General features: G+C 56.1%; 85 protein-coding genes and 5 pseudogenes (1 of these 90 only partly in view). 65 read left to right on the forward strand and 25 right to left on the reverse strand.

The features are described 5' to 3' along the window. Both DW082_RS05845 and DW082_RS05850 read right to left on the reverse strand, forming a co-directional pair. On the reverse strand, positions 1–207 hold the beginning of the coding sequence (locus DW082_RS05845; RefSeq protein WP_055204790.1) for a MotA/TolQ/ExbB proton channel family protein. It extends 609 nt beyond the left edge of the window; only the first 207 of its 816 coding nucleotides appear in the window; its start codon is at positions 205–207; the stop codon falls past the left edge of the window. 388 nt (positions 208–595) lie between these two features. Beyond that, a complete protein-coding gene (locus tag DW082_RS05850; RefSeq protein WP_147386975.1) occupies positions 596–967 on the reverse strand; it encodes a hypothetical protein in 372 nt (123 codons plus the stop codon). A gap of 51 nt (positions 968–1,018) precedes the next feature. On the opposite strand from DW082_RS05850, the gene DW082_RS05855 reads away from it, so the two are divergent. From DW082_RS05855 to DW082_RS05885, 7 genes and pseudogenes are all read left to right on the forward strand, one after another. Continuing rightward, the gene (locus tag DW082_RS05855) at positions 1,019–1,750 is read left to right on the forward strand and encodes a DUF1295 domain-containing protein (protein ID WP_055205139.1); all 732 of its coding nucleotides are present in this window, start codon (positions 1,019–1,021) and stop codon (positions 1,748–1,750) included. A gap of 9 nt (positions 1,751–1,759) precedes the next feature. Next, positions 1,760–2,982 (forward strand): annotated as a pseudogene (locus DW082_RS05860) (NADH:flavin oxidoreductase). Further along, entirely contained in the window at positions 2,979–3,785 is an 807-nt protein-coding gene (locus DW082_RS05865) for an SDR family oxidoreductase (RefSeq protein ID WP_101572574.1), read from the forward strand. The pseudogene DW082_RS05860 and the gene DW082_RS05865 overlap by 4 nt, the downstream one beginning before the upstream one ends. Beyond that, positions 3,775–4,377 (forward strand): SDR family NAD(P)-dependent oxidoreductase, encoded by a 603-nt coding sequence (locus DW082_RS05870; RefSeq protein WP_118457802.1) that lies wholly within the window; start codon positions 3,775–3,777, stop codon positions 4,375–4,377. Before DW082_RS05865 ends, DW082_RS05870 begins: the two co-directional genes overlap by 11 nt. 5 nt (positions 4,378–4,382) lie before the next feature. Further along, a complete protein-coding gene (locus DW082_RS05875) occupies positions 4,383–4,652 on the forward strand; it encodes a hypothetical protein (protein WP_147386976.1) in 270 nt (89 codons plus the stop codon). A 12-nt stretch (positions 4,653–4,664) separates the two neighbouring features. Beyond that, entirely contained in the window at positions 4,665–5,576 is a 912-nt protein-coding gene (locus tag DW082_RS05880; RefSeq protein WP_081032590.1) for a mechanosensitive ion channel family protein, read from the forward strand. Positions 5,577–5,597: 21 nt separating this feature from the next. Then, the gene (locus tag DW082_RS05885) at positions 5,598–6,644 is read left to right on the forward strand and encodes a BF3164 family lipoprotein (protein WP_118457806.1); all 1,047 of its coding nucleotides are present in this window, start codon (positions 5,598–5,600) and stop codon (positions 6,642–6,644) included. A gap of 624 nt (positions 6,645–7,268) precedes the next feature. Here DW082_RS05885 and DW082_RS05895 read toward each other — a convergent pair. Continuing rightward, on the reverse strand, positions 7,269–8,639 hold the full coding sequence (locus DW082_RS05895; protein ID WP_101572567.1) for a TrpB-like pyridoxal phosphate-dependent enzyme: 1,371 nt from the start codon (positions 8,637–8,639) through the stop codon (positions 7,269–7,271). A gap of 317 nt (positions 8,640–8,956) precedes the next feature. Here DW082_RS05895 and DW082_RS05900 point away from each other — a divergent pair, with 317 nt between their 5' ends. Further along, entirely contained in the window at positions 8,957–9,781 is an 825-nt protein-coding gene (locus DW082_RS05900; RefSeq protein WP_101572566.1) for an alpha/beta hydrolase family protein, read from the forward strand. A gap of 130 nt (positions 9,782–9,911) precedes the next feature. Here DW082_RS05900 and DW082_RS14285 read toward each other — a convergent pair whose 3' ends face one another. Continuing rightward, entirely contained in the window at positions 9,912–10,343 is a 432-nt protein-coding gene (locus DW082_RS14285) for a hypothetical protein (RefSeq protein WP_145996540.1), read from the reverse strand. Positions 10,344–11,028: 685 nt separating this feature from the next. On the opposite strand from DW082_RS14285, the gene DW082_RS05910 reads away from it, so the two are divergent. The 11 genes from DW082_RS05910 (at position 11,029) to DW082_RS05960 (ending at position 23,447) form a co-directional block, all read left to right on the forward strand. Next, complete coding sequence (locus tag DW082_RS05910) at positions 11,029–12,384, forward strand: DUF1080 domain-containing protein (protein WP_118457808.1); 1,356 nt, start codon at positions 11,029–11,031, stop codon at positions 12,382–12,384. 41 nt (positions 12,385–12,425) lie between these two features. After that, the gene (locus tag DW082_RS05915; RefSeq protein ID WP_118457810.1) at positions 12,426–13,286 is read left to right on the forward strand and encodes a sugar phosphate isomerase/epimerase; all 861 of its coding nucleotides are present in this window, start codon (positions 12,426–12,428) and stop codon (positions 13,284–13,286) included. A 25-nt stretch (positions 13,287–13,311) separates the two neighbouring features. Next, positions 13,312–14,673, forward strand: a complete 1,362-nt coding sequence (locus tag DW082_RS05920; RefSeq protein WP_118457812.1) for a Gfo/Idh/MocA family protein — start codon at positions 13,312–13,314, stop codon at positions 14,671–14,673. Between the two features lie 63 nt (positions 14,674–14,736). Next, positions 14,737–16,011 (forward strand): Gfo/Idh/MocA family protein, encoded by a 1,275-nt coding sequence (locus DW082_RS05925; protein ID WP_118457814.1) that lies wholly within the window; start codon positions 14,737–14,739, stop codon positions 16,009–16,011. A gap of 18 nt (positions 16,012–16,029) precedes the next feature. After that, positions 16,030–16,302, forward strand: coding sequence for a hypothetical protein (locus DW082_RS05930; protein ID WP_055204764.1), 273 nt, complete (start codon positions 16,030–16,032; stop codon positions 16,300–16,302). Positions 16,303–16,305: 3 nt separating this feature from the next. Continuing rightward, a complete protein-coding gene (locus DW082_RS05935; RefSeq protein ID WP_118457815.1) occupies positions 16,306–17,181 on the forward strand; it encodes an FAD:protein FMN transferase in 876 nt (291 codons plus the stop codon). Between the two features lie 196 nt (positions 17,182–17,377). Then, a complete protein-coding gene (gene gnd, locus DW082_RS05940) occupies positions 17,378–18,892 on the forward strand; it encodes a decarboxylating NADP(+)-dependent phosphogluconate dehydrogenase (RefSeq protein WP_220452646.1) in 1,515 nt (504 codons plus the stop codon). Next, positions 18,876–20,396, forward strand: coding sequence for a glucose-6-phosphate dehydrogenase (zwf, locus tag DW082_RS05945; RefSeq protein ID WP_101572549.1), 1,521 nt, complete (start codon positions 18,876–18,878; stop codon positions 20,394–20,396). The genes gnd and zwf overlap by 17 nt, the downstream gene beginning before the upstream one ends. Positions 20,397–20,403: 7 nt before the next feature. Next, complete coding sequence (gene pgl, locus DW082_RS05950; protein WP_055204758.1) at positions 20,404–21,102, forward strand: 6-phosphogluconolactonase; 699 nt, start codon at positions 20,404–20,406, stop codon at positions 21,100–21,102. Between the two features lie 72 nt (positions 21,103–21,174). After that, complete coding sequence (locus DW082_RS05955; RefSeq protein WP_118457817.1) at positions 21,175–22,635, forward strand: ATP-binding cassette domain-containing protein; 1,461 nt, start codon at positions 21,175–21,177, stop codon at positions 22,633–22,635. Positions 22,636–22,658: 23 nt separating this feature from the next. After that, positions 22,659–23,447, forward strand: coding sequence for a PhzF family phenazine biosynthesis protein (locus DW082_RS05960; RefSeq protein WP_118457819.1), 789 nt, complete (start codon positions 22,659–22,661; stop codon positions 23,445–23,447). 38 nt (positions 23,448–23,485) lie between these two features. Here the strand turns inward: DW082_RS05960 and DW082_RS05965 are convergent, their stop codons facing one another. Next, on the reverse strand, positions 23,486–26,461 hold the full coding sequence (locus tag DW082_RS05965; RefSeq protein ID WP_055205137.1) for a PEP/pyruvate-binding domain-containing protein: 2,976 nt from the start codon (positions 26,459–26,461) through the stop codon (positions 23,486–23,488). 81 nt (positions 26,462–26,542) lie between these two features. Between DW082_RS05965 and DW082_RS05970 the strand changes: the two genes are divergently transcribed. The 3 genes from DW082_RS05970 (at position 26,543) to DW082_RS05980 (ending at position 28,677) form a co-directional block, all read left to right on the forward strand. Then, positions 26,543–27,766, forward strand: coding sequence for a hypothetical protein (locus DW082_RS05970; RefSeq protein ID WP_055204753.1), 1,224 nt, complete (start codon positions 26,543–26,545; stop codon positions 27,764–27,766). A gap of 81 nt (positions 27,767–27,847) precedes the next feature. Further along, positions 27,848–28,291: a peptidylprolyl isomerase gene (locus DW082_RS05975; protein ID WP_055204752.1), complete on the forward strand. Its 444-nt coding sequence runs from the start codon at positions 27,848–27,850 to the stop codon at positions 28,289–28,291. After that, the gene (locus DW082_RS05980) at positions 28,291–28,677 is read left to right on the forward strand and encodes a DUF3127 domain-containing protein (RefSeq protein ID WP_055204751.1); all 387 of its coding nucleotides are present in this window, start codon (positions 28,291–28,293) and stop codon (positions 28,675–28,677) included. The genes DW082_RS05975 and DW082_RS05980 overlap by 1 nt, the downstream gene beginning before the upstream one ends. A gap of 76 nt (positions 28,678–28,753) precedes the next feature. Here the strand turns inward: DW082_RS05980 and DW082_RS05985 are convergent, their stop codons facing one another. Then, on the reverse strand, positions 28,754–29,785 hold the full coding sequence (locus DW082_RS05985) for a TlpA disulfide reductase family protein (protein WP_182424107.1): 1,032 nt from the start codon (positions 29,783–29,785) through the stop codon (positions 28,754–28,756). Between the two features lie 249 nt (positions 29,786–30,034). Between DW082_RS05985 and DW082_RS14290 the strand changes: the two genes are divergently transcribed. The 3 genes from DW082_RS14290 to DW082_RS06000 all read left to right on the forward strand — a co-directional run bounded on the left by DW082_RS14290 (position 30,035) and on the right by DW082_RS06000 (position 31,860). Next, on the forward strand, positions 30,035–30,583 hold the full coding sequence (locus tag DW082_RS14290) for a hypothetical protein (RefSeq protein WP_147386977.1): 549 nt from the start codon (positions 30,035–30,037) through the stop codon (positions 30,581–30,583). A gap of 86 nt (positions 30,584–30,669) precedes the next feature. Then, the gene (locus DW082_RS05995) at positions 30,670–31,218 is read left to right on the forward strand and encodes a hypothetical protein (protein ID WP_125147187.1); all 549 of its coding nucleotides are present in this window, start codon (positions 30,670–30,672) and stop codon (positions 31,216–31,218) included. Positions 31,219–31,233: 15 nt separating this feature from the next. Then, entirely contained in the window at positions 31,234–31,860 is a 627-nt protein-coding gene (locus tag DW082_RS06000; protein ID WP_118457827.1) for a hypothetical protein, read from the forward strand. Between the two features lie 85 nt (positions 31,861–31,945). On the opposite strand, the gene miaB is transcribed toward DW082_RS06000, so the two are convergent. Both miaB and DW082_RS06010 read right to left on the reverse strand, forming a co-directional pair. Next, entirely contained in the window at positions 31,946–33,316 is a 1,371-nt protein-coding gene (miaB, locus tag DW082_RS06005; RefSeq protein ID WP_118457829.1) for a tRNA (N6-isopentenyl adenosine(37)-C2)-methylthiotransferase MiaB, read from the reverse strand. A gap of 3 nt (positions 33,317–33,319) precedes the next feature. Further along, positions 33,320–34,233 (reverse strand): annotated as a pseudogene (locus DW082_RS06010) (YitT family protein). Between the two features lie 126 nt (positions 34,234–34,359). Here DW082_RS06010 and plsY point away from each other — a divergent pair. Together plsY and DW082_RS06020 are read left to right on the forward strand one after the other, a co-directional pair. Continuing rightward, complete coding sequence (gene plsY, locus DW082_RS06015; protein WP_101572534.1) at positions 34,360–34,992, forward strand: glycerol-3-phosphate 1-O-acyltransferase PlsY; 633 nt, start codon at positions 34,360–34,362, stop codon at positions 34,990–34,992. Positions 34,993–35,126: 134 nt separating this feature from the next. Next, entirely contained in the window at positions 35,127–35,471 is a 345-nt protein-coding gene (locus DW082_RS06020) for a TIGR04076 family protein (RefSeq protein WP_118457831.1), read from the forward strand. 187 nt (positions 35,472–35,658) lie between these two features. Here the strand turns inward: DW082_RS06020 and serS are convergent, their stop codons facing one another. After that, positions 35,659–36,927 (reverse strand): serine--tRNA ligase, encoded by a 1,269-nt coding sequence (gene serS, locus DW082_RS06025; RefSeq protein ID WP_101572530.1) that lies wholly within the window; start codon positions 36,925–36,927, stop codon positions 35,659–35,661. A 113-nt stretch (positions 36,928–37,040) separates the two neighbouring features. Between serS and DW082_RS06030 the strand changes: the two genes are divergently transcribed. The 8 genes and pseudogenes from DW082_RS06030 (at position 37,041) to DW082_RS06065 (ending at position 46,567) form a co-directional block, all read left to right on the forward strand. Continuing rightward, positions 37,041–38,138, forward strand: coding sequence for a glutaminyl-peptide cyclotransferase (locus DW082_RS06030; protein ID WP_101572528.1), 1,098 nt, complete (start codon positions 37,041–37,043; stop codon positions 38,136–38,138). 21 nt (positions 38,139–38,159) lie between these two features. Then, positions 38,160–41,818: pseudogene (gene metH / locus DW082_RS06035) on the forward strand (methionine synthase). 28 nt (positions 41,819–41,846) lie between these two features. Next, positions 41,847–42,809 (forward strand): methylenetetrahydrofolate reductase, encoded by a 963-nt coding sequence (locus tag DW082_RS06040; protein ID WP_101572525.1) that lies wholly within the window; start codon positions 41,847–41,849, stop codon positions 42,807–42,809. 13 nt (positions 42,810–42,822) lie between these two features. Then, a complete protein-coding gene (locus DW082_RS06045; RefSeq protein WP_055204722.1) occupies positions 42,823–44,004 on the forward strand; it encodes a M20 family metallopeptidase in 1,182 nt (393 codons plus the stop codon). Between the two features lie 85 nt (positions 44,005–44,089). Further along, positions 44,090–44,260: a DUF362 domain-containing protein gene (locus DW082_RS06050; RefSeq protein WP_055204719.1), complete on the forward strand. Its 171-nt coding sequence runs from the start codon at positions 44,090–44,092 to the stop codon at positions 44,258–44,260. Positions 44,261–44,330: 70 nt separating this feature from the next. Continuing rightward, a complete protein-coding gene (gene mqnC / locus DW082_RS06055) occupies positions 44,331–45,431 on the forward strand; it encodes a cyclic dehypoxanthinyl futalosine synthase (protein ID WP_118457833.1) in 1,101 nt (366 codons plus the stop codon). 132 nt (positions 45,432–45,563) lie between these two features. After that, positions 45,564–46,076 carry a ferritin-like domain-containing protein gene (locus DW082_RS06060; RefSeq protein ID WP_055204716.1) on the forward strand — a complete coding sequence of 171 codons (513 nt, stop codon included), beginning with the start codon at positions 45,564–45,566 and terminating at the stop codon, positions 46,074–46,076. Between the two features lie 128 nt (positions 46,077–46,204). Then, positions 46,205–46,567, forward strand: a complete 363-nt coding sequence (locus DW082_RS06065; protein WP_055204713.1) for an arsenate reductase family protein — start codon at positions 46,205–46,207, stop codon at positions 46,565–46,567. Between the two features lie 15 nt (positions 46,568–46,582). Here DW082_RS06065 and ribH read toward each other — a convergent pair. Then, positions 46,583–47,106: pseudogene (gene ribH / locus DW082_RS06070) on the reverse strand (6,7-dimethyl-8-ribityllumazine synthase). A 78-nt stretch (positions 47,107–47,184) separates the two neighbouring features. Then, complete coding sequence (locus DW082_RS06075) at positions 47,185–47,883, reverse strand: tetratricopeptide repeat protein (RefSeq protein ID WP_118457835.1); 699 nt, start codon at positions 47,881–47,883, stop codon at positions 47,185–47,187. Positions 47,884–48,094: 211 nt separating this feature from the next. Between DW082_RS06075 and recF the strand changes: the two genes are divergently transcribed. Beyond that, positions 48,095–49,195 (forward strand): DNA replication/repair protein RecF, encoded by a 1,101-nt coding sequence (gene recF / locus DW082_RS06085; protein WP_055204707.1) that lies wholly within the window; start codon positions 48,095–48,097, stop codon positions 49,193–49,195. Continuing rightward, positions 49,192–49,488 (forward strand): DUF721 domain-containing protein, encoded by a 297-nt coding sequence (locus DW082_RS06090; protein WP_101572517.1) that lies wholly within the window; start codon positions 49,192–49,194, stop codon positions 49,486–49,488. The genes recF and DW082_RS06090 overlap by 4 nt, the downstream gene beginning before the upstream one ends. A 95-nt stretch (positions 49,489–49,583) precedes the next feature. Here DW082_RS06090 and DW082_RS06095 read toward each other — a convergent pair whose 3' ends face one another. The 4 genes from DW082_RS06095 to DW082_RS15315 form a co-directional block, all read right to left on the reverse strand. Beyond that, complete coding sequence (locus DW082_RS06095) at positions 49,584–50,279, reverse strand: FKBP-type peptidyl-prolyl cis-trans isomerase (RefSeq protein ID WP_055204703.1); 696 nt, start codon at positions 50,277–50,279, stop codon at positions 49,584–49,586. Between the two features lie 137 nt (positions 50,280–50,416). Further along, positions 50,417–51,703, reverse strand: coding sequence for a Na+/H+ antiporter NhaA (gene nhaA, locus DW082_RS06100; protein ID WP_253906348.1), 1,287 nt, complete (start codon positions 51,701–51,703; stop codon positions 50,417–50,419). 153 nt (positions 51,704–51,856) lie between these two features. Then, the gene (locus tag DW082_RS15310) at positions 51,857–52,465 is read right to left on the reverse strand and encodes an arginase family protein (protein WP_310648302.1); all 609 of its coding nucleotides are present in this window, start codon (positions 52,463–52,465) and stop codon (positions 51,857–51,859) included. Continuing rightward, the gene (locus tag DW082_RS15315) at positions 52,423–52,896 is read right to left on the reverse strand and encodes an arginase family protein (RefSeq protein ID WP_310648303.1); all 474 of its coding nucleotides are present in this window, start codon (positions 52,894–52,896) and stop codon (positions 52,423–52,425) included. Before DW082_RS15315 ends, DW082_RS15310 begins: the two co-directional genes overlap by 43 nt. A 417-nt stretch (positions 52,897–53,313) precedes the next feature. On the opposite strand from DW082_RS15315, the gene DW082_RS15320 reads away from it, so the two are divergent. From DW082_RS15320 to DW082_RS06125, 5 genes are all read left to right on the forward strand, one after another. Next, entirely contained in the window at positions 53,314–53,691 is a 378-nt protein-coding gene (locus DW082_RS15320) for a hypothetical protein (RefSeq protein ID WP_310648304.1), read from the forward strand. Then, complete coding sequence (locus tag DW082_RS06110; RefSeq protein ID WP_310648305.1) at positions 53,622–54,353, forward strand: NAD(P)-dependent oxidoreductase; 732 nt, start codon at positions 53,622–53,624, stop codon at positions 54,351–54,353. The genes DW082_RS15320 and DW082_RS06110 overlap by 70 nt, the downstream gene beginning before the upstream one ends. Positions 54,354–54,475: 122 nt before the next feature. Continuing rightward, positions 54,476–55,555, forward strand: coding sequence for a quinone-dependent dihydroorotate dehydrogenase (locus tag DW082_RS06115; protein ID WP_118457837.1), 1,080 nt, complete (start codon positions 54,476–54,478; stop codon positions 55,553–55,555). Between the two features lie 380 nt (positions 55,556–55,935). Continuing rightward, the gene (locus DW082_RS06120; protein ID WP_118457873.1) at positions 55,936–57,207 is read left to right on the forward strand and encodes a competence/damage-inducible protein A; all 1,272 of its coding nucleotides are present in this window, start codon (positions 55,936–55,938) and stop codon (positions 57,205–57,207) included. Between the two features lie 361 nt (positions 57,208–57,568). Then, positions 57,569–57,760, forward strand: a complete 192-nt coding sequence (locus DW082_RS06125) for a hypothetical protein (protein ID WP_101572511.1) — start codon at positions 57,569–57,571, stop codon at positions 57,758–57,760. Between the two features lie 120 nt (positions 57,761–57,880). On the opposite strand, the gene DW082_RS06130 is transcribed toward DW082_RS06125, so the two are convergent. Next, on the reverse strand, positions 57,881–59,983 hold the full coding sequence (locus DW082_RS06130) for a beta-N-acetylhexosaminidase (protein ID WP_118457839.1): 2,103 nt from the start codon (positions 59,981–59,983) through the stop codon (positions 57,881–57,883). 232 nt (positions 59,984–60,215) lie between these two features. On the opposite strand from DW082_RS06130, the gene rpmB reads away from it, so the two are divergent. The 4 genes from rpmB to ftsY all read left to right on the forward strand — a co-directional run bounded on the left by rpmB (position 60,216) and on the right by ftsY (position 61,894). Next, positions 60,216–60,449 carry a 50S ribosomal protein L28 gene (gene rpmB, locus DW082_RS06135; RefSeq protein WP_055204692.1) on the forward strand — a complete coding sequence of 78 codons (234 nt, stop codon included), beginning with the start codon at positions 60,216–60,218 and terminating at the stop codon, positions 60,447–60,449. A 19-nt stretch (positions 60,450–60,468) separates the two neighbouring features. Continuing rightward, entirely contained in the window at positions 60,469–60,651 is a 183-nt protein-coding gene (gene rpmG, locus DW082_RS06140; RefSeq protein WP_019245673.1) for a 50S ribosomal protein L33, read from the forward strand. A 10-nt stretch (positions 60,652–60,661) separates the two neighbouring features. Next, the gene (locus tag DW082_RS06145; RefSeq protein WP_081032587.1) at positions 60,662–60,817 is read left to right on the forward strand and encodes a DUF4295 domain-containing protein; all 156 of its coding nucleotides are present in this window, start codon (positions 60,662–60,664) and stop codon (positions 60,815–60,817) included. Between the two features lie 117 nt (positions 60,818–60,934). Next, positions 60,935–61,894, forward strand: coding sequence for a signal recognition particle-docking protein FtsY (ftsY, locus tag DW082_RS06150; RefSeq protein WP_118457841.1), 960 nt, complete (start codon positions 60,935–60,937; stop codon positions 61,892–61,894). A gap of 73 nt (positions 61,895–61,967) precedes the next feature. Here ftsY and DW082_RS06155 read toward each other — a convergent pair whose 3' ends face one another. Next, positions 61,968–62,375, reverse strand: a complete 408-nt coding sequence (locus DW082_RS06155) for a GIN domain-containing protein (RefSeq protein ID WP_147386978.1) — start codon at positions 62,373–62,375, stop codon at positions 61,968–61,970. A gap of 212 nt (positions 62,376–62,587) precedes the next feature. Between DW082_RS06155 and DW082_RS06160 the strand changes: the two genes are divergently transcribed. Next, a complete protein-coding gene (locus tag DW082_RS06160; RefSeq protein ID WP_147386979.1) occupies positions 62,588–63,316 on the forward strand; it encodes a DUF4919 domain-containing protein in 729 nt (242 codons plus the stop codon). A gap of 78 nt (positions 63,317–63,394) precedes the next feature. On the opposite strand, the gene DW082_RS06165 is transcribed toward DW082_RS06160, so the two are convergent. Continuing rightward, positions 63,395–63,904 carry a ferritin gene (locus DW082_RS06165; RefSeq protein WP_118457847.1) on the reverse strand — a complete coding sequence of 170 codons (510 nt, stop codon included), beginning with the start codon at positions 63,902–63,904 and terminating at the stop codon, positions 63,395–63,397. Between the two features lie 97 nt (positions 63,905–64,001). On the opposite strand from DW082_RS06165, the gene rimO reads away from it, so the two are divergent. The 4 genes from rimO (at position 64,002) to rny (ending at position 67,829) form a co-directional block, all read left to right on the forward strand. Then, positions 64,002–65,294: a 30S ribosomal protein S12 methylthiotransferase RimO gene (gene rimO, locus DW082_RS06170; RefSeq protein WP_055204681.1), complete on the forward strand. Its 1,293-nt coding sequence runs from the start codon at positions 64,002–64,004 to the stop codon at positions 65,292–65,294. Positions 65,295–65,345: 51 nt separating this feature from the next. Further along, positions 65,346–65,663 carry a hypothetical protein gene (locus DW082_RS06175; protein WP_259335534.1) on the forward strand — a complete coding sequence of 106 codons (318 nt, stop codon included), beginning with the start codon at positions 65,346–65,348 and terminating at the stop codon, positions 65,661–65,663. Between the two features lie 16 nt (positions 65,664–65,679). After that, the gene (locus DW082_RS06180; RefSeq protein WP_081032585.1) at positions 65,680–65,967 is read left to right on the forward strand and encodes a cell division protein ZapA; all 288 of its coding nucleotides are present in this window, start codon (positions 65,680–65,682) and stop codon (positions 65,965–65,967) included. A gap of 320 nt (positions 65,968–66,287) precedes the next feature. Beyond that, positions 66,288–67,829: a ribonuclease Y gene (rny, locus tag DW082_RS06185; protein ID WP_101572498.1), complete on the forward strand. Its 1,542-nt coding sequence runs from the start codon at positions 66,288–66,290 to the stop codon at positions 67,827–67,829. Between the two features lie 175 nt (positions 67,830–68,004). On the opposite strand, the gene DW082_RS06190 is transcribed toward rny, so the two are convergent. The 5 genes from DW082_RS06190 to rplU form a co-directional block, all read right to left on the reverse strand. Then, the gene (locus DW082_RS06190) at positions 68,005–69,186 is read right to left on the reverse strand and encodes a 6-bladed beta-propeller (RefSeq protein WP_118457849.1); all 1,182 of its coding nucleotides are present in this window, start codon (positions 69,184–69,186) and stop codon (positions 68,005–68,007) included. Positions 69,187–69,235: 49 nt separating this feature from the next. Next, positions 69,236–69,499: a hypothetical protein gene (locus DW082_RS06195; protein ID WP_118457851.1), complete on the reverse strand. Its 264-nt coding sequence runs from the start codon at positions 69,497–69,499 to the stop codon at positions 69,236–69,238. Positions 69,500–69,543: 44 nt separating this feature from the next. Beyond that, complete coding sequence (locus tag DW082_RS15450) at positions 69,544–69,717, reverse strand: hypothetical protein (RefSeq protein WP_373419258.1); 174 nt, start codon at positions 69,715–69,717, stop codon at positions 69,544–69,546. A 632-nt stretch (positions 69,718–70,349) separates the two neighbouring features. After that, a complete protein-coding gene (rpmA, locus tag DW082_RS06200) occupies positions 70,350–70,607 on the reverse strand; it encodes a 50S ribosomal protein L27 (protein ID WP_055204673.1) in 258 nt (85 codons plus the stop codon). 22 nt (positions 70,608–70,629) lie between these two features. Continuing rightward, the gene (gene rplU / locus DW082_RS06205; protein WP_055204671.1) at positions 70,630–70,941 is read right to left on the reverse strand and encodes a 50S ribosomal protein L21; all 312 of its coding nucleotides are present in this window, start codon (positions 70,939–70,941) and stop codon (positions 70,630–70,632) included. Between the two features lie 386 nt (positions 70,942–71,327). Here rplU and DW082_RS06215 point away from each other — a divergent pair, with 386 nt between their 5' ends. The 7 genes from DW082_RS06215 to DW082_RS06240 all read left to right on the forward strand — a co-directional run bounded on the left by DW082_RS06215 (position 71,328) and on the right by DW082_RS06240 (position 77,592). Continuing rightward, the gene (locus DW082_RS06215) at positions 71,328–71,633 is read left to right on the forward strand and encodes a DUF4286 family protein (protein ID WP_118457855.1); all 306 of its coding nucleotides are present in this window, start codon (positions 71,328–71,330) and stop codon (positions 71,631–71,633) included. Further along, positions 71,597–72,280 (forward strand): hypothetical protein, encoded by a 684-nt coding sequence (locus DW082_RS15005; protein ID WP_259335535.1) that lies wholly within the window; start codon positions 71,597–71,599, stop codon positions 72,278–72,280. Before DW082_RS06215 ends, DW082_RS15005 begins: the two co-directional genes overlap by 37 nt. Then, on the forward strand, positions 72,178–73,203 hold the full coding sequence (locus DW082_RS06220) for a TIM-barrel domain-containing protein (RefSeq protein ID WP_409049071.1): 1,026 nt from the start codon (positions 72,178–72,180) through the stop codon (positions 73,201–73,203). Before DW082_RS15005 ends, DW082_RS06220 begins: the two co-directional genes overlap by 103 nt. 45 nt (positions 73,204–73,248) lie before the next feature. Further along, a complete protein-coding gene (cysQ, locus tag DW082_RS06225; protein ID WP_055204665.1) occupies positions 73,249–74,088 on the forward strand; it encodes a 3'(2'),5'-bisphosphate nucleotidase CysQ in 840 nt (279 codons plus the stop codon). A gap of 83 nt (positions 74,089–74,171) precedes the next feature. After that, the gene (locus DW082_RS06230) at positions 74,172–74,645 is read left to right on the forward strand and encodes a methylglyoxal synthase (RefSeq protein WP_055204663.1); all 474 of its coding nucleotides are present in this window, start codon (positions 74,172–74,174) and stop codon (positions 74,643–74,645) included. 101 nt (positions 74,646–74,746) lie between these two features. Then, positions 74,747–76,984, forward strand: a complete 2,238-nt coding sequence (gene bglX / locus DW082_RS06235) for a beta-glucosidase BglX (RefSeq protein WP_101572492.1) — start codon at positions 74,747–74,749, stop codon at positions 76,982–76,984. A gap of 11 nt (positions 76,985–76,995) precedes the next feature. Next, a complete protein-coding gene (locus tag DW082_RS06240) occupies positions 76,996–77,592 on the forward strand; it encodes an NUDIX hydrolase (RefSeq protein WP_118457857.1) in 597 nt (198 codons plus the stop codon). 86 nt (positions 77,593–77,678) lie between these two features. On the opposite strand, the gene gcvT is transcribed toward DW082_RS06240, so the two are convergent. Continuing rightward, entirely contained in the window at positions 77,679–78,794 is a 1,116-nt protein-coding gene (gene gcvT, locus DW082_RS06245; protein WP_118457859.1) for a glycine cleavage system aminomethyltransferase GcvT, read from the reverse strand. An 80-nt stretch (positions 78,795–78,874) separates the two neighbouring features. On the opposite strand from gcvT, the gene DW082_RS06250 reads away from it, so the two are divergent. From DW082_RS06250 to DW082_RS06270, 5 genes and pseudogenes are all read left to right on the forward strand, one after another. Next, positions 78,875–79,660: a M48 family metallopeptidase gene (locus DW082_RS06250; protein ID WP_118457861.1), complete on the forward strand. Its 786-nt coding sequence runs from the start codon at positions 78,875–78,877 to the stop codon at positions 79,658–79,660. A 202-nt stretch (positions 79,661–79,862) separates the two neighbouring features. Further along, positions 79,863–81,016: pseudogene (fucO, locus tag DW082_RS06255) on the forward strand (lactaldehyde reductase). Positions 81,017–81,139: 123 nt separating this feature from the next. Next, positions 81,140–82,420, forward strand: coding sequence for a hypothetical protein (locus tag DW082_RS06260; protein WP_118457863.1), 1,281 nt, complete (start codon positions 81,140–81,142; stop codon positions 82,418–82,420). Next, the gene (locus tag DW082_RS06265) at positions 82,417–84,780 is read left to right on the forward strand and encodes an AsmA-like C-terminal region-containing protein (RefSeq protein ID WP_182424108.1); all 2,364 of its coding nucleotides are present in this window, start codon (positions 82,417–82,419) and stop codon (positions 84,778–84,780) included. The genes DW082_RS06260 and DW082_RS06265 overlap by 4 nt, the downstream gene beginning before the upstream one ends. 12 nt (positions 84,781–84,792) lie before the next feature. Then, on the forward strand, positions 84,793–85,713 hold the full coding sequence (locus DW082_RS06270; protein ID WP_118457866.1) for a DUF5106 domain-containing protein: 921 nt from the start codon (positions 84,793–84,795) through the stop codon (positions 85,711–85,713). 56 nt (positions 85,714–85,769) lie between these two features. On the opposite strand, the gene DW082_RS06275 is transcribed toward DW082_RS06270, so the two are convergent. After that, a complete protein-coding gene (locus tag DW082_RS06275) occupies positions 85,770–87,458 on the reverse strand; it encodes a putative transporter (RefSeq protein ID WP_055204646.1) in 1,689 nt (562 codons plus the stop codon). Between the two features lie 395 nt (positions 87,459–87,853). Between DW082_RS06275 and DW082_RS06280 the strand changes: the two genes are divergently transcribed. After that, complete coding sequence (locus tag DW082_RS06280; protein ID WP_180951542.1) at positions 87,854–91,066, forward strand: glycosyl hydrolase; 3,213 nt, start codon at positions 87,854–87,856, stop codon at positions 91,064–91,066. An 85-nt stretch (positions 91,067–91,151) separates the two neighbouring features. Further along, a complete protein-coding gene (locus DW082_RS06285) occupies positions 91,152–92,042 on the forward strand; it encodes a glycerophosphodiester phosphodiesterase family protein (RefSeq protein ID WP_101572476.1) in 891 nt (296 codons plus the stop codon). Positions 92,043–92,111 lie beyond the last annotated feature (69 nt).

Genomic DNA, 92,111 nt, shown 5'->3' on the forward strand with positions numbered 1-92,111 from the left:
AACCGGCACGATCACACCCCCTTTATAAATGGTACCCTTGAAGTTACCCGGCAGCGGGTGGTTGTTCGGGTCGTTATTCATAAAGTTCGCGGGATCACCCAGTACGAAGTGAAACACGCATACAGCTAAAATAAAGCAACATACAATAACCAGGAATGCTGATTTAATGCCTTTTGCCGTTTTAAAATTTACTGCCTTGGCTTCCATAATGAATAAAGTTTTGAGTTTTGTTGTTAAAATTTAGTTTTATGTTAAAATTAGTTGAAAATTTCCCCCCTCGCCGACCGGTACGTTCTCGCGATTCAACACAAATGATGGCAACATGCTTCCGCTCTCCAATTCCGCCGCTTCCAGCCCCGCACATTGTCATCACTCTAAAATCCCGCAACCCCGTTTTTCATGGTCAAGTACCTGCGCCTGTATTGCTTTCGTTAAAAAAATTTACGATTCCCTTTCCGCACCATACCTGTTTTCATCCTTTCAATAACGTTTAACGCGCTGTCAGCTCGTCGGAAACCGCACGAAACGCATGAAATTTTGAATCATCACAACTTCAAAAGTACTAAAATTTTCAAACTACACAAAAAAAGATATCTTATTTTACAAAGCCCTGACGCTGACACAAAACGGCCGTTCCTCTCCAAACGGAGCATAAAATACTACAAATAAGAACGATAAACACTTCCGTCCCATACCTTCCGAAGTGCTTCCGTAATAGAAAATTTACAATTACCCGTACCGCCGCCACAGGTTCCGGCATATTATCCGAACGAAAAATACCGTCGAAATATTTCGGATATTCGGTGAAATTTATACGGCGCGACGAGTCGCCGTCGCCGGTCGCCGTGCAACGGCCGGCATGAGGAGTTTCGTACCCCGGACGCTCGGAAAGCGCCGACTTTCCGAAAAATCCGGTCGCCGCCATTAAAAAAAAATTTGTATCTTGGGTGCTGTTTTCCATAATCATCCGAAGAATATGACCGATCTTTCACACTATTACGACCTCTTTCTGGCAGGGATGACGGCGCTGGCCGTCGTGGTTTTCATCGCGCTGTTTTTCGTCCGGGCCGGGTACGGCATGTTGCGCGACGGGAAATGGGGTCCGAAAATCGACAACCGGCTCGGCTGGATCGCGATGGAAGCCCCTGTTTTCATCGCCATGTGTATCCTCTGCCTCTGCTCCCCGCGCCGCGGCGATGCGGTATGTCTGGTCTTTTTCGGGCTGTTCCAGCTCCACTACCTGAACCGGGCGTTCGTCTACCCGCTGTTGTTGAAAGGGCGTAGCACGATGCCGCTCGGGATCGTACTGATGGGCGTGACGTTCAACGTGCTGAACGCTCTGATGCAGGGCGGCTGGATCTTTTACATAGCTCCGGAAGGCTACTACACGCCGCAATGGCTGCTGTCGCCGCAGTTCATCGTCGGCACGCTGATCTTTTTCGCAGGAATGGCCGTCAACATCCACTCCGACCGGATCATCCGCCGCCTGCGCAAGCCGGGCGACCGCAACCACTACCTGCCGCAGGGCGGCATGTTCCGCTACGTAACCTCGGCCAACTATTTCGGCGAGATCGTCGAATGGATCGGATTCGCCGTGCTGACCTGGTCGGCCGCCGGAGCGGTATTCGCGATCTGGACGTTCGCGAACCTCGTACCGCGCGCCGACGCCATCTACAAACGTTACAACGAACTATTCGGCGAACAACTGCGCACGCAGCGCCGCAAACGGATTATCCCTTATATTTATTAGCACAACGAAATGAAAGAATCGCTGTTGTTCACTCCGTGCAAGATCGGACCGCTGACCCTCCGCAACCGCACGATTCGCGCCGCCGCCTCGAAGGCATGTGCGCGGGCAACTCGCCGACCGACCTGCTGTACGACTACCACCGCAGCGTCGCGCGCGGCGGCATCGGAATGACGACGTTGGCCTATGCTTCGGTAACGCGCAACGGTCTGTCGTTTCCGCATCAGTTGTGGCTGCGTCCGGAGATCGTGCCGGGTCTGCGCCGGATCACCGACGCCATCCACGCCGAAGGCGCCGCCGCCGGAATCCAGATCGGACACTGCGGCAACATGTCGCACCGGGGCATCTGCGGCTGCACGCCGCTGTCCGCTTCATCCGGATTCAACATCTACTCCCCCACCTTCGTGCGGGGGCTGCGCAAAAACGAAATCCCCGGAATAGCCAAAGCGTTCGGCACAGCCGTGAAACTGGCCCGCGAAGCCGGATTCGACGCCGTCGAGGTACACGCCGGACACGGCTACCTGATCAGCCAATTCCTGTCGCCGTACACGAACCGGCGGCGCGACGAATACGGCGGATCGCTCGAAAACCGGATGCGCTTCATGAAAATATGTATGCAGGAGGCGATGGAAGCTGCCGGCAGCGATATGGCGGTGCTGGTCAAGACCAACATGCGCGACGGCTTCCGCGGCGGGCTCGAAATTGACGACTGCATCGAAGTGGCGCGCAACCTCGAAGCGTGCGGGGCGCATGCGCTGGTACTCAGCGGCGGATTCGTCAGTCGCGCCCCGATGTACGTGATGCGCGGACAGATGCCGATCCGCACGCTGACTTACTACATGAAACAGTTATGGCTCAAAGCGGGCGTCAAATTGGCCGGACGCTGGATGATCCCGTCGGTACCGTTCCGCGAAGCTTATTTTTACGAAGATGCGCTGCAATTCCGCAAAGCGCTGAAACTGCCGCTGGTCTATGTCGGCGGCCTCGTGTCGCGTGAAAAGATCGACATGGTGCTCGACAGCGGATTCGAATGCGTGGCGATGGCTCGCGCGCTGATCAACGAACCGGATTTCGTCAATCGGATGAAAGAGCGGGGCGAGTTGCGCTGCGGTTGCGAGCACACGAACTACTGCATCGCCCGGATGTACTCGGTCGAAATGGCCTGCCACCGACACCTGCAAGGGCTGCCGAAATGCCTGCAACACGAAATCGAACGAATCAACGCACGACGATGAACGCACAGCAACGCCCGACGCCCCTGGCCCTGGTCACCGGGGCGAGTTCCGGAATCGGCTACCAATACGCCCGGCTGCTCGCCGAAAAAGGCTACGACCTGCTGCTCGTAAGCAACGAGGAGCTACGGATCGCCGAAGTGGCGCGGGAACTCCGTCGGCAGTTCGGGGTACGGGCCGACGGGCTTTGCCGCGACCTGTCGCTCGCGGACGCCGCCGACTCGCTTTTCGAATACACCCGGCAGCAGGGGTTCGAAGTGGAGGTACTGGTCAACAACGCCGGCGTATTCTTTTTCGACGATCTGACCGAAACGGACAGCCGCCGGATCGAACGGATGATCGGCCTGCACGTACAAACCGTAACGATGCTTTGCCGCTATTTCGGCGCGGCGATGAAAGCGCGCGGCAAAGGCTACATACTGAACATGTCGTCGATGTCGGCCGGTATGCCGTTCCCGGGCATTTCGGTCTATGCGGCGACCAAAAGCTACCTGAAACAATTTTCGAAAGCGATTCATAACGAACTCTACGATTACGGCGTACGCGTGACGGCGGTTTGTCCGGGCGCGGTAGCCACCGACCTCTACAACCTCAGCGGGCATTATCAGCGGCTCGGACTGCGGCTCGGCATCCTGATGCGGCCCGAACGGCTGGCCCGCAAAGGATTGCGCGCGCTGTTCGCCGGACGCCGGTGTGTCACGCCGGGCGCGGTCAACCACCTGTTCATGCCGCTCGCGGCGCTCGTTCCGTCGCGGCTGATCCGGCTGATCAAACGTCGTGCAAAATTTTACCGCTATGGAAGATAAGCCGTTACACATCGTCACCGGAGCCAGCGGCGGCATCGGCCAGGCGTTGACCGAACGACTCGCAAAGCAAGGATACCGCGTACTGATGGCCTGCCGCAATCCGGAAAAATCGGAACCGATCCTCACGCGCATCCGCAAGCGGAGCGGCAACCCGGAAATCTCGCTGCTGCCGCTGGATCTGGGCTCGCTGGATTCGATCGCCCGCTTCGCCGCAGAACTGAAAGCGCGGGGACAAAGAATCGACGTCCTACTGAACAACGCCGGAACGATGAACGGCACGTTCGGTCTGACGGCCGACGGCTTCGAACAAACCGTCGGCGTCAACTGCGTCGGAACGGCCGCGCTGACGCTCGCCCTGCTGCCGCTGATGCACCCCGGCAGCCGCATCGTAAATACGCTGTCGTGCACCTACCGGATCGGCCGAGTCGACGGCCGACTGTTCGAACCCGATCCGGAGCGTTACGCTCGTTTCCGAGCTTACGGCACTTCGAAACTGGCCCTGCTGCTATTCTCGCTCGAATTGCGCGAGCGGGTCGCCCGCCAGGCATCGGCGTTTTCGCAGCCGATCCGGGCATCGTCGACACAAACATGATTACGATGCACCGTTGGTTCGACCCGATCGCCGACCTGCTGTTCCGTCCGCTGATCAAGACGCCCGAACAAGGCGCCGAAACGGCTCTGCAACTGGCCTGCGGAAAGCTCCCGGTCAGCGGAAACAGCCTCTACTGGCGGAACGGCAAGGCACGCCGGATTTCGGATTCGGTCGTGAATCACCCCTGTCGGAAACATCTCTGGAAACAGATTTTGCAACTGACGACACGAGCGATTCCCGAAACAGAAACTTATTTTCGATCTTTAAAATACTAAAATCAATCGAATATGACTCTTTCATCGCTATGGATGTCGGCGCAAACGATCGTGGCCGACTCGACGCACAAAGAAAAAATCGCGGAAAAACTGACCGCCCTGTCCCACATGTCGGGAGAAGAAGTCATTAGCATGATCATCCGGGGCGCCCTCGACATCTCGGCCCGTATCCTGATCGCCCTGGTCATCCTGGCGATCGGCCGCTGGATCATCCGCTACCTGAAAAACATCCTGCGCAAAATGCTGACCAAACGAGAGGTAGACGCTTCGCTCAAAAGTTTCCTGATGAGCCTGGTGAGCATCTCGCTGACGCTGTTTCTGATTATCACGATCATCAGCATCCTCGGTATCGACACCACGTCGTTCGTCGCGATCTTCGCATCGGCCGGTCTGGCGATCGGCATGGCGTTGAGCGGTACGTTGCAGAACTTCGCAGGAGGTGTGATGATCCTTATATTCAAGCCATTCCATGTAGGCGATTTCATCGAAGCGCAGGGACAGACCGGCACGGTCAAAGAGATCCAACTATTCAACACGATCATCAACACGCCGGACAACAAAACGATCATGATTCCGAACGGCGGCATATCGACCGGCATTATCAACAACTATTCGAAGGAGAACCGGCGGCGCGTGGAGTGGACGTTCGGCATCGGTTACGGCGACGACTACGACAAGGCGAAAGCCACGATCGCCGAGTTGCTCGAACAGGACGACCGGATACTTCCCGAACCGGCCCATTTCATCGCGCTGTCGAGCCTCGGCGACAGTTCGGTTAACATCGTCGTACGCGTATGGACCAGCACCGACAATTTCTGGAGCGTCTTTTTCGACATGAACGAAAAAGTATACAAGCGCTTCGCCGAAGTCGGGCTGAACATTCCGTTCCCGCAGATGGACGTACACCTGCATCAGAAAAGTTAATCAACATATTATTAAATCGTTATGCTAAAAAAATGGTCGATATTGCTATTGCTCGTTGCAATAGTGACCGGTTGCAAAAATTCCAAGGAATTCCGACAAATCAAAAGTTTTTCGGAATTTCCTTTAACTGATTCGATTCGACTGACCTCTTTGCAAATAGCCGATTCGTTAAGTTATCCCACACGCATCTACGATTACGATTCGCTGTTCGCATTCAAGGATCTGAGCAGGGAAAACCAAGTTATCCTTTTTTCAAAGAAAACAGGGCGACAGCAAACCATCGTCGCAAAAGGCCGGGGACCTTATGAACTATTGGGAGCTTGGTCATTATCAGCTCCGGATTCGTCAGGCAATTTTTATATTCACGACGTGGTTACCTCTGAAATCATGCGGGTCAATTTGCCCGAAGCTTTACAACAAGCAACCGGTTACGCACAAAAAATGCAGTTAAGGGAAGATCTGCTACCGATGGAATGCATCGCTCGAACGGAAGACTCTTTGTTTGTCGGCACGGGTCGTTTCGAAGATTGCCGGGTAATCAAATTCAACCAAAAGGGAGAAATCAAAGCGAAAATAGGCTGTTCTCCGCAAATATCTTCTGCCCGAACAGCCAACCCGCAGGTTAATCAGGCTTATATAGGCGTCGTCAAGGCAAGTCCCAACAACCGGTCGTATGCAATTGTATGTAGATATGCCGATCAAATAGAGGTTTTTCATTCAAATGATACGACTCAGGCTTTTTTTATCAAAGGACCCATGCTTTTCGAACCTAAAACAAAAATTGTCAAAGGGAATGTCGGACTGGAAGCCGAATGTATGTACGGTTATGTAGATCTTGCCGTTACGGATCAATGGATCATCGGATTGTTTTCCGGACGCACCTTATCGGAAAAGCGAGCCAACCAAGGAAATGCACTGCATATTTTTACATGGGACGGCACACCGGTAGCACGTTATTTTATGGATCAAGATTGCATTTCGATCGACATGGCAAATGACAGCACATTATACGCACTTTCTATTGCTCCGCAACCGGAAGTTTTTTCTTACAAAATGACTGACAAGTGAAATGGATCTTAGCCATTTGCCTCTTAAGTTACTTGAATAGTTGTGCAAAAGGAACCGAATTGATAGCTCCTGCCGATGAATCGTGTTGTCTGATGAGTGTCATATACGATACGGTACATCAAGGAAATATCATATGCGACAGTACTTCATATTTATTTGCATGTTATAATTTCGACTGTTCCTCCTGCATTGCAGCAATGGAAGAAACGGAGAAATTTCTGAAATCATACTCTAACGTGTGCTATATCGTTTATTCTCAAGATTCCATTACGTTATCATACTATATTCAAAAAATAGCGCCTCGCGCCACCGTTTTATATGACAAAAACAATGCTTTTTTCATAGCCAACAGACACCGGTATAATCTCGCCAGAGATTTTCCGGTTTTTATCATAAAAAAAGGACATTTGATTTATGCGAATAATCCTTTAAAAAACGGATTGCAAAAGATTATATTTAAACGAAAAGCAAAAGATTTCCTCAAACAGAAGAATAAATAAAAATTGAATTTGATTACCAAAATCGATAATCGTCAAACCGTGCAATTGATTCTCCAATAAAAGAAATGCCCTCCAAACGAAAATAGGAGGGCATCTCAGTATTCTCTTATAAACTATTTTCGAATCACAATTTCATCGTGTCGAGCTCCTTGATGTTTTCGGCGATCTGCTCGTCGGTCAGCGTGTAGTTCATCAGGTCGCCGGCGATGTATTTGTCGTACGACGCCATGTCGATCAGACCGTGTCCGGACAGGTTGAACAGGATCACCTTCTGTTCGCCGCTCTCCTTGCATTTGTTAGCTTCGTCGACGGCCGCCGCGATCGCATGGCACGATTCGGGAGCGGGGATGATGCCTTCGGTCTGCGCGAACAGGCAGCCCGCCTCGAAGCTGTCCAACTGCGCGATATCGACCGCTTCCATCATCTTGTCTTTCAGCAGTTGCGACACGATCACGCCCGCTCCGTGGTAGCGCAGTCCGCCGGCATGGATGTTGGCCGGGGCGAAATTATGTCCGAGCGTGAACATCGGCAGCAGCGGCGTGTAGCCTGCCTCGTCGCCAAAATCGTAGCGGAACACGCCGCGCGTCAGTTTCGGACACGAGTTCGGTTCGGCGGCGATGAAACGCGTCTTTTTGCCCGACAGGATGTTGTGCCGCATGAACGGGAACGAAATGCCGCCGAAATTCGATCCGCCGCCGAAACAGCCGATCACGATGTCGGGATATTCGCCGGCCATCGCCATCTGTTTCTCGGCTTCGAGGCCGATAATCGTCTGGTGCAGCGTCACGTGGCTCAATACCGAGCCGAGCGTATATTTGCAGTTCGGCGTGCTCATCGCCAGTTCGATCGCCTCGGAAATAGCCGTCCCGAGCGAACCCTGGTAGTTCGGATGGTCGGTCAGGATCTTGCGGCCCGCCTTGGTCGACATCGACGGCGAAGCGGTCACCTGCGCGCCGAACGTCTGCATGATCGAACGGCGGTAAGGCTTCTGTTCGTAACTGATTTTGACCATGTAGACAGCCAATTCGAGACCGAACGCCTTGGCCGCGTACGACAGCGCGGCGCCCCACTGGCCCGCGCCGGTTTCGGTCGTGATGTTGGTAATCCCCTCCTGTTTGCAGAAATAAGCCTGCGCGATGGCCGAATTCAGCTTGTGCGACCCTACCGGGCTGACGCTTTCGTTCTTAAAATAGATATGCGCCGGAGTGCCCAACGCCTTTTCCAGCTCGTAAGCCCGTACCAGCGGCGTACAACGGTAGTTCTTGTACTGCTCCCGGACCGCCTCCGGAATGTCGATCCACGCGTCGGTCTGGTTCATCTCCTGATCGGCCAGCGCTTTGGCGAAGATCGGATAGAGATCCGAAGCGCGCAGCGGCTCGCGGGTCTGCGGATTGAGCGGCGGCATCGGCTTGTTCGGCATGTCGGCCGCGATATTGTACCATTGGGTCGGAATTTCGCTTTCCGGAAGGATAAATCGTTTCGTTCTCGTGCTCATATCTTTTATGTTTTGAATGTTTGTCGTACCGAAAAAACAAGGGCTGTCGTGAGTTCGACAGCCCTATGCATTATGTTGCGGATCCTTTCCTCGCACGGTGAAGCCTCTCACGATCGTTTCAGATGCGAGCGCCACCAAAATTTATCGTTCACCGGAAGATCCATGAATATCATCGTTTACCGACCGCAAATGTAACGAAAAAAACGGAAACCCCGCAAAATCAGGCAAAATATTTTTAACTTTGAACGACCGTTTCGCCCGGATTTTCTGTGAACAAAATTCTATTTCCAACATAAATCGGTGAAAAACAAAAAATTATGAAAGTAAGGAATTTGATCTTGCTGTCGGTTGCGTTATTTTCGGCCGCTTTCGCGCAGGCCGCGACCGTGGATACGCTGTCGGTCTGGAGCGCGTCGATGAACAAAGGAGTCGAAGTGGTGGTAGTCGTACCCGACGGCGCCCGGACGAAAACGGGGCCGGCCTACCCGGTGCTCTACCTGCTGCACGGTTACAGCGGCTATGCCGCCAATTGGCTGCAGGTGAAACCCGAACTGGTACAGTTGGCCGAACGCGACAGCGTGATCGTCGTATGCCCGGACGGCAAGAACAGCTGGTACTGGGACAGCCCCGTCGATCCGTCGATGCGTTACGAAACCTTCGTATCGCAGGAATTGCTCCGCGACATAGACGCCCGTTACCATACGCGCGCCGATCGCAGCGGACGGGCCATCACCGGTCTGAGCATGGGCGGGCACGGCGCCATGTGGCTTTCGCTGCGCCATAAAGACCGCTTCGGGGCCGCCGGATCGACCAGCGGGGGATTGGACATCCGCCCGTTCCCGGACAACTGGGAGATGAAAAAAGCGCTGGGCGAAAAGGCCGACAATCCGAAGCGCTGGGACGACTACGCGGCGATCAACCAGATCGACAGCATCGCCAACGGCGACCTGGCGTTGATCATCGACTGCGGTTACGGCGACTTTTTCGCCGAAGTAAACCGCAACTTCCACGACAAGCTGATGGAGCGCGGGATCGACCACGACTACATCGTGCGGCCGGGCGTGCACGACGGCCTCTACTGGAACAACTCGATCGACTACCAGTGGCTCTTTTTCAAAAAATTCTTCGACCGGGGACGCTAATCCGCCGCCCGTCCGGAATACGATAAAACCGGCTCCCCGTCTTCCGGCCGGGGAGAAAACAAAAACATTCCCCTGTCCGCGCAGACGAAAACCGCACGGGCAGGGGATATTTATTTCGGAAGAAAAATCGTCAATCGCCCAACCGTTCCAGATACTTCGCCTCGTCCAGGCGGCCCGCGACGGCATCCGCGATAATCTCCCGGCAAAGGTCGGACAGCGCGACGGCGTCGGCCGTGAATTCGTCGTTTAAGGACAGCGTCCAGACTTCGTTATCGACCACGCAGCGGAAAGTCGCCCAATACCCTACGGAGGGGCCTTCCGCCTTGCTGTCGAAACGGTCGATCCAGTTCACGAACTTATTATACAACGCCTCCGCGAACCGGTCGCCGATGCGAAACGTTCGGGTCTCGACCCGATAGCGCTTCGGGGCCTCCTCCTGACATTTTGCGTACATAGCTAAGTTGTGTTCGACCGATTGACGAATCATACTGTCGGTTACCGTATCCAGATCCTTTAGCGGGGTTCCGATCGAAGGATACTCTTTTTCTAACGCTCTGTTCACTTCCTGAAATTTAGGAATACTTTTAACTTCAAGCAAGTAATACCGATCCGATGAATCCCTCACAATCCGAAGACCTAAAACTTCTATGAATTCTCGTTCGAAGAAATATTCCACGGGCGCGTTGAAATCTTCGAAAAAAAGGTTTTCGATATCGGTTTTTCCGTCCAGATTGGAAAACGGTTTGATCGAGCCGTCCGGCTGGACATTCTCCAGCCGGCTTTTGATATAGTTGTTTTCGATCCTCTTCGAAAACTGAACGGGATAATCCCGAGCCGAAACAGTCTGCAATAGTAATATTGCAAAAAAAGCCGTTATTATTCTATTCATAAAACCGTATGATTGTTCAACGATAAACCTTCTTCCGACCCCGAAAAAGTTGCAACGTTTCGCTTCGGATCACTGAAATATAAGCCAAAATATTTCATATTCAAAAGATTTTACAAACTATCTTCAATTCGTCCCCCGAAAAGAACGAATGCGCTACGAAGTACGGCCTTTACTGTCCCGGAGGAAAACCAACCTCTGTTATTTTCAGTTATATCATTTACAATCAAGCAAATACTAATTAGAGTCGTAAATTTTCAGACGCCGTTTTCTTTTTTAAAAATAATTCCTACCTTTGACATATTAAAGTCGTGCCCGTGCACGGAGATTTGTTTTTAACCCAAAAAATCATAAAAGCCTGATGAAAAAACTGTTTATAGCGCTCGGAATGCTCTGTTTCTGCGCGACCGTATCCGCCCAGGGCGACTGGGAGCCCTTGTTCAACGGAAAGAACCTCAAAGGATGGAAAAAGCTGAACGGCGCGGCCGAATACCGCATCGAAGACGGCGCGATCGTCGGCGTCAGCCGGGTCAATACGCCCAATACGTTCCTTTGCACCGATAAGACATACGGAGATTTCATCCTCGAACTCAGCTTCAAGGTGGACGAAGGGCTGAACTCCGGCGTGCAGTTCCGCAGCAACTCGAAACCCGATTACCGCAACGGACAGGTGCACGGCTACCAGTACGAAATCGACCCTTCGGCGCGGGCATGGAGCGGCGGCATCTACGACGAAGGACGCCGCGGATGGCTCTACCCGATGACAAAAAACCCGTGCGCGCAAAAAGCGTTCAAACCGGGCGAGTGGAACAAACTGCGCATCGAGGCGATCGGCGACCGCATCCGCACGTGGCTGAACGGCATTCCGACGGCCGACATCCTCGACAACGCCGACGCTGCAGGTTTCATCGCCTTGCAGGTGCACGGTATCGGCGATAACGCCGCAATGGAAGGCAAAACCGTCCGCTGGAAAAACATCCGCATCTGCACGACCGATCTCGAAACCGAAAAGATGCCCGAAATCTGCTGTCTGCCGCAGATCAACTGCATCCCGAACACGATCTCCGAGCGCGAAGCGGCCCAGGGATGGACGCTGCTCTGGGACGGTAAAACCACCGACGGATGGCGCGGCGCGAAACGCGCCGACTTCCCTCCTTCGGGCTGGGAAATCCGCAACGACATGCTGTGCGTGCAGAAATCCGACGGCCGCGAATCGGCTAACGGCGGCGATATCGTCACGACGCGCAAATACAAAGACTTCGAACTGGTCGCAGACTTCGAGATCACCGAAGGGGCCAACAGCGGCATCAAATATTTCGTCGATCCGGATATGAACAAAGGCGAAGGCTCGGCCATCGGCTGCGAATTCCAAATCCTCGACGACCAGCGCCACCCGGACGCCAAACTCGGCGTAAAGGGAAATCGCAAGCTCGGTTCGCTGTACGACCTGATCCCTGCGCCGGACAACAAGCCGTTCCGTCCCGGACAGTTCAACACGGCGCGAATCGTCGTGAAGGGCAACCACGTAGAACACTGGCTCAACGACGTGAAACTGATCGAATACGATCGCAACAACCAGGAGTGGAATGCGCTGGTAGCATACAGCAAATACCGCGACTGGCCGAACTTCGGCAATTCCGAAAGCGGATATATCCTGTTGCAGGATCACGGCGACGAAGTACACTTCAAGAACATCAAGATCCGCGAGTTGAAATAACCGCAACCCGCCCTGCCCCGCTGCCTGAAAACTTCAAAACCATGAAAACACGGATCCTCTGTATAGCAGGACTGCTCGTCTTCGGATGCGGCGGCCTTCGGGCCAAAAAGCCGCAATCGCTAGACGCACGAATCGGAGTATGTTCCGACGTTCGCAACGCGCAGCGGCTCAAAGCCGCCGGAGCCGACTGCCTCGAGGCCGGCGTCTCCGCTTTCCTGGTTCCGGACAAGCCGGAAGAGGCATTCGACAAAAACCTCGCCCTGCTGCGGGAATCCGGCTCGGAGATCGTTAGCTGCAACGGTTTCCTGCCGGCTTCGATGATCGTGGTAGGCCCTTCGACCGACCACGAAAAGATCCTGAAATGGGCCGAAACGACTTTCCGCAGGGCCGAACGGGCCGGTATCCGGTACATCGTTTTCGGCAGCGGAAAATCGCGCAAAGTGCCCGACGGATTCTCGCGCGAAACGGCCGAAGAACAATTCGTGCGACTATGCAAACGGCTCGGCCCGGTCGCCGCGCGCTACCGCGTGACGGTCGTAATCGAACCACTGAACAGCCGCGAAACGAACCTGATCAATTCAGTGTCGGAAGGCGCCTCGATCGTCGAACGCGTGAATCACAAAAACATCCGGCTGCTGTGCGACCTATTTCACATGACGGCCGACGGAGAGCCGCCGCAGGCCATCGTCGACGCGGGAAAGCATATCCGGCACTGCCACATCGCCGAAGCCGCCGAACGGACGGCCCCCGGCACCGACGGGGACGATTTTCGTCCCTACCTGCGCGCGCTGAAAAAAATCGGCTACAAAGGCTGCGTATCGATCGAATGCATGTGGAAAGATTTCGGAGCGCAACTGCCGACGGCTGTCGCGGAGCTCCGCAAACAAATGAACGACTTATAACTGAAACAACTAACCTAAAACGATCATGAACGAAAAAATATCCAGGCGGGAATTTCTAAAGAAAGCGGGTCTCGTATCGGCCGGAGCCGTAATGGGCAATTTCATCCTCAGTCCGAAAAGCTATGCGCGCGTCAAAGGCGCCAACGACCGCGTCAACGTGGCGGTGGTCGGTTTCTCCGACCGGTTCCGCAGTTCGCTGTTGCCCGGTTTTACGGATCACCGCGAGGAACTGAACTTCGACATGATCGGCGTGTCGGACATCTGGAGCCTGCGCCGCGATGAAGGCGTGCAGGTCGTGGGAGAGAAAATCGGGCACAAGGTCAAAGGATACCGCAACAACGAAGAGATGTACAAGGACAAGGACATCGACGCGGTAATCATCTCCACGCCGGATTTCGCGCACGCCACGCACACCGTCGAGGCGGCCGAACACGGCAAGCATATCTACGTCGAAAAACCGTTCGCCGAAACGATGGAGGACAACCGCCGCGCGAGAGCCGCCGTCGAAAAGGCGGGCGTCGTATTCCAGGTCGGTTCGCAACGTCGCAGCGCGCCGAACTACCACGCGGCGAACGACTACATCCGCTCGGGCCAATTCGGCGACATCGTGATGTGCGAAATGACGTGGAACGTCAACCAGCCGGGCCGCTGGCGCCGTCCGTCGCTCGTTCCGAAGTGCAGGGAAGAAGACCTCGACTGGATTCGCTTCCTGTGCAACCGCCCGTTCGAAGCGTTCGACCCGCGCAAATACCTCGAATATCGGTTGTTCTGGCCCTATTCGTCGGGAATCCCCGGCCAGTGGATGGCGCACCAGATCGACACGGTGCACTGGTTCACCGGACTGAAACACCCGCGCAGCGTAACGGCCAACGGCGGCATCTACCTGTGGCACGACGGCCGCACGAACTTCGACACGATGACCGCCGTGATGGACTACGGTCCGACCGACGACCCGCAGAAAGGATTCCTCGTACAATACACCTCGCGTTTTACGAACAGCGCCGGCAGCGTCAAGGAGATCTACTACTCGAACGGCGGCGAACTGAACCTCGACACCAACAAGATCACCCCGAACGGCGGTCTGACCGAAGGGGAAGCCAAAGCGATGGGTATGCATGCGAATCAGCTCGCGCCGCTCGATCTGAAATCGACGATGAAAGTGGCCACGGCCGGAGTGACCGGCGTAGACCCGATGACCTCGGTTCACGTCCGCAACTGGATGGAGTGCATCCGCAGCGGCGAAAAAACGAACGCTCCGGTCGAAGCGGCCTACGACCATTCGTCGGCCTGCATCATGGTCAATGCCGCGCTGCGTACCAAACAATACGTCACGTTCGACGAAGAGCACCAGGAAGTGCTGGCAGGCGGCAAAGTTTTTAAATTTTAATGAAAAAAGTACATTTGTAATCGGGGCCGGTACAACAGGCCCCCGCTGCAATCCGAAGAAACCATGAACAACGAGAAAATAAACCGCCGGGACTTCCTGAAAGAGCTCGGATTCGTCGCGGGCACCACAGCCCTGCTCTCCTCTTTCCCGTGGCTGTCGGGAATGGCCGAGGACAAGCGGAAAGCCACGACGGGACACAAAGCCCGGATCGCGGTGATCGGCACCGGCGACCGGGGACGCTACCTGCTCAATTTCCTGGTAATGAACCCGAAGGCCGAAGTCGTATGGCTGTGCGACAATTACGAGCCGTGGCTCGAACTGGGCCGTCAGATCGCGCCGAGCGCGAAAACCTGCGCGGATTACCGGCAGGTGATCGACGACCCGAACGTAGACGGCGTAGTAATCGCCACCCCGTTGCATACGCACCTCGAAATCGCCGGCGCCGCGATGGAAGCGGGCAAGCACGTTTTCTGCGAAAAATCAATGGCCCGGACGCTGCCGGACACGCTGACGATGTACCAGACCCATAAACGGACGGGGCATGTTTTTTTCGTCGACCAACAGCGGCTTTTCGACCCGGTCTACCTGAAGGCGATCGAAATGATCCGTTCGGGAATGTTCGGCGAAATACAGGGGATCAAAACGTTCTGGAACCGCAACGGCGACTGGCGCAGGCCCGTCCCGTCGCCCGAACTGGAGCGTAAAATCAACTGGCGGCACTACAAGGAATACTCCGGCGGCCTGATGACCGAACTGGGCTGCCACCAGATCCAAATGGGAACGTGGATCTGGCGCGAGCTGCCCGAACGGATCTACGGACAGGGGGGAATCACCTACTGGAAAGACGGCCGCGAAGTGGAGGACAATGTCGGCGTGATGTATACGTACAAAAACGGCAAGCGGATGTCCTTCGACTCGATCATATCAAACCAGTTCTACGGGCTCGAAGAGCAGATTATGGGCAACCTGGGAACCCTCGAACCCGAAGTCGGCAAATACTATTTCGAAAAGACGCCGCCGATGCCCGGATTCTTGCAGATGATCAACAACATCGAGAAGGATATTTTCAGCTCCGTCTCTTTCGCCGGCCCGAGCTGGGACCCCGAGATCGCCCGCAAGAACCACGGCGAATACATCATCGGCAAGAAACGCGACTTCCTGGACGGCACCGGCTTCACGGTCGATGCGTTCGTCGAAGCCGCGATCACCGGAGAACAACCGCCGATGATCGCCGAGGAGGGCTACTACGCGACCGTGCTGTCGCTGCTCGGGCTGCAAGCCATCGAAGAGAAACGGGAAATTCTGTTCCCGGAAGAGTACCGCATCGACTATCTGTAACCGCAAAAGCGACGAACTATGAAAGATATCGTAATCAAGGGGCGGCAAATCCGCCGGGAAATAATCGTATGGATCTGCTGCGTAGCCGCGCTGACGGCATGGAACGCTTATGCCATCGTCCAGTACGGAACCAGTTGGAGCGAACTTCTGTCGTTGTGGTACGTAATCTTGCCGTTGTCCGTGCTGCTTTACGCCGTGCTGATCCCGATCCGCTGGGCAGGCAGGCTCGTCCTGCGACTCGTGTGCGGGAAAGGCGGCTGCCGCAAACGTAACGAAAAAGCGAAAGCGTAACGGATGGGAGATGCGGTCAGCCATACGTTCCGGCAAATGCAGAACGGAACGGGTCTGTTCTACGGATGGTTCGAAGCGATGCACAGCCGGTTCGACCTGTTGACGGTCGGCCCGACTGAAAATGAAGCTGCAGCATTGTGCCGCGACATCGCCGCGGAGATCCGGAGGATCGAGAACCGCCTGAACCGGTTCGACGAAGCGAGCGACGTGTGGCAGATCAATCAGAACACGTTCTATGACAAATGCCCGGCCGATCCGGAGTTGCTCGGGATTTTCGCCGATGCGCTGCGTTACCGCGAAATGACCGGCGGGGCGTTCGATATTGCGATCCAAACGCCGGAATACTTGCCGGGGGAGTCTTGTTTCGCGGTCGACCCCGCCTGCGAAGCGGTCGTCAAACTGCGTCCGGACGCAATTTTCGATTTCGGGGGATACGGCAAGGGATACGCATTGCAACAGGCTCTCGGCATGTTGAAAAACGCCGGAATCACGACCGCGTTGGTCAATTTCGGCAATAGTTCGGTCTGCGGGATCGGCTGCCACCCGTCCGGCGACAGTTGGCAGGTCGGCGTAGAGAACCCGTTACGGCGCGGCGAGAACATGACCTTCTTCGGACTGAACGACCTCTGCCTCTCCTCGTCGGGCAACCTGCCGTCGAACCGCGGACATATCCGTTCGCCGCGAACCGGAAAACCGGTCACCGACAACCGGATCGTCTCGGTAGCGGCTCCGTCCGCCCTCGACAGCGAGGTGCTCTCCACCGCGTTGTTCGTCGCCGATGCCGCACAGCGGCAGACCGTCCTGCGGCATTTCGCGCTCGCGCGCGTCGCCGAGATGGATTTCACGACCGCCGGTCACACGACCCGCGAAGCGGTCTGAATTCGCCGTTCCATAATTCACACGAATTCGCGCAAGTCCCGACGGCATCGTTCCACCGGGACTTTATTTTGCTATCGAATTGAGAATCCGCCGTTTTTTCTGAAAGATCAGAAGGTTTGATCCGAAAAAAGTATGATATTTGTATAGAAACGCTATGCGGCCGCAAGGCTTCGCAAATTCAAAACTCACGAAAACTATGGAAAAAACGGATATCGGACTGATCGGCCTGGCCGTAATGGGTGAAAACCTCGCGCTGAACATGGAAAGCAAAGGATTCAGCGTGTCGGTCTACAACCGGACGGCGCCGGGCGAAAAAGGCGTCGTCGACCGTTTCGTCGCAGGACGCGGCAACGGGAAACGGTTCACGGGCACGCACTCGATTCGCGAGTTGGTCGGATCGGTCAGGCGTCCGCGCCGGATCATGATGATGGTGCGGGCCGGGGAAGCGGTCGACGAACTGATCGCGCAATTGACGCCGCTGATGGAACCGGGAGACGTAATTATCGACGGAGGCAACTCCGCCTTTCAGGATACGGCCCGGCGCGTGAAAGAGGTCGAAAACCGGGGACTGTATTTCGTCGGAGCGGGGATCTCCGGCGGGGAGGAAGGGGCCCTGCACGGCCCGTCGATCATGCCGGGAGGTACGCCGGAAGCATGGCCGCTGGTCAAAGACGTATTGCAGGGCATCGCCGCGAAGCTGGACGACGGCACCCCGTGCTGCGAATGGATCGGCAGCGGCGGAGCCGGGCACTTCGTCAAAACGGTGCATAACGGCATCGAGTACGGCGATATGCAGCTAATCGCGGAGGCTTACGCACTGCTGAAAAACAGCTTGCAGCTCGATCCCGAAACGATGCACCGCGTATTCGCCGAATGGAACCGAGGCGAACTGAACAGCTTTCTGATCGAAATCACCGCCCGGATCGTCCATTTTAAAGACCCGAAAGGAGGCTATCTGATCGACCGCATACTCGACGTGGCGGGACAGAAAGGCACCGGCAAGTGGAGCGTCGTCACGGCTGTCGACGAAAACGACCCGCTCACGCTGATTACCGAAGCGGTCTACGCGCGGCTGATCTCGTCGATGAAAGAAGCGCGGATCACGGCGAGCGGGCTCTATCCGGACGCGCGTACCGACCTCAACGCGATGACCGGCCGCGAACCGGACGACGAGAAAGCCGTCCAGGCGGAAGCGATACGCGACGCGCTGTATGCCGCCAAGCTGATCTCTTATGCGCAGGGATTCTCGCTGATGCAACGCGCTTCGGCCCATTACCGGTGGGATCTCGACTGCGGCACGATCGCCCGGATCTGGCGCAAGGGATGCATCATCCGTTCGGCGTTCCTCGAAAAGATCACCGAAGCCTACGACCGAAACCCGCTGCTCGAAAACCTGCTTTTCGACGACTTTTTCCGCGACAAAATCACCGCCGCGCTGCCCGCATGGCGCAGCGTCGTCGCAGCGGGGGCTCTCGGCGGAACGGCGCTGCCGTGCATGGGCTCGGCGCTCAGCTATTTCGACGGCCTGCGGACGGCCGACTCGCCGGCCAGCCTGATCCAGGCGCAGCGCGACTACTTCGGCGCGCACACCTTCGAACGCACCGACGCGCCGCGCGGGGAGTTTTCCACAACGACTGGACCGGCCGGGGCGGCAAGACCTCGTCGGGCAGTTACAACGTATAGCACAAGACACTATGAAAAAAGCGGATAACCAACTACTCGTCATCTTCGGGGCATCGGGCGACCTGACCCGGCGCAAGCTGATGCCGTCGCTGTTCGAACTCTACGTGCGGGGGCTGTTGCCGAAACGGTTCGCGATCCTGGGCGCCTCGCGCAGCGAATATACCGACGACACGTTCCGGCAGCAGCAGCGCGAAGGCATCCGCCGGAGCGCCAAAGGCGCGTCGTACGACGACGGACAGATCGACGAATTTCTCCGGATGATTCATTACGTCAGTTTCGAACCGACCGAATACGCCACTTACGGCAACCTGAAAAACCGCATCGGCGAACTGCTGGAAACGCTCGGCTCGCCCGACCGGGTCGTCTATTACCTGGCCACGCCGCCGGTACTGTACGAAACGATCCCGGCCGGACTGAAAGAAGCCGGGCTGAACGTCGCCGCAACGAAAAAAGGATGGCGACGGATCGTTGTCGAAAAGCCGTTCGGCACCGACCTCGAATCGGCGCGCCGGCTCAGCGAACTGCTGCGCGGGGTATTCGAAGAAAACGGAATCTACCGGATCGACCACTATCTCGGCAAAGAGACGGTGCAAAACATCCTGGTGCTGCGTTTCTCGAACGGCATTTTCGAGCCGCTGTGGAACCGCAACTACATCGACTACGTCGAGATCAGCGCGACCGAAACCCTCGGCGTCGAAAACCGGGGCCCGTATTACGAAAGCGCCGGAGCGCTGCGCGACATGATCCAGAACCACCTGCTGCAGTTGATGGCTTTCGTCGCGATGGAGCCGCCGGCCGTTTTCGAACCGGAACCGATCCGCAACGAGATCGTCAAAGTGTTCCGCGCCATCCGCCGTTACACGCCGGCCGAAATCGGGCGCAACGTGCTGCGGGCTCAATACACCGGATGTGAAATCGACGGGCAATACGTCCCGGGATACCGCGAAGAGAAAAACGTCGCTCCGGATTCGACGACCGAGACTTTCGTGGCGATGAAACTCTTTATCGACAACTGGCGCTGGGGCGGCGTACCGTTCCTGTTCCATACCGGCAAACGGCTGTCGAAAAAACAGTCCGAAGTCGTGATCCACTTCAAATCGACGCCGACGCAACTCTTTTCGGGCCAGTGCTCCGGGCGTTCGTGCAACAAGCTCACGCTGCGTATCCAGCCCGACGAGAGCATCTCGCTGAAATTCGGACTGAAAATGCCCGGCGCGGGACTGAGCGTACGGCAGGTCAGCATGGATTTCCGCTACGACTCGCTGTCGTCGGACTACCTGCCCGACGCTTACGAACGGCTGCTGTTGGACGTGATGCTCGGCGACTCGACGCTGTACGCCCGCCGCGACTCGCTCGAAGCGAGCTGGCAGTTCATTGACCCGATCCTGCGGGCCTGGAAGCAAAACCCGCAGCGGGGCCTGCTGACCTATCCAGTGCTGACCGAAGGGCCCGACCCGCAGCAACTGCTCGAAGACGGCAACGACCGGCCGGATGAGAATTGTACCCTGGACGAATCCATTTTTCAGGAATAAACACGCTATGGAAATGCTCTCTTTCGACTGCGTGCACGACGCACTGCAGGCAATGACCGAACAACTGGCCGCAGCGGTCCGGCAAAAAACGGACGGTCCGTTCCACATCGCCCTCTCGGGCGGCGGGACGGCCAAACTGCTATTCCGGCTCTGGGCGCAGGAATACGTACGGAAAATCGCGTGGTCACGGCTGCGCTTCTATTGGGTCGACGAACGATGCGTCCCGCCGGACGACCCGGAAAGCAATTTCAAATATGCCGACGAACTGCTGTTTCAAAAGATCGGCATCCCCGACAACCACCTGTTCCGGATACGGGGCGAAGAGGATCCCGAACAAGAAGCCCGGCGCTACGCGGCGGCCGTCCGGGCCGAACTGCCGCTACAAGACGGACTGCCGCGCTTCGATGCGGTCGTCCTCGGCATCGGCGACGACGGCCACACCGCTTCGATCTTCCCGCACACGCCCGGATTACTGACCGACCCGGCCTGTTACGCGGTATCGCGGCATCCGGTCACCGGTCAGTGGCGGATCACGATGACCGGCCCGCTGATCCTCAACGGGGCGGAACTGCTGTTTCCGGTCATCGGCCCCGGAAAGGCGGAAATCCTGCAAAAAATAGACGGCCCGCAGGGAGCGGAATATCCCGCGGGGTACATCCTCCGCCGCGCCGAACGGGCGGCGGTCTATACGAACTGTAAAATATAATCCCGCGCGCTCCGCCTTCCGGTCATCGTCGGGTATTTTTGCGTACCTTTGCGGCGACCAAACCGGAAAACGATGGAACAACCGATCATAGCACTGCAAAACGGAGTCGTCCGCGACGAAAGCCGGCGGTTCCGCACGCCCGTCAATTTCACGCTCGAAGCCGGGGAGCATATCGCCGTCATGGGGCTCAACGGCAGCGGCAAAACGATCCTAATCGAAACGCTGTTGGGCAACCTTTACCTCGCGGAAGGCAAGTTGAACTACGATTTCCGCTCGGACGACAACCGTGCGTCGCAGCACATCCGCTACATCACATTCCGCGACGCTTACGGCAGCGCCGACGGAGAATACTATTACCAGCAGCGGTGGAACGCCACCGACCGCGAAAGCGCGCCGCTGGCCTCGGAAATGTTCGACCGCGTGACCTGCGACCCGCTGGAACGCGAACGGATCTTCGATCTGCTCGGCATCCGCGGCATGTTGCAAAAACAGATCATCCTGTTGTCGAGCGGCGAGCTGCGAAAATTCCAGATCGCCAAAATGCTGCTGGCCGCGCCGCGCGTACTGGTCGTCGAAAGCCCGTTCATCGGACTGGACGTCGAGGCGCGCCGAACGCTCGAAGAGCTGTTCGTCACGCTGACCCGACGGTCGGACGTACAAATCGTGCTGTCGGTCTCGTCCCCGGCCGACATCCCGTCGTTCGTCACGCACGTCTGCACGGTGGACGGTATGCGGTGCGGCGCGAAGCAGACCCGCGAAACGTTCCTGCGCGACGAACCGTTCTCGCGACGCCGGGCCGAAATGACCGCCGCTTACGAACGGCAGCCGATCCAACTACCCCCTCCCCTCGCCGAACCGCTGCATTGCGACGAAGTGGTGCGGCTGCGCAACGTTACGATCCGCTACGGCGAACGGACGGTGCTCGACTCGGTAAACTGGACAATCCGGGGCGGCGACAAATGGACGCTGACCGGCGCCAACGGCTCCGGCAAATCGACGCTGCTGAGCCTGATCTGCGCCGACAACCCGCAATCCTACGCCCAGGACATCGTGCTGTTCGGACGGCAACGCGGATCGGGCGAAAGCATCTGGGATATCAAAAAGCACATCGGCTACGTCTCGCCGGAGATGCACCGCTCGTACATCAAGAATATCCCGGCGATCGACATCGTGGCGTCCGGATTTTTCGATTCGATCGGCCTGTACCTGACTCCGAACGACGACCAGCGGGCCGTCTGCGAAGAGTGGCTGAAGACGTTCGAAATGGGCGGACTGCGGGATAAATCGTTCGTGAAACTGTCGTCGGGCGAACAGCGACTGCTGCTGCTGGCGCGCGCCTTCGTCAAAGACCCCGACCTGCTGATCCTCGACGAACCGTTGCACGGACTCGACTGCTACAACAAGGAGCGCGCCCGCGCCGTGATCGAGGCTTTCTGCCGCCGGCCGGACAAGACGATGATCTACGTGACGCACTACGAGCGGGAGCTTCCCCGGTGCGTGGACAAAAAAATGGTGCTGCAAAAACATGCATAGCGAACCGGAAGTTCCGAACAACGATGAATACGTATAAACTATACCAGGTCGATGCATTCGCCGAAAAGTTATTCACGGGCAACCCGGCGGCCGTCTGCCCGCTGGACAGTTGGATAAGCGACGACCTCTTGCAGAAAATCGCGATGGAAAACAACCTCGCCGAAACGGCCTTTTACGTCGGCCGGGGCGACCGGTACGAAATCAGATGGTTTACGCCGAACACCGAGGTAGACCTGTGCGGTCACGCCACGTTGGCGGCGGCCCACGTCCTGTTCGAATACGAAGATCGGCGAGAAACCCCGATCCGTTTCTACTCGCCCCGGAGCGGGGAATTGCAGGTGAGCAAAAAACCGGACGGCCTGACGCTGGACTTTCCGGCCGACGAACCGCACGAAGTTCCGGTTTCGGACGAACTCCTGAACTGCTTCGATAAAAAACCGGTCGGGACCTATAAAGGAAGAACCGATTACATGCTGGTTTTCGCGAACGAAGCCGATGTCGCCAACATCGAACCGCGATTGGAATCCATCGCAAAATTGAAAGCCCGGGGGGTCATCGTTACGGCAAAAGGCGAAAAGGCGGATTTCGTATCCCGTTTTTTCGCTCCGCAATCGGGAGTCGCCGAAGATCCCGTCACCGGATCGGCGCACACGACCCTCGCCCCGTACTGGGCCGCAAAGTACGGCAAAACCGAACTGTCGGCGATACAACTGTCCGCCCGGAAAGGTTACTTACGGTGCAGAGTCCTCGGCGAAAGGGTCGAAATCAGCGGCCGGGCCGAACTCTATCTCAAAGGCGAAATCTACATCTGACGCTTCCCGGCCCGTTCCCGGCCTCTTTATCCTTCCGGTCATCCTTTGCGGATGATGCCTTTGTTTTTGCGGCCGTCGACGTAAATGTACAGCGGCTCCGTAAAACGGACATGCCGCACCAATTCGCTCTCGTAGACGGCTTGTTCGCCGTCCAACTGAGCCGCGTCGAACGCTCCGTCGCCGAGGAACGGGCTGATGGTCATGTAGCCGACGCCGAACGACGTGAGGTTCTGGAAAAAATGGGTCCCTTGACTCGGTTCGACGCGGAAATTTTCGAGCCCGCACTCGACGATCACTTTCGCTTCCGAAATCGCGGTCCACTTGACCGGAATGCCGAGCCACGGGTCGCTCGACCCCCAGCGTCCGGGACCGATCAGCACGTAGGAACGCTTTTCTGCGCGCATCCGGTTGTTCAGCGCGCCGATCTCGTCGGCGATCTGCTGCGTGCGCGCCGAATCGAACGCCTCGTTGCGAATATAAACCACGTCGCATACGTCGCCGATCGCGCCGAGCCCGAGAGCGTGTTCGGCATAGACCAGCGCGCCGTCGGGGGATACCTCCGACCAGTCGAGCGAAACGTTCGACTGCGTATCGACGATCGGACGTATCTGCAGGAAATTGAACACGCAATCCGTGCCGTACGGCACGTCCATATCGACGGCAAACTCCATTTCGATCGGGCAACGCATCTCTTTTTCGCCCATTTCGAGCAGGTCGCAGACGATCTGCGCCAGCGGGATCGTATCGTATTTCAGGATTCGCGAGAAGGTGACGATCTTGCGCCCGTCTTCGAACGTACTGTCCGTAATGCGTTGATTCTGCATATCCCAGGTCGAAGCGACATGACGCATGTTGCGAAAATGCTTCGCCTTGTTGATCTCGAAACGCTGCAGGTTCACCGCGTCGTCGATCGACGTTTTGAACTCTTCGGGCTTCAAGTTCAACGCATACATCTCGCGCTGCGTCTCGCTCAACGCCAGTTCGGGCGTCGAAAGTTGCAATACGTTTTTCGGATAACGGGGCGAAAAGCGGAGCGTCTGACCGCCGTCGACAACCAGCTTGCCGAGCCCGAACGCGAGGTTCACGATACCGTCCTGCGGCTTCTCGTCGCCGATCGGATAAAAATTCAGCGAACGGGCCACGCCGGAAATCGTCGGAAAGAAATACCCGCTGTCGGCCGTCCCGCACACCTCCTGGATCACGACGGCCATCTTCTCCTCGCTCAGCAGGTTGGCCGTCGCCTGGATATAGGCGCGGCTCGATGCGAAATAGACCGACGCATAAACGCTCTTGATCGCCTTGCCGAGCAGTCGCAGCGTCTGGTCTTCGTTGCTGGTCATCGGAATCATATAAGTCGAATAGATACCGGCAAAAGGCTGGTAGTGCGAGTCCTCCAGTTTCGAACTCGACCGCACGGCCAACGGTTTCGACGAGTGGCGGATGAAGATTCGCAGGTCGTCGACCAGCGACTCGGGCAGCCGCGAGCTGACGAATTCGGAAAGTATCTCGTCGTCGGAGATATCGGAGTTGATCACGTATTGCAGGCCGTTCTCGCGGATGAACTCGTCGAAACAGTCGGTGGCGATCACCAGCGTCCGCGGCAGGTAGATCCGCACGCCCTCGTACTTGTCGTAAAAGCGGTACTTATGCAGCATACTGTTCATAAAGGCCAGTCCGCGCGCCTTACCGCCGAGCGAACCGTTGCCGATCCGGGCGAAACCGATGTAATTGTCGTACGTGTCGGGGTCGAAACGCGCCACCACGCCGTATCCCTGCAGGATGCGGTATTCGCGGATCGCCTGCGCGATGAATTCGCGCATCCGGTCGATCGAGTCGAACGAACCGTTGTGCAGCTTGCGCACCGTCGCCGCCAACGAAAAAAGCCCGCGGGCATACATCCACTTCGACAGCCGGTTGCGTTCGCCGTGATAGAACAGCACCTCCTCGGGAATCTCCATAACCAACTGTTGCAGATCGCGCAGGTCGCGGGCGCGGCCGATCACGGTTCCCGTCTTCAAATCCTTGAACACGAAGTCGCCGAACGAAAACTCCTCGCCGATGTAGTCGCTCAGTTCGATCAACAGCGTCTTCGAATACTTCGCGATAAAGCCGACGCCCAGTTCCTCGGCCGTCGCGCGCATACTCTCCTGCGACGATTGCAGCAGGAACGGCATTTGCGGATTATCTTTTTTAATCAGCTTGCAGAGGTCGATTCCCGCATCCAGCTTTTCGCTCGACGCCGGATCGTCCTTGTGAATAACGAAACCGACGTCGGAAATCACCCCCAGCAGGTTGTTCTTGTATTTTTCATACAGTTCGACCGCCTCCGCGTAGTTCGTCGCCAGCAGGATCTTCGGCCGGGCGCGCTTGCGCAGCTTTTGCTGCTGCTCGTTGAGCGCCTCCTTCGCGAATTCGCGGCTCTGCTGCAACACCAGCTTGTAGATCGTCGGCAGGTAGGTCGAATAGTACTTCACCGAGTCTTCGACCAGCAAGATCGACTGCACGCCGACCTGCAGGATGTCGTTGTCGGCGTTCATCCGGTCTTCGATCAGCTTGATGATCGTCAGGATCAGGTCGGGATTGCCGTGCCAATAGAACGTGTAATCGATGGCCGACGTGTCCTCGTTCTCGATCCGCATCCCGATATCGCGCGAAAAATTGGTCAGCAGCACGATCGGAATGTCCGGCTGCTGTTCGCGGATCAGCTTCGACAAGTGGAAAACGTCGATCTCGCCGACATTGAACATACTGATTACCAAATCGAATCCCGGATCGTCGCGCAACAATTCGAGCGCTTCGACCGACGAACTGACGCGCCGGAACGACGGCGGATTGCTCAGGTTCAGATCGATGTACTCGTTGCTGATCTGCACGTCGATCCGGCCGTCCTCCTCAAGCGTGAACGCATCGTAACTGCTTCCGATCAGCAGTACCTTGCGGATGCGCCGCCGCATCAGGTTGCCGTAGTCGATCGTCGTGTCGGCCGTGATCCGGCCGATGGTATCCTGTGTCATAATCTTATCCGAATAGTGCGAAACAAACTTACGCATTTTTTGGAACTTTTTTTACCTTTGCACAAACTATCGAACAACCCTATGGCTAACTATACGCTCGAAGAAGTCACCTCGCGGCGGGCTGCGCGTGAATTTCTCGACCTGCCCAAACGGCTTTACCGCGACGAACCGCACTGGATCTGCCCGTTGGACAGCGACATCGAAAACCGGTTCCGCCCGCAGACCAACGAATTGCTGCACGACGGCGAAGCGATCCGCTGGATCGCACTCGACGAACGGGGCCGCGCGGTCGGACGCATCGCCGCCTTCTACAACCGCGAGTTGGTCAAAGCGTCGGAATACCAGCCGACCGGCGGCTGCGGATTTTTCGAATCGATCGACGACCAACGGGTAGCCGACCTGCTTTTCGACGCGGCGCGCGACTGGCTCGCCGCTCGCGGCCTGGAGGCGATGGACGGCCCGATCAACTTCGGCGACCGCGATTCGTGGTGGGGATTGCTGGTAAAGGGATTCGAATTCACGCCGCTGTACTGCAACCCGTACAACTTCGAATACTACGTCCGCCTGTTCGAGAATTACGGCTTCCAAAACTATTTCAACCAGCACACCTACCTGCGCGAACTGGCCGAAGGCCTGTTTCCGGAAAACGTTTACGAACGGGTCAAACGGCTGAAGGAAGAGCCGCGCTACCGGTTCGAGCACATGGACAAGCGCCGGATCGAAAAATACGCCGACGACTTCCTGGAGGTTTACAACAAAGGATGGGCGGGATTCTCGGGCGTCAAACCGATCGACCGCGAACACGCTTTCGCCCTGCTGAAAAAGATGCGGCCGATCATCGACGAACACCTGATGTATTTCGCCTACTACGACGACCGGCCGATCGGCTTCTTTTTGATGATTCCCGACCTGAACGGCGTGATCGGGCCGCTGAAGGGGCGTTTCGGCCTATTGCAGAAATTCCGCTTCCTGTGGCGGTTGAAGGTGACGAAAAAAGCGACGCGCATCTTCGCCCTCATCTTCGGCGTCGTTCCCGAATTCCAGGGGAAAGGGATCGAATCGGGCATGATCTACACGTTCGAACAGGACGTGGCAAAAAAGATCAAATTCAGGTATAAAAGCCTCGAACTGGCATGGATCGGCGACTTCAACCCGGTGATGATGCGGATGGTCGAGAATTACGTCTGCGCCCAGAAGCACAAAATGCACACGACTTACCGCTACTTGTTCGACCGCACCAAAGAATTCAAACGGGCGCCGCGGATGAACCTGCGCAAACGGGAACCGGCGACGGCGGCCGAATAGCGCCCGGCCCGGCCGGTTTGGAATTCAGCCGGTAAAGCCTTACCTTTGACTTGACCAATTACCGATAACAAAAAATAAACCATGACAAAAGGAATCATACATACCGAGAAGGGGGATATGACCGTCGAGTTTTACGACAACGAAACGCCGATCGCGGTGAACAATTTCTGCAAACTGGCCGAATCGGGCTTTTACGACGGGCTGACGTTCCACCGCGTTATTCCCGATTTCGTGATCCAGGGCGGCTGTCCGCAGGGAACCGGAGCCGGCGGTCCGGGCTATACGATCAAGTGCGAGACATCGGCGGGCAAACAGTATCACGACCGGGGCGTACTGTCGATGGCGCATCGCGGCAAGGACACCGGCGGATCGCAGTTTTTCATCTGCATGAACCGCACGAATACGGCGCACCTGGACGGCGTGCACACCTGTTTCGGCCGCGTGGTCGAAGGGCTCGACGTGATCGACCAGATCCGCCAGGGCGACCTGATTCTGAACATCGAAATCTTTAAAGACCAAGCGTAATGGAATTCGAAGGAACCGTATGGCGGGTACTTCCGCTCGTCAAGGGAACGAGCGCCCGCGGCGAATGGATGAAACAAGAGGTGGTATTCGAACTGCCCGGCGAGTTCAACCGCAAACTGTGCGTCGGGTTCTGGGGCGACAAGGCGCAGGAAGCCGGCACGCTGCAACCGGGCGAATCGGTCGCCGTTTCGGCCAACGTCGAATCGCGCGAATATAACGGCCGCTGGTTTACCGAAGCGCGCGCGTGGAGAATCACCCGCAAAGCGGCCCAGCAACCGCAGCCGCAGGCTCCGGTAGCCGACGGGCTGCCGCCGATGGACGCATTCGCTTCCGACGAACCGGCCTCGACGAGTTCGTCCGCCGAAGTAGACGACCTGCCGTTCTAAATCGGAATTTTACAACTAAAAAACGGTCTGGATTTCAAAAAATCCAGACCGTTTTCATTAGAAACCGGATACCGCTTCATTCACCCAAAATTTCGGCTATTTTCGTTTTCAGACTATCGCGATGAATCCCTCTGGCTATGATTTTTCCGTCGGGGTCAAATAATATACGGAGTCCTGCCCCGGATCCGTAAGATTCCGACGTCAGATTTTTATCATCAAATACCTGCGGCCAGGGTCTTTGTAACTTTTCAAAGGCGGTCAAAGCCATCGACCGCGGTCTTCTCACAACCACTCCCAGTATTTCGAAACGATCTCCCCGGCTATTTTTCCAGATGTCGCGTAAGTCTGCAATATAGGACGTATCAGAATAGCTGTTCCAGAAATCGACCAGTACGTATTTTCCGCAACCGATATAATCCGCCAGCCGAACCGACCCCGAATCGGCTCCTTCTTTTCCGACAGGAAAATCGACGAACGGCATTCCTTCCGCCGTCCGGCGGCAAACATCGACCCGCCGACGCTCCCGCTCCATAAAACGAAAACTGCGGATACGTTTTCCGGCCATAGCGTAAATCGTGTCAAAATCCTCGAACGGACGGAAAGGTTCTCCGGAAATCCAGGCCATCTGATACACACCCATCCAACTCATCCAATCCCGGCATACGAAAGCCCCCAGGGCATTGTCGTTCCGGCTTACAATCGGACCGGCCAATTCTTTCCACTGCGTCTTCCAGTGTGTCCAAAGGCTATCCTTCCGGAATTGCCGGACAGCGGCGTCTTTCGTATTCATCACAATCGTATGGCTATCAAATATTTGTCGACCAAGACACCTCGCTTGCTTAGCATATTCGTACAAAACCGCATTCTTATCCGTCCTGGCACATTGTTCATCCCCGATACCAATTTGTATGTCGGCCGCTTCGAGCACAAAAGCGATCTCATCGTACTCTAAACGAATTATACAGCACGAATCGCCTGTTATCCTTCCTCTGAATTCAAATTTACCGTCGGCGACTACCGTACTGTCGATAATACGCTCACGCGTATCTCCAAGACTTTCCAAATAAATCGTCTTCCCATCATAAGAAGAATCGACCGTTCCGGTCACGGTGTAATTTCCGCGCGAAAAACATGCTGTGCATACAACCGTAACAATTACAAAAAAAAAGTTTTTTCGACATACTCCAACGTATAAAACAACACTTTAAAAATAACAAAAAAACAGTAAACAAGCAAATTACAATAACTCGACGATAACCCGGTCGAATGACCATTTTAACCGCACAAAAAAAACACAATCAAATACTTTTTCTTGAAATAAATATTATTTATACTTACTGACATAATTGCCGTCATCATGAAACAACTATTTATTTTAATTATTATTTGTCTGCCATTCTTCCAAACCCTCGATGCCCAACCTCAACTCCGCGCAGGATCTCAGGATTTGTATCTTTTTTGTTCAAGCGTGACCGATGCGAAGGAAGGGATCCTAAGAGTGGAAAATCCGGATAATGACAATGATCCGTTGTATGAACATCGACCAATTCATTTTATCATGCTTTCCAAAGCGAAAAACATTTACGCTTGTTTCGATCATTACAATTATAATCCGACGCAGTTGAGTAAAATACGTACGGTCGAACCGGCTAAAGACCAAATGGAGATTATGATTACGTCGCGTGGTATGTTGAAATTTATTTATGAACTAAAACCCATTACCTTGGAAGACAAACTGGCCTCGTTCCGCACGAAAGAAGAGGTATGGACATGGATGGATTCGCTCAAGACCACCGGAAAAAGAATCTATATTTTGGACTGGAACGACTCTTTTAATCAAAACGGTAACGGGCAGATCAAACTGATCCAGGTGATGCCGGGTGCGACTAACCGTCCGCTTTACTGACAAACGGCAAATTAACTGAAAATTACCGGCGGAAGGAGTTGCATCTTTCCGCCGGTTTCATTAAATTTACCTATATTGTTTCGATTATGAAACTTCTGTTATTATTCGCACTTATTTGTCCGGCCGCACTGACGGTATTCGGCGCCGAACCCCAACCGCGTGTCAAGGGCGATGCGATCTATTTCTATTGTACTTCACGCACCGATCCCGACGAAGGCGTCGAAAGAAGCGAAAATCCGGCAAACGACAATAATCCGCTTTATGTACATCGACCTATTTTATTTCGGATGGTTTCGAAAGCCAAAGATATTTTTATCCATTTTGCTTTTTACAACTACAATCCGACCGAATTAAGCAAAACCCGCCCGGTAATCCCGGTGAAAGACCAAATGGAAATCGTCACGGGACCCCGAACCATGCTGCGGTTTATCAATACGTTCAACCCGATCACGCTGGAAAACAAATTGGCATCCTTCAAAACGAAAGAAGAATCATGGGCCTGGGTAGACTCGCTCAAAGCAACCGGTAAACAGATTTACCTGATCGATTGGAATGATCCGATAAATGGTAGCGGAGGAACAGAACTCAGACTGATCCAGGTAAGGCCTACCCTTACCAACCGTCCGTCTTACTAACAAATTAAATACTAAATGATAACTATCGGCAGAAAGGTGCGATTCTTTCTGCCGATTTTCATTATATTTACAAAAACGAGCCTGTCGAATTATGAAACATGGTTGCTATTTGTATTCGTTTGCTCAGCGGCATTCACGGCACTCGGTGTCGAACCCCAACCCCGTGTCAAAGGCGATGCGATTTATTTATACTGTTCCGCATCTACACAAGACACCCGGGAAGGCATCGAAAGATTCGAAGATGCTGAAAACGACAATGACCCGTTATTCGCGCATCGGCCGATCAGTTTCGAAATGAAATCGAAACAAAAAAACATTTACATACTCTTTTTCCATTGCAGTTTCAATCCGGCGGAACTCAGCAAAACCCGCCCGGTAGACCCCGCAAAAGATCAGATGGAAATCGTCACGGGACCCCGAACCATGTTGCGGTTTATCAATACGTTCAATCCGATCACGCTGGAAAACAAATTGGCATCCTTCAAAACGAAAGAAGAATCATGGGCGTGGGCAGACTCGCTCAAAGCCACCGGTAAACAGATTTACCTGATCGATTGGAATGATCCGATAAACGGTAGCGGAGGAACAGAACTCAGACTGATCCAGGTGGCACCAACAACTATCAACCGACCGCTTTTTTAGATATAAAAGCAGACTAAAAAAACCGGAGGACAGGGACATGCTTTCCGCCGGTCTGTTTTTTCAGTTTTGGGACTTTCGAAAAGAGCTAAAGCAGTTCGCCGATCAGCGTGGCCGAACTGCAATCGGTGATCCGGACGGTCGCGTATTCGCCGATCCGCCGGTCGCCGCGGTCGAAGACGACGACTTTGTTCTGCGACGTGCGGCCGAACAGCCGGTCGTCGCTGCGTTTCGAAACGCCTTCGATCAGCACTTCGAACGTGCGGCCCACGTCGCGGCGGTTGCTTTGCAGCGACAGTTCGTTCTGCAGGCCGATGATTTCGGTCAGTCGGGCCGTCTTCACGTCATCGGGCACGTCGTCGGCATAGCGGCGGGCCGCCTTGGTATTCGGGCGTTCGGAATATTTGAACATGAAGGCAAATTCGTAGCCGACTTCCCGCATCAGCGACAGCGTGTCGCGGTGATCCGCATCGGTCTCGGTGCAGAAACCGGCGATCAGATCGGTCGACAGCGCACAGTCGGGCAAGATACGCCGGATCGCGGCGATCCGGCCGAGGTACCACTCGCGGGTGTATTTTCGGTTCATCAACTCCAGCATCCGCGTGCTGCCGGACTGCGCCGGCAGGTGGATTGCGCGGCACAGGTTCTCCCGCCGCGCCATCACATGCAGCACCTCGTCGCTGAGGTCTTTCGGATGCGAAGTCGAAAACCGCACCCGCAACAGCGGATCGATCCCGGCTACCGCATCGAGCAGCGCGGCGAAGCCGGTCGAATGCCCGTCCTGTTCCCAACGGTACGAATTGACGTTCTGCCCGAGCAGCGTCACCTCGCGGTAACCGGCGTCGAACAGCTCGCGGGCTTCGCGGAGAATCGTCCGCGGATCGCGGCTGCGTTCGGCTCCGCGCGTATAGGGAACCACGCAGTACGAACACATGTTGTTGCACCCGCGCATGATCGAAATAAAAGCGCTGACGCCGTTCTTATCGAGCCGCACCGGGGCGATTTCGGCATAAGTCTCCTCCTGCGACAACAGCACGTTGACCGAACGGCTGCCGTCGCCGGCCTGCCGCAGCAGCCGAGGCAGATCGCGGTAAGAGTCCGGCCCGGCCACGATATCGACCAACTGTTCGCGCTCCATCAACTGCTCTTTCATCCGTTCGGCCATGCAGCCGATCACGCCGACGAGCAACGCTTTCTTACGCCGCTTATAAGGCTTGAACTCGCGCAAACGGCCGAGGACGCGCTGCTCGGCATTGTCGCGTACCGAACAGGTATTCACGAGGATCACGTCCGCTTCGTCGATCCGCTCGGTGTAACGGTATCCGTCGCGCTGCAGGATCGACAGCACCACTTCGCTGTCGCTGACATTCATCTGACAGCCGTAGGTTTCGATATACAGTTTACTGCCATCGCCGGACAACGGCCGCAGTTTTTTCAGATTTTCGGCATTGAAATCCATCGTTTACTCTTTTTGCGGGAAAGGCTTGAAACCGTCCCCATAAGTTTCGTCGGCATCGACAATCACGACGAACGCCGTCGGATCGATCTCGTGCACCATACTGCGCACCATCGACACCTCGCCACGGCTCACCACCACGAAAATCACCTCCTTATCCCGCGCGGTGTACAAACCCGACGCCTTCAGGTAAGTGCCTCCGCGTCCCATTCGTTCGAGGATATATTCCCGGATCTGCTCGCGCCGGTCGGAAACGATGAACAGCAGCTTGTCGTAGCTCGCGCCGTCGAGGATATAGTCGATGACCCGCGACGAGACAAAGATAGTGACTAACGAGTAAAGCGGCAAGCGCCAGTCTCCCAAAACGATCATGCCGAACAGTACGACGCACGAATCGACGATCAGTATTCCGCGCGAAAAGCGGATGTGCGCGTAGCGCGTCAGTAACTTCGCGATGATGTCGGTGCCTCCCGACGTGGCGTGCGACTTGATGATCAGCCCGGTTCCGGCGCCGATCAGCACGCCGCCGAAGATACACGGCAGGAACATGTCCTGCGACAGATTCATGCTCCGCCGAACAGCGTTTCGGGACTCTCGCCGAAAAGCCACGTCATCGCGTTCATCGAAAGGGGGATCAACAGCGCGGAAAAAATCGTTTTCGCCCCGAACGCCCGCCCGAATACCTTCATCCCGACCAGCAGCAGCGGGATGTCGAGCATCAGGCCGAACGTCCCGACCTGCACCGACGGAAACAGATAGTGCAGCACGATGCCGGCGCCGTACACCCCTCCCGGCACGATGCGGTACGGGTTCATAAACAACACGAACCCGGCGGACAGCACGACACTGCCGACGAACACGTAAATCCACGAAACGACGGACTGTCTCGCAAGCCATCGGTCGTATACTTTCGGAATCATAACATTCCTCCTTTTTCTATTTTCGTTCCAATAAATAACAAAAGTAATCAATTCTGTTAAAAACCAAACTCCGGATTTCGTTTATGCGTTTTATTTGCCTAATTTTGCGGCTTAACGCGAAAAATCATGGTACTCAATATAACCTTAATCGTCATTGCTTATCTGCTGGGATCCATTCCGAGCGCCGTATGGATCGGCCGCCGCTTTTACGGCATCGATGTCCGCGAACACGGCAGCCACAACGCCGGAGCGACCAACACGCTGCGCGTGCTGGGGCTGCGGGCGGCGCTTCCTGTCTTCGGGATCGACATGCTGAAAGGATTCGTCGCGGTGATGCTGTCGCACCTGACCGCTTACGAAAACGGCAGCGACGCGATGTTCGACCTGAAGATCGCGCTGGTGGCGGCAGCCGTGATCGGGCATATCCTGCCGCTGTTCGCCGGGTTTCGCGGCGGCAAGGGCGTCGCCACGCTGGCGGGAGCGGTGTTGGCCGTCTATCCGTCGGCCGTGTTGTTGTGCCTGCTGATTTTCGGGATCGTCTTCGTAACCACCCACTACGTATCGCTCGGTTCGATCAGCGCCGGGATCGCGTTCCCGATCTTCGTAATCGGCGTATTCGGCGAACGGTCGGTATCGCTGATCGTATTCAGTTGCGTCATTGCGGTGTTGCTGCTGTATACCCACCGCAGGAACATCCAACGGCTGTTCGACCACAGCGAATCGAAGACCTATCTGTTCAAAAAAAAGGACAAAAAATAACCGCTTCCCGGAACAACCCGTTTGCAAAGGAGCCTGAAAAAGAATTTCCCAAAATTCGTTATTTTTAAGAAAACGCATCCTGCCCCCGCCGGCACAGACGATCTTACCCGACGCAGAGCAAAAACAGATCCGATATGAAAAAAGTGAAAATAACGGTGCTGAAAACCACCCTGGACGAAGAACTGGCCAAAGAGTACGGGGCCGAAGGACTGACCGCATGCCCGATGCTGAAACAGGGACAAACGTTTTATGCGGATTACGCCCGCCCCGAAGGATTCTGCGACGAAGCGTGGAAAGCGATCTACCAATACGCGTTCGCCCTGGCCCACGGAGCGGGAAACGGTCTTTTCTATTACGGCGACTGGATCCGGAAACAGGGAATGGCGATCTGCAGTTGCAACGACGGACTGCGTCCCGTGATTTTCAAGCTGGAAGCGACCGACGAAGAATCGACGATCGACTACACTCCGGTGCGGTAATTCGGCCCCGGCCGGAAACGCCGGAAGCGGAAAACCGTTCCCGCGCTTCCGAAACCGGCACTCACTCCGGCACGCCCACGGCGCATACCGGAGTTTGCTCCGCCCGCCGCGACAGGAACGTCGGATACCCATAAAAAAACGGACGGCAGCCCCGCGAGGCCTGCCGTCCGTTTTTAAAACCCGGTCGTCAGATCCGGTCGAAACGCGTGTATTGGGCCAACGCCGCCGGGATACGAATATTCTCCGGAGTCTGGTTGTTCTCCAGCAACGCCGCCAGGATACGCGGCAGAGCCAGCGAACTGCCGTTCAGCGTATGGGCCAACTGCGTTTTCTTATGAGCATCGCGGTAGCGCAGCTTCAACCGGTTTGCCTGGAACGACTCGAAATTCGATACGGACGACACCTCGAGCCAACGTCCCTGCGCCGCCGAATAGACTTCGAAATCATACGTAATCGCCGACGTGAAACTCATGTCGCCGCCGCAAAGTCGCAGAATCCGGTACGGCAGTTCCAGTTTTTGGACAATGCTTTCCACATGCGCGATCATCCCGTCCAGCGCCTCGTAAGAGCGGTCGGGATGCGCCAGTTGGACGATCTCCACCTTATCGAACTGGTGCAGCCGGTTCAATCCGCGCACATCCTTGCCGTAGGAGCCCGCTTCCCGGCGGAAACAGGGCGTATAAGCGGTCATCTTGATCGGAAAATCGGATTCGTCGAGGATTACGTCGCGGTAGATGTTCGTCACGGGCACTTCGGCCGTCGGGATCAGGTAGTAATTGTCGAGCGTCACATGGTACATCTGCCCCTCTTTGTCGGGCAACTGCCCGGTACCGAAGCCCGACGCCTCGTTGACCATCAGCGGCGGCATGATCTCGGTATAACCGGCAGCCGTATTGCAGTCGAGGAAAAACGCGATCAACGCGCGCTGCAGCGCAGCGCCCTTGCCTTTATAAACGGGAAAACCGGCCCCGGTCAGCTTGACACCCAGTTCGAAATCGATCAGGTCGTATTTGCGGGCCAATTCCCAGTGCGGCAACGCTCCTTCCGGAAGCGCGGGATTCGTCCCGCCCATACGCACCACCACGTTATCGGCCGCCGTCTTGCCGCGCGGCACGTCCTTGTTCGGGAAATTCGGCAACGTCACGATCACGGCGTTCAGCTCTTCGCCTACGGCCCGCAACCGCTCCTCCATGCTCCGCGAGCGTTCCTTCAACTGAACCGTTTTCGCCTTAGCGGCTTCGGCCTCCTCCTTTTTGCCCTGTTTGAACAGCATACCCACTTCCTTGGCGATGGCATTTTGCTGCGCCAGGCATGCATCCAATTGAGCCTGAATAGATTTACGTTCATCGTCCAGCGCTTCGATCTTCTCGACGGCCTCTGTGGCATCCACCCCCTTGACGGCCAAACGTTCCAGCGTAAACGCCTTGTCTTCCCTGATTTGCTTAAGTGTCAGCATTTGGTTTCGATCTTTTTAAATTTTTGTATACTGCTTTCGTTCGTTTTTACGTAATATCAGTGAGGCAAAGATACTATTTTTTCGTACCTTTGTAACCTGTGAATTCATAATTTATGGACATCCGGAAAAACATATCGCCGCTGGTCGTACTGCTGTTTTGCCTGTTAAGCGCATGCGTAGGAACCGGAGGAGCGAAAGCCGACGGCGTTTCTGAAAAGAAACGGGAACAGACGGAAAAGAAAAAAGCCGGCCTGATACGCAGCGTATCGCCGCTGTACGGCACCTACGTCACGCAGGGGGAATCGCAGCGGATCGTAGCGGAACTCGGCGCGGAAGTCGATAGCGTCGTTTTGTCGATCGGCGGCAGCCGCGTGACGGCGCTCGACACGGCGGGTTACGTGTATGCCACCGACGGGAAACACCCCACCGGACGGATCGTTTACCGAATCACCGCCTACCGCGACGGCGACAGCGACAGCCGCACCGGCGAATTTACCATCCTGGCCGCAAAAGCGCCCATACTGTACGGACACAAGGTGCTCAGGCAATATCCGCACAACGCCGACTCGTATACGCAGGGCCTGCTGTGGCACAACGGCTCGCTGTACGAAAGCACCGGCCTCGAGGGACGTTCGTCGGTACGCAGGGTCGAACTCGCCACCGGCAGGCCGGTCGTCACCAAAAAACTGGACGACAACCTGTTCGGCGAAGGCCTCGCGCTGCTGGACGGCAAGCTGTACCAACTGACCTGGCAAAACAACAAGGCGTTCGTCTACGATCTGGAAACGTTCGACAAAGTCGGCGAATTCGATTACAGCGGCGAAGGCTGGGGACTGACCACCGACGGGAAGCACCTGTATATGAGCGACGGCAGCGAAAAAATTTATGTCCTCGACCCGGAAACTTTCCGGCGGATACGCACGATCGAAGTCTATACCGACCAGAGCAAGGTAGCCTACGTCAACGAGATGGAGTGGATCAAAGGCGAAATCTGGGCCAACGTCTACATGACCGACACCATCATCCGGATCGACCCGCAGACCGGCGCGGTGACCGGAGCGATCGACATGAGCGGACTGCTCTCCGAAGCGGACGTCACGCCGGCGACCGACGTGCTGAATGGCATCGCCTACGACGCCAGAACGGGCCGGATTTTCGTCACCGGCAAAAACTGGAACAAACTATTCGAAATTTCGGTCCATCCGAAGTAGGGCCGACTCCACAATTTACGTATGCTGAAATTTTCGATACACGACCAGAGCGCGCGCCGAATCCTGATCCTCGACGGCGGACTCGGAACGATGATACAGGCTACGGCCTGAGCGAAGAGGATTACCGCGGAACGCGTTTTGCAGATTGGAAAATCCTGCTGAAAGGGTGCAACGACCTGCTCGTGCTGACCCGTCCGCAAGTGATCGCCGAAATCCACGAAGCCTATCTCAAAGCGGGAGCCGACATCATCTCGACCGACACGTTCAACGCCAGCGCGGTATCGATGGCCGATTACGGGCTCGAGGCGTATGTTTATGAGATGAACCGGGCGGCGGCGGCGCTGGCCCGCAAAGTCGCCGACGGCTATACGCTCCGCAATCCATCGAAACCGCGCTTCGTAGCCGGTTCGATCGGCCCGACCAATCGCACGGCGTCGATCTCGCCGGACGTCAACAATCCGGGTTACCGGGCGGTGACGTTCGACGACCTTCGGGCATCCTATGCCGAACAGGTGCGCGGTCTGCTGGACGGCGGAGCGGACGTGCTGCTGATCGAGACGATCTTCGACACGCTGAACGCGAAAGCCGCGCTGTTCGCCATCGAGGAGACTTTCGCCGAACGCGGAAGACGGATTCCGGTGATGGTCTCCGGAACCATCACCGACGCCAGCGGACGGACGCTGTCCGGGCAAACGATCGAGGCTTTCTACGCTTCGATCGCCCATGCGAATCCTTTTTCGGTAGGACTGAACTGCGGCTACGGCGCCGAACTGATGCTGCCTTACATCGAACGGCTGGCGGCGGTCGCCGGGTGCGCCGTATCGTCGCACCCGAACGCCGGACTGCCGAACGGCTTCGGCGGTTACGACGAAACGCCCGAAATGATGGCGGCAACGATCGGAACCTACCTGGACAAAGGCCTGCTGAACATCGTCGGCGGATGCTGCGGCACGACGCCGGAACACATCGCCGCCATCGCGCAAGTCGCATCGAAATACACGCCGCGCGCAATCCCGGAACCGGAGCACGTAACTACGCTCAGCGGACTGGAAACGCTGCGGATCACGCCCGAAGCTAACTTCGTCAACGTCGGCGAACGGACGAACGTGGCCGGATCGGCCAAATTCGCCGGCTTGATCCGTGAAAAAAAATACGAAGAAGCGCTGTCCGTAGCGCGGCAGCAAGTCGAAGGCGGCGCTCAGATCGTCGATATCTGCATGGACGACGGGCTGATCGACGGCCCGACGGCGATGCGCGACTTCCTGAACCTCGTGATGTCCGAACCGGACATCGCACGGGTCCCGGTCATGATCGACTCGTCGAAATGGGAAGTGCTCGAAACGGGGCTCAAATGCGTGCAGGGTAAATCGGTAGTCAACTCGATCTCGTTGAAAGAAGGCGAGCGGGAGTTCCTGCACCGGGCCGGACTGATCCGCCGTTACGGAGCGGCGGCCGTCGTAATGCTGTTCGACGAACAGGGTCAGGCCGATACTTTCGAACGGAAAATCGCGGTCGCCGGCCGCGCCTACGAATTGCTGACCGAAAACGGCTTCCCGGCCGAAGACATCATCTTCGATCCCAACGTGCTGTCGGTAGCCACCGGTATCGAAGAACACGACGGCTACGGCATCGACTTCATCCGCGCCTGCGGCTGGATCAAGGCCAACTGTCCGTATGCGAAGGTCAGCGGCGGGGTCAGCAACCTGTCGTTCTCGTTCCGAGGCAACAACAAGGTGCGCGAGGCGATGCATTCGGTATTCCTGTACCATGCGATCGCCGAAGGGATGGACATGGGCATCGTCAACCCGTCGATGCTGCAGGTGTACAGCGAAATTCCTTCCGAATTGCTGGAACTATGCGAAAACGTCGTGCTGAACCGGCGTCCCGACGCGACCGAACGGCTGACCGCATACGCACAGCAACTCAAGGATAAAAGCGGCACCGTGTCCGACGATACGCAACGGCTACAGTGGCGCAAAGGGAGTGTCGACGAACGGCTGGCGCACGCCATGCTGAAAGGAATCACCGATTTTATCGACGAAGACACCGAAGAAGCCTACCGGTCGCTGGGCAATGCGCTGGCCGTGATCGAAGGGCCGCTGATGAACGGCATGAACCGGGTCGGCGAATTGTTCGGCAGCGGAAAGATGTTCCTGCCGCAGGTGGTCAAGAGCGCCCGCGTGATGAAACGCGCCGTCGCGGTGCTGACTCCCTACATCGAACAGGAGCGCAGCGAAGGACGCGCCGCATCGGCCGGGAGGATCGTCGTGGCGACGGTCAAGGGCGACGTGCACGACATCGGCAAAAACATCGTCTCGGTGGTGCTGGCCTGCAACGGCTATCAGATCGAAGACCTCGGCGTGATGGTCGAGACGGGACGGATCGCCGACGCCGCCTCGAAATGGCAGGCCGACGTGATCGGACTCAGCGGACTGATTACCCCGTCGCTCGAGGAGATGGCCAAAGTAATCGTCTCGGTCGAACAGATGGGCCTGAAGATCCCGATTCTGATCGGCGGCGCCACCACGTCGGACATGCACACGGCGGTCAAACTGGCCCCGCTGTACAGCGGCCCGGTGATCCACGTCAAAGACGCGTCGGAAGACGTGCGGATACTCGGCGAACTGAATTCGGCGCACCGCGAAGACTTTTTGCGGAACCTGCGGACAGAGCAGCAGCGGCTGCGCGAAGAGTTCGTCCGCAAAGAGAGCGGCAAAACCTACCGCACGCTCGCCGAAGCCCGCGCCCGCGCACTGAGAATCGACACGAGCCGGATCGCGCGGCCCGCGCGCACGGGACGTTTCGTTTTCGCGGACTACCCGTTGGACGAAATCGCGAAACTGATCAACTGGAGTTACTTTTTTGCCGGCTGGGGACTGGCCGGACGCTACCCCGCCCTGCTGGACGACCCGATCAAAGGCGAAGAAGCCCGCAAACTGTTCGCTGACGCGCAGGAGCTATTGCAGCAAATCATCGACAACAAATGGCTGAGGACCAACGGCGTCGTCGGAATTTACCCGGCGACCGGCGACGGCGACGACATCGTGCTGTACGCAGACGACAGCCGGCGGCAGGAACTCCTGCGGCTGCCGCAGTTGCGCAACCAACAACCCGACGACGAAACGAACCTGTCGCTGGCCGACTTCGTCGCTCCGGCAGGCAGCGGAATAGCAGACTACGTCGGCGCGTTCGCCGTAACGGCGGGCATCGGCCTGAACGAACTGGCCGAACGTTTCCGCCGCGACAACGACGACTACCGCGCCATCATGACCAAGTTGCTCGGCGACCGGCTGGCCGAAGCCTTCGCCGAAACGTTGCACCGGCGGGTGCGCACCGAACTGTGGGGATACGAAAAACCGGACGCATTCACGCCGAAAGAGCTGTTCGCCGGACGGTACCGGGGTATCCGCCCGGCATTCGGCTACCCCTCGTGCCCGGATCACTCGATGAAAGAGGACATCTTCCGGCTGATGCGGGTGACCGAAGCGACCGGCATCGCGCTGACCGAATCGTACATGATGACGCCCGGCGAATCGACCTGCGGCCTGATCTTCGGCTGCGAGGAGGCCCGTAACTTCTCGATAGACAAGATAGACGGCGAACAACTCGCCGATTACGCGGCAAGGAGGAACGTCGATCCGGAAAAACTGAAAACAATCATGCCGCAGCACCTGCGGTAGCGCCATAGCGAAATTAAAAACCTATTTCATGCACATTACCGACATCATACGAAAAGCCGGCGCGGAAGGCAAACCCCGTTTCTCGTTCGAACTGCTGCCGCCGCTCAAAGGCGACGGAACACAGCGCACGTTCGAAGCGATCGACCCGCTTATGGAATTCTCCCCGATCTTCTGTAGCGTCACCTACCACCGCGAGGACGTCAAATACGTCGAAAAAGAAAACGGTCTGCTCGAACGGCACACGGTACGCCGGCGGCCGGGGACGGTCGGCATTTCGGCGGCCATCATGCAGCGGTACGGCCTGACCGTCATCCCGCACCTGATCTGCGGCGGCCAGTCGCGCTACGACATCGAAGACGCCCTGATCGACCTGGACTTCCTGGGAATACAAAACGTGCTGGCGCTCCGCGGAGACAATCTGAAAGGAGAACACACGTTCCGCAACCACCCGGACGGACACCTGCACGCGTCGGAGCTGGTCGAGCAGATCGAACGGATGAACCGAGGCGTTTTCATCGACGGCGAGGTCGAACAGTGCCACAACACGAATTTCTGCATCGGCGTGGCCGGTTACCCCGAGAAACACGCCGAAGCCCCGAACAAAGCCGAAGACCTGCGCCGGCTGAAAGAGAAAGTAGACGCCGGCGCCGCGTACATCATCACGCAGATGAGTTTCGACAGCGCGAAAATCCTGTCGTTCATCGACGACTGCCGCGCGGCCGGAATCGACGTGCCGATCGTTCCGGGCATCAAGCCGTTCTCGACGAAAGCCCAGCTCACGATGCTGCCTCAGATTTTCCATGTCGACCTGCCCGAAGCGTTGGTCGAAACGGTGAAGCGGTGTAACAACAACGCCGAAGTGCGCGAAGCGGGCGTCGAATGGGCCATTGCACAGGGACGCGAGCTGATCGCGGCCGGAATTCCCGTCCTGCATTTTTACACGATGGGAAAGACCGACAACATGGTCAAGATCGCCCGCGCGTTATTCTAAAAACCGAGAACCTATGGACTACGAATCGATTAAAAAACACGCGAAGGCCGTTTCCGAACAGGTATTGACCGTCCGCAGGACGATCCACTCCCGGCCGGAGCTGTCGTTCGAAGAGCACGAAACGGCGGATTACATCGCCGCACAGCTTACCGAAGCGGGAATCCTGTTCCGCAGGATCGCCGGAACGGGTATCCTGGCGCGCATCGAAGGGCACGGCGACCTGCAACGCTGCGTGGTGCTCAGGGCCGACACGGACGCGCTGCCGATCTGGGAGGAAACCGGACTCGAATGCGCCTCCCGGCACGACGGAGTGATGCACGCCTGCGGGCACGACATGCACACCGCCTGCCTGCTCGGCGCGCTGCTCGTGCTGAACCGGCACAAATCGGAGATCGCCGGAACCGTGTTCGGGCTGTTCCAGCCCGGCGAAGAGGTTTGCCCCGGAGGCGCGTCGATGGTCATGGCAGAAGACCCGTTCCGCGATTACCGGGTGGTCGCATTCGTCGGGGAGCACGTCGCCCCGGAAATGGCAGTGGGAAACCTCGGTTTCCGCAGCGGAAAGTACATGGCTTCGAGCGACGAATTGTGGATAGAAGTACACGGCACCGGCGGCCACGGCGCCCTGCCGCACACGATGACCGATCCGGTCGTAGCCGCCGCCGCGCTGATCACGTCGCTGCAACAGGTGGTCAGCCGCAACAACAACGCCACGATCCCGACCGTGCTGTCGATCGGGCGGGTCATCGCCAACGGAGCGACCAACGTCATTCCGCCGGTCGTACAAGTCGCCGGGACGCTGCGCACGATGGACGAACGGTGGCGCGCGCAGGCCAAACGGCGCATTCACGAGATCGCCGCCGGAGTCGCCGCGGCCCATTGCGTTACGGCCGAAGTGAAAATCCCGGAAGGATATCCGTGCGTGGTCAACGATCCGGCGCTGACCGTCCGCGCCCGCAGCATCGCTGCCAAACTCTGGGGCAAGGAGCACGTCGAAGAGCTCGACCTGCGGATGACCGCCGAAGATTTCGGCACCTACACGGAACGCTACCCCAGCCTCTTTTTCAGGCTCGGCACCGCGCGTAAAAACGGCGAATGCGGCGGCGCGTTGCACACCGCTACGTTCAACCCGGACGAACAAGCGCTGGATTACGGCGTGGTCACGATGGCCGTATTCGCCCTGGAGTTTCTGCAATAATCCGCCAAATTTATTCGTTGTTAACTTGACTCGTATATAGAATAATTATACATTTGCGTCGTGGAACTCTTAAAACAAACAGAAAATGGCTTACAAAATCAGTAAAGACACATGCACCGCTTGCGGTACCTGCATCGACGAATGCCCGGTGGGAGCTATCTCCGCAGGGGATGTCTATGTAATCGATCCCGAGTCCTGCACCGAGTGCGGTACCTGCGCCGACGTTTGCCCGACCGAATCCATTTCGCTGGAATAATACGGCCACGCAACGTGGGAAAATAGAACCGCTTTCTCTTCGGAGAAGCGGTTTTCCTATTTAAAAAACGATGGACAACGAAAAAATATACCGCAAGGCGCTCGCCCTCGAACCGCTGACCGCCGGCGAGGCGATGCGGCTGTACGACACCGCCCCGACCGGCGAGTTGACGTTACTCGCATGGGAACTGCGCCAAAAGCAGGTTCCGGGCGACGTGGTAACGTGGCAAATCGACCGCAATGTCAACATCACGAACGTCTGCATTTCGGGTTGTAAATTCTGCAATTTTCACTGCAAGCCGCACCAGACCGAACGGGCCTACGTCACCACGATCGAACAGTATGCCCAAAAAATCGAGGAAACCCTCGCGCTGGGCGGCGACCAACTGTTGTTGCAGGGCGGCCTGCACCCGAAACTGGGGATCGATTTTTACGAAAACCTGTTCCGGGAGCTGAAAACGCGCTATCCGCAGATCCGACTGCATGCGCTCGGCGCGCCCGAAGTATTCCACATCGCCCGGATCAGCGGGCTGGACACGGAAACGACGCTGCGACGGCTGGTCGACGCGGGACTCGACTCGCTGCCCGGAGCCGGAGCCGAAATCCTCGACAACGGGGTGCGGCGGACTATCTCGCCCGGCAAGCCGAACGCCGACCAATGGCTCGACGTCATGCGCACCGCGCACCGCCTCGGCCTGGCGACCTCGGCAACGATGATGTACGGGCACGTAGAAACGCCGCGGCAACGCATCGAACACCTGATCCGAATCCGCGACCTGCAGGCCGAATGTCCGGCCGGAAACTACGGATTCATCGCCTTCATCCCGTGGATCTTCCGCGCGAGCGGAACGCAGCTCGAACGCGAGGGCGTAAGCGCCCGGTTCGTTCCGCTCGAATACCTACGGATCATCGCGATCAGCCGCATCGTCCTGCACAACATCCGCAATATACAGGCTTCGTGGCTGACGGTCGGCAAAGCGACCGCGCAAATGGCGCTGCACGGCGGCGCCAACGATATGGGATCGATCATGATCGAAGAAAACGTCGTCTCGTCGGCCGGCGCGCACAATCGTTTCGACGCGCAGGGTATCCGGCAGGCGATCCGAGAGGCGGGCTTCGTGCCGCGCCTGCGCAACCAGTTATACGAATTCCGGGACGAACCGTCCGCATAGGAACACCCGGAACGGGCCAAGTTATTCTGTACACGGGACTTTTCCGAAACATTCCGACAATCCCGCCGCGATTTAGCACAATATTTGCACAAACCGTTTCCAAACCGTCATTAATCACTAAAACGCAAAACGATGAAACAGGTAAGTGCAGAGGTGCTAAACCTCGATGTTCAGAAACTGATCGAAATGCTTAACGCCGCCCTGTGCGAAGAGTGGCTGGCCTACTACCAATATTGGGTAGGCGCGCGCGTCACGGAAGGCCCGATGCGCAGCGAAATCGAATCGGAAATGCTCAAGCATGCCGACGAAGAACTGTCGCACGCCGTCAAACTGATCGATCGGATCATCCAGCTCGGCGGCACGCCCGTGCTCAGTCCCGACCAATGGATGAAAATGGCCCGGTGCAAATACGAAGCGCCGACCGACCCGTACATCGAAACCGTTCTCGAACAGAATCTGCGCGGCGAACGCTGTGCAATCAAGCGCTACCAGGACATCGCCGACTTTACGAGCGGGATCGACTATACAACCGCCAAAATGGCCGTCGAAATCCTCGAAGACGAACTGGAACACGAGCAAGACATCATCTCGTTCCAGCGCGACATCACTTCGCTGAAAAAGACGCTCGACAAAATGATGAAATAAAACAACCCGGTTACGGACATAAGAGGGAATCCCGCTATTTGCGGGATTCCCTCTTATGTTGCCGAAACTGCGGCGCGGCCCGGAAAAATTTCCTAAATTTGTCCGTACTTCAAAAAAAACGGAACGTCATGAAATACCTGTTTCTTCACTATCCAAAGTGCGGCACCTGCATCAAAGCCGCCAAATGGCTGCGGGCGAACGGCATCGACGTCGAAGCGCGCGACATCACGCTGCAAAACCCGACCGCGCAGGAACTCTCCGCATGGATTCCCGCCAGCGGACTGCCGATCCGGAAATTCTTCAACACCAGCGGGCTGAAATACAGGGAACTGAACCTGAAAGAAAAAATGGAAACAGCAACCCGCGAAGAGTTGCTGTCCGTACTCGCCTCCGACGGCAAGCTGGTCAAACGCCCGTTGTTGGTCGCCGCAGACTTCGTGCTGGTCGGCTTCGACGAAACCGCATGGCGGCAACGGCTGGCGGTACGCTAAAAACCTTCAGGCTGATTAGTTGATCTTCTTTCGGTCGGCTTCGGTCTCTTCGGGCTCCATCTCTATCTGCAAAGCGATCATCTTGATGACCGCAGCGGCGGCTTCGTCCCCCTTGTTGCCGTACTTTCCACCGGCACGGTCGATGGCCTGCTGCAAATTCTCAGTCGTCAGCACCCCGAGGCCACCGGCATGTTCCACGACAGCATCAACTGCGTAACGCCCTGCGTAACGCCCTGGCACACATAATCGAAATGCCGCGTCTCGCCCTGGATCACGCAGCCCAGCACGATCACGCCGTCCACATCGGTGTACTCGGCGAAAAACTGCGCTCCGAGGGAAAGTTCGAACGTCCCGGGGACGCGTTTCACTTCGATATTCTGTTCGTCGCACCCGGCGTTTTTCAACGTACGCACCGCTCCTTCGAGCAACGCGCCGGTGATCTGCTCGTTCCACTCCGACACCACGATGCCGATCCTCATATCCGCCGCCGAGGGCAGTTCCGTTCCTATTTCCGACAAATTTTTATGAATCGTCGCCATATCTTTTATTTATAGTTTAAGTCAAAAAAGGTTGCCGTACAACACAGCAACCTTTCGGTTTATGGATTCCGTAAACGGTTACTGCTGCTGAATTCGCCCGATGTATTTCTGAATATCGCGGGCCTCCATGCTGGTCGGATAATCGACCTCGACCGCCTCGTACGCCGCGAGCGCCTTGGCATTGTCGCCGAGCTTTTCGTACACTTCGCCGGCTTTTTTCAGGTAGTAAGGCGCCGTAAGCGGATCGCTGCTCGTGGCGACGGCTTTTTCATACGACTTGGCAGCCTCGGCGTAATCGCCCATCTGGACATAAACGTCGCCCCGCAGTCCGTAGTTCTGCGCGGCCAGCAAAGCGGACGGCACGTCGTCGGTCGAGCCTTTGTACTGAGTCAGGTAGTCCAGCGCTTCCTGGTACTGTCCCAGGCGCAGGTAGCAGATTCCGGCGTAATGCCTGGCTACGTTGCCCGTTCCGGTCGAACCGTATTTTTCGATCACCTGCAGGAAACCGGCGAAATTACCGTCCCCGTTCAGCGCCAGTTTGAACGAATCCTGGGCGAACTGCTGCTCGGCGGCGAACATCATCGCCGAAGCCTTCTCCATCCGCGGAACGGCGACCAGGTATTTATATCCGAAGAAACCTCCCACCACGATGATAACGACTCCCAAAGCGGTCAGCAGCGACCGGCTGTTTCGCATGATAAAAGCCTCGACGCGACCGATCGCCGATGCGATGGCTACCTCGGGATCTTTTTCGGCCTGCGGTTTGTTTTGTGCCATAATCGATTCAAAAATTAAAATTTACATACTTACGAAATGCAAAAGTAACCTTTTTTAGGGAAATTAAAACTATTTCGGCATCTTTTTTATCTTTGCCCGCCTCCGGAGCGACGCCCGCAAAATCCTCCCGTCGGCATCCGGGAAGCAAAAAACCGCGCGCCGCGGAATATTCCCGAAAATTAAGTATCTTTGGGAACGTAAAAACAACCTTATGCACCTCCACAAACTGTCGCTGATCGACTTCAAGAACATTGCGGAAGCCCATATCGAGCTTTCGCCGCAGATCAACTGCCTGGTAGGCGACAACGGAACCGGCAAAACCAACCTGCTCGACGCCGTACATTACCTGTCGGTCGGTAAAAGCGGATTCAATTTTGCCGATTCGCAGTGCATACGCCACGGTGCGGACGCATTTTTGATCGACGGCGTTTACCGGACGTCCGAAGATCGCAGCGAGCACATCGTTTGCTCGTACAAAAAAAATTCTCAGAAAAAGTTGTGCCGCGGCGGGAAGGAGTACGAAAAGCTGTCCGATCACTTCGGACTGATCCCGCTGGTGATGGTCACCCCGTCGGACACCGCGCTGATCAACGAATCGGGCGAGGAGCGGCGCAGGTACATGAACAGTCTCATTTCGCAGCTCGACCGGAAATACCTCGCGACATTGGTGCGGTACAACCACCTGCTCGCCGAACGGAACAAACTGCTCAAGGCGCAGCAAACGCCGAACTTTTCCGAAATAATGGAAGTGATCGATCTACAGATGGCGGCTCTCGGAACGGATATCAACGCAAGGCGCAAACAACTGATTGACGAACTGGCGCCGCACGTAGCGCGATATTACGCCGCACTGTCCGGCGACCGAGAACAAATCAAACTGAAATACCGGTCGGAACTGAACCAACTGCCGTTCGATGAAATCTTGCGCGATGCGCAGCCACAAGACCGGGCGAACCAATACACTACGCGCGGCGTGCACCGTGACGACCTGCGTATGACCCTCGGCGACTATACGTTGCGCAAATACGGTTCCCAGGGACAACAGAAGTCGTTTCTCATCGCGCTGAAGTTGGCCCAGTTCGATCTGATAGCCGGCCACAGTCCGGTTCGGCCGATCCTGCTGCTGGACGACATCTTCGACAAGCTCGACATGCAGCGCGTCGAACAGTTGATCCGCATCGTGACCAGCGAACGTTTCGGTCAGATCTTCATTACCGACTGCAACAAAGTCCGGCTCGAAAACGTACTGCACAGCAACGGATGCCGGTACACCCTGTTCAACGTAACCGACGGCGAAATCCGAACGGCATGAGAAGACGCGACCCGATCCGGATAGGCGATGCGCTGAACGATTTTTTCACGTCCACGCCGACGATCGCCCGCAAAATAGCCGAAGCGCGGATTCCGGACGTGTGGCCGCGCGTGGTCGGAGACATCGTCGCATCGTATACCGTCCGGCTCGAGATCAAGACGGGCGGACGGTTGTTCGTCTACCTCAGTTCGTCGGTCGTCCGCAACGAGATCTTCATGCAGCGCGCGGCGCTCAAAGAGGCGATCAACAGGGCCGTCGGCAGCGACATCCTGACGACGATCATCGTCAAATAGCCGCCGCGAAATTCCGCCGCCCCTTTTCAAAGAAACCGATAAAAAACCGGGAAGCGTTTACACGCTTCCCGGATCTCTCTGCTCGGAGCGAAAAATTATTTCGTAGCCGAATCCGCAGGAATCACGTCGATCAGATCGACTTCATAGTACAATGCCGAGTTGGCGGGAATCATCTGACCGCGGCCCTGTTTGCCGTAAGCCAGTTCGGACGGCAGCCACAGTTTGATTTTGCCGCCTTTGCCTACCAACTGCATACCTTCGGCCCAACCCGGGATTACGCCCTTCAACGTAATGTTGGCGGTATCCTTGCTGTCATAGGTATTCTGCAGATCCTTTCCTTTGCGGTCGGTCATCTTGTAGAGTACGCGTACGGTCGAAGCCGAATCGGGTTTCACGCTCTCGTCACCCATTTCAACGATCTCGTACAGCAGGCCCGAAGCGGTCTTCTTCACGTTGCTTCCTTTTTCGGCTTCGGCGATGAATTCCGCGCTGGCGATACTGTCTTTACGGGGTTTAACCACCGTGTAGTATTCGCGCATAAAGTTATAGGCGGCCTCCTTGCTCATCACGGAAGTATCGCTCTTGGCAACGTCCTGCATCGCTTTTGCGATCACCGCCAGATTCAGGTTGGCGTCCAACATCGTATCCATGTTCTGGATATAGCTGCCCATATCCAGGCCCATAGCATAGGCCAGCGAATCTTCGGTCGATTTGAGGCTGCCTCCGCCGGTCGAGGTGCAGGCGCCGAGGAAAAGGGCGGCTACACCGCTTAAAATAACAACTTTTTTCATTTTTTTAGAACTATAAATTAATAATCAGAATCGTCTTCAAAACCGTGCCACGTTTTCAGTAGCCGTATACGAGTCGCAAACTTAAACAAATTCAGCGAATAATGCACCATTTTCGCCGCATTTTCGGGCAAATATTTTCAATCTTCCGGATTTTCCTTCCGTTTCACCATCGTGCGGGTAAAAACGAACCCGACGATCACGGCGGCCAGCGACGCCACCAGAATCGCGATTTTGCCGTTACTCACCGTCGCCGGATCGGCAAAGGCCAGGTTATTGATAAAAATCGACATCGTAAATCCGATCCCGGCCAGGCACGAAACGCCGAAAACCCCGGCCCAGGTAGCTCCCTGCGGCAATTCTCCCCATTTCAGCCATACGACCAGCCGGCTGAACAGAAATACGCCCAGCGGCTTGCCGACCACCAATCCGAAAAAGATTCCCATCCCCAGCGGCTCCAACAGCACGCGCAAGTCGCCGAATCCGCTGATCGCGACCCCGGCGTTGGCCAGCGCAAAAACGGGCATAATAAAAAAGGAGACGACGTGGTGCAGCGCATATTCCAGCCGTTGCGACGGGCTGATCGCATTGGTCGCCACCAAGCGCACCATCTCGATGTCTTCGAGCTGTTTGCGGTTCGACAGCACCTGCACTCCTTCGCGGTCGTGCCGGCGGAACGAACGCAGGTAATACCGCGTCTTGTAGGAAAAATAACGTTTCGTAAAACGGGGCGTAGACGGAATCGTCAGCGCGATCAGCACGCCGGCGATCGTCGCATGAATCCCCGAATACAGAAACAGAATCCACATCACGATACTGAGAATCAGGTAATAGCGCATCTTGTAAACATTCAGCCGCTTCAGCAGGATCATGAAGACGAACACGACGGCCGCCGCCACGAGCATTCCGACCTGGATGTCGGTCGAATAGAAAACGGCGATCACCAGGATGCCGCCGAGGTCGTCGACTACGGCCAGCGCCATCAGGAACACCTTCAGCGAAACCGGAACCCGGTTGCCGAGTAGCGACAGGATGCCGATCGCGAATGCGATGTCGGTTGCCATCGGGATCCCCCACCCCGACAGGAAATCGCCGCTCCGGTTGATCAGCACGTAAATCAGCGCAGGCACCGCCATGCCTCCGATCGCCGCCGCCACCGGAAGCGCGGCGCGGCGCACCCCGGAAAGTTGGCCGGCGATGATCTCGCGTTTGATTTCCAAGCCGACATAGAAAAAGAAAATAACCATCAACCCGTCGTTGATCCACGCTTCGAGCGGCTTGCTGAGCCGGAAATGGTCGAACCCGACGGTCAGATGGCTCTCAAGCAGGTGGTGATAGACCCCGGCGGTTTGCGGAATGTTGGCCAGAATCAGGGCCAACACCGCGAACGCGACCAAAATCACGCCGCCCGCCCAGGGGCTATGCATGAAACGGTGGTGCTTTTCGTGGCGGACAAAAAAATTCCGCTTGCGTCTGAAAGTAACGGCCCTCGTCATAATCCGTTGTCGAATCGATAAAATAACGCCGCTGCAAAACGGCAAAATGTCAGAGCCTTACCGCAAACAGGATACCAAAACCTCCTATTTGCCGCTCCGCAACGCAAAATTGCACAGTTTATAGAGCATCCGCGCGCCGACGTTGGCGTCCCAGTCATCGTCGCCGGCCGGATCGGGAGCCACCTCGCAAAGGTCGAACCCGACCACCTCGCGACCCGAAGCGGTCAGCCGGTCGAGCAGGTAAACCGCTTCGGCGAAACTCAGTCCGCCCGGAACCGGCGTTCCGGTATGCGGGCAATACTCCGGCGCGAGCCCGTCGATATCGAAACTGACGTACGCCTTTTCGGGCAGGCAGGCGATGATCCGCTCGCACACGGCATTCCAACTTTCGCCGCCGAACTTCGCGGCGGACAGCGCGTAATCGTCGAACAGGCGGACACGCGCATCCGCCGCGGCCAGGCGCGCCTCGTCGTCGCAGAGATCGCGAACGCCCACCTGCACCAGAGCCGACACTCCGGCCGCTTCGTTCAACACATTATACATAATGGAAGCGTGCGAATAGGTAAATCCTTCGTAAGCCCGGCGCAGGTCGGCATGAGCGTCGACATGCAGTACGCCGACGCCCGGATTACGCTCGGCCACCGCGCGGATCAATCCGAGCGGGACGCTATGGTCGCCGCCGACCAACCCCACCTTTTTACCGGCGTCCAGCATCGGCAGGCCTCGTCGTACACTTCCGCATTGAGTTTTGCGGAACCTTCGTTGACCCGCGCGATACGGCGGCGCACCGATTCTCCGGCCGTACCGCCCGATTCCCAGTGTTCGATCACCCGCCGAGCCTCTTCCCGCAATTTTTTACCGCGCAGTTCCAGCGTATCGCCGACCGGCAGCGTCCCGATTCCCTGCCGCCAACCGTCCGGATTGTGCAGGTCGTACAGATCGACCTGCAACGAAGCGTCCAGGATTGCATCGGGACCGCCGGCCGTCCCCTCGCGGTAAGAGGTCGTCACGTCCCACGGAACGGACATCAGCACCAGTCGAGCCTGCTCCGGCGTAAAAGGAAGTCCGAAATAGCGCCCGTTATTCACGCCCGGAGCGTTCGGATCAAAATCTGTTTTCTCCACGTTTTTCGAAATTAAGCGGCCCGCAAACGACCGGCCCGCACGGACAAAAATAGATAAAAATACCGGATTTCCGGGAAAAGGCTTTTTTCCGAATTTTGAAATCCAACCCGTTACCGTTTTTCTTCCGACAAAAAGAACGATCCGGACAATATCCGCCAATCCGCCCGCGTTACTAATGTAGATTTCCGATTATCGTTGTGAAACGGAGATCGGGTAGTTTTTTTCATAATCATACATTAAGTTGGGTAACCCCCGTCGCAGTAGCTGCGGCGGGGGTTTTTTCACGATTCGTCCGCCCGATGCCGGATTCCGTCGCTACCGGAGCCGGAACAAGCCGTAAAAACAAGCCTTTGCGAAAATCCGGACGGCGATTCCAAAGTTATTGTTACATTTGCCCCGGAAACAATAAGCTGGAAGATGAACGCAAAACCTTACGTGCTGGCCGACTGCGACATTCCCTTTCTCAAAGGCGTGCTGGAACCCTACGCCCGCGTGCAATATCTCAAAGGCAGCGAGATTTCGCACTGCGACGCGGCCCGGGCCGACGCTCTGGTCGTGCGGACGCGCACGCACTGCGACGAACGGTTGCTCGGCGGCACGCCGGTCGGATTGATCGCCACGGCCACAATCGGCCACGACCACATCGATTCGGAATACTGCTCCCGGCACGGCATCGCGATCGCGACCGCCAGGGATGCAACGCGCGCGGGGTGCTGCAATACGTCATGGCGGCCCTCGCGGCCCTCGCAGTCCGGGACGAATGGTCGCCCGCAGACAGAACCCTGGGCGTCGTAGGCGTAGGAAACGTTGGGTCGCTGATCGCCGAATACGGCGAGCTGTTCGGCTTCCGAGTGCTGCGCTGCGACCCGCCGAAGGCCGAACGGAACCCGCAGGACGACTACCTGCCGCTCGGCGAACTGTTGCCGCAGGCCGACATCGTCACCTGTCACGTTCCGCTGAATCGCACGGGAAACTATCCGACGCTGCGAATGGCTTCGGCCTCCTTTTTCGAAGCGATCAAACCGGGGGCGATCTTCATCAACACGTCCCGGGGAAAGATCGTCGACGACGAGGCGCTGATCGGCGCGCTGCAAAGCGGACGGCTGTCGCACGCGGTCGTCGACACCTGGAACAACGAGCCGGATATCCACCCGACGTTGCTAAGCCTGGCCACGTTCGCCACGCCGCACATCGCCGGCTACTCGATCCAGGGAAAAGCCGCCGGAACGGCGGCGGCCGTACGAGCCGTCAGCGAATTTTTCGGATTCCCCCTGAACGGCTGGTATCCTCCGCAGGTAACCCCGAGCCGGGCCGACCCGAACATCACATGGGAACGGATGCGGGAAACCATGCCGCGCTATTTCCGGATCGAAGCCGAGACGCAACGCCTGCGCAGTGCGCCTTCCGCATTCGAAAACATCCGCAACAACTACGACTACCGCACCGAGTTCTTCTAAACGATCCGATTCATAATGAAAATGTTGCGGGCGACGTACTTTTGCCCGGAATTGCTTCCGGAATGCCCGTTATTTTAAAAATTATTCCTACTTTTGCAGAAATTCTGGCCGCCTGATTAATTATGTATAAGAAAGTCATCCGTCCGATCCTGTTCCTGATTCCCCCGGAAATCATCCATCGGATCATCGTCACCGCACTGCGCGTGATTCATTACATTCCCGGTTCACGTATGCTGCTGAGAGCTTTCTGCGCCGTCAGACATCCGTCGTTGGAACGGGAAGTGTTCGGCATCCGGTTCCAAAATCCGGTCGGGATCGCCGCCGGCTTCGACAAGGACGCCGAAGTGTACAAAGAGCTGCTCTCGCTCGGATTCGGATTCACCGAGATCGGAACGGTCACCCCGAAAGCGCAGCCGGGCAATCCGCGCCCGCGCCTGTTCCGGTTGCCCGAAGACAACGCGCTGATCAACCGGATGGGCTTCAACAACCAAGGGATGGAAAACGCCGTCCGCAACCTGCGCCACCGCCGTCCGCACCAGATCATCGGCGGCAACCTCGGCAAAAACACGCAGACGCGCAACGAAGACGCTCCGGCGGACTACCTGCGTCTGTTTCGCAACCTGTACCAATACGTCGACTATTTCATCATCAACGTCAGCTGCCCGAACGTCGCGAACCTGACCAGCCTGCAGGACAAGAACAACCTGAACCTGATCCTGCGCGGTTTGATCGACTTCAGGCGCGGACAGAACCAGTACCGGCCGATCCTGCTGAAAATATCGCCCGACCTGACCGACGCGCAGATCGACGACATGATCGACGTGCTGGTCGAAACGGGACTCGACGGCATTGTCGCGACAAACACGACAACCCGCCGCGACGGACTCGAAACCGATCCGGCCACGGTCGCAGCCATCGGCAACGGCGGACTCAGCGGAGGTCCGCTGACCCGACGGTCGCTGGAAGTGGTGCGCTACATTCACAAAAAAACCGAAGGTCGCTTCCCGATCATCGGCGTGGGCGGCATCATGACCGAGGACGACGCCGTAGCGATGCTGAACGCCGGCGCCAGCCTGATCCAGATCTATACCGGCTTTATCTACAACGGTCCGCAATTCGTCAAACGTATCTGCAAGCGACTGAAGCAGGAAGCCGAGAGCAAGACGAAAACGGAAACCCGATCGGAATCCGGACAACGCTAATCCCTACCGTATGCGAAACGTTCCGCTCGAAAAGGCGGAACGTTTGATTTACGACGAACGTTCCGGAAACCGGTTTCGAAAAAATGCCGGGCGAAAACGGCCGCCGGAAACCCGACGGCGGGCGAAATCCGGGCGGAGCGGAGCCGGGAACGCCGCCCGACGCTCCTTTACCGCAGCCGGCGACTCCGGAAATTTATCGAAAAAATCAGCCGATCCGCAGTCTCGGCCGCAACGGTCCGAACGAATTTACCGATAAAGCCGTATCTTTGCCGGACGTTTCGCCGGCGGCGGGAACGTTCCGAACAACGTCCGCCGGAATCGGCCGAACGACTTTAAACCGTATAATCATAAAAAATCCCAGATTCGGGATCAGAGAAACGATGCAAGCAGAAATCATTACCATCGGCGACGAAATTCTGATCGGACAGATCGTCGACACCAACTCGGCATGGATCGGCGAAAAGCTGAACGCGGCCGGAATCAAAATCCACCGGATCACTTCGGTATCCGACCGAGCCGAACCTATCTCCGAAGCCGTCACGCAAGCGTTGTCGCACTCCGATATCGTCATCTGCACCGGCGGTCTCGGCCCGACCAAGGACGACATCACCAAACATACGCTGGCCCGGTTGTTCGGCATGAAACTGGTACGCAACGAGGCCGTCTACGAGCAGGTGCGCGCGATGACTGCCGTACGGCACATCGACTTCAACGAACTGAATCAGGGCCAGGCCCTCGTGCCGGACGGATGCACCGTCCTGCCGAACCGTTGCGGAACGGCTCCGGGCATGTGGTTCGAGCGGGACGGCAAAGTGCTCGTATCGCTGCCGGGCGTCCCGTTCGAAATGAAAACGCTGATCGGCGAGCAAGTGCTGCCGCGGCTGTACGAACATTTCCGATTCGACGCGATCGTACACAAAACGGCGATCACCTACGGACTGGCCGAATCGATCCTCGCCGAAACGATCGCCGACTGGGAAAACGCGCTGCCCGCCTACCTGCACCTGGCCTACCTGCCCAGCGCAATGAACATCCGCCTGCGGCTGTCGGCCTACGACGTGGACGGACAGCAGGCCGCGGCGGAAATCGACCGGCAATTCGCATTGCTGGACCAAGCGATCCCGTACCGGATCATCGGTTACGGCGACGCTACGCTCGAAAGCGCCGTCGGCGAGTTGCTGCGCGTCCGCGGCGAAACGGTCGCCGCAGCCGAATCGTGTACGGGCGGCAACATCGCCCACCGCTTTACGGCGCTGCCCGGAGCGTCGGATTACTTCCGGGGAGGCGTCGTAGCCTATTCGAACGACGTCAAGACGGCCCTGCTCGGCGTGAACGCGGACGACCTGAACCGCTGCGGAGCGGTCAGCCGACCGGTGGCCGAACAGATGGCGACCGGAGTGCGCAAGGCGACCGGAGCGACTTACGGGATCGCGACGACCGGCATCGCCGGCCCGACCGGAGGAACGCCGGACAAACCGGTCGGCACCGTCTGGATGGCCGTCTCAGGCCCCGATGAGACGTATTCGATCCGGATGGTTTTCGGATCGCTGAGGAGCCAGAACATCGAACGCGCGTCGTCGAACGCGATCAATCTGCTCAGGCTGCGCCTGTGCGGCGCTCCGGGAAACGGACTGTGGACGATCCGGTACTGAAGCCGCCCGTAACCGCTTGTGTATTCGGATTATTTCATTGCTGTTGTAGTACTCACGCGTTGAAAGACGTCGTGATATTGTTTCGGCCTGAAAATCGGGAACTTTCAAAGGAACGGGGCGATAGGCACGGGCTCACGCCGGGAGTATGCCGTATGTGAAACGGCCGTTTTCCTGCGTGAAATCTTTTGTATCCGGGATCGATCTCGACACGGGACGTATCCGTACATTCGTGCATACTTAAAGCGTGAACTGTATGCGCTTATTCGTTCCGGATACCCAGGATCTCAAACCGGATCGGTCATGCAGCCTCACGTCTTCCTATGCACTTCACCGGGAGGCGGGTGAAATAAAATCCGGAACAATGAGCCAACCGATCTTTCCGAAACACGGCCCCTGCGCGACGCCGATCGCCCAGGACAATCAATTCCTGCACGAACAGACATTCGCCCTGCAACAGGAAACCGCCCGGCTCGACCGGGAGATCCGAAAAATCATGCAACGCAACGAAGAACTCGAAAAGAGGCGCAAAACAAATGCCGTTGCAATAAAATAGCCTGCGAAACAGCGAAACACATTTAGAATTCCCTTTGCGGAACGCGTATGCAAAGCGTAGCCGGATATGAAAACGGCGCGGACGAAATATCCGCGCCGTTCGAAATTTCCCGCCGGCGTTTTATTGCTGCGGCCTGTCGAAACGGAAACCGACCTGCTCGCGCGGAAGGTGACTCCCGTCGCGCCCCTGCTGTTGCAGGTCGAGCTGGATACGGTCGTACTGCTGCTCCCATTCCAACAGCATACGGTCGTAGCGGATCGCCGCCACGTCCCAGTGAATCGGACGGTTTTCGCCGCGCCACAGATCGCGGTGAAAGAGTTTCAGTTCCTTGGTCATGTCCCTCAGCGATCCGAGGCGGCTGGCGTACGGCATAATCAGGTCGTACAACGCCGTATTGACCGCATATCCCTTGTCGTCGTCGCGGACCAGCGCATCGTACAGGTCGGACATCTCGCCGGCCAACAGCGCCTTGTGAAACACGAAATCCATCCGCCGGGCGGCGAACAACAGCGCATCGACCGTCGAACCGTGCAGCGCGACCCGGTCGCGCGCGCGGCTGAACTGCGTATAAGCATCCTCGCACCACAAGCGCATCTCGCGGCACGCCCCCGTATTTTGCAGGTGATTCTGCAACGCCACGCCGGCTTCGGTGAACGGCGAAGTGTAAGCCATCTCGAAGTTGACCGCCCCGACGCGGCCGTGCACGTCGGCCAACTTGCAAATTCCGTCGGCGAACGGATGCCCGTCCGAATTGCGATAGAACGCCCAATCAAACGCATCGCGGTAGCGGTCGAGATCCGACTCGCCGTGCTGCCAGGCGCAGGCGGCGGCGTAAACCACGCCGTACCAACCCATATCGAACAAGTCTTCGCCCATATCGTCCCACGAAGTGTTCAGCATCCCCATCGAGCCGTATTTCTGCCCGTCGCGGACGAAATTACGGATATTCTTCATGTGAGACAGGTAATCCGGGAAAACGCGCCCGCCGTAGAAAGCCGACGGCGCGACGAACGTGGCGAAGTGTTTGTCGGCATACGGCTTCAAGAACGTCTCGTAGCTATCCCGGGGCAGGTAGTCCCACGCGACAGCGATCACGTTCGACGGCAGCAGATCGAGTTTCTCGGGATGTTCGACGGCGATCTCTCCCCAAAACAACAACTTTTTATCCTTCAGCGCGGGCAGTGCGGCCACCTTTTTCAGATGTCCCAGGTAAACGTCGGCGTGCGACGACCCGGCCACCGACTCTTTGCTTTTGCCGCGTCCGAGTTCGAACGTCTCGTCGCAACCGATATGGATGAACTCGGACGTGAACATCGGCACGATCTCGCCCAGGTAGTCGCCGATAAAATCGTACGCCCCCGGTTCGGTCGGACTCAGTATCTGGCTGCCGCGCTTTTCGCCGAGGTCGGCGTAACGCTCCTGCCGCAACACATAGTGCAGGTGCCCGAAGGTCTGTTGCTGCGGGATGATCTCGACATGGTAACGTGCGGCGTAATCGATCAGTTCGGCGATCTCCTCCGGGGTGATCGTGCCGCCGTACGGGTTGATCGCCGGATGCGACTTCGACTGGTATAGGTTTTCGGCGTAGATGCTGTATCCGTTGATTTTATATTCTGACAAAATGCGCACCTGCTTTTTGGCGTATTCCAGCGTCGGAATCGGCCCGCGGCTCCAGTCGTCCTGCTGCCAGCGATAACGCATCGCCGGAGCGTCGCGCACGGCGACCGCCCGCACCCGGTATCCGTCGCCGGACGGATAGACCAGTTGGCGTAGCGTCTGCACGCCATAGAACAGGCCGGCGGCCGTATTGGCCGAAACGATCACGCCCTGCCCGTCGGCCAGCAGCACGTACCCTTCCGGATTAAAATCCGGAGCGAGTTCCAACCCCGCCTGTTTCAAGCGTTCGTCGGCCTGACGGTTCAGCCCCGGACGCGTCAGCGTCACGGCACCCTTAACGCCCGACCGCGACTTTCTTACGACCGTGCGGATATTTTCCAGTTCGTCGGTCAACGTCGCGGCGGCAAAAAAATCTTCCTCGTCGCCGGAACACACCCGGACGGTAAGCCGCTCCCCGGGATCGAAATCGCGCTCCCCGACCCGCACCTCGGCCGGATAAGGTATCAACGGCAGTTTTCCGCCTTCGAACGGGTTGTGTTGCTGCGCGATCGCCCGGCCCGTGCCCAATGCCAACAGCGCCAACAACGGCAAAATGATTCGTTTCATGCGTATTTTTTATTTGAATTCGTCACACGAAAATACGCATTTCGGACGACATTCCGTTCCGTCCCGAAAAAATTATTGACCGCCGCCGTCCGAAACGGCGCATCTCCGCATTTCCCGTTATCTTTACGGCTTCGTACGAAACGCCCTGTTTTTTTACCGCCGTATTTTTTTATTCGGAGAATATTTCGTATTTTTGGCGATCCTTTTGGAGTAATGTAAAAAAACGAATTCTATGAAAATTTGTGAAATCACGGGTAAAACGGCTCAGGTTGGCAACAACGTGTCGCACTCGAACAAAAAAACCAAGAGGCGTTTTAATCCGAATTTGAAAACGAAACGCTTCTGGAACGAAGAAGAAGGCCGGTGGATCACCCTTAAAGTGACTGCCGCAGGCATGAAAACCATCAACAAGAAAGGTTTGTCCGCAGCCCTGAAAAGCGCCGCTGCGCCCAAATCGGTCTATTAATTATTAATCGAAGCAGAAAATGGCAAAAAAAGGTAACAGGGTTCAGGTTATCCTTGAGTGCACGGAACAGAAAGAGAGCGGGCTTCCGGGAATGTCAAGGTATATCACGACCAAAAACAAGAAAAACACGCCCGACAGGATGGAGCGTAAAAAGTATAACCCGATCCTGAAACGAGTAACCATCCACCGCGAAATTAAATAAGGTTTGAATCATGGCAAAGAAAGTAGTTGCGACGCTGAAGACCGGAGCCGGTAAAGCGCACACGAAATGTATTAAGATGGTGAAATCCGAAAAGACCGGAGCCTACTCCTTCAAAACCGAAGTAGTGCTGAACGATCAGATCAAAGATTTCTTCGCAAAAAAATAAGCGATTTTCCGTCTTATTACAAAAAGCTTCTTAACTGTAAGGAGCTTTTTGTATTTTTGTAGGGCGCATCCCCCGAGTCTCCCGGGGCCCATGCATATCATCAAATAGCGTACGATTATGGGACTGTTCAATATTTTTTCAAAAAAGGAGCATAAAGAAGACCTCGACAAAGGGCTCGAAAAGACGAAAGAAGGGGTTTTCTCGAAACTGGCGCGGGCCGTGGCCGGCAAGTCGAAAGTCGACGAAGAGGTGCTGGACAACCTCGAAGAGGTGCTGATCACGTCGGATGTCGGCGTCGACACCACCGTACGGATCATCGAACGGATCGAAAAACGGGTCGCCGAAGACAAATACATGAACACCGCGGAACTGAACCGCATCTTGCGCACCGAAATCACGGCCCTGCTCGAAGAGAACAAAAGCGCCGGCGAGGAGAACTTCTCCTACGAGAAACGCAACGGTATGCCGTACGTGGTCATGGTGGTCGGCGTCAACGGGGCCGGCAAAACGACCACGATCGGCAAGTTGGCTTCGAAGCTGAAAAACGACGGTAAAAAAAGTCTATATCGCGCCGCCGACACGTTCCGCGCCGCCGCGATCGACCAACTGGCCGTCTGGGCCGAACGCGCCGGGGGCACGATGATCCGCCAGGACATGGGTTCCGACCCGGCCTCGGTGGCTTTCGACACGCTGCGTAGCGCCGTAGCGAACGATGCCGACGTCGTACTGATCGACACGGCGGGACGGCTGCACAACAAAATCGGCCTGATGAACGAGTTGACCAAGATCCGCAACGTTATGACCAAAGTGATTCCCGACGCGCCGCACGAAGTGATGCTGGTGCTCGACGGATCGACGGGCCAGAACGCCTTCGAACAGGCGAAACAATTCACGCAAGCCACGCGCGTCACCGCCCTCGCGATCACCAAACTGGACGGCACGGCCAAAGGCGGCGTAGTGATCGGCATCAGCGACCAGTTCAAAATCCCGGTGCGCTACATCGGCGTCGGCGAAGGGATCGACCAACTGCAGGTATTCGACCGCAGGGAATTCGTCGACAGCCTGTTCGGGGAATAAAAACCGCCCGGCGAAACCCCAGCGGTTTCGTTCGGGCGGGAAATCCGCGCCGCACCGGCGCAGGAAGCCGATTTTAAGGATTTAATTTTCCGAAAGACCCCCGGTCGATCTGGAGCGTGCCGATCCGCGGATCGCCTTTATACCGCACGGTCGCCGCGCCGGATAGGCTGGAAACGCTCAGGTTCTGAACGGCCCATACTCGCAACCCCGCCGCGCCGGAACCTCCCAGCGTAACGTCGTTTGCCTTCAGTCCGGCCGCTTCCAGATGCGCGCCGCCCGACCCGGAAGCCTTCAGAGCCCCGGTTTCGCCGAAAGCCGTAATGCGCGCGCCGCCCGACATTCCGATTACGATCTGCTCGCATTTTACGGCCATATCGATATTGGCCCCGCCGCTGGCGTCGATCTTCAGGCTACCGGCTGTCAAATCGCACACCGTCGCGAAGATAGACAGCACGATCAAAAACGAAATGGCAATCGGCATCAGTAACCGGTTCAGGATTCCGATACGCCAATCGGAGATGTCAACAAAATCGACTGCTTGCAGGCATTCGGCCACAAGAGTACCTGTTCAGGAAACAACCAACGAATTGCATTCCTATCACCGTATCACCCCATACGGCCAACTTAAATCTATTTTTGCATATTCAGACTAATTTCTTTAATTTTGAATACCTCACTAAAACTACCTCTCTTATGAAAAAACTTTCCATACTCAGCCTCACCGTCTTATTGTTGACCAATAGCTATCGAGCTCAAGCCCGTTCCCAGGAAACTAAAACAATAACAACGGAAACCATTATGAAAAAATTCCTCACGACCGTCCCTGGCGACAGTGTGGCAACCGATTCACCGAATACCTACAACCAGTTGCTTGCACGTTTTGAGCAGGCCGATACGACCCTGACCCCGTGGGAATGCGCCGAAATCTATTACGGATTCGCCCGGCAATCCAATTACAAAGGTCTCGTAGGAAACGGAGAAAGCGAAGCACACAAACTATTACAACTCGGAAAATACCAAGAAGCATTCGATCAGGCCAAATCGATTCTGCACGAATGTCCTACTTCCCTGGGAGCCCATGAAATACTGCTTGCTGTTAGCGACGTATGTAAACTTCCCCCGGAGGAGACGGAGCCTTATCGGAAACGTTTCAGAATGCTACTGCAAGGTATCTGGACTTCCGGCGACGGACGAACAAAGGAAACGGCTTTTAAAATACTCGGAATACCGGATGAATATGTTATTCTGCGCGTATTGAACGTCACAAAAACAATCCGGGGGGAGTCACTGGACAGGGAAGGGTATCTCGAAACGAAGATCAAAGCGGAAGGTATTCCTGATGGCAAACTTTATTTCGACATAAAAATCCCGTTGGAAGACAGACGGCAAAAATTGATGAAAGGCCGAAACAAAACGGAATGAAACCTAAAACAACATCCGCCTCAAACAAAAATATGCCGTCACAAAGACGGCATATTTTACATACTTGAAACGCCGGAATTATTTCCCCGGCGCAGGCGTGCTAGTTCGCGCCCCGAGTTCCTTGTCCAGCATAAAGGTTCCCACCTTGTCGTCGCCGACCAGCTTCAGCGCATCGATAATGCCCTGCACGTTCTCCTCTTCCTCGATTTGCTCGTCGATGAACCAAACCAACCGGTTCGCCGAAGCGAAATCCTTTTCGGCGGCAGCCAGCTCGCACAGCGCATTGATCCGGGCGGTCACGCTTTTTTCGTGTTTCAGCGTATCTTCGAAAGCGGCCAGCGGAGAATCCCAGGCGGAAGGCACTTCGGCAATCGGCGCCAGAGCGACCTTTCCGCCGCGTGCGAGGACATGATCCATCAGCATCCGGGCATGATCCTGTTCCTCGCGGAACTGGATCGAAAACCAGTTGGCCATTCCCTTGAGTCCTTTCCGAGCGAAATCGCAGGACATCGACAAATACAAGTATGCGGACCAGAATTCCGCATTAATCTGGGCGTTGATCGCCTCTTCCATTTTTTTACTCAGCATAATCTATCGTTTTAAATGTCCGTAAACATTCGGTCAATTTCATGTCGACATGCAAATATAGTGCGGATTTTCCTATTTTTGCAAGCAAATACGCACTATGAAACGTAAAATCAACGTCATAACGCTCGGTTGTTCGAAAAACCTCGTCGATTCGGAACACCTGATGGCACAATTGCAACGCAACGGTTTCGAAATCGTCCACGACTCGAACGAAACGGACGCCAGGATCGTCGTAATCAACACCTGCGGATTCATCGGCGACGCCAAAGAGGAGTCCGTCAACACGATCCTCGCATTCGCCGACGCGAAGACCAAAGGCTGTATCGACCACCTGTTCGTCATGGGCTGCCTGGCCGAACGCTACCGGGAAGAACTGCGGGAAGAGATCCCCGAAGTGGACGAATACTTCGGCGTCAACGACCTGCGCGACATCGTGAAAACCGTCGGCGGACGCTACCGCGACGAACTGACCGGGGAGCGGCACCTGACCACGCCGGGCCATTACGCCTACCTGAAAATCTCGGAAGGATGCAACTGGGGATGCGGTTATTGCGCGATCCCGCTGATCCGCGGACGTCACGTCTCGGTGCCGATGGAAGAGCTGCTTCGCGAAGCGGAGATGCTGGCCGCGCGGGGCGTCCGGGAACTGATCGTCATCGCGCAGGATACGACCTACTACGGCCTCGACCTGTACGGCGAGCGGCGGCTCGGCGAGTTGCTCCGCAGGCTGTGCCGCATCGACGGGCTCGAATGGGTACGCCTACACTACGCCTACCCGGCGCAGTTCCCGACGGACGTGATCGACGCGCTGCGCGACGAACCGAAAATGTGCAAATACCTCGACATCCCGTTTCAGCACATCAGCGACCCGCAACTGAAAAGTATGCGCCGCGGGCTGAACAAGGCGCAGACCTACGAACTGATCGGCGAACTGCGCCGCCGGATTCCCGGCATCGCGCTGCGGACGACGCTGCTGACCGGCTATCCGGGCGAAAGCGAAGCGGATTTCGACGAACTGCTGGAATTTGTCGAACGGGTGCGATTCGAACGGCTCGGAGTCTTCCCGTACTCGGAAGAAGAGGGCACCTATTCGGCCATGCGGCTGCGCGACGACGTACCGGACGAGGTGAAACAACGGCGGGCCGACGCGATTATGGAACTGCAAAACCGCATTTCGGCCGAAAACAACCGCCGGCGGATCGGCACGCGAGAGCGGATCATCATCGACCGGCGCGAGGGAGAGTTCCTCGTCGGACGTTCGCAATACGACTCGCCGGAAGTCGATACCGAAATCCTGATCGAAACCGACGAGAATCCGTCGCCGGGAACCTTCCTGGACGTAAAAATAACGGAAGCAGGAGATTACGACCTTTACGGAAAATTCGTATAGGGAAGCGCGGAAAATAGATTTTGCATTTTGACAAAAAATAACTACTTTTGAGTGGACGAATCAATTTTGTCTGCAGAAATGGATGACAACAAGGCGATTATCGATTCACTGAAGAAAAAGGTTTCTCGGATCATCGAGGACAACCGGCGACTTCGCAGCGAAGTGCGTGAATTGACCGCCGAACGAGACACGGTCATCCTCGAAAAAAGAGCGGCCGAAACGGAAATACGGCAGCTCGGCAGACGAATCGAAACGCTCGAAACGGCGGCCGGTCTGATGGGAAACCGCGGCGACAGCCGGATAGCAAGGCTCAGAGTCAACAAACTATTGCGGGAAATTGACAAATGCCTTGCATTGATGAACAAGTAGCGAAGACGTTATATTGATGGCAGGAACGCGCAGGATATCGGTGAAGTTGGCGGGTAAAGAATACCCGATGACGATCCGGCAGGCCGAGGAGGAAAAGTACCGGCGTGCGGCACAGGATATCAATGCCCTGATCTCGGTTTACAAAACCCGGTTCGCCGCCGAACCGGAAGATTATCTGGCCATGGCCGCTTTGCAGGTGGCCGTCGACAAGGTCGGGCTGGAGATGAACCGGGAGATGACGGAAGAGGCACAGCGTTTGCAGAAAATCGAACGAGAGATCGACGACTACCTGAACAATATTTGAAACGCAAACGACGTCTTAATAACAGACAACAGGTTCTTGGACATATAAGTTAAGGAATAAAAACCCGCATGGATTCCTTTTAAGCTTTGCGAAACTCAACACTATTTACATTGGGGTCAAGCTCAGTATTTCAAAAACAGGCCTTAACCTTCCCCCCGGAAGGTTCTTCATCCGAAGACGTTGGACGTTTGCGATAAACGGCAGCCCCATACATGACGAGATTGGAGATTCGTCAAACAAGGAAAGAGGAATTTGTGCGGGTCTTTTTTATACCCAAACGTACATTTTGTTTAACATATAAATACATTTAACTAACACCTATGAGCATTGTAATTATAGCAATAATTGCCGTCATCTGTTCCGCCGCAGGCTGCTATGCAGGCTATTCGATCACATCGAAAATCGTCCGGAACAAGAAGGCCGCGATTCTGAAAGAGGCCGAATCGGCCGGCGAGATGATCAAAAAGGAGAAGATTCTCCAGGCCAAGGAAAAATTCATCCAGCTCAAAAGCGAACACGACCGGGCCGTCAACGAGCGCAACCAAAAGCTCTCCCAGAGCGAACAGCGCGCCAAACAACTGGAAAACAACCTGACCCAGCAGCAGGACGAGCTGAACAAGAAAATCCGCGAACAGGATTCCGTACGCGAGCGTCTGCAGGCTCAGATCGAGAGCGTCGAACGCAAGAAGGAAGACCTCGACCGCAAAATCAAGGAACAAAACACCCGTCTCGAACAGATCAGCGGCCTCAGTAGCGACGAAGCCAAGAACATCCTGATCGAAAACATGAAAGAGGAGGCCAAGACCGAAGCGATGACCTATGTCAACGAAGTGATGGAAGAGGCCAAGATGAGCGCCAACAAGGAAGCGAAAAAGATCGTCGTACAGACGATCCAGCGCGTCGCTACCGAAGCGGCCATCGAAAACTCGGTCACGGTGTTCAACATCGAGAGCGACGAAGTGAAAGGCCGGATCATCGGCCGCGAAGGACGGAACATCCGGGCCCTGGAAGCCGCTACCGGCATCGAGATCATCGTCGACGACACGCCGGAAGCGATCATCCTGTCGGGCTTCGATCCGGTACGCCGTGAAATCGCGCGTCTGGCGCTGCACCAACTGGTAACGGACGGCCGCATCCATCCGGCACGCATCGAAGAAGTCGTTGCCAAAGTACAGAAACAGATCGAAGAAGAGATCGTCGAAGCCGGCAAGCGCACCACGATCGACCTGGGCATCCACGGGCTCCATCCCGAACTGATCCGCCTGATCGGTAAGATGAAATACCGTTCGTCTTACGGACAAAACCTGCTGCAACACTCGCGCGAAGTGGCCAATCTGTGCGGCATCATGGCCTCGGAACTGGGACTGAACGCCAAGATGGCCCGTCGCGCCGGCCTGCTGCACGATATCGGCAAGGTGCCCGACGACGAACCGGAATTGCCGCACGCAATCATCGGCATGAAACTGGCTGAGAAATTCAAGGAAAAACCGGAAGTGATCAACGCCATCGGGGCGCACCACGACGAAATGGAAATGAACAACCTGATCTCGCCGATCGTACAGGTCTGCGACGCGATCTCCGGAGCCCGTCCGGGAGCCCGCCGCGAAGTGGTCGAATCGTACATCAAGCGGCTGAAGGAGATGGAAGACATGGCCCTCGCCTACCCCGGCGTCATGAAGACCTACGCGATCCAGGCCGGCCGCGAACTGAGGGTGATCGTCGGCAGCGAGAAGATCACCGACCAGGAGGCCGACAGCTTGTCGCACGACATCGCCAAGAAGATCCAGGACGAAATGACCTATCCGGGCCAGGTGAAGATCACCGTGATCCGCGAAACCCGCTCGGTCAGCTACGCGAAATAAGGACAACCGGAACCGGAGGAATCCGGATTCATAAAAAGACGACGCCCGGAACTGCAGTTCCGGGCGTCGTCTTTTTATGAATAACACATAAGAGACTGCCAAACAGCATCTTATTTTTAAATCGCCGCATTAAAATACGGACATAAACCATTGAAGCACATCAATCCGGCACGTCTCAGTAAATCCACTTATAGAATAATAAAACAGGATTACTGTTCTCCGAGACTTTTAAAGATAATTCATCCAGCAAAGCGGAATCGCAACCTTTTCTCCGACCTATCTTTTTATCAGCCTCGATATTCACCGGACTGAAATATGAAATCAGATAACCGGAATTGTCGAAATCCAGATACGGTACGGGCCTCAATAAAACGCCATTCTTATCCCTGGCGCTGTTACCGGTGTACAATATCTCTCCTTGTTCGTTGGCAATCAGCACATACGGTCGGAAATCATAAGTATATTCGGCTAAATAACCGTTCGGAAATTTATAGAACGCTACCGGAACTTCTGGTTTTTCACCGCCTAAACCTTTCTGGTAGTTCGAAATCGGGTAATTCTCATCATCCGCCCTCGGTCGTTCGACACCCAAATCAAACACAAGACAGGGCGTTATCCGACCGGAGGTATCGGATACCTGGTAAATAGTATCGTTATGCTGAGCGCTCATATAAATTTGCTCTCCATACCGGTAAAAAAACGACTTCCCTTTATCGTATTGCGTCGACAATCCGAACATTTGCTTATTGAACGGAACAGCAGATATCCGTGTTTTGCCGAAACTGTCGATACATCTGTAATTAAAATAGTCTTCCTTTTGCAAAAAGGTGCTCGAACCATTTCCCATATTAAAAGCGATCAGGCCATCACCCAAAAGTTTGAACGCCTTTGCATGTGGGATCATTTCCTTAACAGAAACGGCTTTATCGTCCATGTCATACGTCAATAACTTTCCCGCATTCTTGTCATACACATGACATACCCAGTCCTTTTCCCTACCGATCTCCATGTCCGTCATTTGCAAATATTCGTTAGGACCGCGCCCCTGGCGATCCCAACAATGCACCAGCCTACCAGTCGAATCGAAAACGTAAGCTTTATTCTCACTCGCAACACCTATATGTCCGTCCAGAAGTTGCAACTTCTTTATTTTTCCAATCAGGACTTCTTGTTGCGGATCCAAAATGACATAATGCGAAAATTCCAATATACTGTCTATCAGTTTACCGTCATCATTCCGACCGACGTCAACAGTTATCGTCAACAAATCGGTAGGGTAATCCGGTCGGGATGCCGAACTTACGCAACTGGAAAACACAACGGAAAATGCGATTGCAACAAACGAGGTTCGTTTCATAAACGGAGACTCTTTAAAAAGTTACCATCATATTTATCTAAAATTATTTTCATTTCATATGATCACAAGAGCAAGCCAGATCGCCCTCCCCAGAACAACTCCTCGAATGGACTTTCACAACCAAACTGTCACTATTAACCACGTCTTCATATACGCAACTAACCTCGGCATATCCAGATGACGTTTCATCCCGGGCTAAAGCTTCTACATTTTCAGTCATCACATCAGATACTGCTGTTTGATGTAATTTCTTACTAATTCCAGAGAAAACCACCAAAGAAAAAGCACCAATAAAGAAAGTCGATTTTTTCATCTTTAATATTCTTTTAACAAAACGTTAATTTATAAACACTGTATTTATTTTTCATGACTACAAGTACAAGCCTTATCTCCTTCTCCCTCACACATTATCGCATGCGACTGGACAACATCTCCATTTGAATCAGTAACTTCTTCATAATAACAAGAAACCTCTGCAAACCCAGACGAAGTTTCGTCTCGAGCAAGAGCCTCCACATTTTCAGAGATCAAATCAGAAACCGCCGTTTGATATGAATTGACTTCCCAGGAAGTCCCAAAACGAGAGCCCCTCCAATTAAAAAAATTGTTTTTTCATCCTTCGTGTTTTTTAATGAATAAAAAATATTTATTTATCAAACTATAAATATAAACCTTAGCTTTATTTCTTTTGCGTATTGTCAAATATGACTAGACAATACCCCATTCAAGTCTATAACCTAAAGAAACATCAGCAAATCCTAATATAATTTCACTCCGAGAGTAACTCGCATATTTCCAAATTTACATGCAAAGGGGATCGCTCAACGTGATTTTTTTTGATTTCTGAAAGGATGCAAAATATACCAACATAATACAACTTTCTTCATACTATATAGATTTAAATAAAATAAATTTCACATTAAAACACTCCATATATTTGAGCAATATATACTTTTTTTTTGCGTTATTCCAAATACAAAACAGCATAAAATGAAATAATTATACGGCACAAAGCACATAATCGTCATTTTAAATCATTTTTCTGTATCATCTCTTAAACTTACAAACAAAGAATTTATCGCTTCTTTCATGAGATTTCCCGTATAAAGAATTGCCCGGAAGCGTCTGCTTCCGGGCAATTCCTATATCCGATCTCGGATTCCCTACGACAGCGGAGTCACCGAAACGTAAGATCTGTCTTTTTCTTTCTTGCGGAAAGAAACCACTCCGTCAACGAGGGCATAAAGCGTATGGTCTTTGCCAATGCCTACGTTTTCACCCGGATTGTGTACGGTGCCGCGCTGGCGAACCAGAATATTGCCCGCTTTGGCAACCTGTCCTCCGAAAAGTTTTACGCCCAAGCGTTTGCTTTCGGATTCCCGACCGTTCTTGGAGCTACCGACTCCTTTCTTGTGTGCCATCTCTGTTCTGAGGTTTTAAACGTTAAGCTTTAATTTCATCGATCTGAATCTGGGTCAGGTATTGACGGTGACCGTTCTTTACCCGATAGCCCTTCCTTCTCCGCTTCTTGAAGACGATCACTTTGTCGTCTTTCAGGTGCTTGAGAATCGTTGCATTCACTGCGGCCCCTTCTACTACAGGTGTGCCGACGTTAACCTGACCGTCATTGTCTGTTAGCAGGACTTTGTCGAAGCTCATCGAGGAACCTTCATCCCCCTGAAGACGGTGAACATAGAGCTTCCGACCTTTCTCAACTTTAAACTGTTGACCTGCGATTTCTACGATTGCGTACATTTAGTCACAAATTAGATTTGCATAAATCGGAGAGCAAAGATAGCGATGTTTTTCGAATAAAACAAAATCCCCGCGCTTTTTCACCGACGACGGGCGGAATTTCGCCGGACGGAAAGCGCGGAACGTTCCGTTTCCGGCGCGCATCTATTGGTAAAAAACACGGAATCATTGTTTTTGAAGGGATAAAAAAGTCTTTTCGGGATACAAAAACCGCATTTTATTTCGTTAACGCAAATGAACGGACATTCTCCACTACCGGAATAAGTTACGGAACGTTCCTTTTGCGGCTGTCCGGACGGCTCCGCGGAGAAAGCCCCTGAAAAATTTGAGTAAATCGGAATAAAAACGTACCTTAGACAAAATTTTAAAGACAGATTACCGGACTTATGTATATCGTCAACACCTCTTTCATGGTCGATCCGGCGATCCACGACCGCTGGCTGGAATCTTTGCGCAAACACTACCTCCCGCTGCTCGCGGCACAGGGATTCGATAAAATCACTTTTACCCGCGTATTGCCGGCGACCGCCGAGGAGCATTTCACCTATTCGCTGCAGGTGGACGTCGGCGACATGCCCCGGTACAAGCGACTGGTCGGGGAACTGTTCGAGGAGTATGCCGCAACGGCCCGGGATTTGTTCGGGGACAAACTGATGTGGTTCAATTCCCTGCTGAAAAAAGTGAAATATTAACAAAACGGATATGTACAAAAAAAATAGCAGGACTGGTACTGGCGGCCGCGTTGCTTTGCGAATCGCTGGCCGCGCAGTACAGTACGAAAATCGACGTATTGAAGGGAGAACAGTGGTGGGGTGTATTCGTCGGGGGCGAACAGGCGATGCCGCTCAGCGAGCCTTTTCCGCAAACGGACCTTTCCACCTGGGTGAAAAGCAACGTCGCTCCGCTGCTGATTTCGAGCCGGGGACGCTACATCTGGAGCAAATCGCCCTTTAAGATCGAATATACCGGAACCGAATTCCGGATCGAATCGCCGATCGAAGAGGTCGAAGCCGTCACCGGGGGTAAAACCCTGCGGGAAGCCTACCTGGTCTGCTGCCATAAGAATTTTCCTCCGGCAGAAAACGCGCCGACTCCGGCGGCGGAGTTCTTCACGGCCCCGGTGTACGACATGAGCGCGGAAATTCCGTTCTCGGCTACGGCCGACGACATCCGGCAGTATGCACAGAACATTCTCGCCGCAGGCTATCCGGCCGGAACGCTGGTCGTTCCCGGCGGGTGGCAATCGACGATCGGCAGTTTCACGCCGAACCTCGAAATGTACGGCGATTTTGCAGCCTCATCCGCGAATTGCACGACAAAGGATTCCGGCTCATGCTGACCGTCACGCCATTCGTCAGCGGAGACGGGCCTATTTACCGCGCTTTCCGCAACAGCGGAGCATTCGTCAAACTGTCCGACGGACGCACGGCAATGGCCGAATGGATCGGCGGATACAGCGCTTTTTACGACATCACGCGGGAGACCGTGTACGAAATGCTTCGCCGGCAATTGGGCGTGCTGCACGACAGCCTCGGGGTCGACGGCTTCCTGTTCGACTGCGACGGAGCGCTGCCTTACGCGCGCTTCGCAAATGCCGGGGCCGCCGAATTTCTGAAAAAATGGAGCGAACTGGGCAACGATTTCCACTCCAGCCAATATACGATCAGCCGGGGCGACGGCTTCGCGCCCTATATCCACGATTTACAAACGAAACGTCCGCTGGAATGGGGGCTCTTACAGGAGATGGTATCCAATATCCTTACGGCCAACCTGCTGGGATACCCGTACAGCACGGTGAGCGCCGATCCGGCCCTGACGTCGGACTCCGTCGCACGGGACCCGAAAGTGCTGCTGCGTTACGTGCAGCTCTCGTCGGTATTGCCGGTCGCCGCGCTCGACATCGCCCCGTGGCGGATCACCGATCCGGCGGTCGCCGCGCAGTGCAAGGCGGCGTTTACCGCCCGCGAGAGAATCGGCGAATATTACCGACAGTTGATTCAGGAGAGCGCCCGCACGGCCGAACCCATCGTACGCCACATGGAATACGAATTTCCGCGTAACGGATTCACCGACTGCAACGACCAGTTCATGATCGGGTCGAAATACCTCGTGGCCCCGCTGCTCGGCGAGTCCGACAGCCGGACGGTACGATTCCCGCGCGGAGTGTGGATCAGCCGCAAAGGGGAACGCTTCAAAGGGCCGCTGGTAACCACCGTAACCGTCGCCGACGGAGAAATTCCGATCTTCGAATCCTCCAAATAATATGCGAACCTAATCTGAAACCGAACGCCATAAAACCGAACAGCCATGCTGAACAAAGAACAAACCGACTTCCTGCTGGTAAATGCCTATAATGCCGCGATCCGCGCCGGGGCGCGCATCATCGACATCTATACCGGGGACGCCGATTTCGCCGTGGATATCAAAAGCGACCACACCCCGATCACGATAGCCGACCGGGATGCGCACGAACTGATCAAGAAATACCTGAGCCAGACCCGCGTCCCGCTATTGAGCGAAGAGGGGCGCGACCTGCTGTACGAAGAGCGGCGCAACTGGGATCTGTTTTGGATGGTCGACCCGCTGGACGGCACCAAGGAATTTCTGAAAGGCAACGGAGAATTCACCGTCAACATCGCGCTGATGCACAACAACGAACCGTACATCGGGGTGATCTACGTTCCGTATATCCATAAAATTTACTTCGCGCTGAAAGGAGCCGGATGCTACCTGAAAACCGACGTAGAGCCCGACCACGAAGCGTTGTTCGACCTGCCGCAAATCTGGAGCGATACGACCCGGCTGCCGCTGTGCGACAAAGCCAACGAACCGATCCGCATCGCCGTAAGCCGTTCGCACAATACCGACGAAACGTTCGAACACATCGCCCGGATCAAAGCGGTTCATCCGGCGGCCGAGATCGTCGAGCAGGGCAGTTCGTTCAAATTCTGCCTGCTGGCCGAAGGTACCGTCGAAATTTACGTCCGCACGTCGAACACCTACGAATGGGATACGGCCGCCGGAGAGATCATTCTCAGCGAAGCGGGCGGGGTCGTCGAACCGTTCGACGGGGGCGCGGGATTGCAATACAACAAGATCTCGCTGCACAATCCGCATTTCGTATGCCGCAGCAAATATTTCAGGTAATCTTCCGGAATTTTAGACCGGGAACGTTCCGTTTCGGCCGAACTTTTAGTACCTTTGCGCCGTAATGTATTATTATAATGGTTATGGAAAACAGAAAGAGCGTGGCCCTGGTCGCTCATGACAACATGAAGCGCGACCTGGCCGAATGGGTGGACTGGAACTGGGAGGTTTTGCTGAAACATCATCTGATCTGCACCGGAACGACCGGGAAAATGGTCGAACGGACGTTGCGCGACCGGCGCGGCAAAGAGTTCGATGAGGAAGCGGTCGATATCGTATTGCTGAAATCGGGTCCGCTGGGCGGCGACCAGCAGTTGGGCGCGATGATTGCCGAAGGCAAGGTCGAAGCGGTGATCTTCTTCTGGGATCCGATGCAGGCCCAGCCCCACGACGTGGACGTAAAAGCGCTGCTGCGTCTGGCGACGCTGTACAACGTGCCCACGGCGATCAACCGTTCGACGGCCGATTTCCTGATCTCGTCGCCGCTGTTCGGCAGCAACTACTGCCCGGTGGTGAAAGATTACAAAAGTTATATCGAACGGACGCTGAATCAATAGTTCGGCGTTTCGACCACATACTGCGAACGACGACATTCCTGCTGCAGGTTGTCGTCGTTCGCCGATCATGACAAACCTAAACCAACACGCATAACCCGACCATGAAAAAATTGTTACTGTCGCTTACCTTGCTGTGCGCTTCGCTGGCATACGGACAACGCGACCCGAAAATGGACGCATTCATCGACGACCTGATGAGCAAAATGACCCTCGACGAAAAACTGGGGCAGTTGAACCTCGCTTCCGGGGGCGTTCCGGGCGTCGTAGGCGCCGCCGTAGGCCAGGACGAAGCGATCCGCAAAGGATATCTCAGCGCAACCGGCGGCATGGACCCCGCCGCGACGCAAAAAGCGCAGGAGATCGCCGTCAAGGAGTCGCGGCTCGGCATTCCGCTGCTGATCGGTCTCGACGTGATCCACGGCTATAAAACCGTATTTCCGATCCCGCTGGCCATCTCGTGCAGTTGGAATCCGGAACTGATCCGAAAAAGCGCTCGGATCGCTGCCGAAGAGGCTTCGGCTTTCGGCATCAACTGGTTCTACTCGCCGATGGTCGATATCGCCCGCGACGCCCGTTGGGGCCGAATCGCCGAAGGTTCCGGCGAAGATCCGTGGTGGGGGTCGGAAATAGCCAAGGCGATGGTAAAAGGATACCAGGGCGACGACCTGTCGGCGCCGAACACCGTGATGGCCTGCGTCAAGCACTACGCGCTGTACGGCGCATCGGAAGCCGGACGGGATTATAACACGGTGGACATGAGCCGCGTAGCAATGTACAATTATTACCTGCCGCCGTACAAGGCGGCAGCCGAAGCCGGCGCAGGCAGCTTCATGTCGTCGTTCAACGTCGTAGACGGAATTCCGGCGACCGGCAACCGCTGGCTGCTGACCGACGTATTGCGCGACCAATGGAAATTCGACGGGTTCGTGGTTTCGGACGCCGGATCGGTCGGCGAAATGACCGCCCACGGCATGGGAGACCTACAGCAGGTCGCGGCGCTGGCGCTGAAAGCCGGGCTCGACATGGACATGGGCGCGAACGCTTTTATCTGGACGCTGAAAAAATCGCTTGACGAAGGGAAGGTAACCCGGCAGGAGATCGACCAGGCGTGCCGCCGCATCCTCGAAGCCAAATACAAACTGGGACTGTTCGACAACCCGTACCAGTACACCGATCCCGAACGCCAGAAAAAGGCCCTGTCGCCCGAATATTTGCAAACGGCGCGCGAACTGGCCGGAGAGTCGATCGTGCTGCTGAAAAACGACCGGCAAATCCTGCCGCTGCAAAAAACCGGCAAGATCGCCGTGATCGGCCCGATGGGCAACACGCGCGGCGAACTGTTCGGCACCTGGGTCATGCTGCGCGAAGAAGCCCCGGCACGCAGCATTTTCGAAGCCGTCAAAGAGGTCGTCGGCGACCGGGCCGAAGTGGTCTATGCACAGGGATCGAACCTGACCGAGGAACCGATGCTGCTGGCTCAGACCGGGAAAAACACGACGCCGACCGAAACGTTGATCGAACAGGCGCTCGAAACGGCCAAAGACGCCGACGTGATCGTCGCCACGGTCGGCGAACCGAGCGGCTGGTCGGGCGAAGCGCGCTCGCGCTCGGACATCGGACTTCCGGAATGCCAGAAAGCGTTGCTCAAAGCGCTGCACGATACAGGTAAACCGGTCGTCGTGGCGATCATGAGCGGACGCCCGCTGACCCTGTCGTGGGAGAACGAACGGTTCGACGCGATTCTCGAAGCCTGGCACGGCGGAACGATGGCCGGCTACGCGCTGGCCGACGTACTGTTCGGCGACCGCGTACCGTCAGGCAAACTGACCGCGACCTTCCCGCAGAGCGTAGGCCAACTCCCGCTGTACTACAACTCGCTGAATACCGGACGGCCGTACCGCGCCGACTTCTGGGCGACGACCAAATACCTCGACATTACGAACGATCCGGTCTATCCGTTCGGATACGGGCTGAGCTACACGACGTTCGATTACAGCGACATCCAGCTCGACCGGGCGGTCGCTTCGGGCGGCAGCGGGACGATAAACGCCACGGTCAAAGTAACCAACACCGGCACCCGCACGGGCGACGAAATCGTCCAGCTCTACATCGGCGATCCGGTGGCCAGCATCTCGCGACCGGTCAGGGAACTGAAAAACTTCCGCCGGATCACGCTGAAACCCGGCGAAACGCAGGGCGTAACGTTCCGCATCACAACTGCCGACTTGAAATTCTACAACAGCGAACTGGAGCACGTCTGGGAACCCGGAGAGTTCAACGTCTGCATCGGTCCGAACTCCCGCGACGTCAAGACGGCCAAAATAAACTGGACAAAATAACCCTTCCCCGAATGGATCTGCGCAAAGACATCCGGCGTTTACAAAAACGCTATTTCAGGCATTTTCCCGAAGAAAAAGCCGAAACCGGGCCGTTCACGGAATTCGTCGCCCGGTTCGACGGGGAATCGCTGTACGACCGCAAAAACTTAGCCGGCCATATCACCGCCGGCGGCGTGATCGTCAGTCGGGCGAGCCACCGGGTACTGCTGCTCAAACACCGCCAACTCGGCAAATGGTTGCAACCCGGCGGACACGTCGAAGCGGCGGACGACTCGGTGCTGGACGCCGCCTACCGCGAGATTGCCGAAGAGACGGGCATCCGCAGCGAACAACTGACGCCGCTGACGTTTCCGGGCGAAACGGCGCTGCCGCTGGACATGGACTCGCACTACATCCCCGCTTGCGCTGCGAAAAACGAAGCGGAACACACGCACCACGACATGCGGTTCGTCTTCCTGTTCGACGGCGACGACGACCGGGTGATGATCGACCGGAACGAATCCGACGCTTTCCGCTGGGTCTCTCTCGACGAACTGGCCGCCATTCCCGACTTCCGCGACCTGGCGCCGCGAATCGAAACGCTGCTCGGCGAAGCGGATGCAAAATAACCGGCGACGGCCGAGAGAAAGACGATTTCATAACAAAAACGAAAGGAGGCGGTTCGCAAACCGCCTCCTTTCGTCTGATATCCGCACTACTCCGCTTCCCGTCGTTTCAAGAAAGGCATCTTCACGACCCGGGCCCGAACGGGCTTATTGCGGATCACCACGTCGATATCCGTACCCGGAGCGGCAAAAGCGCTCTGCACGTACCCCATGCCGATCCCTTTTTTCAGCGTCGGCGACATCGTTCCGGAAGTCACCGCCCCGATCGTCCGCCCGTCCGGAGCCGCAAGCGCGTAACCGTGCCGGGGAATCCCCCGTTCGGTCAGTTCGAAACCGACCAGACGCCGTTCCGTCCCCTCCTTTTTCTGGACTTCGAACAGCGGCCGGTCGATGAAGTCGTTGCCGTCGACCGGCTTCGTAATCCAGCCGAGACCGGCCTCGACCGGCGAAGTCGTATCGTCGATGTCGTTCCCGTAAAGGCAGAAACCCATCTCCAGGCGCAGCGTATCGCGGGCACCGAGACCGATATTCTGCAAACCGTACTCCGCGCCCGCACGCCACAAAGCATCCCACAACCGGGGAGCGTCCTTCGCCGCCACATAAATTTCACACCCTCCGGCGCCGGTATAGCCCGTCGCGGAAAGAATCGCATTCCCGATGCCGGCCACCTCGGTCTTTACGAACGTATAATATTCGAGATTCTCGACCCGTTCCGGACACAACCGCTGCACGATCCGCATCGCCAGCGGCCCCTGCACGGCAAGCTGCGCGATCTCGTCCGAAGCGTCGTAAAGCTCCCTCCCGGGCCGCATTTCGAATTTTTCGCCCTGTGCGACCAGGTGCGACCAGTCTTTGCCGACGTTCGACGCGTTGACCACCAACAGAAATGTCCCGGCGTCGATCCGGTAAATCAGAATGTCGTCCACGATTCCCCCGCGACCGTTCGGCAGACAGGAATACTGTACCTTCCCGTCACGCAGCGCGCGGATGTCGTTCGTCGTAACGTATTGCAGGAATTCCGCGGCACGGGGCCCTTTGACCCAGATCTCCCCCATATGGCTCACATCGAAAACGCCGGCCCGTTCACGCACGGCCGCATGTTCGTCGTTGATTCCGGTGAATTCGATCGGCATGCGGTAGCCGGCGAATTCGGCCATCCGGGCGCCATTCTCAACATGATAGCGGGTAAAAGGAGTGGTTTTCATAGATCGGTTGCATTTTTTTTGCGAAAATACGCCAATTTATCCTAATTTTATACCGGATTTCTAAATTCGACGGAAAACGTATGCTGCTGAAAGTCGCGATCATCGTTCTGATCATCTACATCATCGTCGTGACCCGCTCGCGGATCCGGCTGCCGAACTCCGCGTTGCAGGCGACGGTCGACGTGTTGCAGGCCGCCACGCTGAAAGACGAGCACGTGATGCAGATGGCCCGCAAATACATCGACTACGCCGACGCGCAAAATGCGTTGCTGCCGGTAGACGATCCCTACGCCGAACGCCTCGATCGGCTGACGTCGCGCTACGTAGCCGTCAACGGCGTTCCGCTGAATTTCCGCGTCTACAAAACCGCGCAGATCAACGCCTTCGCAACGGCCGACGGCAGTATCCGCATTTTTTCCGGACTGATGGATCTGATGAACGACGACGAACTGATGGCGATCGTCGGCCACGAAATGGGACATATCCGCAACAGCGACACGCTGAGCGCGATGCGCAAGGCCTACCTGACTTCGGCGGCCCGGAATGCGCTGGGCGCTACGGGCGGCGTGATCGGTTCGCTGAGCGGTTCGCAGTGGGGATCGCTGGCCGAGAAGCTGGCCGGATCGCAATTCTCGCAGGGACAAGAGTACGCGGCCGACGATTTCAGTTTCGGTTTTTTGCAGCGCAACGGCTACGACCCGTATGCGATGGCCAGCGCCCTCGAAAAAATCCACCGCACCTCGCAGCGGAAAGACGGACAGGCCGACGCGATCCTGCAATTATTTTCGACGCACCCCGACAGCTTCAGCCGCGCCGCCCGGATGCGGGCAAAAGCCGATGCGGCAAAAGCCCTGCCTGCCGCCTGAGAATCGCCCCGAGCGAAAAAACATTTCATTAATTGGCTTTTTTATCGTACCTTTGCGGCGCAAAAAGAGGCCGGACAGCCTTATGCCGAACCCTTTCATTCCGAACGGTTTGCCGATTACAGACTACCGCCGCGAACGGGCGACCCCGGACGATCCGGCCAATTTCGACGATTGTTTTTAATTTTTTTTAATATAAATCGCTATGGCTTATAGAATGATTCTCAACGAGACCTCCTATTTCGGAGCAGGCTCGAGAAAAGTAATCGCAGAAGAGGTCGCAAAACGCGGCTACAAAAAAGCGTTGGTCGTAACCGACAAAGACCTGGTGAAATTCGGCGTGGCCGCACAGGTGACCGACGTACTGAAAGCCGCCGGCATTCCGTTCGAAATGTTCGACGAAGTGAAACCGAACCCGACCGTAAAGAACGTGAAAAACGGGATCGCGGCATTCAAAGCCGCCGGCGCCGACTTTATCGTAGCTATCGGGGGCGGTTCGTCGATGGACACTTCGAAAGCGGTCGGAATCATCATCAACAACCCGGAATTCGCGGACGTGACTTCGCTGGAAGCGTCGCCAATACGAAAAAGAAATCGGTTCCGGTAATCGCGCTGCCCACCACCGCAGGCACCGCCGCCGAAGTGACGATCAACTACGTCATCACCGACGAAGAAAACGTGAAGAAAATGGTCTGCGTAGACCCGAACGACATCCCGACGCTGGCGATCATCGACCCCGAACTGATGCTGTCGATGCCGCGCGGACTGACCGCCGCGACCGGTATGGACGCGCTGACCCATGCGATCGAGGGACTGATCACGCTCGGCGCCTGGGAAATGAGCGACATGTTCGAGATCAAAGCGATCGAAATGATCGCCAAATGGCTGCCCAAAGCCGTCGAGAATCCGTCCGACATCGAAGCCCGCGACGGCATGGCTACCGCGCAGTACATCGCCGGCATGGCCTTCTCGAACGTCGGCCTCGGCCTGGTGCACGGCATGGCGCACCCGCTGGGAGCTTACTACGACATTCCGCACGGCGTGGCCAACGCGTTGCTGCTGCCGTTCGTGATGGAGTACAACAAGGAAGCCGCCAAAGCCAAATACCGCACGATCGCCGAAGCGATGGGCGTCGACACCTCCGCCATGGATGACGACCAGGCCGCACAAGCTGCCGTAGACGCAGTGAAAGCGCTGGCCGTCAAAGTACGCATCCCGCAGCACCTCAGCGAACTGGGCGTACCCGAAAGCGGTCTTCCGACGCTGGCTCAGGCCGCTTTCAACGACGTTTGCACGCCGGGCAACCCGCGCAAGGCCGTAGTCGAAGAGATCCTCGAAGTGTACAAAAAAGCGTTTTAGCTTTTTCACGGCATAATTAAACCCGAAAGCGCTCCGTTTCGTAAGAGACGGGGCGCTTTCATCTTGTTGCCGGCAAGCGCTATCCCGCCGGAAATTGTTATATTTGCAACGTGCAACGCAAACATGGAAAAGAAACCGATGGAACCGCAGCGTAAAGCCCTCGAAAAAGGCCCGGAAACGGGCCGCAAAGCGAAAAAAAACGTACCGCGCCGATTGATCAAACTGTTCGCCGTACTGACCGGTTCGCTGTTGCTGCTCATCGCGCTGTTGCTCGGAGCCGTAGCGCTGATCCTGACCCCGTCGCGGTTAACGCCGCTGGTGAACGAATACAGCAGTCGCTATCTGGACGCGCAGGTACGGTTCGACACCGTCACGCTGTCCGTATTCGAGAACTTCCCGAACGTCAGCGTCAAACTTTCCGGCGGCGAGATCATTTCGCACGCTTTCGCCGGATTGCCCGACTCGCTGAGAACCCGGATTCCGGCGGCGGCCGACACGCTGCTGAAATTCGACGAATTTTCGGTTTCGCTGAACCTGCCGCAACTGCTGGCCTCGCGCATTTCGATCCGCCGGATCGCCCTGACGCGGCCGAGAGTCTATGCCTACGTTTCCCCGTGGGGCAAAGCCAACTGGGAAATCTTCGCGGCGGACACAACGGCCGGCGACTCCACGGAGCAGGGCGGCGACCTATACCTGAACATCGCCGGCCTGGACATTCGCAACAGCGGACGAATCGTGTACGACAGCAAGCCCGACAAGCTGTACGCTACGGTCGACCTGGAGCACCTGCGGCTTAAAAACACGTTCCGCCACGACTACAAAATCGACCTGAGCTCCGTGAACAGCGTCCGGCTCGATACGCTGGACGCCTGCGGCAGCCTGCCGGTCGCCCTGAAAGGCGGTTTCACGTTCAATCCGAAACATCCCGAAACGATCGCGCTCGATAAACTGAACCTGCAACTGGGAGACATCCCGATAGGATTCGACGGCCGCATGTCGATCGCCCGGGACAGCATCGTTTCCGAACTGCAGTGCACGATCCGGCCGCTGGCGCTCGAACGGGCGATCACCCTCGTTCCGCCGCAACTGATGCCGACGCTCCGGGCATTCGACACCAACCTCGCCTTCGACCTGCATACCCGGATCGACGGCAGCTACCGGTTCAGCGACGGACGCCTGCCACGGATCGACCTCGACGTCACGACCAACGACGGATACCTCTCCTACAAAAACGCGAGGCGCGGATCGACCGGTTCGGGATCGACGCTTCGCTGCGTTACGATCCGCAACGGCCGGACTCGACCGGCGCGGTATTCCGCAAACTGGACATCGCCGGATCGGGTATCCGGCTGCACGGCAGCGGATCGGTGTGGAACGCGATGCGCGATCCGTCCGTACGGATGAAACTGACCGGAGCCGTCTACCTGGACACGCTGTCGATCCTGTTCCCGTCGAAACAGGACATCGCCGTACGCGGACGGCTCGGACTGAATACCGACGCTTCGTTCCGGATCAGTCAGCTTCAGATCGGGAAGATCGGCAAAACACGGGTAGAGGGCACCATTACGCTCGACAGCCTGCTGGTCGATATCCCCCGCGATACGATTTTCATGATGGTCGGCGGCGGGATGATCCATTTCGGATCGGACCGCAACCGGCAAGACTCGCTGATCGGGAAAGACGCCGAGATGCTGCACACGACCGTCAAAGCCGACACGTTAAACCTCCGCATGAAACGGCAGTGGGTGCTGCTCGGATCGGCCGTATCGGCGTCGGCCCACAGCGCAGCATCGACGCTGAGCGGCGACACGACCGTCGTACATCCGCTGAACGGCCGCGTCGAGGCGCGTATGCTCGCGATGGCGGCATTCGACTCCACCTGGATTCGTCTGGACGGTATGCAAAGCAATTTCAGCATTGTTCCTTCTGAAAAAAATCCGGCGGTGCCGCTGCTTCAATTGGGATTCGACGCACGGGCGATGCAGGCGAAAAGCGCCGTCAACCGCTACGATCTGCAAAACGGGCATGTCGATTTCCGAGCGACGCTGGTTCCGAACCGAATGGACTCGGCCCGGCGGCGGCAACTGCTCGATTCGCTGCAACAAGCCTATCCGTCCGTCGCGCGCGATTCGCTGTTCGCGTACCACCGTTCCCGAACGCAGACGCGAAGCCGTTCGCGCAAAGACGACTTTTCGGGCTCCGACCTCGATCTGTCGCTCGACAAAAGCGCGGCGGAGATGTTGCGCCGATGGGATGCCAGCGGATCGGTAAAAGCCGCTTCGGGACGGCTGCTGACCCCCTACTTTCCGCTGACCAACACGCTGCAAAACGTCGATATTGCCTTTACGACCGATGCCGTCAAATTGAAAAACACACAGATTCAATCCGGACAGTCGTCGCTCGAACTGACCGGCGAAATCTCGAACCTGCGCCGCGTACTACTCGGACGGGGACAGTTGAAGATCAAAATGAACATCGAATCGGATACGCTGAACTTCAACGAACTGATCCATGCCGCGACCGTCGGCGCACAATACGAAAACGCTTCGGAAACCTACCAGAGATCGGTCGCCGAAGCCGAGAACAGCGAACAATTGCAACAGGTGATCGCCGAACAAAGCGGCGTGGACGACACCACCGCAGCGAGTCCGCTGATCGTGATCCCGTCGAATGTCGATGCGCAGATCGACCTGTGCACGCACTACGGTATTTATACGAATCTGCGCCTGAACTCGCTGGCAGCCGAACTGATCGCCCGCGACCGCTGCCTCCAGATCAAAGACCTGAAAGCCGAAACCGACGCCGGCAGCATGAACCTGACGGCACTGTACGCGACCCGCAGCCGGGACGACATCATCACCGGGTTCGACTTGGAACTGACCCGGATGAAAGTCGACCGGCTGATCAGCTTGATTCCGGAAGTCGACTCGATGCTGCCGATGCTGCGGTCGTTCGAAGGCGTCGTGGACTGCCAGATCGCGGCGACCGCGGCCGTCGACACGATGATGAACATCGACCTGTCGACGCTGAACGCCGCATGCAGCATCCACGGAGAGAACATGGTGCTGCTCGACGGCGAGACCTTTACCGAGATCGCCAAAATGATGCACTTCAAGAACAAGCAACGCAACTTGATCGACCGCATTTCGGTCAATATGCTGGTGCGCGACAACCAGATCGAGCTGTTCCCGTTCATCATCGAGATGGACCGCTACAAAGCCGCCGTCAGCGGCGTGCAGAAACTCGACATGAGTTTCAACTACCATATATCGGTGCTCAAATCACCGATCCCGTTCCGCCTCGGCGTCAATATTTTCGGCACGCTCGACAAATTCAAATTCCGGCTGGGGCGGGCGCGCTACCGCAGCGAGAATATCCCGTCGTACGTCGGACTGATCGACACGACGCGCGTCAACCTGCGGCATACGATCACCGACATCTTCCACAAGGGGATCGAAGCCGCATCGCTCAGCGGGATGAAGATCACGCCGGCCGCCGATTCGCTGACCGTAAATACCGACAGCGAAGCGCTGTCGAAGGCGGACAGTCTCGAATTGCAACGCCAGGGCATCCTACCGGGAATCGACTCCTCGGAAAACGGAACCGACAGCACGGCTGTTCGACAAAAACCGGACACGGCCGTTTCGGAAACGACACCGCCGACGATAACTCCCGCCGAAACAAAAACGCCCGGACGGAAAGAACAGCGCGCCCTACTGAGACAACAAAAGCGGGAACGCAAAAAAGCGAAAACGAACAATTAAAAAAACGACGATATGGCAAAAATTTTCTGCTTACTCGCCTTGTGCTGCCTGGTAGGAGCGTGCGGCTCCGGAAACGAAAAAAAACAGACTACGGCATCCAAAAATTTCCAAATGATCGAAGTTCCCAGTATCCTGGACAACCCGGACGACCGGGCCGCATACATCGGCAAAAATTACTGGCGGAATTTCGATTTCACGGATACCTCGCTGATCGGCAAACCGGAAATAACGGAACAGGCTTTTGCCGATTACGTCCACATCATCGAACACATGAACGCCGAAACCGCCGCCGCATCGGTCAAAACCACGCTGTCGAAAGCGGAAGCGGATACGGCAATGTACGCCCATTTTTTAGACCTATTCGAGAAATACCTCTATGATCCAAACTCCCCGATGCGCAACGAAACGCTCTATATCACCGTTCTACGGGTTGCTATCGGCTCTCCGAAAACGTCCGAAGCGGGAAAGACACGCATGCGTTACCGCCTCGACCTGGCTCAGCGGAACCGTCCGGAAATGCCTGCAACGGATTTCGCCTACACGCTGGCTTCAGGAAAGACCGGCACGCTGTACGACATCGACGCCGAATACCTGATCCTGTTCTTCAACAATCCCGGCTGCCATGCGTGCCAAGAGACGATCGACCAGATCAACGGTTCGGAAACGGTTCGTAAAATGATCGGGGACAAACGGCTGAAAGTGCTGTCGGTGTATCCGGATGAAGACATGAAAGCATGGAAAGAATACCTTCCGACGCTTCCGACGCATTGGCTGAACGGCTACGACGCTTCGCAGCAGATCAAGAACGAAGAACTGTACGACCTGCGCGCCATCCCGACCCTTTACCTGATCGACCGGAAAAAGTTCGTAATCCTGAAAGACGCTCCGTTCGGAGAAATCGAACATTACCTGACACAAAAAGCCGAAAAGTAGTTACACTTTCCGGCTCCGGATATTTTTCTTCTTCAAACCATGCCGAAAACCGGCGGTCAGGACACGCACAGAATCAATAACTGGGCCGTCAGGATACGCAGGAACATAGTCAGCGGGTAAACGGTCGCATACCCCACCGACGGCATATCGTTGCCGGCCACGCCGTTCGAGTAGGCCAACGCAGGAGGATCGGTCATCGCTCCGGCAGACACGCCCATCAGCGTATAATAATTGACCTTAAGCACCTTCCGGGCAATGATCCCGACGATCAGCAATGGCAGTACCGTGATGATGAAGCCGTAACCGATCCAATGATAGCCCTCCTCGTACAGCACCGTGTGGACGAATCCTTCGCCGGCCCCCAGGCCGACGCAGGCGAGAAACAGCGCAATCCCGATCTCGCGCAGCATCAGGTTGGCGCTCATCGTCGTATAGGTCACCAGCTTATAGTGCGGCCCGAAACGGCTGATCAGAATCGAAACGACCAGCGGACCTCCCGCCAGCCCCAATTTGACCGGCTGCGGAATGCCGGGAAACATGATCGGCACGCTGCCGAGCACGACCCCGAGGAAAATCCCGACGAAAATCGGAATCAGATTCGGTTCGTTCAGCCGCCGCATCGAGTTGCCGAGTATTTTCGAAACGGCATTGATCGCCGACTCGCTGCCCACGACGGTCAGCCGGTCGCCCATCTGAAGCTGCAAATTATGGTTCGGGATCAGATCGACGCCGGCCCGGTTTACCCGCGTCACATTGACGCCGTAACCGCTGCGCAGCCGCAGGGCGCCGATATACTGCCCGTTGAGTTTCGATTTCGTAATCATGATGCGCCGCGAAATCAACTGGTTGTCGAGACGTTCCCACTCGTCTTTGTCCATATCGAGTCTCTCACCGACGAAATCGGTAATCAATCCCATATCGTCGGTCGTGGTCACGATCAGCGCCTTATCGCCGACCGACAGCGGAGTCTGCGAACCCGCGATGTCGATACGTCCGTCCGGATGCAGTACGCGGGAAATAACGAACTGTCTGTTTATTAGTCGCTTGATCTGCAAAACGGTCTTTCCGTCCAGAAACGGATTCTTCACTTCGACCGAAATACGCACGGCTTCGTGCGCACCGCCCTGTTTGACCGTATAAGCCTTGTCTTCCTCTTCGAAACGGATCCTGAAAATCCAGCGGATGAAGATCATCGACAGGATGATCCCGAGCACGCCGAGCGGATAAGCCACAGCATACCCCATCGCGATATCCGGGGAGTCGATCCCGGTCATGTCGCTGTATGCCTGCTGAGCGGCTCCCAGACCGGGCGTATTGGTCACGGCGCCGGAAAGAATCCCGACCATCGTCGTAATCGGCAGACCGGTAATCAAATAAATCACGTAGGTAATTACGACTCCCAGCAGCACGATCCCGGTAGCCATCAGGTTCAACTGGACGCCTCCCTTCTTAAACGAGGAAAAGAAACTCGGCCCCACCTGCAGCCCGATCGAATAGACGAACAGGATCAATCCGAATTCTTTCAGGAAGTGTAACAGGTGCTCGTTGAGCTGCATCCCGAAATGGCTGAACGTGATCCCGACGAACAGAATCCACGTAACGCCGAGCCGCACCCCGGCAATCTTGATCTTGCCCAACGCAACGCCGAGCGAAATCACCACGGCGAGAATCAACACCGAATGAGCGACCCCGCCTCCCCAGAACGCATCGTTCCCGAAAAACAAATTGCGAAAAAATTCCTCCATACCGTCTGTCTGCTACGACCCGAGCATCCCTCCGCAAATTTCGAAAACGCGCCCGGAATCTGAATTTCATTTCGGGTGCGAAGTTAATTAAAATATCCGGCATTTCCCGATGCGAAAAAACAGGAAAAAACCTTTTTTTTTAAAATTATTAAGAAACTTTTTCGCACCCGCCCCATCCGTACCGCCCGAAAATGCGAGGCCGCCAGATCGTCCCGCGCCTGTAAAAACACCGATAAAAATCCGGAATCCATTTCTGCGGTTGTAAAAAACATTCCGCAATGCGGAAAAATAAGACGGTTTTATCTTCCTAAAATCAATTAATTTAGTTTATTTTGTAAAAAATTAAGGAAGTTTTCTTCGGAATCGCACCCCAAAATTCAATAACTCAAATGAAAATGAAAAAATCGATTTTACCCGTATTGCTCGCTGTCGCACTTGCAACGGCTGCCTGTACGTCCAACACGAAACGACAGACGGCTACCCTGAGCGACGATTCGCTGTACACGACTTTCCGGGATCCCGGCCACGAATGGCGGGGCAAACCGTTCTGGTCGTGGAACGGACGGCTCGAAAAAGACGAACTGATCCGCCAGCTTCATATTTTCAAAGAGATGGGTATGGGAGGCGCCTTTCTGCACTCCCGCGTCGGACTGAAGACCGAATACCTCGGGCAAGAGTGGTTCGACCTGACCAACGCCGTGGCCGACGAAGCTGAAAAAATCGGCATGGAAGCGTTTCTGTACGACGAAGACCGCTGGCCTTCGGGCAGCGCCGGCGGCATGGTCACCGAGAATCCGGCCTACCGGATGAATTTCGTGACGCTCTACACGATGCCCGCCGAGGAATTCAAGTGGGACAACGATTCGATCGTCTCGGCATTCGTATGCAAGCTCGACGGGATCGACTACTCGGAACTGGAACGGCTGACCCCCGAATCCGACATGACCCGATACGCCGGGAAAACCGTCCTGAAATTCCAGCACGAAACAGAAAAATGCTCCGACGGCTACAACGGGACCACTTACCTCGACCCGATGAACCGAGAAGCCACCGACCGCTATATCTACCTAACGCACGATCAGTATGAAAAACACTGCGGCGCCCGGCTCGGCGGCAACATCCAGGGGATCTTCACCGACGAACCGCACCGCGGCGGATTGTTCACCTCGCACGAAAGCAAAACCGACGGAGTGACCAGCGGCATCCACCACATTCCGTGGACGCCGAAACTGCCGAAAGAGTACAAAAAGGCATACGGAGAAGACCTGACCGCCGAACTGCCGAAAATTTTCCTGCGCGAAAACGGCGAACGGGTCAACGACGCCAAATGGCAATACTGCGACCTGGTACAAACGCTGTTCTTGAAAAACTTCGCCCAACCGCAATACGATTGGTGTACGAAACACAACATGATCTATACCGGCCATGTGCTGCACGAAAACAGTTTCTCGAACCAGGTGACCATGCAGGGTTCGCTGATGCGTTTCTACGAATACCAGCACAACCCGGGCGTCGACATGCTGACCGAGCACGACAACTCCTACTGGGTGGTCAAACAGCTCTCTTCCGCCGCCCGTCAGTTGGACAAAAAATGGCTGCTGTCGGAACTGTACGGCTGCACCGGCTGGCAGTTCAACTTTGCGAACCACAAGGCCGTCGGCGACTGGCAGGCGCTGTTCGGCATCAACGTGCGCTGTCACCACCTGTCGTGGTACACGATGGAAGGCGAGGCCAAACGGGACTACCCGGCCAGCATCTTCTACCAATCCCCCTGGTGGAAAGAATATAAGTACGTCGAAGACTACTTCTCGCGGCTGGGCGTGATGCTGAACCAGGGCGCTCCGGTATGCGATCTGCTGATCGTCAACCCGATCGAAAGCGTAATGAGCCAAGTGAGCGTCAAATCGTTCAACGGCTTGGGCGCATCGGCCCCCGAAATCGTCTCGATGGAGCAGAAATACGCAGACCTGTTCCACTGGCTCGCCGGCGAACGCATCGACTTCGACTACGGCGACGAGGAGATGATGGGACGCCTCAGCAGCGTGGGTAAGGACGCCGAAGGCAATCCCGTTTTCAACGTGGGACACGCCTCCTACCGCACCGTATTGGTAGGAAACATGGAAACGATGCGCGAAACAACCCTGAAAGCACTCCAGAAATTCGAGGAGGCCGGCGGCAAAGTGATTTTCGCCGGCGAAGCGCCTAAATTCGTCAATGCCGTAGCGTCGGAAGCCCCGGCGCAACTGGCCGCGCAGAGCATCCGGATCGATTATGCGCAAAAACCGATCGTAGAGACCGTGAAAAGCCTGATCCGCCCCGTAGTACAGGTGACCGATGCGTCGGGTAACGACATGAAAAACGTCTTCGGTCAGGTGCGTCAGGACGGCGACCGCTACTACGTCGTACTGATGAGCATGGACCGCGGCCGGAAGTTCGATTCGGTAACCGTAACGTTGCCGTTCGCCGGCGAAGTGACGCTGTGGGATTGCAAAACGGGCGACGTATGGAAACAGCCGACCGTAAGCTCCGGAGCCGAAGGATCAAAAATACTCACTTCGTTCGAACCCAACGAGGAGAAAGTTTACACGATCTCGGCCGCATCGCCGGCATTCGCCCGGCAGATGCCGGTAATTACCGAAAAATCGCGGATATCCCTGCCCGACACGTACGATTACACGCTGAACGAACCGAATATCTGCGTACTGGACGTAGCCACTTGGCAGATCGACGAACAGCCGGCGCAACCGCTGACCGAAATCATGAAAATCGATCAAGCGGTACGCAAGCATTTCGACTTGCGTCCCCGTGGCGGAGAGATGGTACAGCCCTGGTATGCGGAAAAAACGGACGGAGTCAACTACCAAAAACCGCTCGGCGTACTGAAAATGCAGTTCCCGTTCGACGTAGCGGTCATGCCTTCCGACACCCTCTTCCTGTGTCTGGAAACGCCCGACCGCTTTACCGCCGTAATCAACGGCCGGAAGCTTTCGATGGAACAATCCGCGGGCTGGTTCATCGACAACAGCATCCGTAAATTCGCCGTCCCGACAAACTACCTCCAGCAGGGCCGGAATACGGTCGAACTAATCGCTAATTTCAGCCGCAACCTCGACCTCGAAGCGCTGTACCTGATCGGCGATTTCGGCGTCGAATTGAAAGGCATTCAGCGGACGCTGACCAAACTACCGGCCAAATTGAAAGTGGGCGATATCGCGACGCAGGGACTTCCGTTCTACTCGGGAGCCGTTTGCTACCAGATCGGCAACCTGCCGAAACCCGCCGCCGGCGAACGCATCATGCTGCAAATGCCGGGCTTCGACGGCGGTTGCATCGAACTGAACAACGACTATGCGCACCAGATCTGCGGATGGGCTCCATACCAAATGGACGTAACCCAGGTGGCCGAAAAAGGCGATGTAGCGCAGTTGAACGTGGTGCTTACGCGCCGCAACACATTCGGCCCGCTGCACGCGCTGCCGGCACGTGCAGGAGCTTACGGCCCGTGGAACTGGCGTACCGAAGGCGGTTCGTTCACAATGGATCAGTACACCCTGCTGCCGGCCGGCCTGACGCAACAGCCGACGCTCGTCATCGACGACGTGAAATAGGCGAACCGGATCGAAAATACGGCAAAGGGGCGGGAGCATTCCTGCCCCTCTGCTTTCGAAAAACGAACCATCAAAAACCACGGTAATGAAACGAATAATCGGAATCATCGCATGGACGGCAACGGCTGTGCTGCTGCTCACGGCGCACGGAGCATCCGCACAGAAAAAACGGCTGCATACCGTCCCATGCAGAAACTACGCCCAGGTCGAAGCGTACTTCCGCTATACGCCCGGATGCGGCACGATCGTCAGCGGACACCGCGGCGGCATGGCGCCGGGATACCCGGAAAACTGCATCGAAACGTTCGAAAATACGCTGAGCCATATGCCGTCGTTCTTCGAGATCGACCCGCAGATGACCCGAGACAGCGTGATCGTGCTGATGCACGACCCGACGATCGACCGCACGACGACCGGCAAAGGAAAAGTATCGGACTATACCTACGAAGAACTGCAACGGTTCAACCTCGTAGACCGCCAGGGCACGGTGACCCCGTATAAAATACCGCGCGTCAGCGATGTGATCCGTTGGAGCCGCGGTAAAACGATCCTGAACTTCGATAAAAAAGAGGTTCCCCGCGACGTGCTGATCCGGCTCGTCAACGAACTGAAAGCCAAAAACGTCATTTACACGGTACACTCGGCCGACGACGCGCGCACCTGCTACGGACTCGATCCGGACGCGCACTTCTCGGCCTGGATCGGCGACATGCGGCAATTCCGCGAATACGAAGCCACCGGGATTCCTTGGTCGCGGTTCATCGCCTACGTGGTCAGCGGTACGATGAAACCCGAACAGCGGGAACTGTACGATGCGCTGCACGCAAAGGGCGTCCGGTGCATGATCTCGGTAGCCCCGACGGTCGACCGGCTGCCGGAAGCGGAAAAACGGAAAGAGGGATACCGGACGGAGATCGCCAAAAATCCGGATATCATCGAAACCGATTATCCGCTCGAACTGATCGGACTGTACTGATCCGGAGACGCCTCGGACAAACGTCGTCCCGCTACCGAAAATAAAAACCGCCCGGATTCGCGCGAATCC

It is taken from the genome of Alistipes sp. AF48-12, assembly GCF_003477565.1.
In the GTDB taxonomy this organism is placed as follows: Bacteria; Bacteroidota; Bacteroidia; order Bacteroidales; family Rikenellaceae; genus Alistipes_A; species Alistipes_A hominis.

Excerpts from the sequence above, each read along its gene's own strand:
- DW082_RS05880 (WP_081032590.1), top strand. The coding sequence starts at position 4,665 with ATGACTCTTTCATCGCTATGGATGTCGGCGCAAACGATCGTGGCCGAC.
- mqnC (WP_118457833.1), top strand. The coding sequence starts at position 44,331 with ATGGACAACGAAAAAATATACCGCAAGGCGCTCGCCCTCGAACCGCTG.
- rpmA (WP_055204673.1), bottom strand. The coding sequence starts at position 70,607 with ATGGCACACAAGAAAGGAGTCGGTAGCTCCAAGAACGGTCGGGAATCC.
- DW082_RS05895 (WP_101572567.1), bottom strand. The coding sequence starts at position 8,639 with ATGAGCACGAGAACGAAACGATTTATCCTTCCGGAAAGCGAAATTCCG.
- ftsY (WP_118457841.1), top strand. The coding sequence starts at position 60,935 with ATGGGACTGTTCAATATTTTTTCAAAAAAGGAGCATAAAGAAGACCTC.
- zwf (WP_101572549.1), top strand. The coding sequence starts at position 18,876 with ATGAAAAAAGCGGATAACCAACTACTCGTCATCTTCGGGGCATCGGGC.
- DW082_RS06030 (WP_101572528.1), top strand. The coding sequence starts at position 37,041 with ATGGACATCCGGAAAAACATATCGCCGCTGGTCGTACTGCTGTTTTGC.
- DW082_RS05915 (WP_118457810.1), top strand. The coding sequence starts at position 12,426 with ATGAAAACACGGATCCTCTGTATAGCAGGACTGCTCGTCTTCGGATGC.
- DW082_RS05965 (WP_055205137.1), bottom strand. The coding sequence starts at position 26,461 with ATGACACAGGATACCATCGGCCGGATCACGGCCGACACGACGATCGAC.
- DW082_RS06280 (WP_180951542.1), top strand. The coding sequence starts at position 87,854 with ATGAAAAAATCGATTTTACCCGTATTGCTCGCTGTCGCACTTGCAACG.
- recF (WP_055204707.1), top strand. The coding sequence starts at position 48,095 with ATGCACCTCCACAAACTGTCGCTGATCGACTTCAAGAACATTGCGGAA.
- DW082_RS06065 (WP_055204713.1), top strand. The coding sequence starts at position 46,205 with ATGAAATACCTGTTTCTTCACTATCCAAAGTGCGGCACCTGCATCAAA.
- DW082_RS05925 (WP_118457814.1), top strand. The coding sequence starts at position 14,737 with ATGAACAACGAGAAAATAAACCGCCGGGACTTCCTGAAAGAGCTCGGA.
- DW082_RS06180 (WP_081032585.1), top strand. The coding sequence starts at position 65,680 with ATGGCAGGAACGCGCAGGATATCGGTGAAGTTGGCGGGTAAAGAATAC.
- bglX (WP_101572492.1), top strand. The coding sequence starts at position 74,747 with ATGAAAAAATTGTTACTGTCGCTTACCTTGCTGTGCGCTTCGCTGGCA.
- DW082_RS06040 (WP_101572525.1), top strand. The coding sequence starts at position 41,847 with ATGCACATTACCGACATCATACGAAAAGCCGGCGCGGAAGGCAAACCC.
- DW082_RS06285 (WP_101572476.1), top strand. The coding sequence starts at position 91,152 with ATGAAACGAATAATCGGAATCATCGCATGGACGGCAACGGCTGTGCTG.
- DW082_RS06000 (WP_118457827.1), top strand. The coding sequence starts at position 31,234 with ATGATAACTATCGGCAGAAAGGTGCGATTCTTTCTGCCGATTTTCATT.
- gcvT (WP_118457859.1), bottom strand. The coding sequence starts at position 78,794 with ATGAAAACCACTCCTTTTACCCGCTATCATGTTGAGAATGGCGCCCGG.
- plsY (WP_101572534.1), top strand. The coding sequence starts at position 34,360 with ATGGTACTCAATATAACCTTAATCGTCATTGCTTATCTGCTGGGATCC.
- DW082_RS06125 (WP_101572511.1), top strand. The coding sequence starts at position 57,569 with ATGAGCCAACCGATCTTTCCGAAACACGGCCCCTGCGCGACGCCGATC.
- DW082_RS05850 (WP_147386975.1), bottom strand. The coding sequence starts at position 967 with ATGATTATGGAAAACAGCACCCAAGATACAAATTTTTTTTTAATGGCG.
- DW082_RS05865 (WP_101572574.1), top strand. The coding sequence starts at position 2,979 with ATGAACGCACAGCAACGCCCGACGCCCCTGGCCCTGGTCACCGGGGCG.
- DW082_RS05975 (WP_055204752.1), top strand. The coding sequence starts at position 27,848 with ATGACAAAAGGAATCATACATACCGAGAAGGGGGATATGACCGTCGAG.
- DW082_RS15320 (WP_310648304.1), top strand. The coding sequence starts at position 53,314 with ATGAACGCAAAACCTTACGTGCTGGCCGACTGCGACATTCCCTTTCTC.
- DW082_RS05910 (WP_118457808.1), top strand. The coding sequence starts at position 11,029 with ATGAAAAAACTGTTTATAGCGCTCGGAATGCTCTGTTTCTGCGCGACC.
- serS (WP_101572530.1), bottom strand. The coding sequence starts at position 36,927 with ATGCTGACACTTAAGCAAATCAGGGAAGACAAGGCGTTTACGCTGGAA.
- DW082_RS05960 (WP_118457819.1), top strand. The coding sequence starts at position 22,659 with ATGAATACGTATAAACTATACCAGGTCGATGCATTCGCCGAAAAGTTA.
- DW082_RS06195 (WP_118457851.1), bottom strand. The coding sequence starts at position 69,499 with ATGAAAAAATCGACTTTCTTTATTGGTGCTTTTTCTTTGGTGGTTTTC.
- DW082_RS06260 (WP_118457863.1), top strand. The coding sequence starts at position 81,140 with ATGGAAAAGAAACCGATGGAACCGCAGCGTAAAGCCCTCGAAAAAGGC.
- DW082_RS06060 (WP_055204716.1), top strand. The coding sequence starts at position 45,564 with ATGAAACAGGTAAGTGCAGAGGTGCTAAACCTCGATGTTCAGAAACTG.
- DW082_RS06230 (WP_055204663.1), top strand. The coding sequence starts at position 74,172 with ATGGAAAACAGAAAGAGCGTGGCCCTGGTCGCTCATGACAACATGAAG.
- DW082_RS06215 (WP_118457855.1), top strand. The coding sequence starts at position 71,328 with ATGTATATCGTCAACACCTCTTTCATGGTCGATCCGGCGATCCACGAC.
- DW082_RS06090 (WP_101572517.1), top strand. The coding sequence starts at position 49,192 with ATGAGAAGACGCGACCCGATCCGGATAGGCGATGCGCTGAACGATTTT.
- miaB (WP_118457829.1), bottom strand. The coding sequence starts at position 33,316 with ATGGATTTCAATGCCGAAAATCTGAAAAAACTGCGGCCGTTGTCCGGC.
- rpmB (WP_055204692.1), top strand. The coding sequence starts at position 60,216 with ATGAAAATTTGTGAAATCACGGGTAAAACGGCTCAGGTTGGCAACAAC.
- DW082_RS05875 (WP_147386976.1), top strand. The coding sequence starts at position 4,383 with ATGCACCGTTGGTTCGACCCGATCGCCGACCTGCTGTTCCGTCCGCTG.
- DW082_RS06160 (WP_147386979.1), top strand. The coding sequence starts at position 62,588 with ATGAAAAAACTTTCCATACTCAGCCTCACCGTCTTATTGTTGACCAAT.
- DW082_RS06250 (WP_118457861.1), top strand. The coding sequence starts at position 78,875 with ATGCTGCTGAAAGTCGCGATCATCGTTCTGATCATCTACATCATCGTC.
- DW082_RS06190 (WP_118457849.1), bottom strand. The coding sequence starts at position 69,186 with ATGAAACGAACCTCGTTTGTTGCAATCGCATTTTCCGTTGTGTTTTCC.
- cysQ (WP_055204665.1), top strand. The coding sequence starts at position 73,249 with ATGCTGAACAAAGAACAAACCGACTTCCTGCTGGTAAATGCCTATAAT.
- DW082_RS06110 (WP_310648305.1), top strand. The coding sequence starts at position 53,622 with ATGGCGGCCCTCGCGGCCCTCGCAGTCCGGGACGAATGGTCGCCCGCA.
- DW082_RS06050 (WP_055204719.1), top strand. The coding sequence starts at position 44,090 with ATGGCTTACAAAATCAGTAAAGACACATGCACCGCTTGCGGTACCTGC.
- DW082_RS05995 (WP_125147187.1), top strand. The coding sequence starts at position 30,670 with ATGAAACTTCTGTTATTATTCGCACTTATTTGTCCGGCCGCACTGACG.
- DW082_RS06275 (WP_055204646.1), bottom strand. The coding sequence starts at position 87,458 with ATGGAGGAATTTTTTCGCAATTTGTTTTTCGGGAACGATGCGTTCTGG.
- DW082_RS06120 (WP_118457873.1), top strand. The coding sequence starts at position 55,936 with ATGCAAGCAGAAATCATTACCATCGGCGACGAAATTCTGATCGGACAG.
- rimO (WP_055204681.1), top strand. The coding sequence starts at position 64,002 with ATGAAACGTAAAATCAACGTCATAACGCTCGGTTGTTCGAAAAACCTC.
- DW082_RS06155 (WP_147386978.1), bottom strand. The coding sequence starts at position 62,375 with ATGCCGATTGCCATTTCGTTTTTGATCGTGCTGTCTATCTTCGCGACG.
- DW082_RS06270 (WP_118457866.1), top strand. The coding sequence starts at position 84,793 with ATGGCAAAAATTTTCTGCTTACTCGCCTTGTGCTGCCTGGTAGGAGCG.
- DW082_RS06165 (WP_118457847.1), bottom strand. The coding sequence starts at position 63,904 with ATGCTGAGTAAAAAAATGGAAGAGGCGATCAACGCCCAGATTAATGCG.
- DW082_RS06115 (WP_118457837.1), top strand. The coding sequence starts at position 54,476 with ATGTATAAGAAAGTCATCCGTCCGATCCTGTTCCTGATTCCCCCGGAA.
- DW082_RS06130 (WP_118457839.1), bottom strand. The coding sequence starts at position 59,983 with ATGAAACGAATCATTTTGCCGTTGTTGGCGCTGTTGGCATTGGGCACG.
- DW082_RS05885 (WP_118457806.1), top strand. The coding sequence starts at position 5,598 with ATGCTAAAAAAATGGTCGATATTGCTATTGCTCGTTGCAATAGTGACC.
- DW082_RS05900 (WP_101572566.1), top strand. The coding sequence starts at position 8,957 with ATGAAAGTAAGGAATTTGATCTTGCTGTCGGTTGCGTTATTTTCGGCC.
- DW082_RS05855 (WP_055205139.1), top strand. The coding sequence starts at position 1,019 with ATGACGGCGCTGGCCGTCGTGGTTTTCATCGCGCTGTTTTTCGTCCGG.
- DW082_RS06095 (WP_055204703.1), bottom strand. The coding sequence starts at position 50,279 with ATGAAAAAAGTTGTTATTTTAAGCGGTGTAGCCGCCCTTTTCCTCGGC.
- rpmG (WP_019245673.1), top strand. The coding sequence starts at position 60,469 with ATGGCAAAAAAAGGTAACAGGGTTCAGGTTATCCTTGAGTGCACGGAA.
- DW082_RS14290 (WP_147386977.1), top strand. The coding sequence starts at position 30,035 with ATGAAACAACTATTTATTTTAATTATTATTTGTCTGCCATTCTTCCAA.
- DW082_RS05955 (WP_118457817.1), top strand. The coding sequence starts at position 21,175 with ATGGAACAACCGATCATAGCACTGCAAAACGGAGTCGTCCGCGACGAA.
- DW082_RS06045 (WP_055204722.1), top strand. The coding sequence starts at position 42,823 with ATGGACTACGAATCGATTAAAAAACACGCGAAGGCCGTTTCCGAACAG.
- gnd (WP_220452646.1), top strand. The coding sequence starts at position 17,378 with ATGGAAAAAACGGATATCGGACTGATCGGCCTGGCCGTAATGGGTGAA.
- DW082_RS05870 (WP_118457802.1), top strand. The coding sequence starts at position 3,775 with ATGGAAGATAAGCCGTTACACATCGTCACCGGAGCCAGCGGCGGCATC.
- DW082_RS06265 (WP_182424108.1), top strand. The coding sequence starts at position 82,417 with ATGAAACTGACCGGAGCCGTCTACCTGGACACGCTGTCGATCCTGTTC.
- rny (WP_101572498.1), top strand. The coding sequence starts at position 66,288 with ATGAGCATTGTAATTATAGCAATAATTGCCGTCATCTGTTCCGCCGCA.
- DW082_RS05970 (WP_055204753.1), top strand. The coding sequence starts at position 26,543 with ATGGCTAACTATACGCTCGAAGAAGTCACCTCGCGGCGGGCTGCGCGT.
- DW082_RS06240 (WP_118457857.1), top strand. The coding sequence starts at position 76,996 with ATGGATCTGCGCAAAGACATCCGGCGTTTACAAAAACGCTATTTCAGG.
- nhaA (WP_253906348.1), bottom strand. The coding sequence starts at position 51,703 with ATGCATAGCCCCTGGGCGGGCGGCGTGATTTTGGTCGCGTTCGCGGTG.
- DW082_RS06075 (WP_118457835.1), bottom strand. The coding sequence starts at position 47,883 with ATGGCACAAAACAAACCGCAGGCCGAAAAAGATCCCGAGGTAGCCATC.
- DW082_RS06020 (WP_118457831.1), top strand. The coding sequence starts at position 35,127 with ATGAAAAAAGTGAAAATAACGGTGCTGAAAACCACCCTGGACGAAGAA.
- pgl (WP_055204758.1), top strand. The coding sequence starts at position 20,404 with ATGGAAATGCTCTCTTTCGACTGCGTGCACGACGCACTGCAGGCAATG.
- DW082_RS06145 (WP_081032587.1), top strand. The coding sequence starts at position 60,662 with ATGGCAAAGAAAGTAGTTGCGACGCTGAAGACCGGAGCCGGTAAAGCG.
- DW082_RS05980 (WP_055204751.1), top strand. The coding sequence starts at position 28,291 with ATGGAATTCGAAGGAACCGTATGGCGGGTACTTCCGCTCGTCAAGGGA.
- DW082_RS05930 (WP_055204764.1), top strand. The coding sequence starts at position 16,030 with ATGAAAGATATCGTAATCAAGGGGCGGCAAATCCGCCGGGAAATAATC.
- DW082_RS05920 (WP_118457812.1), top strand. The coding sequence starts at position 13,312 with ATGAACGAAAAAATATCCAGGCGGGAATTTCTAAAGAAAGCGGGTCTC.
- DW082_RS05935 (WP_118457815.1), top strand. The coding sequence starts at position 16,306 with ATGGGAGATGCGGTCAGCCATACGTTCCGGCAAATGCAGAACGGAACG.
- rplU (WP_055204671.1), bottom strand. The coding sequence starts at position 70,941 with ATGTACGCAATCGTAGAAATCGCAGGTCAACAGTTTAAAGTTGAGAAA.